Genomic DNA, 115,343 nt, shown 5'->3' on the forward strand with positions numbered 1-115,343 from the left:
CCGCACGTGCTGCTTGAGCAGCGCGATCTGCTCCCAATCGGCCGTGCCCGAGTAGCGCTGTGCCGCGGTCCGGGCGTGCAGTGCGACCGCGGCGGCGCCCTCGGCCTCGGCGATGCGGCCGGCATCGAGGTGCGTGTGGTGCGCGTCGTCGATGCCGATGCGGAACTTGACCGTCACCGGTATGTCGGTGCCCTCGACCCCGCGCACCGCGGCGGCGACGATCTGGCCGAACAACCGTCGCTTGAACGGCAGGGCGGCCCCACCGCCACGCTTGGTCACCTTGGGGACCGGGCAGCCGAAGTTCATGTCGATGTGATCGGCCAAGCCTTCCTCGGCGATCATGCGGGCCGCAGCGTAGGTGGTGTCGGGGTCGACGGTGTAGAGCTGCAGCGACCGCGGCGATTCGTCCGGGGCGAACGTGGTCATGTGCATGGTGACCGGATGGCGCTCGACCAGAGCGCGCGCGGTCACCATCTCACAGACATACAGTCCACTGACCGTGCCGACCTTGGCCTGCTCTAGTTCACGACACAGCGTGCGAAATGCGACATTGGTCACACCAGCCATCGGCGCCAATACAACCGGGCTGGCCAGCTCGATCGGGCCGATGCGCAATGCCGGAACTACCGCCGGCTCATCGGCAGCTTGCCGGCCGTCTTGTGCAGTTCGAAGGCCGACACCCGCTTGCCGGTACGAGCTTCCCGATCGAGCTGGCGCTGCTTGGACTCCTCGAACTTGTCGCAGGACATCTCGAGTTCCTTGACCAGCAGGGCAAGTTCGTCGCGCATCTTGGCGCCCTCGCCGGTGAAGTCCTCGCGCTCGAAGATGCGCCACTTCTTCAGCACCGGCATGACGACCTCGTCGAGGTGGATGCGCGGGTCGTAGACGCCCCCGACGGCGATGATCACCGCTTTGCGCCGGAACTCGGGCACCTGGAACCCGGGCATCTTGAAGTTGTGCAGGATCAGGTGCAGCGACTTCATCGCCTGGTTGGGGGCCAGGTCGAACGCGGCCTCGCTGACGTTGCGGTAGAAGATCATGTGCAGGTTCTCGTCGGCCGAGATCTTGGCCATCAGCTGGTCGGCGATGGGGTCGTTGCAGGCCTTGCCGGTATTGCGGTGCGAAACGCGGGTGGCCAGCTCCTGGAAACTCACGTAGATGACCGAGTCGGTGACGCTCTCGGCGAAATAGTCGCCCTGGTGGTTCTGGCCCGGGCTGAAGCCGCGGTTGACCACCTCGAGCCGTAGCTTCTCCAGCTCGACCGGGTCGACGGAGCGGGTCACCACCAGGTAGTCACGCAGCGCGATGCCGTGTCGGTTCTCCTCGGCGGTCCACCGGTTGACCCACTGACCCCAGGCGCCGTCCATGCCCATGTTCATCGCGATCTCGCGGTGATAGGAGGGCAGGTTGTCCTCGGTGACCAGGTTCTGCACCATCGCGATCTGTGCGAGATCGGAAAGCTTGCTCTGCTCCGGGTCCCACTCCTGGCCGCCCAGGGCGTAGTAGTTCTTGCCGTCCGACCACGGGATGTAGTCGTGCGGGTTCCAGTTCTTGTGCATGCTGAGGTGCCGGTTGAGGTACTTCTCAACGACCGGTTCAAGCTCGTGCAGCAGGTGTAGGTCGGTCAGCGGGGCCGACATGGCGCCCTCCAGTATCTGTGGTTTTGCGGATTTATCTGTGTCTGTGGGTTGCAGTCAATATATCTGTGTCGATCGGTAGCATCAAGTTTGCGCACTATCGGGCGCGCCACTAGTGGCGTCGCATTTCGCGCAAATATCGAGTCGCAGGCCCTGCGATATTAATCGGCTTAGTCGTGTTGTCGGGCAGCGACTGGGTGCTCGGCTTCACCTCGGTCACGGTGTGGAGCGTAGGCGGCGGCGGTGCCGAGCAACAAATCCACGCAGTAGTCAATAAATTGCTGGCGGGTGGCTCCCAATTGTCCATTCAAATATGCGGTGAAAAGGCCGGTAAGGGCACCGATCAGGCTGGTGGCGACCAGTTTCTGCAAAACGGGGTCGGCGATTTGAGAGAGTTTGCGTTGCAGTAAATCGATGAAGTTGGGCATCCAGTCCGCGCCGGAGCGCGTCAGCACCGGTTCGACGGCCGGCGCCAAAAGCAGGACGCGACCGCGTACCGGATCATCGACCATCAGTGCAACGAATCGCTCCACGGCGTCTCGGGGGGTATTTGCCGACATAAGCGTCGCCATCGCTCGGGTGCAAACGTCGTCGTAGACTACGCGTACGAAATGGTCACGGTCGCTAAAGCTTTCATAGAAATAACGCTCGGTGAGTGCCGCTTGGCGGCAGACCGCGCGAACGGTCAGCGCCGGTCCCGCTTCCTCGCCGAGCAATTGAACGCCGGCGGCGATGAGGGTGTCGCGGCGTACGGCGTGGCGATCTTCCAGCGGGACGCCCGTCCAGCGACCCCGTCTTTGACCCGCCTGCACATCCCTCCTAGAATCAAGTGACAACGCGTGTAGTCAAAATTGCTGACATCACCCAACCGCCCGGGGGACACCAGTGACCCAAGATACGTCCGCGGCCTGCCCGCTGACCAGCGCCGAGCCGAAGTCGTCGACGAACTCTGCCGGCCAGGTTGCCGCGCCCGGCGATTCGCAACCCGCAGCAACCGGTTGTCCGGTTTCGCCGCTGGGCTATGAGGCGCCGCCGATCCCGCTGGGGCCGGACTCGTTGACGTGGCGGTACTTCGGTGACTGGCGCGGCATGTTGCAGGGGCCATGGGCGGGATCCATGCAGAACATGCACCCTCAACTTGGCGCGGCCGTCGAGGATCACTCGACGTTTTTCCGCGAGCGCTGGCCCAGGCTGTTGCGGTCGCTCTATCCGATCGGCGGCGTGGTGTTCGACGGCGACCGTGCCCCGGTCACCGGCGCCGAAGTCCGCGACTATCACGTCAACATCAAAGGGGTGGACGCGGCGGGTCGCCGATACCACGCCCTGAATCCGGACGTCTTCTACTGGGCGCACGCCACGTTCTTTGTCGGCACAATTCACGTGGCCGAACGGTTCTGTGGGGGGTTGACCGAAGCGCAGAAGCGCCAGCTGTTCGACGAACACGTGCAGTGGTACCGGATGTATGGCATGAGCATGCGGCCCGTTCCGGCGTCCTGGGAGGAATTTCAGGTCTACTGGGACCACATGTGCTGCAACGTGCTGGAGAACAACTTCGCCGCGCGCGCCGTGCTCGATCTGACCGAACTGCCTAAACCGCCATTTGCGCAACGGGTTCCGGACCGGCTGTGGGCGTTGCAGCGAAAGTTGTTGGCCCCGTTTTTTGTGTGGGTCACCGTCGGTCTTTATGACCCACCGGTGCGAACCCTGATGGGCTATCAGTGGTCGCGGCGCGATGAGTGGCTACACCGGCGCTTCGGGGACCTCGTGCGCCTGATCTTTGCGCTGGTGCCGCGTCGAATGCGCAAGCATCCGCGCGGGCGCGCCGGCTGGGATCGGGCCATGGGGCGTATCCCAGCCGACGCGCCATTGGTGCAGACTCCGGCGCGCAACCTGCCGCCGCTGGACGAGCGTGACAACCCCATGCACTACTGCCCTGAGGTCTGATCCGGCGCGGTGTCAGCTGTGCGCGTGGCTGTGCACGCTTTCCAGGCCCGATTCATGCACGTGCTGATGGGTGTGCTCGGTCCCGTCATCGTGTGAGTGCGGGTGTGCGTGCTCGACGTGTTCGTGCTGATGGGTGGTGTGGGCGTGGCTGTGGGTCACCTCGCCGTGCCGGTGTTCGTGCGCATGCGGCCCGTGGTGGGTGTGCTCATCGGACATGGATTCATCTCTCCTTTTTCTTCTTGTGTGAAACATGTTGTGGTTCTGAGGGGCTCGGTTAGGCGTCGGTTACGGCCTGCAGCCCGCCGTCGGATCGGTGATGGCGGGGGACGCCGGGGCCGGCGTGCTCGGCGTTGAAGACCGCATCGATCACCAACTGCCGCACGTGCTCGTTTTCCAGGCTGTAGAAAATCGTCGTCTTGTCCCGGCGGGTGCGCACCAGCCGCGCCATCCGCAGCTTCGCCAGGTGCTGGGAGACCGAGGGCGCGGGCTTGTGGATGTGTTCGGCGAGTTCATTCACCGACATCTCGCGATCGGCCAGCGACCATAGGACCTGCACGCGAGTGGCGTCGGCAAGCATCCGAAACACCTCAACCACCAAGCCCACCTGATCGTCCGGCAAGGGCTGTGATCTGTTATCTGCATGCATAAGCAGATAACAGATCAGATTGGTAGTGTGGTGTCAAGATCACCGGTTGTTGGACGTCTAGTCGGCCGAGTTGGGGGCCGCCGCGCGCTTCCCGCCGTTGAGCTCCTGCCAGAACCGGTAGACGTTCACGGCTGAGGGGCGCGGGTCGTAGCGCATCGGCAGGCGACGGTCCTGCCAGGCCTTGGCGAACTCGTCGTAGAAGGTCGCGAGCTCGAAGTACTTGCGGTCGTCGACGTAGTACTGCTCGTAGATGTCGCGGGTGGTCAAAAAGATGACTTCGTCGGGGGAGCAGTAGTAGAGCGAACCCAGGCACATCGGGCATGGGTGCGCCAGCACGTAGAAGGTGGTCCCGAACAGCTGCTCGGTTCCCAGCTTGGTGCACGCTGCGCGGATGGCGAGGATCTCGGCGTGGGCGGTGGGGTCGTTGGTCTGGGCCACCTTGTTGGCGCTCTCAGCGAGCACCTGGCCGTCTTTGACGATGACCGTCGCGAATGGTCGGCCGCCTTCGGCCACGTTTAGGCGGGCGAGATCGATGGCGCGCTGAGCGAAGTCGGTCACACTTGTCAGCCTAGACCGGGCGCAATCGGCGCAGCCTGTGATACTAACTAGATTATCTATAGTCTTTTCCGGGTTTGGGGACGAAGGAGCGGCATGGTGCGTACCGACCGGGATCGTTGGGACCTTGCGACAAGTGTCGGTGCGACGGCGACGATGGTCGCCGCCCAGCGCGCGCTGGCTGCCGACCCGCAGTACGCGCTGATCGATGACCCGTACGCGGCCCCGCTGGTGCGTGCGGTCGGCATCGACGTCTACACCCGGCTGGTGAACGGACAGATTCCGGTTGATGTGGAGTCTGGATTCGATCCGGCCCGGATGGCCGAGGCGATGGCCTGCCGGACCAGGTTCTACGACCAGTTCTTCGTGGACGCCACCCGAAGCGGGATTTCCCAGGTGGTGATCCTGGCGTCCGGCCTGGATGCGCGCGCCTATCGGCTGGGCTGGCCGGCGGGCACCGTCGTCTATGAGGTCGACATGCCACAGGTGATCGAGTTCAAGACCCTCACGCTGGCCGATCTTGGGGCCGAGCCGACCGCCGAACGCCGCACCGTTGCGGTCGACCTGCGTGACGATTGGGCGGCCGTGCTGCAGGCCGCCGGATTCGACAAGGACGTGCCCTCGGCATGGAGCGCCGAAGGCCTGCTCGTCTACCTACCCGATGACGCCCAAGGCGCGTTGTTCGACAACGTCACCGCGCTCAGTGCTACGGGCAGCCGGCTGGCCTTCGAGTTTGTCCCCGACACGGCGGTGTTCAACGACGAGCGGTGGCGTTCGCACCATGCCCGGATGAGCGAACTGGGGTTCGAGATCGACTTCAACGACCTCGTCTACCACGGTCAGCGCAGCCACGTCATCGACCATCTAGCCCGCGACGGCTGGCAGAGTGCGTCCCACACCGCCGAGGAGCTACACGCGGCCAATGGCTTGGACTATCCCGACGATGACATCGCCGCCGTGTTCGCCGACATCACCTACACCAGCGCGGTGCTCGGGCGCTAAAGGCTGCGTAGCCGGCGCTAGGAGCGCAGCAGTTCATCCCTGAGGCGCGGGGTGATCAGGTCCTGGAAGACCTCCCGCGCGGGACCGTAGAGGTCCTGCAGGGTCGAAACGAGCGCATCCCGGTTGAACTCGGGAATCGAGCCGAGCGGCGTCCAGAAGCTGTCGATGTCCATCAGGAAGAACGGTCCGGTCTGGGTCGCGGTGACGCGACGCAGGTGGTAGTTCGCATCGAGGGCCTGGCCCATGCCCGGGCCGTAACGCAGGATGAGCGACTTGCCGGGCTGTGCCTCGCGGTAGACCGCGGCGCCCTGCCACTCGGCCATGGACAGCCCGCCCGGAGCGATGCGTTGGGGACCGAGAAGCTGCTCATCGATCCAGTTGCTCCACGCGATGCGGCCATCGACACCGGCGGGAACCCGGATTTCGAGGACGTACCGCAGGCCGATGCGCTCCACCCCGACGATGGACGACACCTGCGCCCGCGCGTCCGCGACCCGCAGCAGGATGTCGCAAAAATTATCGAAACTGCTGTAAGCGCTGGTCTCGACGACGATCGCCTGGTTCTTCAGCGACGCGGAAACCGTGTTGTCCCGATTGCCGTAGCGCACGAAACGGTCCGCCACGGGCGTGGGGGCGGCGCCGGGAGCCGTCATGCCCCAACTCACGTCTTGGGCTTGACGTTCGATGGGCAAGTCGTTGATGAGAAGGTGCTTGAGCTCGCGGCTGCTTGATTCGGTGAGCGAATCCGTTGCCGGGTGCCGAATTTCCGCGGTCACCAGAGCAACGGGTGCGTTGGGTTGGACTCCATCGGGATTCATCTCGGGAAGCATAGCCGGAGCATAACCAAGCGCTGGCGGGTTCTAAACGCCGCCCAAGGCTGGATGTGGCCGAAACCGTGAAGTGATCGTGCCCACTCTCATCGGCCGCGGATCGCACCCGGCCGATTCGCGCCTGCGGCCCGCCTCGGGATCGGCCGGCTCCGTGAAACGACCGATCCCGCGCGGGGAATCGGCCGAGTTCACGGCCCGTTTGAGTGCCCCCACTAGGACTCGAACCTAGGACCTGCGGATTAAAAGTCCGTAGCTCTACCAACTGAGCTATAGGGGCTGCGGAGGTCAAGGATACTGGGTCCGAAATGGGGGCTCGTTTGAGGATTGGCCCTGTGGTGACCTAAGCTAGCGAGGCTTCCAACGAACCACGTTGCGAGTGCCCCGGAGTGATTCGGATCGGGCCCCCATCGTCTAGTGGCCTAGGACGCCGCCCTTTCACGGCGGTAGCACGGGTTCGAATCCCGTTGGGGGTACACGCGACGCGGTAACGCGGAGCAAGCAGTACAGCAAGGCCCTGTGGCGCAGTTGGTTAGCGCGCCGCCCTGTCACGGCGGAGGTCGCGGGTTCGAGTCCCGTCAGGGTCGCCGATTATGGCGAGGCACATGCTGCCTTGGGGCCAGGTAGCTCAGTCGGTACGAGCGTCCGCCTGAAAAGCGGAAGGTCGGCGGTTCGATCCCGCCCCTGGCCACACTCTTTGACCTGTATGGACACGATGACTGCACCCTATGGATGGGTGGTCTTGTCCGGTTCCTGTCGGTTCGCCTGGTTTCGTGCGACGTCGTGGAGCCGATCGAGGTTGGTGGCTACGTGGTCGAGTTCATCTGAGAGAGATCGCTGTATACATTCGCCGGCTGGCGTTGGTATGGCGCAGGTCGTGGATCGTGAGCGGCGCCAGGCCGGTCTTCTTGATGGCCTTGTTCCAGTGGGGGTCACCGATCGGGTTGCCGCTGTTTTTCTGTGTCAGGTTTGTGGCTTGCTGACGCGGTGACCCGTTTGGCTGTCTCGACTAGATGGGAAGCAGCGCGGTTCATCTTCTTGCACTCGGCGGTGGATAGATCCTGGTGTGTGTAGGCCGCCTTATTCTTGAGGCCGAGGGAGGGTGCTCAGGTATTTTTCGGATCCGCTGTCGGCCGTTCTAAGCAGTGTTATGGCTTCGCTGTGAGTCCCGCCTGACGAATGCACGCCGAGTCGGACGCAGCAGATGACGTCGGACGCGGCGATACCGGCGTCCACGAACAGATCACCCGCCGCGTTGGGCATTTCATCTTCGAGATGCTCAGCGGCGTCGAAGAACTCAACTGCCTTGGACAGGCGCCCCGCGGTGACAACGGAATTGCACTCGCGCGTCCCTGCCATCAGGCGCTCCTCGCCGCCTTGGCCTTGCCTATGGGACGCAGCTGCCTATTGAGCCATGCACGTGTCCCGGAGACGGTCAGGCCTTGCCTAGCCACGTCACTTAGCAGCGGCTCACCGGCGGCGGCTGCGGCGCGAAGCTCATCTTCGGTGTACTCGACGACGCGGCCATCGTTACCAGTCCAGGCGGTGACCGACCGTACTAGTTCGGCCACCCGTTGTTCCCGCACCTCCGGTTCCTCTGGATGGCTATCGTGTTCGGGGTAGGAGGCACGCACCAGTAACAGGTCGATGTCGCTGTGGAGAGTCATCCGGCCCGTTGCCGCTGAGCCGAACACGGCGGCGTACTTGAGCGTCTTTCCCCACCCTTTGAGGTGCGCTTCGAGGCGGTCCAGGAACGTTGCGGTCAGCCGCGACAGCGCCAGGATCGGCTCTGCCGCAAGATGTTCGGTGTTGAGTCGGTAGGTGTTGGTTCTACCGACCTGATCATTGAGTACCACACCTTGGGTGGTGAGGCGGGTGAGGACTTTGCGGATGCCTTCCCCTGACGCGGTGGTCAGGATGCGCTGGATCTGGGTGATCGTGAACGTCACCTCGCTGGTCGCCAGAACGCCGAGAACGTCGGCGTCACCGTAGCGAATGGCCGGTTCAGCTGCACCGAGGGCGCTCCCTTGCTTGTAACTAAAGTTAGAGCAATTCAACTATAGTTAGAGCGGTGCTGCAACTATAGTTAGAGCGGTGCTGCAACTATAGTTAGAGATATACAACTAAAGTTGAAATGCTTTTGGGTCTACAATGCGACGGTTGGAAGGGCGGCATACATCGTCGCGTTCGGACTTCACCTCGCGCGGCGCCGCAAAAGTGGCTGACATTTCGACCCAGCCCGATCGTGCGTCAGGACCGCGGGATCAGACGGCGGACTCGGTAGCGCGGCGCTCTGGCCGCATTAGGGCGCTCTCAAGCGCCGCGCCGCCACCACACCCGCTCTACCGGTCCGGTCATCTCCCGTCCGGCTCAAACTCCCAATGAATCTGTCGCCCTTGCCAGGCCGCTCGGGCCGCGCAGCGGCGGCTTCTCGGTGGAGCCCTCAGTCTTCCGGGTTGTAGCCGAGGTTGGGGCCCAGCCAGCGCTCGGCCTCCGGCAGGGTCCAGCCCTTGCGCTTGGCGTAGTCGGCGACCTGGTCCTGGGCCATCCGGCCGACCACGAAGTACTGCGACTGCGGGTGCGAGAAATACCAGCCGCTGACGGCGGCACCGGGCCACATCGCCATCGACTCGGTCAGCTCGATGCCGGTCCGCTTGGTCACGTCCATCAACTCGAACAGCGTCGTCTTCTCGGTGTGCTCCGGGCAGGCCGGGTAGCCCGGCGCCGGGCGGATGCCGACGTACCTCTCACCGATGAGCGCCTCGTTGTCCAGTTGCTCGTCGGGCTGGTATCCCCAGAACTCCTCGCGGACCCGCTGGTGCATCCGCTCGGCAAACGCCTCGGCCAGCCGGTCGGCGATCGACTCCAGCAGAATCGCGCTGTAGTCGTCGAGCGCCTCCTTGAACTCCACGATCTTGGTCTGGCTGCCCAGCCCCGCGGTGACGGCGAAGGCGCCGACGTAGTCGGCAAGACCGGTGTCCTTGGGCGCGATGAAGTCGCCCAGCGACCGGTTCGGAATGCCGGCCCGGTGCTCACCCTGCTGGCGCAGGTTGTGCAACGTGGTCAGCACCTCGGCACGGGTCTCGTCGGTGTACACCTCGATGTCGTCACCGACCGCGTTTGCCGGGAAGAACCCGATCACCCCGTTGGCGGTGAGCCACTTCTCCCGGATCAGGGTGTCGAGCATTTCTTGAGCGTCGTTGTACAGCTTGCGGGCGGCCTCGCCGGTGGCCGGATTGTTGAGGATGTCGGGGAATCGGCCCTTCATCTCCCAGGCGTTGAAGAACGGCTGCCAGTCGATGTACTCGCGCAACTCGGCCAGGTCGTAGTCATGAAACTCGCGCACCCCGGGACCTTGCGCGGGCAGCGGCGGCGTGTAGCCGTCCCAGTCGATCGGCGTCCGGTTGGAGCGGGCCTCCTCCAGCGTCAGTATCGGCCGCTCGTTCTTCTGCGAGTGCCGCTCGCGCAGGGCCGCGTAGTCGGCCGCGGTGGCCTCCAGCAGGCCCGGGCGCTGCTTGTCGTCGAGCAACGCGGCGGCGACGGGCACCGAGCGGGAGGCGTCCTTGACCCACACCACCGGGCCGCTGCGACGCGGCGCCACCTTCACCGCCGTGTGCGCGTGTGAGGTGGTCGCGCCGCCGATCAGCAGCGGGATCTGCATTCCCTCGCGTTCCATTGCGGCGGCGAAGTTGACCATCTCGTCCAGGGACGGGGTGATCAGGCCGGACAGCCCAATGATGTCGGCGTCGTACTCCCGGGCCGCGGCCAGGATCTTCTCGGCGGGCACCATCACTCCGAGGTCGACCACGGTGTAGTTGTTGCACTGCAGCACCACCCCGACGATGTTCTTGCCGATGTCGTGGACGTCGCCCTTGACGGTCGCCATGATGATGATGCCGTTGGTCTTGTCCTGCTCCGTGGAGCCGGACTGCGCCTTCTCCGCCTCGATGAACGGCAGCAGGTAGGCCACCGCCTTCTTCATCACCCGGGCCGACTTCACCACTTGGGGCAGGAACATCTTGCCCGCGCCGAACAGGTCGCCGACCACGTTCATGCCGTCCATCAGCGGACCCTCGATCACCTCGATCGGGCGGCAACCCGCGGCGGCGATCTCGGCCCGCAGTTCCTCGGTATCGGCGTCGACGTGCGCGTCGATGCCCTTGACCAGGGCGTGCGTGATCCGCTCGCGGACGGGAAGGCTGCGCCACTCGGCCGCGGCCGGGTCTTCGGGCTTGCCCTTGGTGTTGAACCGTTCGGCGATCTCCAACAGCCGTTCGGCCGCGTCCTCGCGACGGTTCAGGACGACGTCCTCGATGCGTTCCCGCAGCTCGGGGTCGATCGAGTCGTAGGGCACCAGCGCGCCGGCGTTGACGATGCCCATATCCAGGCCGGCCTTGATGGCGTGGAACAGGAACACCGCGTGGATCGCCTCGCGAACGGGGTTGTTTCCCCTGAACGAGAACGACACGTTCGAGATACCGCCGGAGATGTGTACCCCGGGAAGGTTCTCCTTGATCCAGGCGGAGGCCTCGATGAAGTCGATGCCGTAGGTCGCGTGCTCCTCGATGCCGGTCGCCAGCGCGAAGCAGTTCGGGTCGAAGATGATGTCCTCGGCCGGGAAGCCGACCTCTTCGGTCAGGATCCGGTAGGCGCGCCCGCAGATCTCCTTGCGCCGCTCCAGGTTGTCGGCCTGGCCCTTTTCGTCGAAGGCCATCACGACCACGGCGGCGCCGTACTTGCGGCACAGCCGCGCCTCGCGGACGAACTTCTCCTCGCCCTCCTTCATCGAGATCGAGTTGACGATCGGCTTACCCTGCACGTTCTTCAGGCCCGCCTCGATGACCTCCCACTTGGAGGAGTCGATCATCACCGGGACCCGGCTGATGTCCGGCTCGGCCGCGATCAGCTTGGTGAACCGATCCATCGCGGCGACGCCGTCGATCATGCCCTCGTCCATGTTGATGTCGATGACCTGCGCACCGACCTCGACCTGCTGCAGGGCGACCGACAGGGCGGTGTCGTAGTCCTCGGCCTTGATCAGGTTGCGGAACCGGGCGGATCCGGTGATGTTGGTGCGCTCGCCGATGTTCACGAACAGGGAGTCGTCGGTGATGTTCAGTGGTTCCAGGCCCGAGAGCCGGGTGGCCACCGGGATCTCCGGCAGCTCGCGGGGTGCCTTGCCCTCCACGACCTTGGCGATCTCGGCGATGTGCGGCGGCGCCGTCCCGCAGCACCCACCGACCAGGTTGACCAGGCCGGCGTCGGCAAACTCGGCGATGTAGCCGGCCTGATGCTCGGGGGTCTCGTCGTACTCGCCGAAGGCATTGGGCAGACCGGCGTTCGGGTAGCAGGAGACAAAGGTGTCCGCGATCCGGGCCATCTCGGCGATGTAGGGCCGCATCTCCGGCGCACCCAGGGCGCAGTTGAGGCCCACCGCGATCGGCTTCGCGTGCCTGATCGCGTTCCAGAATGCTTCGGTCACCTGACCGGACAGCGTTCGCCCGGAAGCGTCGGTGATGGTGCCCGAGATGATCACCGGCCAGCGGCGTCCGCGGTCCTCGAACAGCGTTTCGACGGCGAACACCGCCGCCTTGGCGTTCAGGGAGTCGAAGATGGTCTCGATGATGATTATGTCGGCGCCGCCGTCGACCAGGCCGTTGGCGGCTTCCAGGTAGGCGGCGACCAGTTGGTCGTAGGAGACGTTGCGGGCTCCGGGGTCGTTGACGTCTGGCGAGATCGATGCGGTCCGCGTCGTCGGCCCCAGCGCCCCGGCCACGTAACGGGGCTTCTCCGGGGTGCTGAACTCGTCGGCGGCCGCCCGCGCCAGGGCCGCGCCGGCGTAGTTGAGTTCGTAGGCCAGCTCGGCCATGTCGTAGTCGGAGAGCGAGACCGCGTTCGCGTTGAACGTGTTGGTCTCCAGAATGTCGGCGCCCGCCTGCAGGTACTCGCGGTGGATTCCCTCGATGATCTGCGGCTGCGTCAGGCTGAGCAGGTCGTTGTTGCCCACCAGATCGCTCGGCCAGTCCTTGAACCGCTCGCCTCGATAGCCGGCCTCATCCGGGCGGTCCCGCTGGATCGCCGTGCCCATCGCCCCGTCGATCACCATGATCCGCTGGCCGAGGGTGGCCGTCAGTGCGTCGGTGCAGTCAGGGCGGATATTCGGCTCAAAGGCGCTCACGTTTATTCCCTCCGTAGCGGAAGGCGTCCTTGACTCTGCCGAGCGTGGCGGATACCGGCGGGGAACCGGCGAACCGTTGCAACGCCTCTCGACCCACAAAAGTCTACGTCGTCACGCGGCGGTTCGTTGCTTGTGCTAAGTGTCCGAGCTTCGGCGGGCGGTTATCACCACCGAGGCCGACCAGGCTCGGACACCATCACCGGTGCCAAACGAGCGCGTCGCTGGCCCGGTTCGGTTCAACTCCTGGGGCATGGTTTGCCGGGCCCGAGCTTGGGCGCCGGACAGTGACACAATTGTCGCCGAGACTGCGCTGATGCGTGATCCCGCCGCCGATACCTCAGAAGGTGTCGCTGCCAACGCTTCTGGTTCCACGCTGGCCCGAAACACAAGTGGCACCAGGTAGCGGTGCACGAACGATCACTACATCGGTTGGCGGCCAATAGGTTTGATCGAGGTGACCTTGGCGCGCGGCCAGTCGTCTCGGATGATTACGTCGCCGAGGTGGCAGATCCGTTGTCGGGCCGGTCTGAAAACGTCGGGTAGCTGACCGGTTGGCCAGAGGTTTCGCCCGGGGCGATGTATTCCGGTGTCTCCGGGTGGGAGAACAGGTTCGAGTTGTCCACTTGGTGTCCTTCCAATGAAGGGGTCGGCTGGTTAGCCCTGTCGACAGAAGGACGAACGACGACGATCGTATCGCGCGCAGGTCTTCCTGGTGGTGCGCTGAAGAGTTGCGATCACCGCTAGAGCGCGGTTCATACATAACTGTACGGGCAGTGATGTTGGGCACTCACGCCCACCCGGCGGCGGTGGTGGGCGCGTCCGAGGTCGCTGTGCTGTTATGCTGCTAACAACGTTGACCGTTGCATTCGATGGTCAGCACGTCGTGAAACGCTTCTTCACCCCCCGTGCTCGCCCTGCTTTCGGGGCTGATGCCGGCGCAGTTCGTATCTCGGCGATCGATTTTGCCCACCGGCAATTTCGCCACCTTGTACTGACCGAACGCGCGTATCTCGCTGCCCACTCGGCGGAACCGATCCTGAAAGACATCAAATTGACTACTGGTACGACCTTTGCTGATCTCGGCGTGGGCGAATCGCTCATCGAGGTGCTCGCCGCCCGCGGGATCAGCCATCCCTTCCCTATCCAGATCGAAACGCTGCCCGACACGCTCGGCGGCCGAGACGTCCTCGGCCGCGGCAAGACCGGCAGTGGCAAGACGCTGGCCTTCTCCCTTCCGATGGTCAGCAGGCTGGCCGGGCGCCCGCGCCGCCCAGCCCGGCCCACGGGTCTGGTTCTTGCCCCCACCCGGGAGTTGGCCAGCCAGATCACCGCGACGCTGCAACCTTTGGCCGCGGTCAATGGCCTGCGGGTGACCACGATCTTCGGTGGGGTGCCGCAAGGCAGGCAGGTGACGGCGCTCAATTCCGGCGTCGACATCGTCGTGGCCTGCCCGGGCCGGCTGGAAGACCTGATGAAGCAACGATTGATCAGCCTCGACTCGATCGAGATCACGGTGATCGACGAAGCCGATCACATGGCCGATCTCGGTTTCCTGCCCGGGGTCACCCGCATTCTTGCGGCCACCCCGAGCGGCGGGCAGCGACTGCTGTTCTCGGCGACCCTGGACAACGGGGTCGACAAGCTGGTCAACCGATTCCTGCATGACGCCGTGCTGCACTCGGTCGATAGCTCCGATTCGCCGGTGCCCCAGATGGTCCACCACGTGTTCCACGTCTCGGGCGCGGCAGCCAAGAAGGACCTGGTGCACCGCCTTGCCTCGGGTACCGGCCGCCGAATCCTGTTCATGCGCACCAAACATCAAGCGCGCAAGTTTGCCAAGCAGCTCACCGAATCCGGTGTCCCGGCCGTCGATCTGCACGGCAACCTTTCCCAACCCGCCCGCGATCGAAACCTCGCCGTCTTCAGCAAGGGTGAGGCGCGGGTGCTGGTCGCCACCGACATCGCCGCCCGCGGCGTGCATGTCGACGGCATCGAATTGGTGGTGCACATCGACCCACCCGCCGAGCACAAGGCTTACCTGCACCGGTCCGGCCGCACGGCGCGGGCCGGGAACGCGGGTGACGTCGTGACCGTCGTGCTGCCCGAGCAGCGCAAGGACACTCATGCGCTGATGCGTCGTGCCGGAATCCGGGTCACTCCGCAAGAGGTCACCGCCGACTCGGCCGCCGTACATGAGCTGGTCGGTGACATTGCGCCCTATCAAGCTCCCGCGCCGAAGCAGGTGGCGGCACCGAAGAAGGCGGGCGCACCGAAAAAGGGGGCCGCGCCGAAGAAGGGGGCCGCGCCGAGGAATGGTGCGGCGCCGCATGGTTCGCCGCGGCCGAGGTCCGCGGGTTCCGGCAGCCGCCGACGGGGTCCCCGGCCTGGTCGTATGCGTCAGGAAACGTCATAGGACGCAATCAGTTTCAATGATTGCGGCTTGCGCTACGCTAGTTGTCCGGTCGTTGTTGGTACGTCCGGTAGTTAAATGAAAGAAGTAAGTGAATGGCACAGGGAACTGTGAAATGGTTCAACGGAGAAAAGGGCTTCGGCTTCATCACTCCTGACGACGGCACGAAGGACCTCTTCGTCCACTACTCGGAGATCCAGGGCAGTGGCTATCGCTCGCTCGAGGAGAACCAGCGGGTTCAGTTCGAGGTTGAGCAAGGTACCAAGGGGCCCCAGGCGGTAGGAGTCAGCGCCGTCTAGGAACCCCTCGCAAATTTTCGGGGAAATCCAGCCTTAGCGGCTCATCCACTCGATGGGTGTGCCGTGTGACCGGCCCGGATCGGGTCGGTGACGGTTCGCTGGGTTCCCCGAACGGAAGCTGTAGCACTTCCCCCGGCTGTTTCGCTGTGCGCCCACCAGGGCTTCGGGAGCGGTACCGCCGGGGGAAGTCGGCCGTGCTCGATCTGGTCGTTGAACCGGGGGAGCGCGCGCACAAACCCCCAGCAAGATCACCTCGGCCCGGCAGGATCTACGGGGCTTGGCCGCCGTGCCCGCCGATGCCGCCCGAACCGCCGAAACCGCCATGATCGCCGGACGGCCCGGTGCCTTCGGTGCCGGGTTGGACGGGCCCACCGGCGTATACGCCGCCGCTGGTGTAAGCGGTACCGCCGGCTCCACCGTTGCCGCCGTCGCCGCCCCATCCGGGGTTGAGCACGCCGTATCTGTTCACGCCGTTACCGCCCCAGCCGCCGAAACCGCCGTCACCACAGGATCTGAAGAAAAGCGTGCCCTTCGGGCGGGTGCCGCCGTCGCCGCCGTTGCCCCCGTTGCCGCCGTTGAAACCCCAGCCGCCATACCCGCCGTTGCCGCCGTCGATGTCGGGTTGATCGCTGGTGGTGGAGCCGTTGCCGCCATCGCCGCCGTCACCGCCGTCGCCCATGGTTCCCTGGACACCGTGGGCGGCCCTGGTGGCGCCGTCACCGCTGAGGCCGCCCTGACCGCCACTGCCCCCGTAGGCGCCGTTCCCAGCGTTACCGCCATCCCCTCCGGAGCGCCACGACGGGTCACCGGAATGGCCGTCACCTCCATCGGCGCCGTTGCCGCCGTCGCCGCCGTTGCCGCCCATACCTCCGGTACCGGCGGCGCCGTCGTGGAATCCCTCGGCGAGGGCATGACCGCCAGCGCCACCGGCCCCGCCGTCGCCGCCGTTGCCGCCGCGCGCACCGGCCCCGCCGGAACCGCCGCGGTCTCCCGGAAACTCCCCGGCCGACCCGGCTTGGCCGTCACCGCCGATGCCGCCGGCGCCGCCGGTGCCGCCGATTCCGCCGGCACCACCGTGGCCTTTGATGTGTCCGCCATCGCCGCCGATCCCGCCCACACCGCCATTACCGGCATCGCCGGCCCTAAACCCTTGCGCGCCCGGGGTTCCGCCGGGTGAGCCGGGGCCGCCGGCCCCGCCGATGCCGCCGGTTCCGCCGGTACCGCCGTTGCCGTAGTCCCCGGCATTGCCGCCCTTGCCGCCGGGCCCGCCATCGCTGCCCCGCCCGCCGGGCGCTCCGGTGGCCCCGGGGCCACCATCGCCGCCACGGCCACCGTCACCGATCCCGCGGGCATCCCCACCCGGACCACCCGCGCCACCGGCCACGGTGGGGTCAAACGAAGCCGCCCCGGGACTACCCGGCCCGCCATCACCGAACACCAAACCCCCATCACCACCGGCCCCGCCGGCCATCATGGCCACACCCGAGTTAGCCCACCCGGCCCCACCGGCACCACCAGCACCGATCAACCCCGCATCCCCACCACGGCCGGCCGCACTGGTGGCCGTGGCCGCCGCCCCCGGGCCGCCATCACCGAACAACCACCCCCCGGCCTGTTCGGCACCACCATCGACACCCGCGACCCCCGCCGCCCCGTTGCCGATCAACTCCCGGCCGGTCAACGACTCAAACGGCGCATTGACCAACGGATCGAGCAGCTCACCCGCCGGACTGGCCAGCCAGGCCTGCCCCAGCGTTTGCACCGGCTCCGCCAACACCTGAAACTGCCCATCGGCCACCGCCGCCGCCGCCGCGGCGGTCTCGGTCTCCAGATAGGCGGTCCTGGCCGCATCCAGGATCTGCACGAAACGCTGATGGAACTGCTCCAACTGGGCGCCGAAGAGCTGGTAGTCCTGCCCCAGACCGCGGAACAACCCCACCACCGCCACCGACACCTCATCACCACCGGCGGGCACCATCGTGGTGGTCGCCGCCGCCGCGGCCGCGTTGGCCACCCCGATCGAGGACCCGATACGCGCTAAATTCCCCACCCCGTCGGCCACCACCTGCGGGGCCACCCTGACCAACGACACCACACCCACCGCCCCTTCAGCCCACCACACCCAACACCGATCGGCCGACGATATCGACGCAGGTCAACGACCTATCCACGAATCACCAAGATCACCACAACACGAAAAACACCCACCGGCGCACCACCGCGCCCCCCGTCGCAGCCCACCCACCACCGACTGCACCACCACCCCCCAACCACACCCCACAACGTCTCACCCATGAGAAAACGTGTGCGCTCGATGAGGCGCGCCCGGTCAGCGCGCGGCGACTAATGGCTGGACGACACCGCGGAAACCGGTGTCCCGTGAGGGGCCCTAGTTCTGCACCAGGTCAGCCAGCGGCTCCGCGCCGGTAAGCCAGTGCCGGCCGGCCTGGCGGGCCGCCTCCCACTTGGGGACGCTCACCGCATCGTCTTGGCCCAGGTCCGCCGGGGTAGGACCCATGCGCCCGGCCAGCGGAGCCAGTGCGTCCAGATCGAAGTTGTACACCTCGGCCGCCGCCAGGCCCAGGATCTGGCGGGTCTCGTCGATGGGGATGTCCCAAAACGATCGCCGCAGCCATTCCCGGGTGTGCGGCCAGGTCCCTTCCGGATGCGGAAAGTCGTTGCCCCACAGCATGTTGGACACCCCGATCTCGTAGCGCCGCGCCAGCTCCCGGCGCTCGGTGGTGGTGGCCCCGATAAAACAGTTGCGGTCGAAGTAGGCCGAGGGGGGCATCGTCAGGTCGCCCTCCAGCAGATGGCTCATCTTCTTGGCCGAGTGCTCCCGCAGGTACCGCGTGTCCATCAGCCACAGCAGGTCGTTGGCCCAAAACGCGCCACACTCGGTGGCGCCCCAGCGCAGCCCGGGGAAGCGCTCGAACACCCCCGACCACAACGCGAACCACAGCGGGCGGACTCCCCACCAGCGCACCTCGGTGACATAGATGCCCAGGTGCTCGCCGTACTCCTGCTGCGGGGCGGCGCCGACGTGGGTGTGTACCGGCATCTGCAGGTCCTGGCAGGCGGCCCAGACCTTGTCATAGCGACGGTCGTGGTAAGGCGGGTAGCTGGCCCACAGGGCGGGAATCATGATCCCGCCCCGCAGCCCCGACTCCGCCGCCCGGGTGATCTCGGCGACCGCCGCGTCGACGTCGGCCAGGATCGGCACCACCGCGACGCCCGCGCGGCGCTCGGGGCTGTGGCTGCACAGCTCGGCCAACCAGCGGTTGTGGGCCCGCGCCCCGGCCATGGCCCGCCCCGGGTCGAGCGAGCCCGACTGGGCCAGACCGGCGCCGAAGGGCGCGCCGGCGACCCCGGAAACGGCGTCGGCGTCGGGGAAGATGACCTCGCCGACCACCCCGTCGCTGTCGAGCTCCTTGTCCCGCAGGCCCACATCCCAGCCACCGGCGATGCCCTCGCCGTGCTCGGAGAACCAGTCCTGCGCGAACTGTTCGTCGATGAACCCACCGACCTGCGACGCGGCGGCCTTCTCGGCCAGGTAGACCTCGAAGTCCTCGCGGTAGTCGGGGTCGACGTACTCGCGGTACTGCTCGGTCGGCAGCTCGGCGTGGCAGTCCGCGGAGATGACCACATACGGTTCCAGGGGGTTCGGGGCCTTACGGGCTTCCATGGAGAGTCCTCTCGCTACCAGGCGCGGATGGGGTCGGGCTCGAACGCGGTGCTGCTCGCGTCGGCGGGGATGGCTGCCAGTGGCTCGGCGACTTCGGTGACGGTTGGGCCGATGCGGGCGGCCAGCGGCGCGAGGGCCTGCAGATCGAAGCCGTAGACGGCCGCCGCATTCCCGCCCACCATGGCCGCCACCTCGTCGGGGTCGACGTCGCTGAAGGTGTGGCGCAGCGCTTCCCGGCTGTAGGGAGCGGTCCCTTCCATGTGCGGGTAGTCGCTGCCCCACATGATGCGGTCGACACCGATTCGGTGGCGCTGTGCACATTCGACCGGGCGCAGGAAGCTGGCGCCGACGTAGCACTGGCGGGCCCAGTACTGGCTGGGCTGCAGCGGCAGCGAGCCGGCGGTGGGCCCGGCGAAGCGGGCGATGGCCGAATTGGGCCGCCGGTAACGGGCTGCCGCCACGTCCAGTGAGTCGAGGGTCGCCGGTATCCACCCGGTGCCTTGCTCGGTCAGGACCACGGTGAGATCCGGATAGCGATCGAGCACGCCGCTGAAGATCAGGTGCCAGAGCGCGCGATGTGCCCACCAGTGCGACTCGTACACCCACACCGCCAGCGAGCTACCCCATCCGTCGATCGGGCTGGGTCCGGCATTGCCGCCGTGGTGGTTGATCACCAGGCCCGCCTGCGCGCACGCCGCCCAGAGCGGCTCCCAGTGCTCGGCATACAGCGCGGGGATGCCGGTGCCGGGGGCAACCCCGGGCAGCAACACGCCGCCGCGCAGCCCCAGCTTGGCGATCTGTGCCACTTCGGCGACGGCCTCGTCGACGTCCCCGAGCAGGATCTGGCCCACCCCGGCGCGCCGTTTGGGGGACAACGAGCAGAAGTCCGCCAGCCAGCGATTGTGCGCACGCAGGCCGGCCCACCGCAGTTCGAGGTCCCGGGCGGTACTCGGTGGGGGAGCGGCCAAGCTGCCCTGCGGGAAGAACGGCGGCACCGTATTGGGGAAGATGACCTCTCCCGCAACGCCATCGGAGTCCAGTTCCGCGTTGCGACGATCGCTGTCCCAGTTGTGTTCGGCGTCCGGCTCGCTGAGGTCGCCGAACGGATTCACAAACGTCTTGGCCCAGTCGTCGAACTCGTCTTGGTACTTCGCCTCGAGATACTCGCGGTAGTCGAGCAGGTCCGCCCCGGCGTGGCAGTCAGCCGAAATAACCGTGTATCGGTCCATGGCTATGCCCGGGCCGGCTCAGGGCTGGGGGGCGTGGCCGGGGCTGGGGCGTCATGGGGTTCGTCATAGCGCTGGTGCACATAGGACAGCAGCCACTCCTGGGGTACCCGGGTGGCGATCCGACCCACCTGGATGGTGCGCCGGCGGCACCAGGTGATCGACCTGATCTGGCGAATCACGATGTCGGCCACGGGGTCCAGCGGAGACTCGCCGAGCTCGAGGCTGCCGTCGATGTTCTCCAGCAGCTCGTAGTGGCGGTGATATTCGCCGTAGACCAAGTGCGGGTCGGTGATGCCGTTGCCGTCGGGGGAGTGCAGGAACTTGAAGTAGAACTCGGTGTTCACCTGGTCGGGCGGCAACGGCGCGCCGCGGCTCACCTGACCGCTGACGGTGATCAGCCGATAGCCCATCCGGTCAACGGTGGCGCTGACGCGGCTACCGGCATGGTCGACCTCGATGTGGGCCAATTTCTTTGGTTCACCGAATGTTTCGCGCCCACCGGTGACCGACTGTTCGGTGGACTGGGGCATGAAAAGGGGGTAATCGCCCTGCAGGTCGCCGTGCCGGCGGTCACCGCAAACACCGCCGACCCGAATGGCGGGCGACCCGCTATCTGGACCCGCTGCAGCTGGACCCGCACCAGCGGTTCGTCGGCCGGCTGCAGCGGTTTGGGCAGCACGGCCGCGACGATCTGCGGATCGGTGAGGTAGGTGACGGTCACCGCCTCGGTGGCGATGGGTGCCTTGGTGGCATCGATCTCATGGTCGACTTGCGTTTCGGGTGGGCGGGGACCATAGCGAACTGCGTTGGTAATCAACGCCTTCCTCCTTCGGTTTCCGGCTCCTTGGCGGCGTTGCGGCCGAGCACATCCACCAGGTAGTCGGGGTCGGCGCGGGCCACGATCGATGCCGCCTTGCGGGTGACCACCTCATCGGCCGGTGTGGGCGGGCCCATCATCCAGAACCGGTCGGCTCGTATTCCCTCCACCACTTGGTCGGCGACCGCGGCGAGCGGGGTGAACTCGACGCGGGCGCCGGCGGCCTCGAAGCGACCCACGACGTCGGCCAGGGTGTGCTCGGGGGTGCGGCGCGTCTGGGTCGCGGCGTAGCGCTGTGGCCGGTGCCGCCATGACTCCCAGATGCCGGTGTTGAGGAAACCGCCGGGGAAAAGGGCATGCGCCCGCACCCGCGTCCCGGTCATCTCCAGGTGGGTGTAGAGGCTCTCGGTCAGGCAGAGCACGGCGGCCTTGGTCATCGGATAGACCGCCATGGCCGGCCCGCCCATGGCCCCCCGGGCGATCGGCGCGAACCCGCCGTTGCCCGAGCAGGTGTTCACCACGTGTCCCTCGCCGCGCTCGAGCAGGATGGGCACGAAGGCTTTGATGCCGTGGATGACGCCCACGACGTTGACATCTATCCCCCAGTGCCAGTCGGCTAGGTCGTGTTCCCACATGTAGCCCTCGGAGACCCCGCCGGTGCCGGCGTTGTTGCACACCACGTGCACCGCGCCGAATCGGTGCAACGTCTCCTTGGCCAACGCCTCGACCGAGGAATAGTCGGTAACGTCGGTAACCACGCCGACCGCCTCGATGCCCTCGTCTGTGAGTGCGCGGGTCGCCCGGTCCAGCGGTTCGGCGAGGACGTCGGCGAGCACCACCTTCATGCCTTCCATGCCGAAGCGCTTCCCCAGGGCTCGGACTATGCCTCCGGCCCCGCCGGTCACCACGGCCACCTTGCCTTGAAGGTCCTGCATCGAGGCATCCACTGAGGCATCCATTGAGGCAATCGTCACATCTTGCAGATGTTGCCTCAAGGGGTTGAATCGGGAACGTTTCCGGCTCCGGCCGCGGGGTCTCCCGTCCACGCCACCACCCCATCGGGTCGCGTCGAGCCGCGCCCGCGGCGATTACCGTCCACCGACACCGAGGAAACCAACGAAATTGACCCGCCGATACATTCTCACCGGCACGCCTGGAGCGGGTAAGACGTCGATCTTGCGGCGGCTCGCACAGCTCGGACACGCCGTCGTGGCGGAGGCCGCCACCGATGTCATCCTCGGTCGGCAGGCGCGCGGCGAAGACGCACCCTGGACGGGTGCGACCAAAGCGTCGTTTATCGACGAGGTTGTCGAGACACAGCGCCGGCGCCAAGTTGCGGCCGACCCGACGGGCCCCGGCGTTTGCTTCTTTGACCGCTCGCCGGTGTGCACCCACGCGCTCGCCGTCTATCTCGGGCTGCCCGTTTGCGCGGCGCTGACGGCCGAGCTTGACCGGATTGCCGCCGAGCACACCTATCAGCGGCAGGTCTTTTTCGTCCGGAACTTGGGCTTCTGCCAACTCACCACGACCCGCCGAATCGACATGGCGGAGGCGTAGAGGTTCGAACGAATCCACGAAGACAGCTACCGCGAATTCGGTTATCAACTCATCGATATTCCGGCCGACCGGCTCGACCGTCGGGTCGCGACGATCAGCCGGATGATCTCGCCGCTCGCGCCGTGACCACCCCGCGACCGCGGCGGGCCGGGACACGACGCAACTGATCGGTGGCCATTGTCGCGGCAAAGGCGCAGCGGATTGGTCTTATAGCACAAGGGGTGGGTTGGCGGGTCGGTCGCCCAACAGGACATGATCGTCCACACCGTGTTTACTTAGTCCACATTCGTTCGCCACCCGACGAGGTTTTTATCCATGCGCTTTGTTGATTTCAAGGCCAAGACGCCGCTTATCGGAATGTCGATGGTCTTTGGTGCCATGGCACTTGTCGCGGTTACCGCATACCTGCACGTAGGTTGGTATTCGATCATCGGCTATGCGATCGCCGCCGCGGTGGCGGCGTTCGGCTTCATCTTTACGTTTCGTGATATTCCGACACCACCACACACTCCGGGCCTGGACGATCCCGCGGGCTCGGAACCTGCCCCCGGCGGCTGATCCCCACAGCCAGCGACCGAACTGGGAAAGAGGCATCTGAGCGTTGAGAACCCCGTCGAGCCCGACCCATCCCGATGACATCGCTCTCGCGAGCGAAGATGCCGGCTATCACAAGAGCCTTAAGCCGCGGCAGCTACAGATGATCGCGATCGGCGGTGCGATTGGCACCGGCCTGTTCCTTGGCGCCGGTGGACGGCTGGCCAGCGCCGGTCCGGCACTGTTTCTGGTCTACGCGGTCTGTGGAGTGTTCGCCTTCCTGATCTTGCGGGCGTTGGGTGAACTCGTGCTGCACCGGCCGTCGTCGGGCTCGTTTGTCTCCTATGTGCGCGAATTCTTCGGCGAAAAGGCGGCCTATGTCGCCGGCTGGATGTATTTCCTGAACTGGGCGATGACCTCGATTGTCGACTCGACAGCGATCGCCACCTACTTCCATTTCTGGCGGGTGTTCGAGGGCATCCCGCAGTGGGCGCTGGCGTTGTTCGCGCTGGGTATCGCGTTGAGCATGAACCTGATTTCGGTGACCCTGTTCGGTGAGATCGAGTTCTGGGCGGCCCTGATCAAGGTGGTGTCGCTGCTGACTTTCCTGGTCGTGGGCATCATATTCCTGGCCGGCCGTTACCCCGTCGATGGTCATTCCACCGGTCTCGGCCTGCTCGCCCACGGCGGCGGACTCTTCCCGTACGGCCTGCTGCCGCTGGTCGTCGTCACCTCGGGCGTGGTCTTCGCCTATGCGGCGGTCGAGCTGGTCGGCACGGCAGCGGGGGAGACGGCGGAGCCGGAGAAGGTGATGCCGCGTGCCATCAACTCGGTGATCGCGCGTATTGCCCTGTTCTACGTTGGATCGCTGTTCTTACTCGGCCTGCTGCTCCCTACACCGACTACAAGGCCGGTGAGAGCCCGTTTGTCACCTTCTTCGACAAGATCGGGGTCACCGGCGCCGGCTCGATCATGAACGTGGTGGTGATGACCGCGGCGTTCTCCAGCCTCAACGCGGGTTTGTATTCGACCGGGCGCATCCTGCGGTCGATGGCGATGAACGGCAGTGCCCCGAGTTTCACCGCACGGATGTCGCAACGAGGAGTTCCCTACGGCGGGATCTGTCTGACGGCTGCCATCGGCCTGATCGGGGTGCTGCTCAACGGCGTCGTGCCCGAGATGGCTTTCGAGATCGTCCTCAATATCGCGGCGCTGGGCATCCTCGCGTCCTGGGCAACCATCGTGTGCTGCCAGATCCAGCTGTTCCGCTGGTCGAAGCAGGGCATCGTGTACCGGCCGTCGTTTCGGATGTGGGGCGCGCCCTACACCGGTTATCTCACCTTGTGTTCCTGTTCGCGGTGCTGGTTCTGATGGGGTTCTCCTACCCAATCGACACCTGGACGGTGGCGACCCTGGGACTGATCATTCCGATGCTGATCGGCGGTTGGTTCCTGGTCCGCGACCGCGTGCTGGAGATTGCGCGCAGACGTATCGGCTATATCGGTGAATTTCCCGTGGTTGCCAATCCGGGGCCGATGGACAAGAAATAGCGGAATCCGGCGGTGACTGCCGGGCCCGATCGGGCGCGATGAGGCCGTGTTTGCTTGGTTATCTTGGTATAACCTCGAGGTATGGTCACCCGCACCCCGACGCGTAAGGCGGCGCCGCGACGGCGTCAGCGGGCCAGCGCGTCGGCCGCACAGCTGAGTTCCGCGGTGCACGCGGTGTTGGACGCGGCGCCCGCGTCGGTCAAAGCGGGCTTTGTAGAAGCCGTCGCGGCACGGGACACGGGCGGTCTGGACGAATCGTTGTGGGGTAGTGCGCCAACCGCCAAGGAGATGAGCAGCGCTGCGCTGCAGGCATTGCAGGACGACTTCGTTGCCCGCCGAGAATTGCTGACCATGTCGCTGTCGACGGCGGAGGTTGCCGAGTTGCTCGACATCTCCAGCCAGGCCGTGCTTGACCGGATCACCGGTGGCGACCTGATCGGTCTCAAGGACGGGCGCCAGTGGCGAATACCCATGTGGCAGCTCAACGCCGGGGCACAACGCGGCTTTCTGTCGGGAATCGCCGAACTGCGACAGGCCTTTCCGGGGGGAATCGTCGCCTTGAGCAAGTGGGCCGCCACGCCGAACCCGGAACTGGGTGACATCACACCGGCCGATGCCCTGGCCGCCGGTCGCGTCGACGATGTGATCGCGGTGGTGGCGAAGTCGACCGCGGCGGCGTGGTAGCCGACCTCGGCGAACCGAATCGTCCGCTCTCAGGTGGTCGGGTCTGGACGTGGAAGTGGCCGGAAACGCTGAGCGCCCGCGGCTGGCAGTGGTGCCGGGTCTATCACCTGTCCGCGCACACCCCGGACGCCATCACCCATCGCGCCTTCGGGCCGCTGCACCGCCTCGACCACCACACGCCGCCGGCAGCTCATCCGGCGATCTGTCCCGAGGGAAGATCTGTGCTCTACGTTGCCGGCACCCTGGCCACCGCGCTGGGCGAGGTCTTTGGTGACCTGGGCGAGGCCGCCGTCTGTCCCCGGTTTCGCGTCGGGCTGTTGCGTCCGCGCACCGAGATCGTGGTGCTGGATCTGCGATCCGAGGGCGCCGCGATGCGCATTGGCGCGTTGCCGTCGCTGGCCACCGGCGCCTATCCACGGGTTCGCACTCAGGCCTGGGCACGGGCCATCTACGAAGATCAGCCGGCGCGTCGCCCGGTACACGGTGTCTACTACCACGCCGCGCACAGCAACGGTCGCGCGCTGGCGTTGTGGGACACCGATGGTGCTGTCGACCATGTGCGGACTCGCGCGCGCCAGCGCCAGGTCTTCGCGCTGGCCGACGCGGCTATCTGGCCTCGGGTTCTGGTGGCCGCCGCCGAGCTCGCGACGACCGCCGCACGGGTCGATTCCTGCCCGTTGTGTGACATTTCGGCAACTTGACCAAACCGCGCGCGGTAGGCTCTGTGACACCAGTGACGGCGTCGTTGAACCCCAAGAAGGACTCGCATTGCTTGCCGCGACGAGGATCATGATGGCGACGGCCGGTGCTGCCCGATGACCAACGACCCGGCCGAGATCTCCAGCCGTAAGCGCCGGCACATCGACGTGTGCCTCAACGACGAGGTCAACTACGTCGGCGTGACGACCGGGCTCGAACGCTACCGCCTGCCCTTCAACGCACTGACCCAAACCAGCCTCGCCGACATCGACTTGTCGGCCGAGTTTTTCGGCGCGCCATTGCGTGCCCCGGTCCTGATCGGCGCGATGACCGGCGGTGCCGAGCTGTCCGCGATGATCAACCGAAATTTGGCCACCGCCGCGCAGCGCCTCGGTATCGGAATGATGCTGGGCTCGCAGCGGATCATGCTCGACGATGCCCGCGGGCAGCGGGCGGCGTCGAGTTTCGCGGTGCGCGAGGTGGCACCCGACGTGTTGTTGATCGGCAACATCGGTCTGGCTCAGGTGACCAAGGCCGCGGTTCCCGCGGTGGCCGCCGCGCTGCGCCGGGTTGGCGCGAATGCACTTGCGGTGCACGCTAACTCACTGCAGGAAGCGATGCAGCACGGTGGTGATACCGACTTCTCCGGGTCGCTGGGCCGGCTGCGCGACGCGGCCGACCTGCTGGACTATCCGGTGCTGCTCAAGGAGGTTGGCCACGGTATCGGGGCCGGGGCCGTCGCGCAGCTGCTGTGGCTGCCCGGCGGGCTGCCGGTATCGGGTATCGACGTGGCCGGCGCCGGAGGAACCTCATGGTCGCGGGTGGAGCAGTTGGTTCGCTACGGCGAGCTGCGCTATCCGGAATTGGCTGACTGGGGTATCCCCACCGCTGAGGCGATTGTCGAGGTGCGCCAAGCGTTGCCGGCTGTCCCGCTGGTCGCCTCCGGTGGCATCCGCACCGGAATGGATGCGGCCAAAGCGATCGCCCTGGGCGCCGATGTGGTCGCGATTGCCCGCCCGTTGCTTGCGCCGGCGATCGAATCCGCCACGGCGGTGCAGGATTGGCTGCAGCTGTTCCTCGACGAACTCCGAGTCTGCCTGCACTGTTGCGGTGCGCCGGATCTCACGTCGCTGCGCGACATCGGTGTGACAGCCATCCGGTAGCCGAGCGGTTTAGGGGCTTTCCGCCTGCGCCGGCGTTTTGCGGGGGCGCCCCGATGTCGGCGCGGGCGACTCGTAGAGCTCCTTTTCGAAGGTCTCCATCCCGTCCATCATCGCCGTCAACACCCGGTGTGCGGCCCGCAGATCGCGGTCGGACAGATCAGCCATCGCCTCGCGCATGTGGTCGCCGAGCGGCATGAAAAACTTGTGTGCGAGCTCCAGGCTGCTTTGCTCGAAGCGAAGGTGTGATTTGCGCCGGTCGTCCGGATCGGCTTCGCGGCGGATGTGCCCGGCATGGATCATCCGATCGGCAAGATAGGTGATCGCAGCGGCCGAGACGTCCAATCGCTGGCTGAGCTGGGCCGGTGTCACGGGTGTCCCCGCGGTCTCGGCGACCATGATGTGCAGCAACGCCTGGAAGTCGCCGTGGCTGAGATCGTTGTGTCGGGCGTAGTAGCGGCCGACACGGTCAGAATGAGCGGTGATTGAGCGCAGATCAGCCGATAACAGCCGCTCCAGCTCGGCTCGACTCGGCTGTCGATTCACAGCGACGCGCTTGGTCACCTGCCTGCATCCTTTTCGGGCGATAGAGCGACTAGCTTATCGCCCCTATCGCGGCGACCGGTGCACGTGGTCGTCGACGCGGCGATTGCTGTAGAATTTGCTGGAGTTGCCGCCGACGGCACCGTCGCTGGGGCCGGTTTGGCCCGCGGATCGGTCGGCACCGCTGCGGCTGTGCCACCGTTCCAGTGGTTTGGGTGCCCACCAGTTCAATCCGCCAAACACATGCATGAACGCGGGCACCAGCAGCACCCGCACCAATGTGGCGTCGACCAGCACCGCAATGGTCAGACCCACCCCGAACATCCGCATGAAAGACACCTCTGCGGAAATCAGGCCGGCAAACGAGATCGACATCAGCAACGCCGCGGCGGTGATGATCCGGCCGGTGTGGGCCAGGCCCAGAGCGATGCTCTCATCGTTGTCGGCGCTTTGTTGAGGTGATCCAAGCCAGAACTCGCGGATGCGGGACAGCAGGAAGACTTCGTAATCCATCGACAAGCCGAAGGCGATGCAGAACATCAGCACCGGGATATTGGCGACCAACGTGCCGGTTGGTGTGGTACCCAGCGCGCCCAGATGGCTGTCCTGAAAGATCCAGACCAGGGCGCCGAAAGCCGCTGTAAGCGAGAGCATGTTGAGCACCACCGCCTTGATCGGTAGCAGCACACTGCCGGTGAGCAGGAACAGCAGCACCAGTGTCACGATCGCGATGAAGCCGAACACCATGGGTAGCCGCGAGGTAATCCCATTGACGGAGTCGCGGTTCATCTGTGCGACGCCGGTCATTTGCACCGCGGTGTCGCCGGGCAGCGCCACGGCGTGCAGACGATCCAGCTGGTTCGCCGAGGCCTTGGTGTACAGCGGCGCGGTGCTCTCCACGGTCAGGTACGCGCTGCCGGCGGCCATCGCGGTCGGTGCGGAGGGCGGGCCCCGCAACTCGCCGGCAACGAAGGTGCTCGTCGGCGCCGAGACCGCCGACACATCGGATACCTCGGACAATTGGGCGGCGTAGTGATTGAGATCCGGTTTGGTCAGCCCGGCGGTGTCGGTGATGACGACGGTGACTCTGCTCGCCGAGTTCGAGCCGAAATCGCTGCGGATTCGGTCACTGACCATGCGTGCCGACGCGGACGGCGGCAGCACGCGGTCGTCCGGATAGCCCCACTTGATGTTGAGGAACGGGATTCCCAGCGCGATCAACAACACGATGATGGCCAGGCCCACCGGAATCGCGTGGCGGGTGACCAGTTTGGCCGTGCGGTACCAGAAACTCTGCGCAACGGGCCGCGGCGGCGGTTCCGGACGCCCAAGCAGCCGCCGGCCCAGTTTCCAGACGTTGAGCGCGTCGAGCCGGTCGCCGAGCAGCACGATTACCGTTGGTGCGACCACCATCGCGGCCAGGGCCGAAAACGCCACGACCGCAACCCCGGCGTAGGCGAAGGACTTCAGGAAGTACATCGGGAACAGCGCCATCGCGACGAGCGAGAGCCCAACCGTCACCGCCGAGAACAGGACGGTGCGGCCGGCGGTTGTCATGGTGCGAACCAGGGCGTCCTCGTGGCTGCGCCCCTCGCCGAGCTCGTCACGGTACCGGCTGATGATCAGCAAGGTGTAGTCGATCGCGAGGGCCATGCCCAGGGCAACCGTGACATTTAGCGCGAAGATCGACACATCGGTCACCATCGCGACACCGCGCAGCACCGCCAGGGGCCCCAGAATGGCGAAGCCGCCCACGGCCACCGGTAGGGCCGCGGCCAGCAAGCCCCCGAACACCCACACCAGCGCGGCGAAACTGACCGGGACCGCGATGAACTCCATTCGCAGCAAGTCCTTTTCGGTCTGCTGGTTGACCTGTGCATAGACCATCGCGGACCCACCGGCCTGCACCGTCACCCCACCGCGGTCGTGCGCCAACCGCTGCGCCAGCGCCTGCGCGTGCCGGGGTGCGCTGTTTTCGTCGCCCTTGAGCGCGACCAGAATCAGCGCCGATTTCCCGTCGGCGCTGAGCATGTCCGGCGGCGGTTGCGGTGTGTCCCAAGACGATGCCACCTGCGCCACGAAGGGTGATTGCGCGAGTTGGCGCGCGATATCGGTGCCGACGATGCGCGCCGGGCCATCGCGGACACCGTCATCCGAACTCACCAGCAGCACCATCTCCATGTCGCCTCGATGGAACTTGTCGGCGAGCACCGCCGCGGCACGCGCGGATTCGGACGATGGATCCAGAAACCCCCCGGCGGCCAGGCTATTTGCCGCCGGGATGCCGAAGATGGCGGTGCCGATCATGACCAGGATTACCACCGTGATGACCCGCCGTGGCGCGGAGAGGGAGAGTCGGGCCATTCTGGTCAACATGTCTTGTCCTCGAGGCTGTGCTTCTCGTGGCAGCCCGCCTGACTCGGCGGTACGGGCTCACCGGGTTCCCGTTGTCGCTCCCACAGCAGCAGAACGGCAGTGACCATTGCGAAGCCGAACAGGAAGTCTTCAATCGGGATGTCGAACGGGAACCGCAGGCCGGTGATCTGCCGCTCGTCGTAGCTGACGATGGGAGCGCTGAGCTTGGTAAGCCAGCCGTCGACCGGAACCTGAAAGCCCAGCACTATCACCATCGATAGCCAGTAAGCGGGACGCCGGAACAACCCGGTCCGTAGTACCAACAGCTCCAGGGCGCCAACGCCGGCCACGGCCAGCACGGCCGGCACGGTGTACCCCAACCCGGTCATCGTCGGCGGAGCCGGTCGAGGATGGTGCTGACCGCGTTGAGGGTCAACAGGGCGCAGATGGGGATCACCAGAAAGAACAGGACCTCTTCGATCGGGACCTGAAACGGGACGTTCAGCCCGCTGATGTAGCGCGGATCGTAAGTCCACACCCGTGCGGCAACGGCCAACTCGTCCCAGACCAGGAATGCCGCGGCCAGCGGTAGTACCGACCGCAGCAGCCTTCGCGGGCGCCGATATACGCCGGCGCCGAACACTTCCAGCGGCGCGGTGATTGCCAGGCATGCGAGCAGCACCAGCAGGTATTGCCAGCGATCGCTCATGCGGCACCGTACTCGGAGCGATCGGGGATGGCGTCGCTGGTTCGGGCGCGCCATGCTCGTATCAGCCCGGCACCGGCCACCCGCAGACGGCGGGCGGTCCCGACGGTGGCGCGCCGGCCGAACACCGCAAAGTCGTCGCCTTCGATGCGGTCCAGGATTTCCGAATACAGCGTCAAAGCCGTCGCGACACAGGGCCGCGACCGCGGCGCCAGCAGTTGGATCCCGGCGGCGGCGAACCGGTAGGTCTCTCTGGTGATCTCGTGTTGGGCGGCCAGAGCTTCGCGTACCCGGCCATCGCTGCGCTGGTTGTGGTGACACCACATCAGCACATCCCGATCAACGCCATATGCGGCGAGTTCGTCGGCGGGCAGATAGATGCGGTTGCGGGCCAGGTCCTCGTCGACGTCGCGAATGAAGTTGGTGAGCTGAAATGCGCGTCCCAGGGCGGCCGCGTAGGGCATGGCCTCTCGTGCCGGAACGACGGTGCCCAAGATCGGGAGTAACTGTAGGCCAATGGCTTCCGCTGAACCGCGCATGTAGGTGTTGAGCGCATCCCGGTCGGGGTAGTCGGTGATGCTGAGGTCCATGCGCATCGACTCCAGGAAATCTTCGAAAAGATCGGCGCCGATGCCGTAGCGGCGTGCGGTGTGGCTGGCCGCGGCAAGTACCGGGTTATCAGGATGGTCGGCGCCGGAAAAGAACTGCTGTGCCAGCTGCTGCAGTCGCTGGGCGCGAGTGTCGGGGTCCAGCCGCGGATCGAAGGAGTCCAGAATGTCGTCGGCGTACCGGGCGAACCCGTACAGGGCGTGTACGGGTGGTCGCTGATCCGGTGCCAGCAGTCTGGTGGCCAAAAAGAAGGTGCGCCCGCTGGCGGCGTTGATTCGGCGGCTTTGCTGATAGGCCTCGCGCAACCGGGGATCACCGATCCCGGCGGCGTCCAATTCACTGCGAATCATGACAACTGTGCTTTCAGGTCGAGGTGTCGGATTGATCGGGTGGTGTTTCCCGTGATGCGGTCGGCGGCCAGCCGCCCGGAGATCAACGTCGTCGGAACGCCTACGCCAGGTACCGTCGACGAACCCGCCAGCACCGCGTTGTCGATGCCGCGCACCGTGTTCGCCGGGCGGAAGGGACCGGTTTGGCCGAACGTATGCGCCAGCGCGAACGGAGTACCTGCCGCCATGCCCTGCCGGGCCCAGTCCAGGGGAGTGACGACGTCGAGTAGTTCCACGCTGTCGCGAAAGTCCGGAAGCAGCCGGGAGGCGACGGTGTCGATCATGGATTGCGCGTAGCTACCACCGGCGCTGCCCCAATCGACCCGGCCCGCGGTCAGGTTGGGTGCCGGCGCGAGTAGATAGAGCAGATCTCGGCCCGGCGGTGCGAGGGCGGGATCGCCCGCGGTCGGTCGGGTGACCAACAACGATGGATCTCGCATCAGCCGGCCGTCGCGAATGATGTCGGTGAACGTCTGCTCCCATGCCTGTCCGAAAAGAATCGTGTGATGGGCCGCCGGCTCACTCGCGGTCGAGGCGCTGCGGCAGCCGGCGTGCACGACGACCGCCGACGGTGCCGCGCGTAGCCGGCGAAGCCGGCGGGGGGTTCGGCCCAGTAGGCGGTATGTGGTGGGCAACTCGGTGGTCAACACCACTGCATCGCAGGCAATGCGCTCGCCCCTGTCGGTGCGGACAGCGGTTATCTGCGCGTCGTCGCGCTCGAGTTCGCTTACCTGCGAACCGTAATGAAACTGCACGCGCGCGCAGGCCGCGGCGGCCGCCAGCGCGTCAGGCAGGGCACGAACCCCGCCGCGCGGAAAGAACACCCCCGATATGGTGTCCATATAGGCGATAACGGCATAGGCTGCCAGTGCATCTTGCGGCGCCACCCCGGCGTAGAGGGACTGGAAGGTGAACACCCGACGCAGCCTCGGGTCGGTGATGTGGCGCTTGACCATGCTGTCCCAGTTGCGAAATCCGCCGGCAGCCGCCAGTCGCGCCAGCTGCGGGGTGAGCAGTGATAGGGGCGAATCGAAGTTCGAGCCAATGAAGCCGGCGAATTCGATGCGGTACAGGCGGGTCAACCACTCGCGCAGCCGAAGATAACCGGTAGCTTGCTCGGGACCGGCGAAGTTCTCGATCGCCGCGACCATCCGATCCGCGTCGCAGTGCACATCGATCGAACTTCCGTCGGCGAACATGGCGGTGTAGGCCGGATCGACGGGAAGCAACTCCAGCCGATCCGAGATCGTCTCACCCACGGCCGCAAAGACCTCGTCGATAAGGTCTGGAATGGTGAGAACAGTTGGGCCGGTATCGATTCGGTATCCATCGATGTCGAGTCGGCCGGCACGTCCACCCGGCCAAGCCTCGCGTTCGACGACCGTGACGCTGCGGCCGCGGCCCGCCAGGTGTAGCGCCGTGGCCAACCCCGCTAGTCCCGCACCGATCACCACCACGTGATCGGCAGTGCCTTCAATGGTTCGCATCGCGGCTCCCTAATTCGCGTGATCTCACGTGCTGCGCTGCACGCAGGCTGCTGCCAGGTCGCCCAGCGCGGCTCGGGTTTGCTGCCCGATCGTCATGTCGGCTAATAGTGTTCGAACGCGATCGACACGGCGGTCAATCGTGTCCTCGATTCGCTGCACAGCTCCCGTCGCGGTGATCAGTCGTTTGCGGTGATCAACCGCAGCGTCGTCGAGCTCAGCCCGATGCATCAGCTAGTGAAGCTGCCGACGCGTCGGCGGATCGGCCATCTCGTAGGCGGCGACCACGACGCTGGTTGCCTTGCGTTCGCGGAGATCGTCGCCACTGGGTTTGCCGGTGATCGCCGGTGTACCAAACACTCCCAGCATGTCGTCGCGCAGTTGAAACGCTTCTCCAACGGCGTCGCCGTATCGCGCGAGCTGTTCCAGCGTGCGCTCATCGCAATCGGCCATCGCGGCTCCCATCTCGAGCGGCCGGCGCACCGTGTAGTTACCCGACTTGCGCCGCGCCACGTCCAAGACGGCATCCAGTGTCGGCAGGTTGCGGATATCGTTGGACAGGTCGCAAAGCTGGCCCACCGCGAGTTCGATGCGCATGGCGTCGTAGCGGGGCCATACCTGCCGCAGACGGCGGTCCTCGACCCCGCTTTCGCGCAGCATCTGCTCGGCCCAGACCAGGCAGATGTCTCCGAGTAGTACGGCCGCCGATTCGCCGAAACGTGCTGCGGCACCGGATAGCCCGCGCCGCTGGTGGCACCGGGCCAGCTGGACATGGACGGCTGGACTGCCTCGTCGTTGCGGGGATTGGTCCATCACGTCGTCTTGGAGGAGCGCAAAGGCGTGGAGCAGCTCCAGGCTTGCCGCGGCCGATAATGCCGCATTGTTGGGACCGGCGCCGCCCAACCAGCCCAGGTACATGAAGGTCGATCTCAGGCATTTGCCCTCGGAAACAAACCGCAGAAGTATGTCGCCGGCGACCTCCCACCCCGACCCGCCAAGCGCGCTGGCGCTGCGGTCAGAGACGAAGTCGGCGATCTGGGCCAGTTCCGCGGTGCGCAGCCGGGAGCGCCAATCTGCGTCGCCGAGGGAGACCGCGTCGCCGGTGGACGCCATTCGGCCGGAATCGGGTGAATCGACGGCTGTGGCCAAGGACAGGGTTGGTCGCTGTCTGGTCGACACCATTTCGTCAGGTTCGCTCAGCCGTTGGCCGTGGGCGCTAGAAGACACCGGAGCACACCCCTCTCGTAGGTGCAGAGTGTCTCGGGTTCATCCCTGATTGGCGATGTTGCTGCACCCAGGCTACCCGATGTGCTTCATAAACGTAATGATTAATTATATGAAGTGCGTCTGAGGTTTGGCGGCGCTGACGGCGCGGAGTTGGCCCTCGGCATGAACCGAACGTCTGATAGACAGGTATGCCGGTAGTCGCGGCGCGATGCGCCAGGTTCGAGCTGGTGCCGGCGGGTTAGGTTGCCAGCGCACGGATGCCGGCCAGGGCGGGGTTGCCGACAGTGGTGTCGCATGCCGATCGAGGAGAGTGACGCGACGCGTCAGGGGGGGGGTGCCGATGTCGTTTCTAGCTCGTATTCGTGACATGGATGCCACCGCGTGGCGGTCGGCCACCTGGTCGGCGCCGGTGGTCATTCAATTCTGTTTGCTGCTGTTGCTTGCCGCCATGTGGCTGTTGGGGAAGTGGGCATTTCCGACGGAAAGCGGGCGAAGCGAACGCACGCTGTTGCTGACCGCGACGGCCCTGGCGACGCTTGTTTCGCTGGGGGCCGGTGCGGTGTTGCTCAACTCGAGTTCCTCGCAGCGGCGCGGTATTGGCTTAGGCGTCACCGGCGCCGCCGGGGTTGTCCTGATCGGCGGCATCGCCTTCGCCTTCTTGGTGTTGCGTTGACCGGGGCGACCGGCCGTTATGGACCGATCAGCTTCGCGGTGGCGCTGGCCCACATCCTGGTGGTGGAGTTCGCGACCTGGCTTTGTGTTCTCTCAGTTCCGCCGCTGGCGGTCTTCGTACTCCTCGTGTCGCTGATCTACCTGTCGATTTCCTCCGTTGTTGCCAAGAGCCCGGGCAAACTCGGTCAGGTTGGGCGGGGGGATGCTGATTGGCACCGTAGCGGCGCCGCTGTCGCTTGCGATCCTTATCGCGGCCATTCTGGTGGCTCGTCTCTTCCCGGCCGGTTAGCGCCCGCGACCGGCGTCGTCAGTGGCGCACGCTGGCGGTAGGGGCCGGACCGTCGCCGCAAGATTCGCCGTTGAGCTGACAATTCGCAGGCGCCGAATACGTGCTGGTCTGGGCGGCCTGGAAACCGACGGTGACCGAGCTGCCGGGGGCGATGGTGGTGTTGTAGGACTCCGGTGTCAGGACGTAGTGCGTGCCGGTCTTGGAGAGTTTGCTGCTCCACGCTCGGGTGACGGATTCGTCTGCGGGCAGATCGAATTCGAGCTTCCAGCCATCCAGGGCTGTGGACCCGGTATTGGCGATTTCGTAGTTGGCGACAAAGCCGGTATTCCATTGTGAGATCACCGCCAGTGTTGCCGCCGCATCGTCGGCGGACGGGGGTGGCGGCGCGCTGGCCGGCGCGGTGGTCGGTGTGGGCGCGGTGGCTGTGGCCGGCGCTAGGTCCGGCGCACTGGTGCAGGACTCGCCGTTGAGCACACAGTTCTGTGGGGCCGAGAATTCGCCGTCTAGCGTGGCCTGAAAGCCAATACTGATGGAGTGGTCCGGCGCGATGGTGCGGTTGTACTCTTCGGGTGTTAGGACGTAATGCGTTCCCGATTGGGCCAGCTTGCTGCTCCACGAATTTGTTACAGATTCCTCGGCGGGCAGGTCGAATTCGAGCTTCCAGTCCGCCAACTCGGTCGTGCCGGGATTGGCGATCCGGTAGTTGGCGACGAAGCCGGTGTCCCATTGTGACGTCACCGCCAGCGTTGCGGTTATCGCTGCCGCGTGTGCGGTGGGGGTGGCGAGAAAAGCGGAGCAGACCAGGACAAATGCCGCGACGACAGCGTGAAGCGCGGGGCGCCGGTGGCGCTCGTTGCGATTCTCGTCGGACACCGCGCCAACGGTATAGTTCGATTAGCAACATATGTAATGGCGGTGTTTGAAAGCTGCGGTATCTTCGCCCAACCGAAACCCCGGCGAAATCTTGCGCCTTTGTTGTTGGCTGGCTGGCTGGCGGCGTGCGATGTCCGTTGGCTCGAAGACACTGGATCCAAGAGTTTTCGGTGACTTTCTGCTCTTGTCCCCCGTGATGGCTGGTTGAGGATTGAATGGTGGTGTCGACAGCTCGACCGCGACCGACAAGTCCGCTGACGCGCCCGACATGTCGACATTCCCAGCCCGCTCAACAATCACAAGGAGAAAGAGATGAACGCGATAGCGCACCGGCAGCACGCGGGGCACGACCATTCGCATGGCGACGGTTGCGGACATGTCGCGATTCCGCATGGTGATCACGTCGACTATCTGCACGACGGTCATCTGCACCGGCGCCACGGCGATCACTTTGACGAATGTGAATCCGGCGACGGCCACTGCGTGTATGACGGGCACGATCACACTCACGGCGATGGCTGCGGCCACGTCGCCGTTCCCCACGGCGATCACGTCGACTACATCCATGACGGATGCCGGCATGCCGCCCACGATGGGCACTACGACGAACATTGATCGGCCGCTGATCGCCGAACACCGTCGGCGATAAACGTGAGAACGGGCTGACCCGACGTAGCCTCGGTGCGGTGAGCAGTATTGCCGATGCACTCCATAGCGGCCCATTGCGAAGGGTTGGCGCCGCCGCTGCCCTCGTCGCCTGCGGTATCACCGCCGCGCCGTCGGGTGTGTGGACGAGTCCCGGCGGGTCATCGATCCCATCGCCTCCGGTGGTCACCTCGGCCGTGCGGGCCGTCGCGACAACGGCCAGCGTGCCGCCCGGGTCCGTCCCACCGGTCAGTGCCGCCGCGGCTGCGGCCGGCCTTGTCGATGTGCGCAGTGTCGTTCCCGACGCCATCATCGACCTGCGCTACGCGACCACCAATAACTTCACCCGCACGCAGCTGTATCCCGCCGATGCCCGATGTCTGGTGCACGAATCGATGGCGCCGGGGTTGACGGCCGCCACGGCGGCGCTGCGCCCGCAAGGGCAGGCGCTGGTGTTCTGGGACTGCTACCGACCGCACGATGTCCAGGTCAAGATGTTCCAGGTGGTCCCGAACCCGGCCTGGGTGGCGCGTCCGGGTCAATACGCCCGCAGCCACGAGGCGGGCCGCTCGGTTGACGTGACCTATGCCAGCGTGTCGCCACAATGCCCGCCCCAGCGGCAGATCAGCGGAATCTGCCTGGCCGACATGGGCACCGACTTCGATGACTTCTCGGCGCGGGCCAAGGCATTCGCCACCGAAGGGGTTAGTGAGGCGGCCCAAGCCGGCCGTAAACGGCTGCGCGACGCGATGAACTACGGCGGGTTGAGCGTGTACTCCGGTGAGTGGTGGCACTTCGATGGCCCGGGGGCGGGGGTCGACCGGCCGATCCTCAATGCTCCGGTCGACTGACTGTCTCATATAATGAGATGGCTGTCTCACTTTTTGATTTAGGCGGGTAGGCTCCGGTTCATGAACGACGAACGCCGAGCCGTCTATACCCATGGGCATCACGAGTCGGTGCTGCGTGGGCACCGTCAGCGCACGGTGGCCAACTCCGCCGGCTACCTATCGCCGCATCTTCGTGCGGGATTGTCCGTGCTCGACATCGGTTGCGGCCCCGGGACTATCACCGTCGACCTCGCGGCGCGCGTGGCGCCCGCTACGGTGACGGCGGTGGAGCCCACCGATGCGGCGCTGAACGTGGCCCGTGCCGAGGCGCAGCGATGCGACGTGTCCAATGTCGCGTTCGTGACCTCCGATGTGCATGCCCTGGACTTTCCCGATGACGTGTTCGACGTAGTCCATGCCCACCAGGTGCTGCAGCACGTGGCCGATCCGGTGCAGGCGCTGCGGGAGATGAAGCGCGTCGGTGCGCCCGGCGGGTTGGTCGCCGCGCGTGACGCCGACTACGCGGGGTTCATCTGGTACCCGCAACTTCCGGCCCTGGACCATTGGCTACAGCTCTATCAGCGGGCGGCGCGTGCCAACGGCGGTGAGCCCGATGCCGGCCGGCGGCTGCTGTCGTGGGCTTGTCAGGCGGGCTTTGCTGACATCACGCCGACCGGCAGCATGTGGTGCTACGCGACCGACGAGATGCGTGCCTGGTGGGGCGGAATGTGGGCCGATCGGATTCTGCGTTCGGATCTGTCTGCCCAACTGCTGGGCTCCGGGATGGCCAGCGCCGCAGATCTGGAGGCGATTTCGCAGGCTTGGCGCGACTGGGCCGCGGCACCGGATGGTTGCCTGGGGATTCCCAACGGCGAAATTCTCTGCCGGGTGTAGCCGCCGCGCCCCGTCGAAGCCGCGCACCCCGGCCGGCTCTGGAACCCCCCTCGCTCTGAGCCCGTTTATGCTGGTCAACTGAGTGGTATTGGCATTCTCTTTTTTTGCAAGTACGTTATTCATCGATGGATGATGTGACCCAGACTGCATCGGGCATCCCAGTTGCGCCGGTCTACGGCCCTGGGGACCGCACGGCGGAGCCGCCGCCTCCGGGGGAGTACCCCTTCACCCGCGGCAACTTCGCGTCGGGATACCGAGGCAAGTTGTGGACGTTTCGGCAGTACTCCGGGTTCGGCACCGCCGAGGAGTCCAACCGCCGCTACCGCTATCTGCTGGACCAGGGCGGGACCGGGTTATCGGTGGCGCTCGACCTGCCCACCCAATGTGGATTCGACTCCGACGACCCAGACGTCGCCGAGGAAGTCGGCCGCGTTGGCGTCGCGGTCGACACCCTGGCCGACGCCGAAATCCTGTTCGAGGACATCCCGCTGGACAAGATCAGCACCAGTTTCACCATCAATGGCACGGCGGCGATTCTGCTGGCGTTCTACGTGGCCGCCGCCGAGCGAAAGGGAGTTCCGCGCGCCAAGCTCACCGGGACGATCCAGAACGACATCCTCAAGGAGTACGCGTCGCGCGGGACCTGGATCTGGCCGCCGGAGCCCTCGCTGCGGCTGATCGCCGACACGATCGAGGTCTGTGCGGCCGAGGCCCCGAAATTCAACGCCATATCGGTGGCGGGAGCCCATTTTCGTGACGCCGGGGCCACCGCGGTACAGGAGATGGCATTCACCCTCGCCGACGGAATCACCCACTGCGACACCGTCGTTGCACGCGGTCGGATGACCATCGATCAGTTCGCCCCACAGATCTCGTTCTTCTTCTACACCCACGGCGACTTTTTCGAGGAGATCGCCAAATATCGTGCGGGACGACGGCGCTGGGCGACGCTGGTGCGCGAGCGATACGGCGCCAAGACGAACAAAGCGGCGATGTTCCGGTTCGGCTGCGTGTGCGGCGGCGCGTCGCTGTATGCACCGCAAGCGCAGAACAACCTGATCCGCGTCGCCTACGAGGCGATGGCCGCGGTGTTGGGCGGGGTGCAGTCGATGTTCACTGCGGCCTGGGACGAGCCGTTTGCCCTGCCGACCGGGGAGTCCACCACTTTGGCGCTGCGCACCCAGCAGATCCTGGCCTATGAAAGCGGCGTGACCCGCGTCGCCGACCCGCTTGGCGGCTCCTACTTCGTAGAGGCGCTCACCGATGCCACCGAGGCTCGGATCATCGAGATCATGGACGACCTGCGGCGCCACGGCGGGATGGTCAGCGCCATCGAGGATGGATATCTGCAGGGCCTGATCGCCGACGAGGCCTTCCGAACGCACAAGGACATCGAAGCGGGTGTTCGACTCGTCGTGGGGGTCAACAGGTTTGTCTCCGGGGACGCCGAACCCGACATCGTCACCTACGAACTCGACGCCGAAGGCCGTGACCTTCAGCTCAAGCGGCTCGCCAAGGTCAAGGCTGAAAGAGACAGCGACGCAGTGCAGTCCACCCTCGCCGCGCTCGCGCGAGGCGCCGAAGGAGCCGACAATCTGATGCACAGGCTGATCGACTGCGCCAACGCATACTGCACGGTCGGTGAGATGGTCTGCGCCCTCAAGGCGGTGTGGGGCGAATTCCAGCAACCGGTGGTGTTCTAGATGGCCGCCCGGAGCCTGGTCGCCAAGCCCGGTCTCGACGGTCATGACCGCGGCGCCAAGATCGTCGCCCGCACGCTGCGCGACGCCGGCTTCGAGGTGATCTACAACGGCATTCGGCAACGTATCGAAGACATCGCCTCGATCGCCGTTCAAGAAGATGTGGCCGTGGTCGGCTTGAGCATCTTGTCGGGTGCCCATCTGGCCCTGACGGCACGCACCATCGAGGCCCTGCGCGACGCCGATGCCGCCGACATCGCCGTCGTCGTCGGCGGGACCATCCCGCACTCCGACGTGCCCAAGCTGCTGGCCGCCGGTGCGGCGGCGGTGTTTCCCACCGGAACACCGCTGGATGACCTGGTGCGCGACATCCGCGCGCTGACCGGCGACGCGCAAACCGCACCGCAACCGTCCATGGAGGAACCGTGCGTGTCGGAGTGATGATCGGCCCCGAGCGCGGGGATTTGGGCCGCAAGGTGGGCCGGATGCTAGCCGATATCGACTGGGCGGAAACAGCCGGCCTGGATAGCGCGTGGATTCCCCAGATTCCCAATGACTTTGACGCACTGGTCGCCGTGACCCTGATGGGAACGCGGAGCAGCCGCATCGAGCTGGGTACCGCCGTAGTGCCCCTGCAGACGCAGCACCCTATTGCGTTGGCCCGGCAAGCTCTGTCGGTGCATGCGGCCACCGGTGGTCGCCTGGTGCTGGGCGTCGGACCGTCGCACCATTGGATCGTCGACGACATGCTCGGGCTGCCCTACCAGCGGCCCGCCGCCTACACCCGGGACTACCTCGAGGTCCTGGCCGCGGCCTTGGCCAACCCCGGGCCCGTCGACGTGGAGAACGACAGCTTCCGGGTGCACAACCCGCTGGAGCTGGCCGCGGTGGCGCCCCTGCCGGTGCTGGTCGCAGCGCTCGGGCCGGTGATGTTGACCCTGGCCGGCGAGCGAGCGGACGGCACCGTGCTGTGGATGGCCGACGAACGTGCGGTGGCCGAGCATGTGGTGCCCAGAATCTCCAAGGCCGCTGACAATGCCGGCCGCCCGGCTCCGCGCATCGTCGCCGGCATCCCCGTTTGCCTTTGCGGCTCGAGTGAAGTCGAGGTAGCGCGTGATCGCGCCAACCGGATTCTGGGGGAGGCCGAGGTTTCGCCGAACTATCAAAGACTGCTCGGATACGGCGATGCCAAAGACGTCGGTGATATCTGTGCGGCCGGCGACGAGGACGCGATCCTGGCTCGATTCCGTCGCTTCGCCGAGGCCGGTGTGACCGACCTGTCGGTGCGGCTGCTGCCGATCGGCGACAATCGTGAAGAGCTGGTTGCCTCCAAGCGTCGCACCCGAGACATGATTGCCACGCTGGCGACGGAGGTGCGGTGACCGCCGCGGGCCCGCTGACCGGCATTCGGGTCATCGAGGTCGGCACCATGCTGGCCGGCCCTTACGCCACATTGCTGCTCGCCGACCTCGGCGCCAAGGTCTTCAAGATCGAACCGCCCGGCGGTGAGATCTCACGCACGGTCGGTGAGAGCTACTTCGCCAGCCTCAACCGCAACAAGTCCGGCCTCTGTCTGGATCTGAATTCCGAAGTGGGACAGCACCGGCTCGCCGAGCTGGCGGCCGACTCCGATGCGCTGGTGGTCAACCTGCGACCGTCGTCGATCCGCCGACTGGGGTTGACCTACGAAGCGCTGCGGCGGTTCAACGAACGCATCGTTTGCGTGGCGATCACCGGTTATGGGTTGCATGGCGGCGACGATCCGGCCTTCGACTACGTGATCCAGGCCGCCGCCGGAAGTGCCGCGCTGACCGGTGAACCCGGTGGTCCGCCGACCCTGCCCGGGTATTCCTCGGCGGACAACTCCACCGGGATGTGTGCAGCGCTTGGGTTGTTGGCGGCGATCATCTCGGGCCGTGGCGGGCAGGTGGACGTGTCGCTGTTCGACGTCATGGTCTCCCAGCTGAACTACCACGCCGCCGCGTACCTTAACGAAGGCACCGAGCCGCAGCGCAGGCCTCATGGCGCTCACCCGTGTTACGTTCCCGCGCAGCTATTTCCGACTGCCGACGGCTACCTCGTGCTGTTCGTCACACATGACGGGTTCTGGAAGGCCTTTGCGGCCGAGGCCGGCATCCATGGCTTCGAGACCATGGCGGAGCGAGCGTCCCGGCGTGCGGAGGTGCTCACCGTGGTCGCCTCGGCGTTGGCGACCGACACCGCCGCCGGTTGGGAGCGACGGCTGCGGCCGCTGGGGGTGCCCGCGGCAGCCGTTCGGACGCTGCCCGAGGCCCTCGCGGAGAATCCCCAAGTGATCGTGCGCGCGGGCGAATTGCGCCTCGTCGGTAATCCGATTCGGGTGTCCGGTTATCGGCCCGAATACCGGCCGGCGCCGCTCCTGGGCGAACACTGCCGATAGCGGCACGCCGATCCTGGTGCTGCGCGGGTCTACTCGTAGCGCACCGTGATCGGTGCGGTATCGGGTATGCCCTGACAGGTCAAGATGTAGCCGTCGGCCACCTCGCTGTCGTCAAGAGCGTCGTTGACCAGCATTGTCGCGCTGCCCTCCGTGAGGCGGGCCAGGCAGGTCCCGCAGTTGCCGGCCTCGCAGTTGAAAGGCGGGTCCAGCCCCGCTCGTCGTGCGCTTTCCAGCAGGGTCTCGCCAGGCACCAGCGGCACCGATGCCCGCCTACGGTCGAGGTAGATCGTCACCATGCCCGGTTCCGCCATGACCGCCCTTCCTGCGCCCCCACTGATGTACTTGCGTTCTTCTCTATTGAGAATACTATTCGCATCAGGAGATAGGATATTCTCAGACTGTCGTGACCGCCGGGAAGGACGAGACGTGACCGAGCCGGCCGCGCTCGTGTTCGAGGATCGGGGCTTTAGCCTGCCCGGGCTGGGGGCGATGGCCGACGGCCTGGCCGCGGCGCTACGCAAGCAAGGCGTCGTCGCGGGCGATCGTGTGGCGGTGATGTCGTCCAACCGGCCGGAGTTTGTCGCCGTGCTGAACGCCATCTGGTGTCTGGGCGCCTCGGCGGTGCTCATCAGCCCCGCCTGGAAGCGCGCCGAGGTGGATCATGCCCTCGCCCTGACCGGCCCCGCCCATGCCGCCGGGGATCACCCGGTGCTGGCCGGTCTGATGCCGATGCTGCACCTGGATGAGCCGATCACCCCCGCGGCACCGCTACCGGGCGCGCCGCGCCGTGCTGGCGATGCGCTGTTGGTGTCCAGCTCGGGCACCACCGGCCTGCCCAAGGCGGTCCGGCACACCCACGCGTCGCTGAACGCGGCCATTGGCCACTGGCGTGACGCGCTGGGGCTGACCGAGCGCGACCGCATTCAGATCGTAACGCCGCCCTCGCACATCCTCGGCTTGCTCAACATCGTCACCGCGTTGCGGACCGGCGTTCGGGTGCGTCTGCATCGCCGGTTCGACATCGACCAGATGCTGGCACACATCGAAAGCGACCGGATTACCGTGGAAATGGCGGTCGCCCCCATAGCTTTGGCGATGGCGTCGCATCCCAACCTCGAGTCCTACGATTTGTCGTCGCTGAGGTTCATCATGTGGGGCGCCACGCCCGTGAGTGCGGGCATCGCCGAGACGGTGACGAACCGGACCGGCATTGGCTGGGTGCCCGCCTACGGCACCACCGAGCTACCCGTGATCGCCTGCAGCCCGCTGCGGGGCGCCCGGCTCGACACCGTCGGACGTGTGCTGCCGGGCGTGGACCTGCGGGTGGTGTCGACCGAAACCGGTGAGCGGGTGGGCCCCGGTGAGGTCGGCGAAATCCAGGCGCGATCGCATTCACTGATGGCGGGCTATCTGCCGGCGGCCGCCACGGCCGAGGTCATGTCGCAGGGTTGGTATCGGACCGGAGACATCGGCTCGCTGGATGGCGCTGGCTGGCTGCGCGTCACCGACCGGCTCAAGGAGATGATCAAGGTTCGCGGTTTCCAGGTTGCCCCCGCCGAGATCGAGGCGGTTCTGCACGGCCATCCCGCGGTCCGGGATTGTGCGGTATTCGGGGTGCCGGACGGAGCCAACGGCGAAGCGGTCGTTGTCGCTGTCGCGGCCCGAACACCCGTCGACGCCGCCGAGTTGCGTGCCCGGGTGGCTGCCTCGCTCGCGTCTTACAAGCGGCTCTCGCGGATCGTGTTCGTGCCGGATATCCCTCGACTGCCCTCCGGAAAGGTGTTGCGCCGAGCGCTCAAGGAGCTCTATGGATGTACGTCTGACAGCTGAACAACGGCAACTGTGTGACGCGGCGGCGAAAATGGCCGACGATCTCGGTCCGGCATCTGTGCAGGATCTGGCTGACGAAGCCCGAATCGCCAAGCTGGATAGGCAGATCGAGGCGTCCGGGTGGAGAGCGTTATGTTCCGACGGCGCCTCCGGTGTCGAGGTAGCGATTGTGGCAGAAGAATTCGGGCGCGGGCTCGCCGATGCGCCATTCCTGGGACCCGTGCTCGGCGATGACCTGGCCCGGCAACTGAACTCAGACTCCGGGCGCGCGACGACGGGCGTCGGCGGCCGGGCGATAGATGCGCGCGGACATCGGCGCGCACTGGTGCTCTCGGGTACCGCCGTGCTGTCCGCAGATCTCGATGTTGCGGGAGCGGGCGCGGACCTGACGCGACTGGACGCGGGGTTGCTGGGACAGCCGGTGGCGGTCGGTGAGGTATCCGCCGATGCCGCGCAGCGCTGGTATGCGCTGGCTTTGGTCGCCACCACCGCAGACCTGGTCGGAGACGCCCGCGGCGCGCACGCCCTCGCCTGTGACTACGCGAAGATTCGCGAGCAGTACGGCAAAGCGATCGGGTCCCATCAAGCGATCGCTCATCTGCTGGCGGAGAACCTGGCGTTGATCGAGGGTTCGGTGAGCGTGCTGCGCCATGCCGCTTGGGCGGTGGACGAACTCGAGCCGGCGCAAGCCGTGCAGGCCGCCCGGATGGCAAAGGTGTACTGCGCGCGTGCCAGTCGAACCGTCTGCGAAACCGCGGTACAGGTGCACGGTGGCATCGGCAATACCTGGGACTGCCTGGTGCACGTTTACCTGCGCCGGGCGTTGACATCAACCGAGTTGTGGCCGGTGAGCTTGCAGGAGGTCGGTCGTGGACTTTCGTGATTCACCGCAGGAGGCGGTCTTCCGGCAACGCCTGCGAAACTGGCTTTCGGTAAACGCCGATGACTTTCGCGGATCGGGGGACCAATATTGGGCCCGGCAGGCGCACTGGCACCAGGCCCTCTACCGCGAGGGATTCTTCGGGCTGTCGTGGCCACGCGAATACGGGGGCAGGGAGCTGGCACCGGTCTATGACGTGATCGTCGACGAAGAGTTGGCCCGTGCCGGTGCGCCACCGCGCCCCAGCGTCGGTTACCTGGTCTTCGGCATCGGCCGACACGGCAGCGACGCACTGCGGCAACGGTTTCTGCCCGGCATCATCGACGGGACCGAGCGCTGGTGTCAGGGGTTCAGTGAGCCCGGTGCGGGTTCGGACCTGGCCGCGCTGACCACCACCGCCACTCGTGTCGGTGACGATTATGTGGTGCATGGTCACAAGATCTGGACCAGTTACTCCGACGTGGCCGACTGGTGTCTGCTGCTGGCCCGAACCGAACCCGGTGCTAGCCGGCACCGAGGCTTGTCGGCATTTGTGGTCGCCATGAAACAGCCTGGTGTGCAGCAACGTCCATTGCGGATGATGAACGGAGTCACCAAGGAGTTCGGCCAGGTGTTCTTCGACGGCGCCACGGTGGCGGCCGACCGGATGGTCGGCGCCCCAGGGGATGGCTGGGCGGTGGCGATGACCGTGGTCGGGCACGAACGTGAACCGTCCGCCCTCGGTTACGCCGCCCGCTACAACATGCTCGTCGCAGAGCTGTTGGCGCGCAACCATGCCCAGGGGCATCCGGTCAGCGACGAGCTTGCCTGGGCCGCGGTCCAAGCCGAGATGCTGACTCATCACGTGCGGCGCCGGTTGTCCGAACAGCTCGACGGGGTCTCGCACGGACCCGAAGGCTCGCTGGACAAATTGCTGATGACCTGGGTGGAACAGTCTGTCGGGCATGCCGCGCTCGGCATTGGTGGCACGCATGATCCCGAGCTGTTCGGCGCCTACCTGTACAGCCGTGCGCAAAGCGTGATGGGAGGCACTTCACAGATACAGAAGAACACCATCGCATCGCGCATTTTGGGATTGGGAGTCTGACATGTATGACATGCCAACAGAAATCGACGTTCGCGCCGAGGGGGCGCTGCGCATCATCACCCTGAACCGGCCCGATGCGCTCAGTGCGGTCAACGACAATCTGCATGTTGGGCTCGCAGGGCTGTGGCGGCGGTTGAGCGAGGATCGCAGCGCGCGCGCCGCGGTGCTCACGGGCGCCGGGCGAGCCTTCTCGGCCGGCGGCGATTTCGCATATCTGGCCGAACTCGCCCAAGACGCCGACTTGCGGGCGAAGACCATCGCGCATGGCCGAGACATCGTGCTGGGCATGGCCCGCTGCCGGGTGCCGGTGGTGGCGGCGGTCAACGGCCCGGCGGTGGGGCTCGGCTGCAGCCTGGTCGCCCTGAGTGACATCGTCGACATCGCGCCGGATGCCTATCTTGCCGACCCACATGTGCAAGTGGGTCTGGTCGCCGCCGACGGCGGTCCGTTGACCTGGCCATTGCACATCAGCCTGATGCTGGCCAAGGAATACGCGTTGACCGGTCAGCGGATTGCCGCGCAGCGCGCCGTCGAGCTCGGCCTGGCCAACCATGTGGCCGCCGATCCGGTGGCCGAGGCGGTGGCGTGCGCCCAGCGGATCATGAAATTGCCTCAGCAGGCGGTCGAAAGCACCAAACGGGTGCTCAATATTCACCTCGAGCGGGCCGTGCTCGCCAGTCTGGACTACGCGCTGTCGGCCGAGCACCAGTCGTTCACCACCGAGGACTTTCGCTCAATCGTGACCAGGTTGACCGCTCCGAAGAACTAGCCGGACCCGCCCAGCTTGGCCAACCCAATCAGTCGTTGCTGCGCAGGAAGTCGCGCATCACCCGGTCAAACCGGTCTGGTTCTTCGATGAAGGGCATGTGCGCGCTGCACTCGAAGAACTCGAATCGTGAGCCGGCAATCCGTTGATGCATCTCGCGCATGTCTTCCGGCGAGCATTCGTCGTACTTGCCCGCGAGCAGCAGTGTCGGCAGGGCGATTTCGGCCAACCGATCGACCACATCCCAATCGCGAATGGTCCCGACGATCCGAAAGTCGCTGGGCCCGAACATCGTTTCGAAGATCTCGGGACCCAGATTCTGGAATGCTTCAGTGAGGTAGGCAGGCCAGGGGAGAGTGCGGCACAGATACGTTTCGTTCCAGGTCGTGATTGCGGACTGATATTCGGCCGAATGTGTGGTGCCGGCGGCTTCGTGGCGGTCAATGGTGGCTTGGGTGCCAGGATCCAGCTCCGCCTTGAGCCGGATCACGCTGTCGGCGAACCGGGGAATGGACGCGGTGCTGTTGGAGATGGTCAGGCTGACGGCTCCCGATGGCACGTCCAGGACATACTGCTGGGCGAGCATTCCGCCCCAGGAATTGCCGAAGATGTGAAAGGCTTCCAGCCCGAGTGCGCGCACCACGGCGTCCATCTCGGCCACCGAGCGCCCCATTGTCCACAGATCCACGTCGGACGGGCGTTCGGAGTTTCCGCAGCCAAGTTGATCCCAGAAGATGACTTCCCGTTCGCCGGCCAGTCGTTGCAGCGCTGACAGGTAGTAGTGCGGCAGGCCCGGGCCGCCATGCACCACGAGCAGGGGAAGGCCGGAGCCGCCGCCGACGCGCTTGCTCCACACCTTGCCGCCCGGGACCGCGATTGTCGCCACCGGTTGTGTCACACCAGCAGTGTAAGGAGTCCTGGTTGCAACTGGTGCTCTCAAACTGAGAGAATCAGGTTCTCGTGAATGTGCGGTCGGCTTCTGGCCTCCGCGCCGCCGAAGTGGAGAAAGCCCGTGCCTGAAGCCGTCATCGTCGCTGCCCTGCGCACCCCGATCGGAACCGCCCGCAAGGGAACCTTGCGCGACACCAACGCATTCGACCTGGCCCATCATGTGGTCAGTGAGGCCACCGCGGATCTGGATCCGGGGCAGATCGACGACGTAATCCTGGGCGAAGGTCTCTACGGCGGCGGCGTCATCGCCCGCCACGCGGCCATCACGGCGGGGCTTGGTCATGTGCCCGGTCTTGCCCAGAATCGGCACTGTGCCGCCGGACAGGCGGCGGTGCAGGGCGCGGCCGCAAGCGTACGGGCGGGGATGGACCAGCTCATCATCGCCGGGGGCGTGAACTCGGCCTCCACCTCGCCGCGGCCCCGGATGCAGATCGATGGCGAGTGGGTCGACTGGTTCCCGCCGACTCACCCGGACCGGCCGGATGCGCCGAACATGGACATGTCGATCACGGTCGGCTGGAATGCGGCGGTGGCCGCCGGAGTGAGTCGCGCCGAGATGGACGCCTGGGCCCTGCGCTCGCATCGCAACGCGGTCGCCGCGATCGACGAGGGCCGGTTCAAGGAGGAGATTGTTCCGATCCCGACGCCGCACGGCCTGTTCTGTGTCGACGAACATCCGCGCCGGGACACGACGATGGAGAAACTGGCCGCGCTCAAGCCGCTGCATCCCGAGATCGACGGCTTCTCGATCACCGCCGGCAACGCCTGCGGCGCCAATGACGGCGCCGCGGTGCTGACCATCGCAAGCGACCGGATGGCCCAGGGGTTGGGCATGCCGGCGCTGGCGCGGGTGCTCAGCTGGGCGTCGGTGGGTGTCGATCCGGCCGCCACCGGCCTGGCCCCGGTCGAAGCTATTCCGAAAGCGCTTGCACGGGGCCATCTATCAATCTCCGACGTTGATCTGTTCGAGATCAACGAAGCGTTCGCGTCAATGTGCGTGGCGACCGTCAAACTGCTGGAACTGGACGCCGATCGGGTCAACGTGAGCGGCAGCGGATGCTCGTTGGGGCACCCGGTGGCCGCGACCGGGGCCAGGATGCTGGTGACGCTGGTGCACGAACTGCGCCGACGCGGCGGCGGGATTGGGCTGGCGGCGATGTGCGCCGGTGGCGGCATGGGATCGGCGACGGTCATCGAGGTTGCGGCGCCATAGCTGCAAAATAGGACGCAATGAGCATCGATGATCTGATTGCCGCTGCGCGCAACGGATCTCAAGGCGCCGCGGGCCGGCTCCTCAGTCTGATCGAGGGGGACCGCCGCGATGAAGTCCTGGCGGGTATCGAGGACTGGTCGCAGCGGCCCGCGCGAGTCATCGGCATCACCGGGCCGCCAGGGGCGGGCAAATCGACGACGATCACCGGGCTGGTCGGCGCCTACCGGGAGCGCGGAACCCGGGTGGCGGTGCTAGCCGTGGACCCGTCGTCCCCGTTCAGTGGTGGTGCGTTGCTCGGCGATCGCATCCGAATGACCGCGCATGTCAACGACTCCGAGGTGCTGATCCGCTCGGTGGCCAGTCGGGGCCATCTTGGCGGTCTGGCCGCCTCGGTGCCCGCCGCCATCCGGCTGCTGGGGGCGCTGCGTTACGACGTCGTTCTGCTGGAAACGGTCGGGGCGGGACAGTCCGAGATCGAGGTGGCGGCGGTGGCAGACCCGACCGTCGTCGTGCTCAATCCGGGAACCGGCGATGCGGTCCAGGCGGCAAAGGCGGGTCTGCTGGAAGTCGCCGACATTGTGGCGGTCAACAAGGCCGACCGCGTCGGTGCCGAACAGACCGTGCGAGACTTGCGGGCCGAAACCAATGCCCCGATCCTCAGCCTGGTCGCGGTCAAGTCGGAGGGCATTGGTGAGCTGTTGGCCCTGATCGACGCGCATCAGCGCGGCGATAGTCGCGATCGCCGGTTGGCCCGCGCCCGGGCACAGATTCTGTCGCTGGCGCAGACTCGGCTGCGCGGCCGTACCGACCTGGACCGGCTCGCCGAAGCGGTGGTCGACGGCCTCGAGGATCCTTATGCTGCGGCGGACCGGCTGTTGGCCCCGCCGCCGCCCTAGGTCCGCCAATTGGGGGACACGCAGTTCCACTTGGCGAATAGCTTTCCGGTCGACAGACAACGGCCTGGCGGAGTGTCAATCTTGTGCCATGGCATTTGTGACCAGTGCACCCGAAGCGTTGACCGCCGCGGCTTTGAACCTACATTCGGTTGGGGCCGGGATGAGCGCGGGCGATGCCGCCGCCATGGCCCCCATCACCGGGGTGGTCCCAGCTGCCGCCGACGAGGTGTCGGCGCTGACCGCGGCCCACTTTGCCGCCCACGGGGCGATGTACCAAACGCTGAGCGCGCAGGCGCAGCGATTTACGAGATGTTCGTGACCACCTTGCAGGCCAGCGGCGGTTCCTACGCCGAGACCGAAGCGGCCAACGCTGTCGCCGCTCAGTAGCGGCCCACGGGCGGTTATTCGCCCGCTGTAGTCGATCGGCGGTGTCCCCCGATCAGCGGACAAGATTCTTGCCGCGTGGTGAGTTGATCGGAGGAGCCTCCCAGGTGCGATCATGCTTACCTCTGGATCGATGACGACTACCGCGACCATCGCCGCCGGCGAGGCGATGCGTGTCTCTTCTAGTTCTTCCCCGGATCTCCCCGATGCCGGGGACACCACGAAATTCCTGCGGCCCCGCAACGCCGCTTTGCGCTCCAAAGCCCGTGGCAGCAGCCGATCGGCTGCCCGCATGGCCAACACAAAGACCAACACAAAGCCCCGGTCGGCAAGGGCGCTCTGCGCTCGCGCGGTGGCGGCTCCACTTGGCGGTGCCCGCCCGTTGGGCGAACGCGCTGGTGGACGGCACCGGCCGGCCAGGGAGGGCTACCCGGCGGTCATTTGGCTGCTACTGGGCGGAAACCTGGTGGTGCGTGCCGCCGGATTCGCCTATCCGTTCATGGCGTTTCACGTGGCAGGGCGAGGATTTGCCGCTGCCACGGTGGGCGCGGTGCTGGCCGCGTTCGGCGTGGGCTGGGCCGTGGGGCAGCTGGTCTGCGGATGGCTGGTGGACTCTCTGGGCCCCCGCGCGACGCTGGTTTGGACCATGACCATCGCGGCGGGTGTGCTGGTGGGAATGGCCGAAGCGCGCAGCGTGGCAGCGTTGCTGGTCGGCGCCATGATCACCGGCGTGGTCTACGACGCGCCCCGTCCGGCGATGGGTGCCGCGATCGCCGAGCTGATCCCAGAGCCGAGCCGGCGGGCCAAGCTCGATGCTTGGCGTTTTGGCTGGATCGTCAGCATCGGCCGAGCGATCACCGGCGGTGTGGGCGGACTGCTCGCCGCCTGGTCCGGCGTGCCGGTGCTGTTCTGGATCAACGCCGTGGCGTGCGCGCTGCTTGCGCTGGTGGCGGCCCGCTGCATCCCGGCAACGGCGCATCGGCCGCCGGTGGCACCGGCTGTGCATGTCAGGGCCGCACGCATCAGCTACCGCCGGGCATTTTCGGATGGTCGGCTGGTGCTGTTGTTCGCGTCCAGCCTTGCGACGCTGACCGCAGTGCGGGGGCTATACGCCACCGTGCCCATGCTCATGGCCGACAGCGGTCTGGGCGCGGGTGAATTCGGCTGGACCCAGGTGGCCAATGCCGCCGCCGGAATCGGCCTAACCCCGGTGATAACGCCCTGGCTGGGCCGAAAAGTCGCGGCCCGCATCAACCCGCGATTGGACATCCTGGCGATTGCCGGCGGATGGACGGCGTTGACCATGGCCGGTGCGGCGCTCGCGCACACGACTTTCGGCTTCGCCATCGCCGTGGCCGCGTCCGCTCCCGGGGAAATCGCCTGGTTCGTGATCGCGGCTGGGATAGTTCACCGAATTGCTCCGCCCGCCAGTGGCGGGCGCTACCACGGAATCTGGTCGATGACCCTGGCCATCGCGTCGGTCGTGGCCCCCATCGTGTCCTCCTGCAGTCTGACGCACGGCGGCCATCGCTTGGTCGCGGTGGTCACCGTGACAGTGGGTTTGGCCGGGGCCGCGCTGTGCCTGCCGCTGGCCCGGGCGCTGAACAGGTCCGGTGACGTCGGGGTCCGGGACTCGCAATACACCGCTGTGGCTGCAGCCGCTTGAGCCGCTACGCGCGAGGCGCCGCGTTGCGACTTCCCCCGATCGGGGGAACGGCGTTCGTCAGTTTGTCCGGCCGATCGGCGGTACCACGGCCGGGCCGGCCCGGCTAGCTTCAAACTTGCGCTGAGGTGCCGTCGAACCGCCATCCCCAAGCCCGCGACGTATCCGGGGCTGGCGCCGAAGAGCTCGGCGCTGACCCGCCGACGCCTCCGCTGACGAATGAGGAGCCGACAGATGAGTCATGCCAGTGCACGCCCGGCCGCGCTCCTGCCCGACCACCTCGAAATGTATCGGCGGATGTGGGTGCTGCGGCTGCTCGACATGGCGCTGGAGGAGATGCGTGCCGACGGTCTGATGGAGTCACCGGTATCGACCGCGTTGGACCAGGAGGCCGTGAGTATCGGTGCGACGGTGGCACTGACCGAGGGTGATCTGGTGCTGGCCAGCCGTCGCGCACATGCCCTGCACGTCGGTGTGGATCTTCCGCTGGGGCCGATGATCGCCGAGCTGATTGGCCAAGACAGCACCTGCGACCACGCTGACCAGCTGAACTCGCCGGAGCGATCGGGTGCTGCCGACCAGTGCCCGCTGCTGGCGGTCGGGCACGCATACTCGCAGTGGCTGGACAACAGCGACCGGGTCACGCTCTGCATCACCGGTCCTGACGATGTCAATTCCGGCGCGTTTGTCCAGGCCGCAAACATGGCGGTGCTGTGGCACCTTCCGGTGGTGATCGTGGTTGAAAGCGTTCCCGGTGTCGGTGTTGCCGGTCGTTTGCGCGGCGCCCCCGGCCATGGCGGAGATGCGTGCCAGCGGATTCCCAGCGTCACCGTGGATGGTCACGACGTCCAGGCGGTTCGACGCTGTGTGGCCACAGCGGTGCAGCGGGCGCGTGCTGGCGCCGGCCCCACCGTGGTACGCGCCATCACCTACCGGAGCAGCGATTTTCCCTCATTCGATGGTGATTACGACGCGGCCGCTACCGAACCTTTCCTGGATCCGCTGGTATTCACCGGCGGCCGGCTGAAGGCCGGTGGAGCCGATGCGGCGCAGCTCTGCGATGTGGAGCGCACGGCACGCAAACTGGTCGCCGACGCCGTTGCCTTGGCCAAGTCGGGGACCTGTCCCGGGCATGATGGGCGTAGTTAAGCAGCGCGCAGACCAGCTGGGCAGACCGGACGTCGCCGCTGAAACCTGGCAGCAGTGCCAGTTGGCGCGCCGGCCCCGCCTGTGCTGGTCGCAGCCCGCACGACTCGCATTTTGGTCCGGAGGTGGACCGGTGCGTGCCTGGCTTGGCAGAGCCGGGGTGCGCTGGGCGACTCCGAGTCTGGCAGGTGTCTGCCGCTGTGAGTACGGTGTTCCGGTGGGGATGACCGGCGATTTTGAGCTGGAGCGGGTGCACAAGCTGCATCAACTGCGCTCCTACCGGCTTGTCTCGGTGCTTCGCCTCGGGGTCTTGGTGTTCCTGATCGGCGCAATGCTCATCGGCACTCCCCAGCACGAATGGGCCCAGCAAATCACGTTGATCGTGGTGTACGTGCTGGCCGCGGCGGGCGCCCTGCTGCTCGCGTTTTCACCGCGGCGAGTGGCGGCCAGCGGAGCGGTCACCATCCGGTCCTGGGAACCGCTGGCCTTTACTGCCGTCGACATAGCGGTGCTGACCGCGTTTCAGCTCTTGTCGGCCGATGGGATCTATCCGCTATTGATGATGACCTTGCTGCCGATTTTGGTGGGCGTCGACGTTTCGTCACGACGGGCGATGGTGGTGCTGGCATTCACCATTGTCGGGTTCACCATCGCCGGGGTTCATGACAATGTGCTGCTCGGCGACGCGGGGTGGCCCGATTCCGTGTTTGTGTTCTCGCTCTACGCGTTTTGTGCGCCACCGCATTGGTGGTGGTCCGTACCGAGGAGCGCCGTGTTCGCTCGGTCGCGGGTTTGAGCGCGTTGCGAGAGGCATTGCTGGCCCAGACGATGACGGCCTCGGAGGTGTTGCAGCGCCGGATCTCGGAGTCCATTCACGACGGCCCGCTGCAGGACGTGCTGGTCGCGCGCCAGGAACTCGTCGAGTTGCAGAGCGTCTGGCCCGGCGACGATCGGGTGGAGCGCGCACTGGCCGGCCTGCAAAGTGCCTCCGAACGGTTGCGGCAGGCCACCTTTGAGCTGCACCCGGCCGTCCTCGAACAGGTTGGCCTGGGTGCGGCCGTGGAACAGTTGGCGACCTTCACTGCGCGCCGATCGGGCATCGAGGTCAGCACCGACGTCGACTACCCCATCCGCAACGAGATCGACCCGATCATGTTCGGTGTGGCACGCGAGTTGCTGTCCAACGTGGTGCACCATGCACAGGCCAAACATGTGTCGGTCAGCCTTGGGATCACCGACGGAGCTTGCGTTTTGGACGTGGCTGACGACGGGGTGGGCATCGCGGGCGGTACCGCGGCGCGCCGTCTCGGTGAGGGACATATCGGCCTGGCTTCGCATCGGGCGCGGGTCGACGCGGCTGGCGGAACGTTCGTCTTTCTCGATGCCCCGGCGGGCACCCATGTGTGCGTCGAACTGCCCTTGAAGTCGGTGCCTTCGCCGGCGCCGGATCGGCACCCGCCCGCCGGCGCAACTAGTCGAGAAGCCCTTGCCGCATCGCCTCGGCGACAGCGGCCGCTCGGTCACTGACGCCGAGCTTCTCGTATAGCCGTTGCACGTGGGTCTTGACCGTCGACGGCGCGACGTAGAGTTCGCCGGCGATCGCGGGGATGCTCTGGCCCTTGGCGATGCGATGAAGCACCTCGCGCTCCCGGGCGCTGAGCACCGGAGCCATGGGTGCCGCACGCTGGCGGATCTCTCCGGCAAGCCCGCCGACCAGCGACGGCGCCACCACATCGCGGCCCTTCGCGCAGTCGAGTACCGCCTTGACGATCTCGGTACGCGTCGAGTCTTTCAGCAAGAAACCGGCGGCACCCTGCTGCAGCGCCTGGTACACGATCGCCGATTCGTCGTGTGCCGAGATCAGCAACACCCGAGTGGGCAGCTCATTGCTGCGCACCGCCGCAGCGACCTGCGCGCCGTCCATCCGCGGCATCCGGTAGTCGAGCAAGGTCACGTCGGGTAAGTGCGTCTTGATCAGTTCCAGCGCCGCCGCGCCATCATCGGCCTCGCCGACAACGTTGACCGAACCGCTCAACGACAGCGCGCGTACCACACCCTCACGAAAGAGCGGGTGGTCGTCACCGACTACCACTCGCACTTTCTCGGTTTTAGTCACATCCATGGCGCGCCGACCATGGCCTGAGTTTAGCGGGTGGTTCAGCAGGATCGATGACGAATTCCTGGCAACGCCAAGACGACCGCCGACAGTTTGCTCCTAGCTGCCGGAGCCAGGACGAATCTGCTGGTCATAGCCTCGGGCAGCGGCGCACAGAAAGGTCGCCGAACCCGTCGTGTGCAAATTATGGCCAGCTGGTCGGTTCGTGCCGTCTGTACGGTGTTCCTGTGGTGGTCACCAGCGACGCAGAACTGGCTCGGGTGCGCCGAACACACCAGCTGCGCGCTTACCGCATCGGCTCCGTGCTTCGGATCGGGGTTGTGTTGTTCATGGTTGCCGCCATGTTGGTCGGTACGCCGCGCCGGGAATGGGGCGCGCAGACGGCCTTGATCTGTGTCTACGCGTTTGCCGCACTGTGGGCGCTGGCGTTGGCGTTTCGACGGTCGCGGCCGATGGTCAGCCTGGACCGATTTGCCAACATCGCCAGATACGAACCGCTCGCCTTCACCGCCGTCGATGTGTTGGCGCTGACCGGCTTTCAGTTGCTGTCCACCGACGGCATCTATTCGCTGCTGATCATGACGCTGTTGCCGGTGCTGGTTGCCCTCGACATTTCGTCGCGGCGGGCCGCGGTGGTGCTGGCATTGACGCTGGTTGGATTCGCCCTGGCGTTGGCTCAGGATCCGGTGGTGATTCGGATGAATGGCTGGCCCGAGGCGATCTTTCGGTTCGGGCTCTACGCATTCCTCTGTGCCACCGCATTGATGGTGGTCCGCAGCGAGGAACGGCACGCCCGTTCGGTAGCGACGTTGAGCGTGATACGTGAAGAGTTGCTCGCACAGACCATGACGGCTTCGGAAGTGCTGCAACGTCGGATTTCGGAATCCATTCACGATGGGCCGCTGCAGGACGTGCTGGCCGCGCGCCAGGAACTGATCGAATTGCGGGCCGCCGCCCCCCACGACCAACGAGTGAGCACCGCACTGGCAGGTCTGCAGAGTGCGTCGGATCTGCTGCGGCAGGCAACCTTCGAGCTGCATCCGGCCGTTCTCGAACAGGTCGGCCTGGGTGCGGCGGTCGAACAGTTGGCCTCCTTTCACGCCCAACGTTCGGGCATCAGGATCACCGACGATGTCGACTATCCGATACGTGACGAGATCGATCCCATCGTCTTCGGTGTGGCCCGGGAGTTGCTGTCCAATGTGGTGCAGCATTCGCGGGCGCGTAATGTTTCGGTGGCTCTGGGCATCTCCGACGGCGTGTGCGTGCTGGATGTGGCCGACGACGGCGTCGGCGTCAGCGGAGAAACGATGGCGCGCCGCCTCGGCCAGGGGCATATCGGTCTGGCCTCGCATCGGGCCCGTGTCGATGCCGCCGGTGGATCGCTGGTCTTCCTCAATACACCGACCGGCACCCACGTTTGTGTACGCATTCCGCTGAAGGGCTAAACGGCGCTAGGGCGCATCGGCCGATTCGCCGGTGGCGGCCGCGCGGCCGGCCCGATAGCCGAAAACCATTGCCGGACCAATTGTTCCACCCGCCCCGCCGTATGCCCGCCCGGTCACTCCCGCCATAGCGTTGCCGGCGGCGAACAGTCCCGGTACGGATCCTCCGCTGACGTGCCGGACACGTCCGTCGCGATCGGTGCGTGGTCCGCCCTTGGTGCCCATGGCGCCCACCCGGATCGGCACCGCGTAGAAGGGCGCGCTGTCGATGGGGCCAAGTGTCTTGCCGGCAAGGGTGGTTGCCTGGTCGTCACCCCAATAGCCGTCGTATGCGCTGGCGCCGCGACCGAAGTCGGGATCGGTACCGGAGGCGACGTTATGGTTCCATCGCGCTATCGTGCGCCCCAAGCCGTCGGCGTCGATACCGGTCTTAGTGGCCAGCTCGGTGAGGTCGGTCGACTCACAGAACCAGTCCGGAACCGGTTGGCCGGGTTCGATCCCGAGGAACCCGTAGCGCTGCAGATGGGCCGAGTCGAACACGATCCAGGCGTGATCGTTCACGTAGCCACCCCTGGGATCGAGGTAGTGGAAGGCGCCGGCCATCGAGTTGTAGTCACACGCCTCGTTGACAAAGCGTTGCCCGGCTGGGTTCACGATGATGCTGCGCGGGCGGGTTCGCTCCAGCCGCACGCTGCGGCTGCGCTGCTTGCCATCGATGGTGTCGTTGGGGATCTGCACGATGGGAACCCACCAGGCTTCACCCATGTTGGCCAGCTCGGCGCCGCGTGCCATCGCCATCCGCAGCCCGTCGCCGGTGTTGTTGGGCGGTGAGACCGCACCGTGCATGGGGCCCCGCAGGAAGGCCCGCACCAGGACGGGATCCCATTCGAATCCACCGGTTGCCAGGACAACACCGCGGCGGGCACGGACGCTGATGCTGCGGCCGGACTGGGCAATCCGGACCCCGACGACCGCCCCGTCTTCGACCACCAGTTCCTCGGCCGCGGCGTCGGTGCGCGGTGTCACCCCGACGTCCAGCAATCCCTGTAATAGCCCGGCCACCAGAGCGGTACCGGCCACGCACAGGTCTTCGGATTCCTCGACGCCGGCGTGCAGCCGAGCCCGGGTTTCGGCGTCGAAGCCGACATTGGACCAATCCGGGGGGAAAGAGGTGATTCGGCTGGCCCATTCGCCGAGGCGGCTTGGTTCAAAGGCCGCCGGGCCGAGCGACCGGCCGCCCGCCGGTTGTCCGCCCGGCAACTCGGGCCGGTAGTCGGGGAAGCCGGCGGCGATCTCGAAACGCACGCCGCTGTGCTTTTCGACGAAATCGAGCATTGCCGCCCCGGTTCGGACAAACGTTTCGACCAGGGCGTCGTCCATCGAGTGCAAGGACTGTGCGCGCAGGTAGCGCAACGCATCGTCGACCGTGAGGTCCCGGTCGGGGGATCGCTGATGGGCGGGGATCCAAGCGATCCCGCCCGAGACGGCGGTGGTCCCGCCGACGGTCGGCGCCTTCTCGAACACCGCCACCGTGGCGCCGGCGACTGCCGCGCTCAGGGCTGCCGTGAGTCCGGCGCCGCCGCTGCCGAGCACGACGACATCGAATGTCTGACTCCACAACATGATTGGGTATCCCTTCAGCTCAGCTGCGTGGACAGCTGCCGCGCGGCGTCGATGACGGCGCCCTTCGCGCGCATCACCACGTCTTCTCGATGCGAAATGAGGTTGATGCAGGTTGGTGGGGCTGGTGCCGGCCGGCTGACCGGCACGGCCAGCCCATAGGTATTCGGTTCGATCTCGCCGAAGGTGGTCACCCAGCCACGCCGGCGCGTCGCGGCGACCAGCTCCCGTTCCCCGGGGCGCGCGGCCATGCTGGCTAGCAGCGCGATGCCGGCCGCGCCGCGGTCCAGGGGATATCTGCTGCCCTCGTGGAAGGCGAGTTGATAGGCGACCTGGGTGGGGACGATCACCGCGAGGGCGACCTGTTCGTCGCCCTCGGCAACCAGCAATGAAACGGTGGTGCCCAGATCATCGGCCAGTGCGCGCAGCGTTGGCAGACTGGGCTGGCGCACGTTGTGGTCGAAGGACGGGCCGAGCACCGCGAGGCCGGCTGCCGGCCGGAAGCGCCCATCTTCGCCCTTGGCCACCAGCCGGAACTGGGTCAACGTCAGCAGCAATCGGTAGGCGATGGTCCGGTGCACCCCGACCCGATCGGCAACTTCCTGCATCGACAGGCCCGTCGGAGACGCGGCGACCAACTGCAGCGCGGTGAGCCCCCGCGCCAACGTCTGCGACCCCGCTCCCGAGCCCGTCACAGTCTTGACACATCCCTATGCGAGAGCGAAGCGCTATATATATCGCACATCAATGTGCGATATTAGCACAATAAGATTCTGAAAAACGAGAACACTATTTCCGCTAGTGGCAGGCCCGGAGAGGAACCGTGACGGACTTCGAGAGCGTGTGGACCGACCTGCAGGGCGTCATGTTCGAGCAGGGCTACCTCACCACCGCGCAGGGAGTTCGGACTCGCTACCTGCGTGCCGGCGAACCGGACCGGCCGCTGCTGATGCTGTTGCACGGATCTGGTGGTCACGCCGAGGCATACGTCCGAAATCTAGCCGCGCACGCCGAGCACTTCTGGACCTGGGCAATCGACATGCTGGGCCATGGCTACACCGACAAGCCGGGTCACCCACTGGAAATCCGCCACTACGTCGAGCATCTGATGGCGGTGCTGCGTGCCATCGGTGCTCAACGCGCAAGCATCAGCGGTGAGTCGCTGGGCGGCTGGGTAGCGGCCCGCGCGGCCGTCGATCATCCCGAAGCGGTTGAACGCCTCGTACTCAATACCGCTGGTGGTTCTCAGGCGGATCCCGAGGTGATGGCGCGCATCGTTACGTTATCGATGGCCGCCGCCGAGAATCCGACCTGGGAGACCGTGCAGGCGCGGATCAAGTGGCTGATGGCGGACAAGTCCAAGGACTACGACGATCTGGTGGCCAGCCGCCAACGGATATACCGCCAGCCGGGATTCGTTGCCGCGATGCGCGACATCATGGCCTTGCAGGATCCGCAGATCCGGGCCCGCAACCTGCTGGGACTGGCCGAGTACGGGGCCATCAAAGCGCCGACGCTGGTGCTCTGGACCAGCCATGACCCGACGGCCGACGTGACAGAGGGGCGCCGGATCGCATCGATGATTCCCGGCGCACGCTTTGAGGTGATGTCGGGTTGCGGCCATTGGCCGCAGTACGAAGACGCCAAGTCCTTCAATCACCGCCATCTCGACTTCCTGATGGGGCACTGATGTCTAGGAAGCGACGACAGAACGACTTTGATGTTCTGCTGGTCGGTGCCGGACCGGTTGGCCTTACCCTGGCCAATATCCTTGGCTTGCAGGGTGTCCGGACGCTGGTCATCGAGGAGCGCGCGACGCTGATCGACTATCCGCGCGGCGTCGGGCTCGACGACGAGGCGTTGCGTACCTTCCAGTCGATCGGCCTGGTCGAGGGCATCCTGCCGCACACGGTGCCCAACCAGATTCTGCGGTGCTTCGATGCCAAGCGCCGGATCCTTGCCGAGATGGCCCCGCCGGACGCGCGTTTCGGCTGGCCGAAGCGCAACGGATTCGTGCAGCCGCTGGTCGATGCGGAATTGCTCCGTGGTCTGGACAGGTTCGACCACGTCGAGGTGTGGTGGGGTCGGCCGGTGACCTCATGTGTGCAGACCGAAACCGCGGTAGCGGTCGAGTGCGGTACCGCAGCAGACGACTCTGGCAAATCGCGGCGGGTGCGGGCCGGCTATGTCGTTGGCTGCGACGGCGGCCGCAGCATCACCCGCCGGATGATGGGTGTGTCTTTCGACGGCACGACCTCGCCTACCCGATGGCTGGTGGTTGATATCGCCAACGACCCGCTGGGACATCCGAACAGCGAGGTGGGTGCGGACCCGAGCCGCCCGTATGCCTCGATCTCGATCGCTCACGGGATACGACGGTTCGAGTTCATGATTCACGCCGATGAGTCTGACGAGCAGGCCGACGATCCGGCCTTCCTGACCAGAATGCTGGCCCGGCTGGTACCGCACCCCGAACGGGTCGAGGTGATCCGGCGCCGCGTCTACACCCATCATTCGCGAATCGCCGGCGCCTTCCGCAGTGGGCGTCTGCTGCTGGCCGGCGACGCGGCACATCTGATACCGGTCTGGCAAGGGCAGGGCTACAACAGCGGCATCCGCGACGCGGCAAATCTGGGGTGGAAACTGGCCGCGGTGGTTCGGGGCCAGGCCGGCGAAGCGCTGCTCGACAGTTACGATTTGGAGCGGCGCAAGCAGGCGCGGGCGATGATCGACCTGTCCACCATGGTGGGTCGGGTGATTTCGCCGACCGACCGCAGAATCGCGGCCGTGCGCAACGCGGTGGTGCGCTCCGCATCGGTGCTGCCCTCGCTCAAGCGCTACGTACTCGAGATGCGGTTCAAGCCGATGCCGCGATACGAGGTTGGGGCCGTCGTGCATGACCGGCCTCGGCGCCCTCGGTCGCCGGTCGGCACGTTGTTCATCCAGCCTCGAGTCGACACACGCGGCCAGCAGAACATCCTGCTGGACGACGTGCTGGGTGGCTGGTTCGCCGTGCTGTGCTGGAACAACAACCCGCGAAAGATTCTCGGGGATACCGCATTTGCTACGTGGAAACCGTTGGGCGCCGAATTTGTTGCCGCGCGCCCGGCGGTCCAGCTGCACTGGACCGGCGACGATGACCCAGACGTGGTGATCGTCGGCGACCGTACGAGTGAAATCAAGGCCTGGTTCGACTCGCACGACGAATCGGTGTTGTTCGTGCGTCCCGACCGCTGCATCGCCGGCGCCTGCATTGCCCAGCTGGCCCCAGACCTGAGCCAATCGCTGGTCACAGCCCTCTCGCTTGCTTCGGGAGGGGGTGACGCCGAAAATGGCTCTGGCTCTGTGCTGTATGTCCCACAGCCCGCTGCTGAATCTACCGGGGCCGCGGCTCGACCTACTTGACGAGGTCCATGCCGCCATTGCGGAGGCCGCCGAGTTCGTGCGTGCCTACGACCCGGACCTGGTGGTCATCTTCTCCCCGGATCACTACAACGGCTTCTTCTACCGAGCGATGCCCCCGTTTTGTATTGGTATGTACGCCAGTGCGGTTGGGGACTACGGCACCCACATCGGTGCGCTTGATGTTCCTACCGACCTGGCAGCGGACTGCGCCAAGGCGGTGCTCGGCGCGGATGTCGACGTGGCCGTATCGGCCAGCATGGACGTGGACCACGGGACCGTGCAGCCGTTGGAAAAGTTGTTCGGAACCGCGACCGCCCGCCCGGTGATACCGATCTTCATCAACGCGATAGCCGCCCCGCTGGGCCCACTGCGGCGGTGCCGAGCGCTGGGCACCGCGGTAGGAACTTTCTTGTCAACCCTGGACCTGCGGGTGTTGGTGATCGGATCGGGCGGGCTCTCCCATAGTCCGCCGGTGCCGACGTTGCACAGCGCAGATCCGCAGGTCCGGGAGCGCATCGTGCACGGCCAGCCTCTGACTCCCGCACAGCGGCAAGCCCGGCAGACCGTCGTGATGGAAGCGGCCAAGAGCTTCGCGGCGGGAAACAGTGACCTACAGCCGCTCAATCCGGCTTGGGACCAGCGCTTCCTGGAAATCATCGACAACGGACACCTCAGCGACCTCGATCGCTGGTCGAACTCGTTCGTCACCCACGAAGGCGGCAGCTCGGCGCATGAAATACGCACCTGGATCTCGGCGTTCGCCGCCATGGCGGTGGCCGGGCCGTATCAGACGAAAGTCCGCTACTACAAGCAGGCGGCCGACCTGATCGCCGGATTCGCCATCCGGACGGCGGTACCGATCCCATGACTGTCGGACCTTGGGGTGACGTCGACCGCATGGTCGACGTGCTCGTGGTCGGATCCGGTGGTGGGGGCATGACCGCCGCGCTGACCGCGGCGTCGAGCGGACTCGACACCCTGGTCATCGAAAAATCCTCATGCTTTGGCGGTTCCACGGCGCTGTCGGGGGGTGGCATCTGGGTTCCCGGGGCTCCCGCGCAACGCCGGGCGGGCTACTCGCCCAACCCCGATGACGTGGTCGGCTATTTGCGACGGATCACCGATGGCTTGGTGAGCGAGGCGCGCATTCGGCAGTATGTCTACTCGGCCCCACAAATGTTGGACTTCTTGGAAGGCCTGTCTGCCTGGCTGGAGTTCGTCTGGAAGCCCGGCTACGCCGACTACTATCCGGAACTGCCGGGAGGCTCGGTGCTGGGCAGCACGATCAACGTGCCACCCATCGATCTGCGCAAGCTGGGCGACGACCAACCTCGCCTGCTCACACCGCTGGCGCTGGCCCCCCAGGGGAATCTGGCTGGGCCCCAAGGAACTGCGGTCCTTCTATCGCATCCGGCAGTCCTGGGCAGGCAAGGCCGTCCTACTCAAACTGGTGACCCGGATGATCCGGGCCAGAGTCTTCGGTGAGCAGATAGCGGCGATCGGACAGTCGCTGGCGGCACGGCTGCGGCTGGCGATGAAGGAGCTAGGTGTCGCGCTGTGGCTCGATGCGCCGCTGGTGGAGCTGCTCACCGACGCCGGGGGAGCGGTGACCGGTGCGGTGGTGCAAACGGAGGGCGGCCGAGAACGGATCGGAGTGCGCGGCGGCGTGATCCTGGCGTCCGGCGGCTTTGACCACGACCTGGCCTGGCGCAAAGAGCATCAACCCCTGGTGGAGCAGGACTGGAGTTTCGGCAACCCCGCGGCACTCGGAGACGGTATCCGCGCGGGCCAACGGGTGGGTGCGGCCGCCGACCTCCTGGACGAGGCGTGGTGGTTCCCGGCGATCCAATGGCCGGATGGCCGAATGCAATTCATGCTCAACGAACGAATGATGCCGGCTCAGTTCATCGTCAACGGAGCGGGCAAGCGCTTCATCAATGAGGCGGCGCCATACATGGACTTCGGTCACGCCATGATCGCGGGCCAGAAATTCGGTGTCACCCATATACCGTGCTGGCTGGTCACCGATCACCGCTCCTTCAATCGCTACGTCGTGGCCGGTCATCTACCGATACCGAAGATTCCCGGGGCCCCGGTACCCACCGGCCGCAAGATCCCAACCGCCTGGCTGGAGTCGGGTGTGGTCAAAGCCGCAACGAGTTGGGCAGAGTTGGCGACCAAGATCGGTGTTCCGGGCGGGCAGCTGCAGGCGACTGCCGAGCGGTTCAACGAACTCGCCGTCTACGGCCACGATGACGACTTCAACCGCGGCGACAGCGTCTATGACAACTATTACGGCGATCCGACGCTGCCCAACCCCAACCTGTATCCGCTCGGAGATCCGCCCTACTACGCATTTCGCATCGTTTTCGGGGATCTGGGGACCTCGGGCGGTCTGCGCACCGACGAGTATGCCCGAGTGCTGCGGCCCGATGACACTACGGTGGGCGGACTCTATGCGGTGGGTAACACCTCCGCCCCGGTGATGGGCCGCAGCTACGCCGGCGCGGGGGCAACCATCGGGCCGGCAATGGCCTTTGGCTTTGTGGCGGCCAAACACCTTGCCACGCGGCTAGATGCGCGGCGCGCGACACCGACCACCCATTTCCACGGAAGGTAGCAATGAAAATCTCACTGTTCTACGAATTCGCTCTACCGCGTCCTTGGGCGCCCAACGACGAGCGGATCATGTTGCAGGACTGCCTCGATGAGGTCGAAGCCGCGGACAAGGCCGGATTCTCCACCGTCTGGCTCACCGAACATCACTTCCTCGAGGAATACTGTCATTCCACCGCGCCGGAGATCTTCTTGGCCGCGGCCAGCCAGCGAACCAAGAACATCCGGCTGGGATTTGGGATCATGCACCTGCCGCCCGCGGTCAATCACCCGGCCCGGGTGGCCGAACGCATCGCGACCCTGGATCTGCTGTCCAACGGACGAGTCGAGTTCGGCACCGGAGAGTCGTCCTCGATTGGGGAACTCGGCGGATTCAACATCGATCCGGCCGACAAGCGTGGGCAATGGGAAGGGCCCTCGAGGTGGCGATCCGGTGCATGATCGAGGAGCCGTTCGCCGGATTCACCGGCGACCACATCCAGATGCCGGCTCGCAATGTGATCCCCAAGCCGATGCAAAAGCCGCACCCACCAGTGTGGGTCGCGTGCACGCGCCCGGCCACCGTGCAGATGGCCGCCCAAAAGTGCATCGGTGCACTGAGTTTCGCTTACACCGGACCGGGTCCGCTCACCGAACGAGTCAACGGGTACTACAAGGAGTTCGAAGAGAACGGCACGCCGGTGACCCCCGCGATCAACCCCAACATCCTGGCCATCGGCGGTGACCTGTCGATGATGGTGGCCAAGACCGATGAGCAGGCACTGCAACGGCTGGGGCAGGGCGGCGGATTCTTCTCCTTCGGGATCATGCACTACTACATGACCGGGATTCACACGCCCGGGCGTACCGGAGTGTGGACCCGGTATCTCGAAGAGATCGAGAAGGACCCGACATTGGCTTACGGCCCGGGACGCGGCGCCATTGGCTGTCCGGCCACCGTGCGCGAATTCCTGCGTGGCTATGAGGAAAGCGGCGTAGACGAAATCATCCTGCTGCTCAACCCGCGCAGTCATGAGGGAACCATGGAATCCATCGAGTTGATGGGCAAGGAGGTGCTGCCCGAGTTCATCGAGCGCGACGCGAAGGCGGTGGCGGACAAGGCCGTGAGACTGGCTCCTGCCATCGAGAAGGTGCAGGCGCGGCGCCAGGAATCGAATGCGCCACAGTTCGACGAGGCCTACTCGTTCGGCGGGTTGCCCACCGGTCGCGGTGGCAAGTTCACTGCCAGCGAGATTCCCGAGGCCATGGCGGAGATCAACGAAGGCCGGGTGCAAGCGGCGCAGCGCCTGAAGGAACAACGCAAGTAGCCGACCAGCACGGTACGCGGATCGGGAAAGGCCGGTGGCCCAGATCGAGCCGCTATGGCGCTATGACGGCCGTCGTGCCGTGGTCACCGGATGCGCAACGGGCATCGGCGAGCGGGCCGTGCATCATCTGACCGGACTCGGGGCGCAAGTCGTCGGACTCGACCAGCGCCAACCCGGATATGAGATCAGCGAGTTTCACCAGATCGATCTCGCCGACCCCGGGTCGATCGATCGAGCCGTCGAGGCCATCGGCGGGCCCGTCGATGCGTTGTTCAACATCGCCGGTGTTTCGTCCGGAATTGGTGACCCGCTGCTGGTCGTCACGATCAACTTCCTGGGGTTACGCCATCTCACCGAGGCACTGCTGCCGATGATGGGCCCGGGTTCGGCGATTGTGAGCGTGTCGTCACTGGCAGCCGCCGGCTACCGCGAACACCATCGCGCTGTGGCGCCGCTGTTGAACACCACGACGATGGTCGAGGGTATCGACTGGTGCAAACGCCACCTGGAGGTGCTGGGCGCCGGCTATCAACTCTCCAAAGAAGCGGTGATCCTCTACACAATGCGAAGTGCGGTCGGTCTCGGTGCGCGGGGCATCCGCATCAACTGCACCGGGCCGGGGGTGACCGAGACGCCGATCCTGGATCAGCTCACAACCGCCTACGGAGCCGAGTTTCTCGACGATATCGCCAAGCCACTGGGCCGGGTCGCAACTCCGGGTGAACAGGCTTCGGTTTTGGTGTTCCTGAATGGTCATGCAGCCAGCTATATTTCGGGTCAGGTCGTACGGGTTGACGGTGGAAACGTGGCGGCATCGATCGCTGGAGAACTCGGGGAAGGACGGACCTGATGGCAGATATGACTGAGTTCCGACGTGTGGCACGGGAGCTCAGCAACTGGGGGAGGTGGGGCGACGCTGACGAGTTGGGCACGCTGAACTTCATCACCGCCGAGAAGGTCCAGCGGGCGGGGAGCTTGGTCCGGCACGGGAAGGTGTTTGCGCTCGGCGTCGACTTCGGGTCATCGGGGCCTCAGGGTGCTTTCGGCTTCCGGCACAATCCAATACATCTGATGACGATCGACGGCGGCGACGCCAGTTCGTTGGCACAGTACGGGCCGGGGTGGGAGCAGAACCCGACCGCGAGGGAGATGGGCAAGTATCTGGTCGACAACCCATTCCGCTTCAACGATGACATGATCATCATGCCGCTACAGGCGGCCACCCAGTGGGATGCGCTGTCCCACGTGTACTACGACGACCAGCTCTACAACGGCTTCCCCGCCGACTCGGTGACCAGCCTGGGCGCCTATCACTGCGGTATCGACAAGGTCGATGTCAAAGGCATCACCTCGCGCGGAGTGTTGCTCGACCTGGTGCGTCATCGCGGAGCCGAGGTCTTTTTGGAGCACGGAAACCCGATCACTCCCGAAGAACTCGACGACGTGGCGCGCTCTCAGGGCGTCACCATCGAGTCCGGCGACATCGTGCTCATCCGGACTGGTTGATGGACGAGATTTCTCATGACCGCAAACAAGACCGAGCCTTACTCGGGTTTGGATTGGCGATGCGCGCAGTGGCTGCACGATCACGAGGTTGCCGCGGTCGCTTCCGACAATCTGCAAGTCGAAGATCCGGTATCCGGCGTCGATGGTCTGTTTCTGCCGTTGCATCTGTTGTGCCTGCGTGACATGGGACTGATGCTCGGCGAGTACTGGGACCTGACCGCGCTGGCCGCCGATTGCGCCGCCGACGGGGTTTATGAATTCCAGCTCGTTGCGCCGCCGCTGCGATTTGTCGGCGCGGTAGGCTCGCCGGTCAACCCGATCGCAATAAAGTAGTGCGGATTCATCGTCGCGCGGTCGCGGTCGACGGCTTGCCTACCAGCTATCTGGAGGCCGGTGACGGGGACCCGGTGGTCTTGCTGCACGGCGGCGAGTTCGGGGCCAATGCCGAAATTGCCTGGGAACACAACATCGGCGTGCTCGGCGGCCGGTTTCGGGTGCTGGCGCCCGACCTCCTGGGTTTCGGGCAGTCGGCCAAGGTGGTTGATTTCGTCGACGGCCGCGGAATGCGCATTCGCCATGTGGCGAGGTTCTGCGATGTGCTCGGCGTTGACTCCGCGCACTTCGTGGGCAATTCGATGGGGGCCATCATGCTGCTGACCGACACGACCTCGGACGCGCCGATGCTGGCTGTGCGGACCATGGCGCTCATCTGCGGCGGCGGGCAGATCCAGCAGAACAGCCACTTTGACGCACTACAGAGCTACGACGCGACCCTGCCGGCAATGCGGCGCATCGTGGCAGCGCTATTTCACGACGCCCGCTATCCGGCCGACATGGACTATGTGCAGCGCCGATACGATTCGAGTACCGCGCCGGGGGCGTGGGAAGCCTTGGCGGCAGCCCGCTTTCGTCGCCCCGGCGCACCCCCCTCGGCTACGCCGTCCAGCAGTCGCCGGTATGACCGCATCACGGTACCCACGATGCTGGTGGAGGGGCGCAACGACAAGCTGCTTCCCAGCGGCTGGGGCGAGCAGATCGCCGGGCAGATCCGGAACGGACACTCGCAGGTTGTCGACCGTGCCGGGCACTGTCCACAGATCGAACAGGCCGGTACCGTCAACGAGCTGATGTTGGATTTTCTCAGTCGTTGAACCCGCCGGGCGCCGCGTCGGGGCCTGCTTTTAGAAGATGTAGTCCAGCAGCGTCATCATGCCGGCCTCACGGTGGTAGCTGTTGTGGCAGTGCAGAACCCAATATCCGGGGTTGTCCGCAACCAGCACCGCCCGCAGTTGTTGCCCCGGCAGCACGATAACGGTGTCCTTGCGTGCCCCGGGCGTGCCGTCGGGTTTGATCATCTGAAATGTGTGGCCGTGCAGGTGGATCGGGTGGTACATCATCGTGGGGTTGTCGAACATCAGGGTTGGCCGTTCGCCGAGGCGCACGGTCAGTGGATGCGTCTTGCTGTAAGGCTCCCCGTTGATGGTCCAGTCGTATTTCGCCATCGTGCCGCCCAGCGTGATCGGCAGGCTCATCTGGGGGTCGGGCCGGCCCAGGTTGACAGCCGTTGTGGCGGTGAACATTTCCACCGTTCCCACCCGCTTGTTGAGTTCGGCGGGCCGAAACTGTGGGTCCGGTGCGGTGCCGGAGCCGGTGGACAGCAGGGCACGCGCCAGCGCGTTCTTTCCCTCCGCGGAGGCAACCAGCGGAAAGACGCCGTCGGCGGCGGTGACGATCACGTCATAGCGTTCGGCCATTCCAATCAGCAGCGCGTCGACCTGGGTCGGAATCACCGGGTAGCCGTCGGTGTGGGTGACGGTCATCGTATGCCCGGCCAATGCGACACGGAACGCGGTGTCGGAGGCGACGTTGATGATGCGGATCCGGATTCGCTGGCCAGGCTTGGCCTTAAACGACGTGGGTGCCGCGGGAATTCGCCCGTTGACCAGGTAGTACGGGTAGGCGATGTCCCCGGCATCTCCGCCGAGCAGGTCGCTCGACCCGACTTCGCCGCTTTCTTCATCCGGCTTGCCCGTCGCCGATGTGGTTGTGGTGGGAGATGTCTTACTGGTTCCGGTGGTTGTCGTTGTCGTGCTGGTTTTGGTGGTCGGAGTTGTCGTGGTGGTCGTCGTACTGGTGGACGTGCTTGGAGCGGTCGATGACCCCGGGAGTTCTTGCATGCGGGGCTTGTTCGGATCCACCAAGGCGTCGAAAAGCTGTTGCGGGCTCTTGCCGACACTGTCGGTCCAGTCGTCGAGGACAACAATCCATTCGGCGTCGTAGCGGTTGGGTTCGGTCGGATCGTCGACGATGAACGGCAGGTACAGGCCGTGGTCGTCCTCGAGGCCGACATGCGGGTGTGCCCAGTAGGTGCCCGCATTCGGGACCGAGAACCGATAGGTGAAGTCCTGGTCTGCGCCGATGTTGGGGGTCGCGGGCTCGGCGCCATCCATGTCGTTGCGTAGCGCGATGCCGTGCCAGTGCACGGAGGTGGCGCGGTCGAGCCGGTTGGACACCGCGACCACCACCTCGTCGCCGACGCTGGCCCGGATCAGCGGTCCCGGAACCGTGTTGCCGAAGGCCAACGTTTGCACCACCGGCCCGCCCAGATCGATCTGTGCCTGTTGCGGGGTGAGGCTGGCGGTAACCGTTCGCCCGGTGTGCGGACGGGCTCGCTCGGCGGCCGCGATCGCATCGGCCATGGCCGTTTCGCCGGTCTGCGTGGTCTGCGAGTGGCCGCAACCGGCCAACGCCAGCCCGCCGGCGATGCCGGCGCCGATGAAGCCGCGCCTACTGAGCTGTGCGCTCCCGAATGGGTGGCCGCCCGTTGGCAGTACCGGCATTAACCGCTCCTCGTCTCGTTCGATTCGGCAGTGCGCATATACCCTGTTTACCCTGCTAGGACATCAGGCATCCCGCAACCCGGAGCCCACCCTTTACGCTATACCAGTAGGGGGTATATAGTGAGCCGCATGAAAGGCCGCCGCGTGGTGTGGACGCGATCCGCGATCGTCGCGCTGGCCTTGGCGTGGGCCGCCACGGTGGTCGCGGCGCAGTGCTGGTTGCCGCAGGTGCACTTGCAGCCGGCGCATTCCGATCACCCCTTGGCAACATCGGTGGGTAGTGAGTTTGTGCTTAGCGCCGACCACGCGCACCTCGTGGACAATTCGACCCCTCCATGCCCGGAACAATTCGCGACGGCGGTGTTGCCCCGGACGGCCACGATGTCGTTCGAATCCGCTCCGGTGGCCGCCGCGGCGGGGATTCCGGGCATTCTCACCTATCTCGTGGTGCCGGCCGGGCGTGGCCCGCCATCGGTGCCAGTCTATGTTCGCGCGGGTCAAGATCTGCTGACCCGGTACTGCCGCGCTCGTCGCTGACTGGTCAGCGCCAGGTCATGGGGACAAACCCGGACCGGGGACCGCTGACCCACATCAAATTGCCGCAGCGCCATCGCGGCCAAATGCAGAAGCGACTAGACAATGAACCCCAATTTGCCCTTGGTAAACGCAGCAAATTCCGCTGGCGACAATCTGAACGTTTCACCCACAGCGCTTCCCGGCCGCTCACACCCGACCTCGATGCGGCCGCGGCCGACTCGGGATCGGTACCGTGTTGTTCCCGAGGGATACCACCCCATTCCCGGTTGTAACCGGCACCCGGGCGCCATGGTCGGCAACACCCCGGTGCTGTGGGTGTCGGGGGACGCGAGTCCAGTCGGCAGCGCCGATCGTGGATTCTGGGCCAAGCTGGAAGGCTTCAACCCCGGCGGCATGAAAGACCGCCCAGCCATGCACATGGTGGAACGGGCCCGCGCCCGCGGTGATCTGGCCCCCGGAGCGGCCATCGTCGAGTCAACGAGCGGCACGCTGGGGTTGGGCCTGGCGCTGGCCGGTTCCGTCTACGGCCATCCGGTCACGCTGGTCATCGATCCGGGACAGGAACTGATCGTCACGCGCATGATGACCGCCTATGGCGCCCGCGTCGACATGGTGACCGAACCGCACCCGGTCGGGGGCTGGCAACAAGCTCGCGAGGACCGAGTTGCGCAGTTGTTGGCCGCTGACCCCAGTGCCTGGAATCCCAACCAATCCAGCAACCCCGACAACGTCGCCGCCTACCGGCCGCTGGCGCTCGAGATGGCGGCTCAACTCGGCCGAGTCGACGTGCTGGTGTGCTCGGTGGGAACTGGCGGCCATTCATCGGGTGTTGCGCGGGTGCTCCGAGAGTTCAATCCCGCCATGCGGCTGATCGGTGTGGACACCATCGGCTCCACAATCTTTGGTCAGCCCGCGTCGAGCAGGCTGATGCGCGGGCTGGGGTCGAGCGTCTTTCCACGCAACGTCGATTACAGCGCCTTCAATGAAGTGCACTGGGTTGCCCCCGCCGAAGCCGTCTGGGCGTGCCGGTCCATGGCGGCTACCCACTACGCCAGCGGCGGATGGAGCGTCGGAGCGGTCGCTCTGGTCGCCGGATGGGCCGCGCGCACCTTGCCGTCGGACATCACTATCGCCGCGGTGTTTCCCGACGGTGCCCAGCGCTACTTCGACACGGTCTACAGCGACGACTACTGCAACGAGCACGGGCTGCTTGGTCAGCGACCCGCGACCGAGCCGGAGGTGATCGCCTCTCCCTCGGCCGCGGTGGTGCAACGTTGGACGCGTAGCGCGACGGTGATCGACCCGACCCAGGTAGCGGCGTGATGGGCTTCCTGGCGCAGTTCCGCAGCTTCAACCGGCCCAGCCGGGTGCTGATGATCAACCAGTTCGGCATCAACGTCGGCTTCTATATGTTGATGCCATACCTGGCCGACTACCTGGCGGGACCGCTCGGTCTGGCCGCATGGGCGGTGGGTTTGGTGATGGGCGTGCGCAACTTCTCCCAACAGGGCATGTTCTTTGTGGGTGGGACGCTGGCCGACCGGTTCGGCTACAAACCGCTGATTGTTGCCGGTTGTTTGATCCGTACCGGTGGGTTTGCGCTACTGGTGGTCGCACAGTCGCTGCCTAGTGTGCTGATTGCCGCGGCGGCAACGGGTTTCGCCGGAGCGCTGTTCAACCCCGCGGTGCGTGCCTATGTGGCCGCGGACTCCGGTGATCGCAAGCTCGAAGCGTTTGCGACGTTCAACATCTTCTATCAGGCCGGGATCCTGCTGGGCCCGCTGGTGGGGCTGGCCTTGCTGACGCTAGATTTCCGGATGACGGTGCTGGGGGCCTCGGCCGTCTTTGCGGTCTTGACGGCCGCTCAGCTGATGGCGTTGCCCCAGCACCTGGCCGACCCTGACACCAAGAACGAGTCGATTCTGCAGGGCTGGAAAGCGATTGTGCGCAACCGCTCGTTCCTGGGCTTCGCGGCCGCCATGACGGGTGCCTACGTGCTGTCGTTCCAGGTCTACCTCGCCCTGCCGATACAGGCATCGTTACTGGCGCCTGGCCACCAATCTGTTTTGGTAGCGGCCATGTTCGCGGTATCCGGGCTGATCGCGATCGCCGGCCAGCTACGCATCACCCGCTGGTTCGCGGCGCACTGGAGGGTAAGTCGCAGCCTGGTGGTCGGGGCTGCGATCTTGGCCATGGCGTTCGTGCCGCTTGCGATGGTGCCTAACGCACAACGTTTCGGCACCGGTGCCGCGGTCGCGGCGCTGTTGGTATCTGCGAGTTTGCTCGCTGTCGCTTCGGCGGCGTTGTTTCCCTTCGAAATGCGCACCGTGGTGGTGCTGGCCGAAGACAAACTCGTGGCGACGAACTATGGCTTCTACAGCACGATAGTCGGCGTCGGAATCCTGGTCGGCAACCTTGCGGTGGGCTCGCTGATGAGCGTGGCACACCGTTTTGGCGCCGATGAAATCGTCTGGGGTGGATTGATTCTGATCGGTCTCGCGACGGTGGCCGGCCTGTATCAGCTGGACCGGCAGGCGACGCGCGCCGAGCGACTGAGCCGGCGTCATCCACCGGCGCAGCTCTGCCAACAGGCGGCCTAGTCGCGCGCAGGAACCCCGAGTCGGCCCCGCCGCAGTGGCCTAGTGTGCAGGTCTAGCCAGCGGCCAGCCAGTCACTGAAGTGGGTGGGATAGATGGTCACATCCTCGTCGTCGGTGGGGACGATGCTGTGCCCATCGAGCACCGCGCCGAAGTAGCGGGCGTTGGGATCGGTGCGTACCTGGCGGGAATCGCCATGTGCGGCAAGCCCCATGCGGGCGAAGTCGTCCATGCCGAACTTGTCCGGGCCGGCGATGTTGGTGGTTCCGTTGAGCGGATCGCTGATCGCAGCTCGAGTGACGCCGGTTGCCACATCGCTGGCCGCGATCGGCTGGATGGCCGCGGTGTGTGACAGGCGCACGGTGTCACCATCGGTGGCCGAATCGGCAATTCCGAGCACGAATTCGAAGAACTGGGTGGCCCGCACAATGGAATACGGCAGATCCGATTCCTTGATCAGCTTCTCCTGGGCGCACTTGGCCCGCAAGTAGCCGCTGTTGGGCACCCGGTCGGTGCCCACGATGGACAGCGCGACGTGGTGGCGCACACCCGCTGTTTGCTCCGCCGCGCGCAGGTTCTTGGTCGATGTGGTGAAGAAATGCAGTACGTCGTCGTCGGCAAAGGAGGGGGAATTGGAGACGTCGACCACCGCGTCGGCTCCGGCAACGGCATCGGCCAGCCCCTCGCCGGTGAGCGCGTTGACGCCCGAGCGCGGCGACGCAGCGACGGCCTGGTGTGCTAGCCCGGTCAACTGGGCGACGACTTGCGATCCGATCAGCCCGCTGCCACCGATAACCAGAATCTTCATGGTCAAGCCCCTCCCGGTCCGCGTGATGGAACTGCTCAATCCAGCATCCTCCGTTTTCGGGCCGATGAAACAGGGAAAGTCCGTGGTTTTCGCGGGTCGCCGGGGGGCGTCAGGGTGATGACGGCTCCGGGTGACAGCAATGGGAGCTAAATCAACTGCTTGACTTAACCTGGCTCGCGCGGATTAACTCGTTCTGTGGTCGACGAATTGGCCGGCAAAATAGCCATTGTCACCGGCGGGGCCTCCGGGATCGGGCGCGCCACGGTGGCGCGGTTTATCGCCGAGGGGGCGCCGGTTGTGATCGCCGACGTCGAAGAGGAGCGTGGGGAGTCCTTGGCGGCCGCGCTGGGCGCCGATGCCATGTTCTGTCGGACCGACGTCTCCCAACCCGAACAGGTCGCGGCGGTGGTGGCCGCCGCCGTCGACAACTTCGGCGGCTTGCACGTGATGGTGAACAATGCCGGTGTCTCCGGCGCCATGCACCGCAGATTCCTCGATGACGACCTGGCCGATTTCCACCGCGTGATGGCCGTCAACGTGCTGGGAGTGATGGCTGGCACCCGTGATGCCGCCCGGCACATGGCCGCCCACGGCGGAGGATCGATCGTCAATCTCACCTCCATCGGCGGGATTCAGGCAGGCGGGGGAGTGATGACGTATCGGGCGTCGAAGGCGGCGGTGATTCAATTCACCAAGTCGGCGGCGATCGAGCTGGCGCACTACGAGATTCGGGTCAATGCGATCGCGCCCGGCAACATCCCCACCCCGCTGTTGGCCTCGTCGGCGGCGGGACTGGATCAAGAGCAAGTCGAGCGGTTCACCGCGCAGATTCGCCAGACCATGCGTGAGGACCGGCCGCTGAAGCGGGAGGGCACGCCCGAGGACATCGCCGAAGCGGCGTTGTACTTCGCCGGTGAACGGTCGCGATATGTCACCGGGACCGTTCTTCCCGTGGATGATGGGACGTTGGCGGGCAAGGTGATTCGCCGCAGCAGGTAGGGCGGCGGGACGATTCCCGGGTCGACCGGCGCCAGCAATTTAAATCAATCGCTTGAATTAATGCCTCGATGCGCGGTTTACTAGGCATCATGACCGCCGTTGGCAGGGCCGTTCGCGGTGAACGGGCCAGCTCCACACAAGAGGCGATCCTGGTCGCGGCCGAGCGGCTGTTCGCCGAGCACGGTGTGTTCGCGGTCTCCAACCGCCAGGTCAGCGAGGCGGCGGGGCAGGGCAACAACGCCGCGGTGGGGTATCACTTCGGCACCAAGACCGATCTGGTTCGCGCTATCGAGCAGAAGCATCGCGTACCGATCGAGCGGCTTCGCGAGCAAATGGTGGCAGCGGCCGCCGCCAAGGGGGCGGCCGCGACGATGCGGGATTGGGTGGCGTGTTTGGTCTGCCCGCTCACCGAACACCTTGCGGTCCTGGGTAATCCGACTTGGTACGCACGGTTTGCCGCGCAGGCGATGACCGATCCCGCCTACCACAACATCATCGTCAAAGATGCGCTGAGTTCGCCGTCGCTGGTTCAGGTCATCGACGGCATCAACAGCTGTCTACCGGATCTGCCGGTCGACGTGCGCTACGAACGCAACCTGATGGCGCGCAACCTCTTGATGCACACCTGTGCCGATCTCGAACGTGCGCTTGCCGCGGGCACCTCGGTGCCGCGACCCTCCTGGCGCGAGGCCGCGACCGGACTGATCGACGCGATAACTGGCCTATGGCTGGCGCCTGTGACAGCGCGCGAGTGAGAAGGGGCGCAGATGAAAGTGATTGTCGATGAAAACATCTGCGCATCGTCGGGCAACTGCGTGATGAATGCACCCGAGATATTCGACCAGCGGGACGAGGACGGTGTGGTCGTCCTGCTCAACGCGAATCCGCCCGCTGAGCTCGCCGAAGGTGCCCGCAGGGCGGCCGCGTCCTGCCCGGCGATGGCAATCAAGATCGAGGAGTGACCGTGTCCGACACGCTCGCAAGCCCCAGCCCCGAGACGGCGGCGGGAATCCCGGACTATCCGATGTCGCGGTCCGCGGGCTGTCCGTTCGCCCCGCCGCCAGGAGTCATGTCCCTGGCGGCAGCTAAGCCGCTAACCAGGGTGCGCATCTGGGACGGCAGCACACCGTGGCTCACCACGGGATATGAGCAAGTGCGCGAGCTGTTTTCCGACTCACGGGTAAGCGTTGATGATCGGCTGCCGGGCTTCCCGCACTGGAATGCGGGCATGTTGTCGACCGTTCACAAGCGTCCCCGGTCGGTGTTCACCGCCGACGGAGAGGAGCACACCCGATTTCGGCGGATGCTGTCGAAACCGTTCACCTTCAAGAGGGTGGAAGCACTGCGCCCCACCATCCAGCAGATCATCGACGAGCACATCGATGCGATGCTGGCCGGCCCGCAGCCAGCCGACCTTGTCGCCAAACTGGCCCTGCCGGTGCCGTCGTTGGTGATCAGCCAACTGCTGGGGGTGCCCTACGAGGACGCCGAGATGTTTCAGCACCACGCCAATGTCGGGCTGGCCCGGTACGCGACCGGTGCGGACACCGTCAAAGGCGCGATGAGCCTGCACAAGTATCTGGCTGAGCTGGTCGAAGCCAAAATGGCGAACCCGGCCGAAGACGCGGTCTCCGATCTGGCCGAGCGGGTCAAGGCCGGTGAGCTCAGCGTCAAGGAGGCCGCCCAGTTGGGCACCGGCTTGCTGATCGCCGGACACGAGACCACCGCAAACATGATCGGTCTTGGCGTGCTCGCGTTGCTGGTGAACCCCGACCAGGCTGGGATTCTGCGGGATGCCCACGACCCCAAGATCGTCGCGAATGCGGTCGAGGAACTGCTGCGCTACCTCAGCATCATTCAAAACGGGCAGCGCCGGGTCGCCCACGAAGACATTCACATTGGCGGAGAAACCATCCGCGCCGGCGAAGGCATCATCATCGATCTCGCTCCGGCGAACTGGGATGCGCACGCGTTCACCGAACCGGATCGGCTATATCTGCACCGCGCGGGCGCCGAGCGCAACGTCGCCTTCGGCTACGGCAGGCACCAGTGCGTCGGCCAACAGCTCGCCCGCACCGAGTTGCAGATTGTCTACCGCACTCTCTTGCAGCGCATCCCCACGTTGACGCTGGCCACTGCGCTCGAAGACGTCTCGTTCAAAGACGACCGCCTGGCCTATGGGGTCTATGAACTACCCGTGACCTGGTGACCACTGTCTCAACCCGGATCCGAATGGAGGATCAATGATGTCGGCCCCAACCAGCTCCGTCTCGCTCTACCCGCCGGAAGGCTTTGGAGCACCCAAGAATCGCCGGGGACATGCCAGCGGCATCAATGTGGGGCTGCCCGAGGGCACGGTGGTGTTCTCGGCCGACAATCACATATCGCTGGCCGCCGACATCTTCTATGAGCGCTTCCCGGACGATCTGAAGGACAAGGCACCGCGTATCTGGTACGAAGACGGTGCTTTTCAGGTCGGGCGCAAGGGCCAGTCGTTCCTTCCGGGCGACTTCAGCGCGGTCCTCATGCAATACGACGACCTGCCCGGGGCCGCCAGCACCAACATCGAGGCGAGGATCCAGGAACTTCGTGAGGACGGGGTCGACAAGGAGCTCGCGTTTCCCAACGCGGTGCTCGCCCTCTTTCACTACCCGGACAAGATGCTTCGGGAACTCGCATTCCGCATCTACAACGAGTACATCGCCGAACTACAGGAGCGCTCCGCCGGTCACTTCTACGGTGCCGGGCTGATCAACTGGTGGGACCCCGACGGAACCCGCCGCACCCTAGAGGAGCTGAAATCGCTTGGACTCAAGACTTTTTTGATGCCGCTAAACCCGGGTAAGGACGACGACGGCAACCCTAACGACTACGCGAGCGCGGCCATGCGGCCAGTCTGGGACGAGATCGAGGCTTCCGGCATGCCGATCACCCACCACATCGGCGAGACCCCGCCCAAGAGCCCCTGTGAGTTCAACAGCGTCGTCGTCGGGATGATGATCAATATCGACGGATTCCGGGAGACGTTCTCCAAGTACATCTTCGGCGGCATCCTCGACCAGCATCCGGGTTTGCGGGTCGGCTGGTTCGAAGGCGGCATCGCCTGGATGCCCTGGGCACTACAGGACGGTGAGCATTTGGTGGCGTCCTATCAGCACATGTTCAATCGGCCGCTCGAGCATGACGTTCGCTACTACTGGGACAAGCACATGAGCGCATCGTTCATGGTTGACCCGCTGGGACTGGAACTGATCGATCGCATCGGGGTCGGCAAGGTCATGTGGTCCTCGGACTATCCGCACAATGAGAGCACCTACGGCTATTCGGAGAAGTCGCTGGCCGCTGTCGTCGACGCGGTCGGGCCGCAGCATGCCGCCCGGATAGTCAGCGGCAACATCACCGAATTCCTAGGACTCTGAGGATTTCTGATGACGACGTTCGCGCGGCCGCCCTCGCCTGAGATGCAGATTCCGGAGCGGCCGGACCTGACCCGGATGCGGCGCGAGACGGGGGCCAGGCTCCGCCGCGCGATGGCCGATCGCGGCGTCGACGCGATGATCTTGTTGGGTAACAGCGCCGTCGTCTACGCCACCGGCGCCAGTTGGCCGCTGGGAGATGCCGGGCTGTCCTACGTTGAACGCCCGGTGGCGGTGGTGCTGGCCGGCCACCCGTGGCCGCACCTGTTCCTGCCGTTTCGGGAGGGCGCATCCCAGGAGTCGGAGTTGCCCTCCGATCACCTGCACGGTCCGGTCTACCTCGAATTCGACGAAGGAGTAGAGAATTTCGCGCGCCTGCTGTCGGAGCTGATCCCACCGGCAGCCACCATCGCGGTCGACGAGTTGACCGGTGCCATGGCACGAGCCGCAAAGCTGCTGTTCCCCAGCGGTGCCCCCGTCGATGCGAGCGCCGTCGTGAGTGCCGCCAAGGTGATCAAGACCTCAGATGAACTCGCGTGCATCCGCAACGTCGTCCGAATCACCGATGAGGCGATGGTGCAAGTGCACGAGGCGCTGGCGCCCGGGATTCGGCAGATCGAGCTATCCGCTCGTTTTCTGCGCCGGGCCTTCGAACTGGGTGCCACCGCCAGCATGCTCGAACCGATCTGGCAGGTCATGCCGGCAAGCAGGGCCGAGGGTGTGTGGACCACCCACGGCGACTTGGCGCTGCCGCTGCTGAGCACCGAGCGAGAACTCGCCGCAGGCGACGTGCTGTGGACCGACGTGAGCATCACCTACCAGGGCTACTGCTCAGACTTCGGGCGGACCTGGATCGTGGGGCGTGACCCGCAGCCACGGCAACAGCAACAGTTCGACAGGTGGCGCGAAATCATGAGCGCCGTGGTCGCCGTGGCCCGCGCCGGCGCGACGGCAGCCGAGTTGGCCAGGGCCGCAACGGCGGCCAACGGCGGTGCTCGGCCCTGGTTGCCGCACTTCTATCTGGGCCACGGAATCGGTGTAAACGCGGCCGAAATGCCGATGATCGGAACCGATCTCGGTGACGAGTTCGATGAGAACTTCGTGCTGGAGCCGGGCATGGTGCTGGTGCTCGAGCCAGTTGTGTGGGAAGACGGTACCGGAGGCTACCGCAGTGAAGAGGTGCTGGTGATCACCGAGGAAGGCTCGACGCGCTTGACCGACTACCCGTATGACCCTTATGTCGACTGAAGTACTGCCCGACAATCGGGCGCTGCGTTGCGGGCGCCGGCAACGTGCGCTCGAGCAGATGGCGGCCCACGATCTCGATGTCCTGGTTCTCGGTAGGCAGGCCAACGTCCGCTATGTCTCGGGCACTCCACAACTTTGGGTCGCTGGGACTAGGCCGTTCGGCCCCACCTGCGTCCTGGTCCGCGCGACAGGTGCCATTCATCTGCTCAGCACCTGGGATGAAGGCGTTCCCGATGACATCCCGCACGAGAACCTCTATGGCATCTCGTGGAACCCGATGAACACCATTTCGGTGCTCGAGCGCATCGACGGTGCCGCCACCGCCCGGCGGGTGGGGACCGACGCGCTGTCACCGGTCTTCGCCCAGCTGCTGCCGCAGGCATTTCCCAACGCGGAGCTAGTCGACGGCGAGCTCGCGATGCGCGCCGCCCGGCGGATCAAGACGGACGAGGAGGTGGTCGCGCTGCGGGCAGCCATCGCGGTCGCCGAGTCCGGGCTGGCCGCGGCGGTAGCCGAGCTGCGAACCGGGGTCAGTGAACAGCTGCTGGCCGGCGTGCTGGTGGAAGCGGTGTTGGCCGGCGGCGTCAGCACTCCCTCCAATCAGGATGTGGCGTGGGTGACTTCGCGCGAGCACCCGTGGCGGCGGGCCAGCGGCGATCGTCGCGTCCGGTCCGGGGACTTGGTGGTCTTCTCCGCGGGGGTCCTGGCCGGCGGATACATCGGCGAGGTGGGCCGAACCTGGCCCGCAGACGGTGTTGCGGGCGCCGCGCCGCTGTACCAACGATGGGCGAAGCTGTGGGATGGGCTGCTTTTAGCGTGCCAGCCGGGTGCGGGGGCCGGCGAATTGCTGAATGCCTACCGGCAGGCCGGAGAACCGGCCCCGCCGATGCCGGTAGCGCGGGGCCTGGGAATGGGCTTCGACCCGCCCGTCATCTCCGCCCAGCTGCCCGCGACGGCGGCCAATGACCGATTGGAGCCGGGAATGGTTCTTGCCGTGACGGGTTACGTGTGGGAGGCGGGGGTGGGCGCAGTGTTTGGCCGCGAAGCGGTGTTGGTCAACGCCGATGGACCCGAGGTGTTGACCGCCAGCCCGATGTGGCAGGCCTAGCCATGCCAAAATCGGATCCGCCGGTGGACAAGATGATCCGGTATGACAAGGACCCCGAGACCCGAATCGCCACCATCACCTTCGATCGCCCAGGCCATCTGAATGCGCCGACGATAGCCGCGCGACTGCGCTACGCCGATCTGCTGCACCGGGCCAGCATCGATGACGAGGTCAAGGTACTGGTGATTCGCGGCGAGGGAGAGGATCTGGGCTCGGGTGCGGATCTCGAAGAGTTCATGGAGGTGATGAACTCTCCGGATCAGGGCCCGCGGCTTGCCGAATTCCGGATCGGCCCTGAGGAGGTCAAGTATCCGCCGTTGGGCTCTTTTCGTCATGGCGCATCGGTCAGCCAGTGGTATGCCAATCCGAACGCCGGGATTCGTGGCCTGCAGGATTTCAAGAAGATCTCCATCCTGGAGGTCAAGGGTTACTGCTATGGCTGGCACTTCTATCAGGCGGCCGACGCTGATCTGGTGATCTCCAGCGATGATGCGCTCTTCGGGCATCCGTCATTTCGCTACTACGGCTGGGGTCCGCGGATGTGGTGGTGGGCGCAGGCCATGGGCATCCGCAAGTTTCAGGAAATGGTGTTCACCGGAAGGGATTTCACCGCCGCGGAGATGCAGGACTGCAACTTTCTCAACAGCGTGGTACCGCGCGAGGAACTCGAAGCCGAGGTGGCCAAGTATGCGTTGGCCTGTGCGCGCAACCGGCCTAACGACACGGTGTTCATGCAGAAGGTCTTCTTCGAAATCATGAAGCAGTTCCAGGGCGAGTACATGGGCAGCCTGCTTAGTGGCTTCTTCGAGTCGATGGGCAGCGGTGTGCGGGCCGACACCGATGACCTCGTGCTCGATGACGCCATCGAGCAGGGTCTGGGCGATGCGGTCAACGACAATGACAGCCGGTTCCCACCGGGGTGGCGCCTGAGCATGAAATCGCGGGCCAAAGACGGCACCGGCAAGCCTGCCAAGCAGAAGAAGAAAAAAGGTTAGTGGAGGCCACACCGCCGCCAGTTCAGCCGCCCCTGGCCGGTTACCGGGTGGTGGATCTGTCCACCGGTATCGCGGGCGCATATTGCACCAAACTGCTCGCCGACGGCGGTGCTGACGTTGTCAAAGTCGAGCCACCAGAGGGTGATCCGTTGCGCTGGTGGTCGGCTTCGGGCACCGCCATCCCCGAGGGCAACGACGGCGCCCTGTTCAACTTCCTGGCCGGTAGCCAGCACAGCGTCGTCGCGGCACCCGAATCCGATCGCGACCTGGCGTTGGTCGAGGCGCTACTGGCCGCCGCCGACGCGGTGGTGTGGTCGCCAGGTTCCAGAGTCGCTGAGCACCCGCGCCTTGGGCCGCAAGAGCTGCACCGGCGCCATCCGCAGCTCACGGTCACGTCGATAACCCCGTTCGGGCTGGAGGGGCCCTGGCACGACCGGCCCGCGACCGAGTTCACCCTGCAGGCGTGGTCAGGCGCAATCATCGGGCTCGGATGTGGCCTCGCCGATCGCGCGCCGGTCTTCGTCGGCGGGCGAGTCGGCGAATACCTGGCCGGAGCATATGCCAGCGTGGCCACCTTGGCCTCCCGGCACCGCCGGATCAGCGACGGATGGGGAGAACTGATCGACCTATCCATGCTGGAAACCCAAATTCTCAGCCAGACTTACTATCCCGTCACCTATTTCGAAATGCTCGGCCGGCCATGGCGTGACGCTCGGCGGTTGACCGTACCGGGGGTGGCTTGTGCCCAAGACGGGCTGGTCGATCTGGGATGTGGAACCGCGCAGCAGTGGTTCGACCTGTGCGCGATGGTCGGTCACCCGGAGTGGATCGACGAGCAATCGCCGTTGTCGATCACCGAACAAGCCAACCTCCATGCCGAGGAGATCTACGACTGGCTGCGCAGCCATCCGTCCGACGAGATCCGGGAACTCGCGACGGCGTTCCGGATTCCCAACGCGCCGGTGGCCAATGGGGCCAACATCGCCTCGCTCGACCATTTTCAGGCGCGAGGTTCCTTTGTCCGCAACCCCCGCGACGGGTTCCTGCAACCGGCCCATCCGTACCGGATCAGTTCGGTGCACCTGCGCCGCCCCGGTCCGGCGCCGCGGCTCGGGGAACATGGCGACCACTACCGGACGGCCGAACTGAAGCCCAGGCCGGTACCGACGCCGAAGGTTCTGACGCGGCTGCCGCTGAGTGGCATTCGCGTGCTCGACCTGACCACATTCTGGGCGGGCCCGTCGTGCACGCACCTGTTGGCCATGCTCGGCGCCGAGGTGATCCACGTCGAATCGACCTGTCGTCCCGACGGTACCCGGCTGATTGCCGGCGTACCCGTGACCGAAGACCAATGGTGGGAGAAGTCGCCCATTTTCGTGGCGCTGAACACCAACAAGAAGGGTGTGACGCTGGACCTGGGGGATTCGCGGGGTCGGGAAGTATTGCACCGGTTGATCGCAACCTGTGACGTGATAGCCGAGAACTTCACTCCGCGCGTCATGGACCAGCTGGGTCTGGATTTCACCACGGTGCAGTCGATTCGGTCTGATGCCATCCTGCTACGCATGCCTGGATTCGGCCTGGACGGACCGTGGCGCGACAATCCGGCGTTTGCTTATGTCATCGAGTCCGCGGCCGGAATAAGCTGGATGACGGGCTATCCCGACCTCACACCGTATGAGCCGTATTCGGTTGGCGACCCCAATGCGGGTGTGCATGCGGCCAATGCGCTGCTGCTGGCGCTCGAGCACCGGCGGCGCACCGGTCGGGGTGTGCTGGTGGAAGCGGCGATGGTGGACGCCGCGCTGAACATCGCTGCGGAGCAGGTCATCGAATACAGCGCGTACGGGCGGCTGCTGGAGCGCGCGGGCAACCGCGGCCCCGCCGCTGTGCCGCAAAACCTCTACCGCAGCTCTGACATCGACGAGTTCGGCCTCCTGGACAGCTGGGTTGCCATTGCGGTCTCGACTGACCAGCACTGGCAGCAGCTGGGTGCTGCGCTCGGATCACCCTCTTGGGCGGCCGAACCACGCCTGGCCACAGCGGCCGGCCGGCGCACCCACGAAGACGTCATTGACGACCACTTGACGGCGTGGTGCGGGCAGCGGGGCAGCGACGAGATCGTGGTCACCCTATGGCAAGCCGGTGTACCGGTGGCCAAGGTGATGCAACCGCATCGGCAGTCGGAGTTGGCCCAGTTGGCTTCGCGCGGCTTCTTCGAGGTGGTGGACCATCCGGTGAACGGCCCGGTCAGGCTCAGCACTGTGCCGATGCGGCTGTCCGGTTGGCCAGGACGATTTCACACCGAACCAGCGCCCCTGTTGGGTCAGCACAATCGTGAGTTGCTGACCGAGCTGGGCCTGACCGCGGCGGAGATATCTGAGCTGGAAGCTGACGGTGTTATCGGGGCGGCCCCGGCAATGTACTCGGCAACCTGAGCAGCACCATGGCAATTGATCCCGCGGATGTCCTGCTCAACGGCCGGCTGGCGGTGGTGACCGGCGCGGGATCGGGGATCGGCCGTGGCGTTGCCGCTGGCCTTGCGGCGTTCGGCGCCTCGGTGGCGATATGGGAGCGGGACCCGCAAACCTGCGCGCAGGCCGCACCCGAGCTTGGCGGCCTGGGCATCGCCACCGACGTACGCAGCGTCGACCAGGTGGACGCCGCCCTGCAGCGAACCCAGGCCGAACTGGGCGAGGTAACCATCCTGGTCAACAACGTGGGCGGGGTGTTCTGGTCGCCGCTGCTGCAGACCAGTGAGAAGGGCTGGGATGCGCTCTACCGCAGCAACTTAGGTCATGTGCTGCTGTGTACCCAGCGGGTGGCCCGGCGGCTGGTTGCCGCGGGGCTACCGGGCAGCATCATGGCGATCACCTCGATCGAGGGAGTGCGGGCCGCGCCTGGTTACGCGGCGTACGCCGCCGCCAAGGCGGGCGTTGTCAACTACACCAAGACCACGGCACTGGAGCTGGCGCACCACGGCATTCGGGTGAATGCGATCGCACCCGATATCACGATGACCGAGGGGCTGGCGCAGATGGGCGGCGCCGCGGCACTGGAGCGCATCGGAAGTCTGGTCCCGTTGGGGCGCCCCGGTGATGTCGATGAGATAGCAAGTGTCGCGGTGTTTCTCGCGTCTGACATGGCGCGCTACGTCACCGTCCAGACAATTCACGTCGACGGTGGCACCCACGCCGCGGCGGGCTGGTACCGCGATCCGCAGACTGGCGAATACCGGCTGGGTCCGGGCTAGTGTCGCCAGCCTTCGGCGGCCTGCTCGTCGAATGTGCGGTCAATACGGGCAAACCTGCGTTGAATCGAGGTGCGGGCGCCCTCGTGTGGCAGCACGTAGAGGCGGTTGGCCAGGATGGCGTCGGCCGTCAGGCGTGCCAGCTCGTCGACGCTGAGGCTATCGTCCTGGGCCGGCAGGGAGCCCATATCCCCGGTTACCTGCGGTGCGGATGACAGTCCGTAGTCCGCGCCGCGGATCCGCTCCGAGTTGGAGACCAGTCGGGTCTCGACGACCATCGGGCACAACACCGTTACCCCGACTCCGCGGTCTTTCATTTCGCGGGAGAGGGTTTCGGCCAGGCCGACGACGCCGTATTTGGCTACGCCGTAGGCGCCGAGCCCGGCGTTGGGCACCAGTCCGGCAAAGGACGCGGTGAACGCGATGTGTCCACCGTGTTCCAGCAGCTTCGGCAGGAACGCCTCGACGGTATGAATTGAGCCCCACAGATCGATGTCGATCACCCACCGCCAGTCGTCGTGGGTCATGTCGGCGATCGGACCCGCCACGACAATGCCGGCATTGCTGAACACCACGTCGATTTGCCCCAGCAGGCGGGCGGATTCGGCCGCGAGATGGTTGACTTCGCTCAGATGGCGGACGTCACACATCACGCCGTGCGCATCGAAACCCTTCCCGCGCAGATGTTCGACGGACCGCTCCAGTCCCGGCTTGTCGATGTCGGCCAACACCACCTTGGCCCCGCGCCGAGCGAACTCGGTAGCCGTGGCCAAGCCGATGCCGCTCGCCCCACCCGTTATGACCGCCCCGCGTCCCGCAAATCCGTCCATGTGACGGAACCTTATTTCAGGCAGCCACCTGCGTCGACGGGCAGGGTGACACCGGTTATGTAGTGGGACTCGTCGGAGGCCAGGAACAGCACGGCGTTGCTGATGTCTTCGGCCTCGACCCACGGAATCGGCAGGATGTGGAAGAGCTGGCAGATCGGTGCCATGTCGTCGGGACCGGGATTCCCCAGGTCCGGGCGAAACATCTTGAAGGTGCCCTCGTTGTGCAGCATGGGGGTCCGGACATGCGTTGGGTTGTACCGATTTGACTCGAATCATGTGTTGCCCCAACTCAACTGCAAAGGACCGCATCAGGGCCACGACGCCGTGTTTGGCCGCCACGTAATTGCCGCAGTGCGGGTACGCCTTCATTCCGCCGACCGAACCTGTCAAGACGATCGAGCCCCCGTTGCCCCCGGCAATCAGATGCGGCACTGCGGCTTTGACGGATTTCCAGACCCCGGACAGGTTGACGTCGATCATCTCCTGCCAGTCGTGTTCACTGGTCTTGTCCAGCGTGGCGCCACCGTTGCCGATGCCCGCGTTGGCCACGATGATGTCCAGCCGGCCCAGTTGGTCCACTCCGGCGTCCACCGCGGCTTTCAGCGCGTCGTAATCACGCACATCGGCCTCGGCGGTGAAGATCCGGCGGTTGTGTCTCTTGACCAGATCGGCCGTCTCGGCCAGGTCCTCCGGGGTGGACGCCGGGATGGTGGTGTTCTCCACGATGGGTTTACACACGTCGACAGCGATGATGTCGGCACCCTCCTGCGCCAGACGTACCGCGTGGCTGCGGCCCTGGCCGCGAGCCGCTCCGGTGATGAACGCGACTTTTCCCGCGACCCGCCCGCCAAGCTGCTCAGTCATGAATACCTCACTTCCTCAGGTGGGGGTGGCTCAATCGAAGACGGCCGGCATGCTCTCCCAGCCTCGTGCGGTGGAGGTCGGGGAGAGCTTGGCGTTACCAAGGTCGACATCCCATTCGGGGAAGCGCTTGAGGATCTCCTCGCGCGCGATCCGGCCTTCCAGCCGTGCCAGCGCCGAGCCCAGGCAGTAGTGGGTTCCGACGCTGAAGGTCAAGTGTTGGTGTGGCTCGCGCCGGATATTGAAAACATCACCGTCCGGACGGAATTGGCGATGATCGCGGTTGGCCGCCCCGATCAGCATCATCATGATGCTGCCTTCGGGCACCGATTGGCCGTAGTACCGTAGATCGCGGGTCACGTACCGGGCCACGTGTGGTGCGGGTGCCTCGTAGCGCAGCAGTTCCTCAACCGCCTGCGGAATCAGCGACGGGTCCTCGACCAGTGCTCGGCGCTGATCTGGATGCTCAGCCAATACCTTGCCGGCCCAACCGATCAGCCGGGTGGTGGTCTCGTTGCCCGCTCCGGACACCACACTGACATAGGTGAGAAGTTCATCGCGTCTGAGTCGACGCACGGTCCCGGTCTCGTCCTCGAATTCGGCGTTGAGAAGTTCGGTCATGATGTCGCTGGAGGGATGCTCGGCGCGCCAATCGATGTAGTGGGCGAAGAAGTCGCCGCTGACCATGCCGTCGGCGGAGGCCTTCATCGGTTTTCCGGCCTCGGTGCGTAGCTGGGCAGTGGAGAAATCGCGGGCGGCTTCCTGGTCCTCCTCCGGGACGCCCAGCAGCATGCCGATGACGCGCATCGGCATCTGGGCGCCGAGATCGGCGACGAAGTCGAACCTGCCGCTGCCGATCAGGGGATCCAAACTGCGCGCGCAGAATTCGCGGATTTTGGGTTCTAGATCATTGATCTTGCGCGGGGTGAACATGCGCGACAACAACTTACGGTGAACGTCGTGGACCGGCGGATCCTCGAAGACGAGTACGCCCGCGGGGATGTCGATGTTGGCCTTGATGATCTCGAGGATTGCCCCCCTGGCCGAACTGAACGTTTGATAGTCGACGATGGCCCGGTCGACATCGGCGAACCTGCTCAGCGCGTAGAAGCCGTGCTGCGCGTTGTAGTACAGCGGCGCCTCTTCGCGGAGCCGGCGGAACATTGGGTAGGGGTCCGCGTTGAGCTCTACGTCGTACGGGTCGAAGTAGACGTCACTCGCTGCGGTCACTGTCACCCATGTCGCCTCCCGAAGGAACGTGCTTGCCCGTTCGCCCGTGCAACACGTGTCGTGCTGCACCTGAACTCTGTCATCACCCGCCAACGAGTGTCAACGAGGAATCCGTTTTAGCTAATCGCAGTTCTTATATGAAGAGAATAGCGTTCTCGTTAGGCTGATTCAACGCGCGCGGGCATTATCACCGGCGGACGAAGCGGGCCGGTGACTCGGGCAGGTCTGTTCGGGTGGTGTTAGGAGGCGGCGAATCCGCGTGAACAGAAATCCCATACCTCATCTGCGGTGATGGGGTGGGTCGTCGCGTCGTCGGTGCCGCCGCTGGACTGTGCGATGAACATGACCGTCTGCATGGTCATGGCGGCTATCCGTCTCGGGTTGAGGTCTTCTCGCAGTTCGCCGGCCTCAGCCGCGGCCTCCATCAGCTCGGTGAGCAACGCCACCAGCGGTGCGTGCGCGACTTTGACCTCGGTCGGGTGGCTTACCAACAGGCGCGGCGCGAAGTCGGTAAACAGTGGTCGCTTGGCTGTCGGGTCGGGGCGCGACGCCTCATACAAGAGCTCGACCGCCACTTTCAGTCGGTCCAGCGGATCCGCGTGGGTTTCGATGGCGGCGCGGATCTGGTCGGCGGACCGGCTCAGTGCGTCCTCGAAGAGCGCCAGCAATAGCTCGTGTTTGCCGTCGAACTGCAGGTAGAAGCTGCGCAGTGACTGCCGTGACCGGTCCACGACTTCCTGCACGGTGAAGTCTGTGCTGCCCTTTTCGATGATGATGGCCTGTGCGGCGTCCAGGAAACGCTGAACGCGCTGCGCCGCTCGCAGTTTCGCGGTCTTGATCGACCGCTCGACGGCGCGCTGCTTCCACGCGGGTTCTTCGCTCGGGTTCGTCACGGGCGGCTCAGATGATTGCCGCGAGGAGAAAACATGGTTGGACTGTACCGGAGAACGCCGTGCCATCGCTGGGCTCGACCTCCTCACGGACGGTGTACGGGAGATTGTAACTTCCTGTACACGAGAATACTATTCTCTTGCGCACGTGTTTGGGAAGCAGAATCAACTTCAGTGGGCGGCGAGGAGTTCTGTGCAGCTGACCTTTGATGCCGACGTCGAGGCCTTCCGCGACGAATTAATCTCGTTTCTGGACCGGAATTTGCCCGATCAGGCGGCCGGGATGGAGCGGCCGCGGTCCTGCTCGCACGTGCCGGAGTGGGCGCGGCGGTGGCAACGCTTGTTGTTCGACAACGGGTGGTTGATCCCGGGCAATCCGCCGGAGTTCGGTGGTCGCAATGCCTCACTGCTGCAGCAGTACGTGCATCTGCAGGAGTTGGCCCGGCGCCGCCTTTATCGCAGTTTCAACCCACAAGGCGTGGGCATCATTGCGGAGTCGCTGCTGTCGTTCGGAACGCCGGAGCAGAAGCGGCGCTGGGCAGTGCCGATCCTGCGGGCGGAGATGACCGCGTCGTTGGGTATGATCGAGCCGGGTGCGGGCTCGGATCTGGCGTCGTTGAAGACGCGGGCAGTGCGCTACCGCGACGGCGAGGGTGACCGTTTTGTGGTCAATGGGCAGAAGGTGTGGACATCAGGTGCCCATGACGCCGATGTGCTGCTGACGTTCGTGCGTACCGATCCTGACGCCCCAAAGCACAAGGGAATCAGCGCTTTGCTGATTCCGACGGACACTCCCGGCGTGGTGCGGCGGCCATTCGCGTCGGTGTGCGACCACGACGATGTCGACTTCAATGAGGTGTTTTTCACCGACGCAGCGGCGCCGGCCGAGAACCTGGTGGGTGAGCTCAACGGCGGGTGGCGGGTGGCGACCGGCTCCCTTGGGCACGAACGGACGATGCTGTGGCTGGGATATGCCAACCTGTTGGGCGAATTGGCAACCGATTTCACTCCAGCGGGCGTGCTGCAACGGGATCACTACGCCACGTTGGTGATGGATACCCAGGCGATGCGACTGCTCGGGTCCGCGACACTGGCCTCGGCGGCGCGTGGACAGGAGGATGTGCCCGTGCAGTCGGTGCTCAATCTGCTGGGCTCGGAGGCTTTGCAGCGTGCCTGCGAAGATGAGCTCGACTCGGCAGGCGGCGACGGTCTGGTGTACCCCTCGATCACGGCACCCATCGCTGCGTTGAACCTGGACAACCACTATGGCAGCTGGTTCGACCGCTACGCGCGTAGCTTCGCCGGCACCATTGCCGGAGGCACCTCTGAAATTCAGCGCAACATCATCGCTGAACGGATACTCGGGCTGCCGCGCGGTTAGGCGGTATCGGCTCGCCTCACATCGGCATGCCGGAATTCATGGCTACGTTTGTCCCGAAAATAGCTGTGTATGAACCGATTTAGCCGCCGACCCGGTGGCTGGGCCCGATCTGGTGGCGCCGTGATCTAGCCCACGAAATTCCAACTCTCCCCTCGGGAAAGGGTAGGATCCAGTCCGGCAGTGGGCCGATCCGAGTCCTCTCGGCCGGTCGTCCGCATTGGTGCGTCGACGCGTCTGCCGCCCAAATCGATCTTCGCGCCGCGCCGGGCCCTTGGCTACGCGCGAGCTGAACGGAGTGCTTTGTCTTCCCAACAGGTTTCGGCTGTCCCAACGATTCGCGAGGCGGGCGATCCCAGTACCGCGGTGCTGGCCGCACTGCGTTCGCCGACTCGTCTGCGGACCGAGGTGCTCGTCGGTTTGGTGGTTGCGCTGGCGCTGATCCCTGAAGCAATCTCCTTTTCGATCATCGCCGGGGTGGACCCTCGGGTGGGGCTTTTCGCCTCTTTCACCATGGCGGTGACCATCGCTGTGGTGGGCGGGCGCCCGGCCATGATTTCCGCGGCCACCGGCGCCATTGCGTTGGTGATCGCGCCGCTGGCGCGTGAACACGGGGCCGACTACTTCATCGCCGCGGTGATCTTGGCGGGCCTTGTGCAGATCACGCTCAGCTTGCTGGGGGTCGCTCGGTTGATGCGGTTCATCCCACGCAGCGTGATGGTCGGCTTCGTCAATGCGCTCGCGATCTTGATATTCCTCTCACAGGTGCCCCACCTACTGGGGGTGCCGGCGGTGGTCTATCCATTTGTCATCGTTGGTTTGCTGTTGATGGTGTTCCTGCCAAAACTGACCACCGTTGTCCCAGCTCCTTTGGTCGCGATCGTGGTCTTGACGGCCGCCGCGGTCGCGTTCTCCGTCGAGATTCCCAACGTCGGCGACGAAGGCCAGTTGCCGTCCAGCCTGCCGACCCTATTGGTGCCCCACGTCCCGTTCGCACTGGAAACCCTGTCCATCATCGGCCCGTATGCGCTGGCAATGGCATTGGTCGGGTTGCTGGAATCGTTGCTGACGGCCAAGCTCGTTGACGACATCACCGACACCCACAGCAACAAGACCCGGGAGGCCTGGGGGCAGGGCGTTGCCAACGTTGTCACGGGCTTCTTCGGCGGAATGGGCGGCTGCGCAATGATCGGCCAGACCATGATCAACGTGAAGGTCTCCGGTGCTCGCACCCGGATCTCCGCCTTCCTCGCCGGCCTGTTCCTGTTGGGCCTTGTCGTCGGCCTCGGCGACGTGGTCGCGCTCATTCCGATGGCGGCACTGGTCGCGGTGATGATCATGGTCTCGGTCGGCACGATGGACTGGCACAGCATTGCCCCCGCGACGCTACGGCGGATGCCGCGCAGCGAAACGCTGGTCATGCTCGCCACCGTGGTGGTCACCGTGGCAACCCACAACCTCGCTTACGGCGTCGTTGCCGGTGTCTTGACCGCGATGGTGCTCTTTGCGCGGCGTGTTGCTCACTTCATGACGGTGGAAAGAATCGTCGAATCAGACACCGGCAGTGCCGCTGAGACGGTGGTCTACCGAGTCAGCGGCGAATTGTTCTTCGCCTCGAGCAACGACTTGGTTTACCAATTCAATTACGTCGACGACCCGGACAACGTGGTGATCGACATGTCGCAGTCCCACATCTGGGATGCCTCCACCGTGGCCGCACTCGACGCCATCATCACCAAATACCACGCCAAGGGCCGATGCGTCGAAATCATTGGCCTGAACCAGGATTCGGCAGAGCGCCACGGCCGACTGTCCGGACAGTTCGGCGCAGAACACTAGGGGCGGGGCCAGTCGTGGGGTGGGCCCGGGGTCGGGCCACAGCCGGTGATCGCCGCTGCTGCCACCTAAGCCGATTCCACTGACCAGCCGTAACGTTGGTAGCTCGGCATCGCGGTTGCTGTCGGAGAAATCAGAGTTGAGCTAGCCGGGGAGCAAATCCCTTGGTCCGCAAGACCGCACCCGCCTCGCGGGTGAGCTCGCGCGAACTGCCGAGCAGCCCATCGAGCACCAGGGACCGCTTGACGTGGTGATGCAGCTGATGTTCCGCGGTGAAGCCGATGCCGGCAAGCACCTGCTGGCAATGGCGGGCGGTGGTCAGTGCGGCCTGGCCGGCCGCGGCTTTGGCCAGCAGACAGGCCAATTCGTCAGGCTGGTCCGTGGCGGCCCGAAGGGTCGCTTCGGCGCCTTCGATCGCGACCAGCGCCTCGGCCAGCCGGTGCCGGACCGCCTGAAACGCGGCGATGGGGTGCCCGAACTGGTTTCGGTCCAGTGCATGCCGGCGGGCCAGCTCCGGCATGGCCCGGCTGGCGCCGGCCAGCCACCAGCCCACCGCGCTTCGGCCCGCGGCCAGTGCGGCGGGTGGCAGCGGATCGGCCGGTTCCACCCGGAGTATCGGTAGTTCACCATCCAAAACGGAACCGGCCTGATCGCCGCGCGACCAGAGCACCCAGGATCCGTCCGCAAACGGTAGCGGCACGGTGCCGCCACCCGGGCAGCCGGCGGCGCGCGCCACGACGTCATTGACGAGCGACGCATGCACACCATTCTCGCCGAGCATGGCGAACACCAAGGGAACGGCAGTGCCGGGAATCTCGTCGAGCATGTCGAGCCAGCCGAGGGCCTGCAACGCCGCATCCAGCCCGGCGCCCGACGCCGACGGGTTCTGTGTGACTACGGTTTTCAGCGAGTCCGCCAGCAGTCGCAGCGATTCGGGGTCGGTGAGATCCACTGGTCCTCGCTATCTCGCGCCCATCTCTCGCTGCCCAATCCGAGCAGCCGCCGCGCGATGATGTTGCGCTGGATTTCGGCGGTCCCGCCATAGATGGTGGCCGCACGTGAATAGAGGTATTCCGGGCGCCACGGGGTGTCGTCGAGTTCCAGCGTTGCCGGCAGCAGGTCGCGGACGGTGTCGTAGAGGCGTTGCTCGGCGGTCGCCAAGAGCGCCTTGTCTATCGAAGTCTCCGGCCCGAGTCGCGAGCCGCCGGCCAGGCGGTGCTGTGTGTCACGGGAACGGCAGCGCAGGGTATGCAGTCCCAGATATGCCGCACCAAGGTCGAACTCGTCGAGTGCAGAGGTGGTGGCAGCGGTGTCGGTGATGAGTTCGTCGAGCCGGGAATACAGATAGGCGATGCGCTGCCAAAAGCAGGTGGAGCGTTCATAGGGGAGCAGGTCCATTGCCAGCCGCCAGCCATCACCGGGCCGGCCGAGCATCCGGCCGGACGGGATCACCACGTCGTCGTAGTACACCTCGCAGAATTCGTCGACCCCGTGCATGGTGCGCAACGGCCGTACGGTGATCCCCGGCGTGTCCAGATCGACAAAGAACGCGGTGATCCCGTCATGCCCAGGCGCGGTACGGGTGAGCAGAATGCAACGCGTGCAGAACTGCGCGAAGCTGGTCCACACCTTCTGCCCGTTGATGATCCAATCGTCGCCGCGAGGGGTCGCGCGGGTGGACAGCGATGCCAGGTCGCTGCCCGACCCCGGTTCGGAGAATCCCTGACACCATTGCTCGCGACCGCTGAGCAGCCGCGGCACCATGTCCGCCGCCAACCCTTTGGGTGCGTAGTCGATCAGCGTCGGTGCCAGCACCTCGGCCATGGAGTAGGGGCCGGGTTCGGCCAGCCGGCGCCCGACCACCTCCTCACCGACGATCGCGCGCAGCAGCGCCGGTCCACCGAGCCCGCCGACTTCGGTGGGCGAGCCGTAACGCATCCAGCCGGCTTCATACAGCGCGCCGTGCACTCGGGCCAATTGCTGCATGTGGCCCCGCAACGAATGGTCGGGTCCGGGGGTCAAGTCATTATCGTCGAGCCAGGTGCGCAGATCCGCCCGGAACCGCCCGATATCGACGGTCACGGTTGCGGACGGCCGACGGCATGCGGACGTCCCGAATCGTGCACGCCGCTGCGGCGAATGAAGGTCATTGCCCGGGTTTTCAGCCGCCAGCCATCGGCGGTGCGGGCATACGTGTCGCGGTAGTAACCGATACGCATGTCATGGGTGGCATGTTCGATGAAGCAAAGTGGTTGGGTGCCGGTGGCCGAATCACCGGCTAGCTCGACGACCGCGGTTGCCGTGAGAAACAATCCTTTTGGCACGGCGGCCACCAGGTCCGGGAACCGATCGAGGCCATAGGTGTCGCCGAAGGCGCTGTAGGTTCCGTCCGGGGTGAAAACGGCTACCAGGCCCTCGATATCGTTCTGGGTGATGGTCACCGCGTACCGGGCCAACAACTGCTGAATCTCGACCAGGTCGTCAGTCTTGGTGGACATAAACCTTGCCGCCTTTCATGACAAAGCCGACGTTGCGGGTAACTGTGATGTCATCCAACGGATTTCCCGCAACGGCGATGATGTCGGCGAGCTGGCCCGCCGCGAGCCGACCGCGATCGGTGACGTTGATCAGCTCTGCCGCGGTCACTGTGGCCGCCCGCAGCACGGCCAGCGCCGACATCCCCCAATGGACAAGCGTGACGAGCTCGTCGGCGTTGCGCCCGTGCGGTATTGCCGGAGCATCGGTACCGATCGCGATCTTCACGCCGGCTTGATAGGCGGCCAGTATCGACTCACGCGACCTCGGGAACATCTCGGCCGCCTTGGCCTGCAGCTCGGGTGGAGCGTGCGAGATGTCCATCGCATCGGCATCGGCCAGGCGCCTGGTGCTCACCAGGAACGTGCCGTGCTCGACCATCATCGCGATCGCCTCGTCGTCGACCAGGAATCCGTGCTCGATGCAGTCGATGCCGGCGATGACCGCGTGCTTGACGGCGTCGGCGCCGTGCGTGTGCGCGGCGACGCGCAACCCCCGCCGGTGTGCTTCGTCGACGATGGCGCGTAGTTCTTCGTCGGAATAGTGTTGTGCACCTGGCGGTCCCGTTAGCGACATCACCCCGCCCGAACAGCACACCTTGATCAGCTGGGCGCCGTGTTTGATCTGGTATCGCACCGCCTTGCGGATCTCGTCAACGCCGTTGGCGATGCCTTCCTCGATCGTCAGCTCCAGCACATGTGGGGCGAACGCGGCGAACATGGTGGGGTCCAGATGCCCGCCGGTAGGGGTGATGGCGTGTCCGGCCGGCACGATTCGTGGGCCGTCGATCCAGCCGGCATCGATGGCCTTGCCCAGCGCGACATCGAGGAGGTAGCCGCCGGTCTTGACGAATAGCCCCAGGTTGCGCACCGTGGTGAACCCGGCGCGTAGCGTGCGGCGGGCGTTTCCGACGGCGCGCAGCATCCGAGTCGGCGGGTCATCCTGGACCTGGGACAGGCCGGGCTTCTCGCCGCGCCCGCCCATCAGCAGGTTGACCTCCATGTCCATCAGCCCGGGTAACAGGATCTGGTCGCCGAGGTCGATTACGTCGCCCTCGGGGTCCCCGCCGACACCGGCAATCCGGTCGCCTTCGACGCGCACGACGGCCGGCGCCAGGATTTCGCCGGCGTCGACGTCAAGCAGTCCGGCAGCCTTGAGCGTGAGCACCGGTCAAACCATCGGTTCCCTGATCAGCTCGACCCAGGCGGCGCCGCTGTCGGGGACCCGGGGCTGCTTCCACGCCTCTACCGGAAACGACACCATGACCAGCGATTGCATCATGTGCATGAGTGTTCGCGCGTCCTCCGGCAATTCGTCCAACGGGAACTGGTCGCAGTAGGCGATCACGTCTTCCAGCCGGGGAAAGGCGGTGTCGTAGAAGCCCTGCATCTGCGACATGGATGAGGCCAGGCGCTTGGCATAACGTTGCGGCTCGGTGGCCAGGTCCCAATCCAGGTACGGCTCGAGGTCGGCGAACTGGGCGGGCAGCTTATTTGGCGTGGCCATTGTTGCGGTATTCCTTTACGTAGTCGCCGGTCATCTTGTGTAGATGTCGGAGCAGGATTTCCTGATCGCACAGTGGAAAGTCCTTGACGACCCCGGTACCGATCATCGTTTGGGTGGCCTCCAAGGTGTTGGAGTCCTGCAGCGCGTATTCCTTGAACGTCACCGCCGCCAACTCCTGGGCCAATCGTTCCCGCGCGTTTCTGGGGGGCACGAAATACAGCGTGGTCTCGAAGCTGTGTTTGTCAACCGTCGTCGGCCAGTAGTGATAGGTCAGATACCAGCCCGGCTCCCAGATCAGCAGCATGAAGTTCGGAAAGAACAGGAACGAATCGATGCCCCACTGCTTGGCTTTGGTCGGGTTGATGCCGGGCGGCAATTCCTCGAGGTCGGTGATCGGGGCGGGGCGGTCCCACGGACCGAACAAGCCGCTGCGCAGCACCCGGTCCATCGGCTTGACCATCTTCAGGTCCGCGGGCGGCGACTGGCCGCCCCAAACCGAGATCATCGCGTGCGGGCCCGCCAGCTCGTAATGCAGGGCCTCGAACCCGTACTTCATGATCTTGGCGGCTTCCTCTTTGGTGTACTGCCCCTGATGCAGCACCGGGGCGTGGTAGAACTCGGCGAACGCGTCGATGAACAGCTTCCAGTTGCTGCCGACTTCGGCTCGGTAGGAATAGACCTCGGTCATTTCGTGGAAGGGATAGCCCTGCAGGCCCTTGGCCATCGAACCCAGGTATTCGGACAGCGGTGCTGCGGCTGGGTCGAGGTTGATGAAGATGAAGCCTTCCCATACCTCGCAACGCACCGACTTGAGGCCGTATTGGCTCTTGTCGACGTCGAAGAACTCGTCCTCCTGCTGAATGAAGGTCAGTTCGCCGTCGAGACCGTAGCGCCAAGCGTGGTATTTGCAGGTGAACTGCCGGTAGGTGCCGGCGGTCTCCTCATGCGGAAAGTCGTTCCACACCAACTTGTTGCCCCGATGCCGGCAGATGTTGTGGAAGGCCCGGATAACGCCGTCCTTGCCCTTGACGACGATCACCGACATGCCGGCTCCGGTGGACGGCAGCTCCTTGGTGAAGTAGCTACCGGTGCGGGGGAGGCGTTCGATGCGGCCGACGTTGAGCCAGGTGCGCCGAAAGATCGCCCGCTGTTCGTCGGCAAAGTACTGCGGGTCGATGGAGTCCGTGTAGTCGACCGGCGCGGTGCCCAGCTCCGGATAGTTTTGCGTCCAGCTCCCGGCAGCCGGTTTGGTGAAGTGCGGCAAGGTCCTGCTACCTCTCTGCGCGATCTTGTTCCAGCTCTTCGAACTGCACGCCAAAAGTGTTGAAAGCCATGGCCAGTAGCGCGTAGCAGCCGACCGTGAAGACGTAGTCCATGCGTTGGCGGTCATCGAGGTGTTTGCCGAGTGCCGCCCAGGTTTGGTCGGACAGTTCGGAGTTCTCGTCGAGTTCGTCGACCCCGGTCAAGACGGCGCGTTCGAAGTCGTCGGTGGCCTCGCCCCGGCGAACCGCGGCTATCTCGTCACCGCTGATGCCGGCCTGTTCGGCCAGGGCCAGATGGTGGGTCCACTCATAGGCGCAAGCGCGGCGATGCGCGACCCGCAGGATGGCGAGTTCGCGAACCCGGGCGGGCAGGGTGGAGGCGAACAGCAAGTGGGTGTTGAACCGCAGAAACGCCTTGGCCAGCGCGGGGTGGTTGGCAAACGTCGACAGCGCGTTTCCGGCGTCGCGCGGATTGCAGCGTTGCGCGGGCAAGATCACCGACAGTGAGCGCTGGACAGCCTCGTCCCACTGATCGGCGGGCAGCGGCGGCAGGCGCATCCGGCCGGCGCCTCTCGGCGTTGTCCCAGTGCCCTCTCGACTTATGAGAATTACATTCGCATTGATTACTAATAGACTTGCACAATTCGTCTTGCCGGTCAATGCTCACGCGGGCGCCGCTGCCTGCCGTCGCCGCCCCGGGTCTGGCGCGGCAGGTCGGGTCTTGCGGCGAACTGCTGAATGTTGATTCTCGAATCGCGAGAAGATAGTTTTCAGCCAGAGGGCCTGGAGGCAGGTGGCAGCTCGCCGATGCCCGTTCGGTGGCCGCGCATCCGATATTCGGGAGCTTCAGGGAGACGGCAGGAAGACTGCGGAAAGAGGTACGGCTATGAACAAAGAGGACATGATCTTGATCAGTGTCGACGACCACACCGTGGAGCCGCCGAACATGTTCAAGAACCACCTGTCGGCCAAGTACCTCGACGATGCTCCCCGGCTGGTGCACAACCCCGACGGTTCGGGCATGTGGAAGTTCCGCGACACCGTCATCCCGAATGTGGCGCTCAATGCGGTAGCTGGCCGGCCCAAGGAGGAGTACGGGCTGGAACCGCAGGGCCTCGACGAGATTCGGCCCGGTTGCTACAACGTCGACGAACGAATCAAGGACATGAACGCCGGGGGCATCCTGGCGTCGATTTGCTTCCCGTCGTTTCCGGGCTTTGCCGGGCGGCTGTTCGCCACCGAAGACCCGGACTTCTCGGTCGCGCTGGTGCAGGCCTACAACGACTGGCACATCGACGAGTGGTGTGGGGCCTACCCGGCGCGATTCATCCCGATGGCCATTCCGGTGATCTGGGACGCCGAGGCGTGCGCCGCCGAGGTGCGCCGCGTCGCGAAGAAGGGTGTGCACGCGCTGACCTTCACCGAGAACCCCGCCGCGATGGGGTACCCGAGTTTTCACAATGAGTACTGGAACCCGCTGTGGAAAGCATTGTGCGACACCAACACGGTGATGAATATCCACATCGGGTCCTCGGGCCGGCTGGCGATCACCGCGCCCGACGCGCCGATGGATGTGATGATCACGCTGCAGCCGATGAACATCGTGCAGGCCGCCGCGGACCTGTTGTGGTCGCGGCCGATCAAGGAGTACCCGGACCTCAAGATCGCGCTCTCCGAAGGTGGCACCGGGTGGATCCCGTACTTCCTGGAGCGCGCGGACCGGACTTTCGAGATGCACTCGACGTGGACGCACCAGAACTTCGGCGGCAAGATCCCCAGCGAGGTGTTCCGTGAGCACTTCCTCACCTGCTTCATCAGCGACAAGGTGGGCGTGGCGCTACGCAACATGATCGGCATCGACAACATCGCCTGGGAGGCCGACTACCCGCACAGCGACTCGATGTGGCCGGGCGCGCCGGAGGAACTGTGGGATGTCCTGTCGGTGAACGATGTCCCCGATGGCGAGATCAACAAGATGACCTACGAGAACGCGATGCGCTGGTACTCGTTCGACCCGTTCAGCCACATCACTCGCGAGCAGGCGACGGTGGGCGCATTGCGCAAGGCCGCCGAAGGGCACGACGTGTCCGTGCGGGCGCTGAGTCATCACAAGGATGCGCGGTCGGGCTCGTCGGTGGCCGAGTTCACCGCCGACGCGAAGGCGTTGACCGGAAACAAGGACTGAGGCCCGCCACTGCCCGGCGAGCAGACACAAAATCGCATACTTTGGGTGGTGACTGCGTGATTTTGCGTCTGCTCGCGGTGGATAGGGGGCAGTGGATAGGGAGCGGTGGAATGGATTTCGAGCTGACCGAGGACCAGGAGCTGATCCGGCGATCGGTCGCCGAGTTGGCGTCGAGGTTCGACGACCACTACTGGATGGAAAAAGATCAGGCGCACGAATTTCCGGCCGAGTTCTACCGTGCCATCGCCGACGGCGGTTGGCTGGGCATGACGATCCCGACCGAGTACGGCGGCCACGGGCTGGGCATCACCGAGGCCACGATCCTGCTCGAGGAGGTCGCCAAGTCCGGTGGCGCGATGAACGCCGCCAGCTCGATTCACTGGCGATCTTCGGCATGCAGCCGGTCGTCGTGCACGGTTCAGACGAACTCAAGGCGCGCACCCTGCCGTCGGTGGCGACCGGGGAAACCCACGTCTGCTTCGGGGTGACCGAGCCCGGTGCGGGGCTGGACACGTCGCGCATCACCACCTTCGCCAAGCGGGACGGCGACCGCTACGTGGTCAACGGGCGAAAGGTGTGGATCTCCAAGGCGGTGGAGTCCGACAAGATTCTGCTGCTGACTCGTACCCAAAGCTATGACGAGGTCAAGAAGAAGACCGACGGGATGACCCTGTTCATCACCGACCTCGACCGCAGCCGGGTGGAGGTGCGGCCGATCCGCAAGATGGGCCGCAATGCCGTGAGCTCCAACGAACTGTTCATTGACAACCTGGAGATCCCCGTCGAGGATCGAATTGGCGAGGAAGGCAACGGGTTTCAGTACATCCTGGACGGGCTGAACCCCGAGCGGATGCTGATCGCGGCCGAGGCGCTCGGGATCGGCCGGGTGGCGCTGGACAAGGCGGTCAAATACGGCAACGAGCGGGAGGTATTCGGCCGGCCGATCGGCATGAACCAGGGCCTGCAGTTCCCGCTCGCGGACTCGCTGGCCCGGCTGGACGCTGCCGAGCTGATGCTGCGCAAGGCCACCTGGCTCTACGACAACGGCAAACCCTGTGGACGTGAGGCCAATACGGCCAAGTACCTGTGCGCGGATGCGGGGTTCGCCGCCGCGGACCGAGCCCTGCAGACCCACGGCGGCATGGGCTACGCGGAGGAGTATCACGTTGCGCGGTACTTCCGGGAGGCGAGGTTGATGAAGATCGCGCCGGTCAGTCAGGAGATGATCTTGAACTTCCTTGGTTCACATGTGTTGAGGCTGCCGCGCAGCTACTGAGACCAACTAGGCTTGCTGCGCGTCGAACGTGCACGTACCGCGACTTTTTCGCGCTCAGGGCACGCTCGGCGATCAACGGGTGATGGGAGCCGGACATGGGTGGAACAGGCCGTGAGACAGTCATTGTCGAGGCCGTGCGCACGGCGGTGGGGAAGCGCAACGGAGGACTGTCCGGCATGCACGCCGCCGATTTGTCGGCCGTCGTCCTCAACGAATTACTGGAACGCGCTGGTGTCGGTCCGGAGATCGTCGATGACGTGATTTGGGGCTGCGTCTCGCAGGTCGGCGACCAGTCCAGCAACATCGGCCGCTACGCGGTCTTGGCCGCGGGCTGGCCGGAGACCATTCCCGGTACCACCGTCAACCGGGCCTGCGGATCAAGCCAGCAGGCCCTCGATTTCGCGGCGCAGGCGGTGATGTCGGGCCAGCAAGACGTCGTGGTTGCCGGCGGCGTCGAGGTGATGAGCCGGGTTCCTCTTGGAGCGGCCAGGGCGACCGGGATGCCCTATGGCCCGAAAGTATTGGCTCGGTATGACAATTTCTCGTTCAACCAGGGTTTGTCGGCCGAGCTGATCGCCAAGAAGTGGGGATTTTCCCGGGATCGGCTCGACGAGTACTCCGCCCTGTCGCACCAACGGGCCGCCGCCGCCCAGGATCGCGGCGCCTTCACCGACCAAATTGTGCCCGTGTTTCCCGCAGCCGCCACCGTTGTCGATACCGACGAGGGGGTTCGACGGGGGACCACCGTGGAGAAGCTGGCCGGCCTCAAGCCGGCGTTCGTCGAGGATGGGTTGATCCACGCCGGCAACTCCTCACAGATCTCCGATGGTTGCGCGGCGCTACTGGTGACCACCTCGGAAATGGCGCTGGAGCTCGGCTTGACGCCGATCGTGCGGTACCGCGCCGGCGCGGTCACCGGCGCCGACCCGGTGCTGATGCTGACCGGCCCGATTCCGGCGACCGAGAAGGTGCTCGGCAAGTCCGGAGTCTCGCTGAATGAGGTCGGGGTTTTCGAGGTGAACGAAGCCTTTGCGCCGGTACCGCTGGCTTGGCTCGCGGAAACCGGGGCGGACCCGGGGCGGCTGAATCCGCTGGGTGGCGCCATCGCGCTCGGACACCCGCTGGGTGCCTCGGGCGCGGTGCTGATGACGCGGATGGTGCATCACATGCGCGACAACGGCATTCGTTATGGGCTACAGACCACGTGTGAAGGCGGGGGTACCGCCAACGCCACCCTGGTCGAGCTACTCAGCTAGGCGCAGCCGACAAGGCAAAAATGACGCCCTTGCCATCGCGGCGCAAACCAACCTACTGTGTATTCACTAGGTTGGTTAGCCCACGCGGTTCAGAGGGAATCCAGTGCCTGAAGTACGGCCGTACGACACGCTTCTCGCCAAAGGCGAGGATCGCAAACAGCACATCCTGGGCGTCGCGCAGCGACTGCTATCGCGCAACGGCTGGCGCAACACGACCTTGGCTCAGATCGCCGGGGAAGCGGGCGTGACCCCTGCGGGTCTGCTGCATCACTTCGAGTCCAAAGAACAGCTGTTGCATGCGGTGCTGGATGTGCGTGACCTCGATGACGACGCGCATGCCGATCGCTTGGGTGACCTGATCGGCGAGATTGCCCAGGTCGCCGATCGCTTCACCCGGGGGCCCGAACTGGTCGGTACCTTCACCGTGCTGCTGGCCGAGAACATCGACCCCGATGCCCCGCTACATGACCGCCTGGTGTCCCGCCAGCGCGACGCGTGCGAGATCGTCGCCGAGGCCATCCGTCGTGGTCAGGAGGCTGGCCGATATCGCGCCGACCTAGATCCGACCGTCAAAGCAGTGGAGATCCTTGCCTTCATCCACGGAATGGAAATGACATGGTTGCTCGATCCTTCGATACCGCTGACCGAGGTGTTCAAGGAGTACGCCGAGGCACTCGCGCGCGACTTTTCCCTGCCGAGCACGACATGAGATATCGACTCGACGTCGTCGCCTCCACGGTCATCGACGTGGTGCGATATGCCGGCGGCTGGTTTTCGACCGGGCCATGGCCGGGTGGGATGTCACCGTGCTGGTCGCCGACCACCTCGATGATCGGCCGCTGCACATTCTCGGAGCCCAGACGCTGGACCTCGAATGTGCGCTGGCGTCGGTGGCAACCCGGCCGCGTCCGCAGGCATTGGCGGCCGGGGCGGATCTATTTGGTTGCGACCCACGAGTGCGGCGCGGTGTGCTGCAAGCCATCGATCATGGCGTCACCGAGGTGACGCTGTGGGGGGAATCCTGGCCGGCCGAGCTGGAGGCCAGCGTTAGCCGCGTGCTGCATCCGCTGAGCGCGGCCGCCCGGACCTTCAAGGCCGCCGCGCTGGCCGCCGCCGCGGCGGCACCGGGTGCGGTCGCCGGCAGCGAGATATTCCGCAGCGGACTGGTGGCGCGGGACTCGGTCGCCGCCGATTTGGTTCCGGCCTGAGCTGCGAGTTCGTGCCGGTGTAGTCACCGCGCGCTCGGTGGTTGGGTGCATTGACGCCGACGGACCCGCTATGGAAATGTCATAATCATCTTTGAGAGGAAGGTTCTCATGAATGATTGTGCCGAGCCGGATTTCTTCCGCGACAGCGGGCTCGTCGAGAACCCCTACCCCTATTACGAGACTCTCCGCCAGCGTTGCCCGGTCACCGGCGAGGGCCACCACGGGGTGACCATGGTGACCGGCTGGGACGAAGCCGTCAGCGTCTTGAACGACGCCGAGACGTTTTCCTCGTGCATCTCGGTGACCGGGCCGTTTCCCGGTTTCCCGGTACCGCTGGAAGGCGACGATGTCACCGAGCTGATCGAGCGGCACCGCAGCGAGTTGCCGTTCAGCGACCAGTTGCCGACGTTGGACCCGCCGACCCACACCAACCATCGCGCCCTGTTGATGCGGCTGATCACCCCGAAGCGGCTCAAGGAAAACGAAGACGCCATGTGGGTGCTCGCCGACCGGGTGCTCGACGACTATCTGGCCGCGGGGGAGGGCGAGTTCATCAAAGGCTTTGCGAGCCCGTTCACGCTGCTGGTGATTGCCGAAATCTTGGGCGTGCCGCCCGAAGATCGGCAAACCTTTGTCAATAACATCCACCACCACGCCGGTGGCGGTGTCGGGGGCACCGGCAAAGAGGCCTTGGCGCACAACCCGCTGGAATTCCTTTACGGAGCCTTCGCCGACTACGTGCGCGACCGTCGACGCGAACCACGCGAGGACGTGCTGACCGGCCTGGCCACCGCGACCTTCCCGGACGGCACCGTCCCCGATGTCGAGGACGTGGCTCGCGTTGCCTGCAACGTCTTTTCGGCGGGCCAGGAGACCACCGTGCGGCTACTGGGCGCCGCCCTGCAGATCATCGGTGAGCGTGCGGACATTCAGCAGCAGCTGCGCAGGGACCGCAGCTTGATCCCGAACTTCATCGAAGAGGCCCTGCGCATCGAGAGCCCGGTCAAGGGAGACTTCCGGTTGTCCCGGGTCCCGACCACCGTGGGCGAAGTCGACCTGCCCGCGGGCACCACGGTGATGGTGCTGCAAGCCGCGGCCAATCGGGATCCCCGACGATTCGTCGAGCCCGCGACGTTCGATCCCGCGCGCAAGAATGCCCGCCAGCACCTCTCGTTCGGGCGGGGGATCCACAGCTGCCCGGGTGCGCCCTTGGCGCGCGCCGAAACCCGGGTCGCCATCGAGCGCCTGCTGGACCGAACGGCTGACCTCACGATCAGCGAGCGGGTGCACGGACCGGCGAATGACCGTCGCTTCCAATATGTTCCGACCTACATCCTGCGCGGCCTGACCGAGCTGCATTTGGATTTCACGCCCGCATGAAGGTCCGGGTGGACGATCAACGCTGTCGGGGCCACGGCATGTGCCTGACCTTGTGCCCGGAGGTGTTCAGCCTGACCGATGACGGTTACGCGGTGGCGATAACATCCGATGTCCCAATGGAATTGGAGGAAGCGGTCCGCGAGGCCATCCAATGCTGCCCGGAGCAGGCGATCAGCGAGAGCTGATGGTGCCCAGCGGCGAAGAGCCCGCGCCCCGGTAGCTTGTCCCCGGTTCAGCCGGAAAGACCGGCGACGCCGTCCGCGCCGGCGTCACCGAGGCGCCCGTCAGCGCCGGAAATGCCCGGCATGATGACAGCAGATCCGCCGTCGCCTCCGGCGCCGGGGGTACCACCTGCCCCGCCGGTTCCCGCGGACCCGCCCGCACCGCTGGCCCCGGTGTGGCCGAAGAGCCCGCCGGCACCGCCGTTGCCGCCGTCGCCGCCGTCGCCGCCGTCGCCGCCGTCGCCGCCCGCACCGCCGTCTCCCCCGGTGCCCCCGTTTCCACCATTGCCGGCAAGCCGGTCATCGATGGCGCTGCTATCTCCACCAGTGCCGCCGGTATCGCCCTGACCGCCGGCGGCGCCGGCACCGCCCATGGCGCCGCCCCCGCCGCTGCCGCCCGTGCCGCCATCGCCGAACAACAGTCCACCGTGGCCGCCCGCGCCGCCGACGCCGCCGGCACCGCCCCCGTCGCCGGCGGCGCCCACGCCGCCGCTACCGCCGCTGCCGCCCGCGCCGCCGACGAACCCATTGCCGCCGGTACCGCCGTTTCCGCCGACGGCGCCGGTTCCGCCGGTTCCGCCGGTTCCTCCGGTGCCCCCGGTCCCGCCTTCATTGCTGTCCGCAATGGCCGACCCGCCGTCTCCGCCGTTACCCCCCGCGGCGCCGGCGCCTCCGGCTCCTCCGGTACCCCCGGTGCCGCCGACGCCAAGCTTTGCCACCGTGCCGGTGGTGCTGTCACCGCCGCGGCCGCCGTCGCCGCCCACGGCACCCACCCCGCCCGCGCCCCCGGTGCCGCCGACACCTCCCACGTAGTTGCCGTCGCCGCCGGCACCGCCCTCACCGCCGGGCTGGCCGACGGTCGCGGTGCTGACTCCGTAGTCCCCGGGCCCGCCGGGTGCGCCGGGCTGGCCGAGATCGGAGCCGCCGGGGGTTCCGGCGGCAGCCGGTGTGCCGGCGGGTAGCGGGCTGGGGTGACGCCGGCGGCGCCGGTGGCACCCAGGCCGCCGACTCCACCGTTGCCGCCCTGGCCGATGAGCCCGGCGGCCCCGCCGGCTCCGCCCATACCGCCGTCGCCGCCGGGAATGACGGCATTGCCGCCGGCGCCGCCGTTGCCGCCGGCACCGTAGAGCAACCCGCCGTTACCGCCGGTGCCGCCGGCCGCGCCAGCGGCACCGGACCCGCCGATGCCGCCGCTGCCGAACAGGCCGGCATTCCCACCGCGCCCGCCGGTGGGGTGGGCGGTGCCGCCGGATCCGCGGGCCCCGCCGTTGCCGTAGAGCAGCCCGCCGGCGCCGCCGTCTGCGCCGGTGCCGGCCGCGCCGTCGGCGCCGTTGCCGATCAGCGGGCGCCCCAGCAGCGTTTGGGTGGGGGCGTTGATCGCCGCGAGTAGCTGTTGTTCAAGGCTTTGCAGCGGCGAGGCGTTGGCGACTTCGGTGGCCCAATAGGTGCCCGCGCCGATGTCCAAGGCCCTGACGAACTCGGCATGAAACATCGCGGCTTGGGCGCCGATGATCTGATAGCCGCGCGCGTAGGCGCCGAAGAGCTCCGCAACCGCTGTCGAGATCTCATCGGCAGCCGCGGCGGCTACCTCGGTGGTCGAGGCTGCGGCCGCGGTGCTGCCGGCATTGATAGCCATCCCGATACGATCCAAATCCATTGTTGCCGTGGCTAATAGGTCCGGCGCGACCGCGACAAACGACATGTTCGCATCCTTCGATCGGAGACTGATGGCCCCGGCGGCGACCCGCCCATGGCCAAGCGAGTAGCTCACGCTAGCACCCGTGTTGTGCGCCGCATTCGGTTTTCGACCTGCAGTTATTCGCCGCCGCTAGCTACTGCGCTGCTGGCCGATCGACGTCGCCTCCGGTGCCCATGGAGGATGGTGGGCATCGGGAGGGCGCGCCGGTATTACCGCGTGATCGAGATGGCCTGCCGCGGGCATTGGCGCACCGCTTCGCGCACCAGCTCCTCGTTCTCGGGCGTGACTTCTGGCTGCAGAACGGTCAACATGTCGTCGTCGCCGAGTTGGAACACCTCCGCGACGACGCCCATGCATATGCCGTTGCTTTCGCACAGGTCCCAGTCGATTTCGATCCTCATGGCAGCACCCCTACCGCAGTACCCGCACCGGCACGCTCTGCCAGCCGGCGACATTTTGCATGTGAACACGTTTGCAGCCCGCCCAGTCCACCTCGAAGGCAGGCATGAAATCGAGCAACTTCTCCAGCGCGATCGCACTTTCCATCCGGGCCAACGCCGCGCCCAGGCAGCTGTGAATCCCGTAGCCGAAACCGAGGTTGGTGGCTTCGTGCGGGTCGCGGTCGATGTCGAACTTGCCCGGATCGGTCCAGGCGTACGGGTCGCGGTTGGCCGCACCATTGATGAGAAACACCGGCTTGCCGGCCGGAATCGTGACGCCGTGCAGCTCAACATCTTCCATGGCGCGCCGGACCTGATATTGCGATGGTGCCTCATAGCGCAGCAGTTCTTCGACCGCGGCGGGGACCTTGCTGCGATCGTCGAGCAGCTTTTGCCACTGCTCGGGATTTCGAGCGAACACCACGGCCGCATTGCCGACCAGCTTGGTCACCGTCTCGGCGCCGGCTCCGCCCAAAAGGGTGGCGAATCCGGCGATTTCGAGATCGTCAAGGTTGGTCACCTGCCCGTCTTCGCGCTCGATCTCGGCGTTGATCAACTTGGTGAACAGATCATCACGCGGGTCGTCGCGCCGCTGCTTGACCAGGTCGTAGTAGAGCATCGCGGTGTTGATGTTGGCTTGCATCCCCTGTTCACCGACTTCGACCTGGCCGGGCTCGCGGGTCAGTGATTCGTCGATCCAATGGCGCACCTGCTGGGCGTGCCGTTCGGGCACGCCCAGCATGGTGGTGATCACCTCAACCGGGAATGGGCCGGAAAACTCCTGCACCGCATCGAAGCCCTCGGGGTCCAGCGCGCCGAGGTACTTGTCGATCTTGTCGATGACCGTCTGGCGTTGGGCCTGAATCGCGCGCGGCGTGAAGACCTTGTTGAGCAGGCTGCGCATGTGTCGGTGGTCGGGCGGATCCATGAAGATGATCGACTGCGGCGGCTTCTGGCCGGAGCGCACCATCGACAAGTCAATGCCGTAGGCGGACGAATACCTCTCGAAGTTCTTCAGCCCCGCCGCCACATCCGCATGGCGCGTCAACGCGTAGAAGTCGTACTGCTCGCTGTAGTACACCGGGGCTTCGGCTTGCATCCGCCGGTAGGTCTCCCATGGTCCGTTGAAAAACTCCTCGGAGAACGGATCGAAGACGACCTTCGATGTGGTCATTGCGTACTCCTCGACGGCGAAGTGCGGGCTGCGGGCGTTACGCCGGAATGCTCAACGCTAACGCTAACGCTAACGCTAACGGTAGCGCTTTCGTCGCGCGTCGAAAAGGACCGGACCGGCCCGGCGGATCCGATCCGCATCAACCGGCCGCCGCGGCAGCGTCGCCGTCCGGGGGGCGTGCGGACGTACAGTCCTCGACGAAGGACAACACCTGGCGGTGGTAGTCGGCGGCGGTGTGTCCGAGGCTGAGATTGTGCCCGGCCCCAGGGTGTCGACTGTTAACGAAATGCTTTGTGGCCGACAACATATCGGCAATTTCGGCCAGTGCGCTCGGGTCGGCCCGGAATACATTGTCGTGCTCGCCGAGGGTGAACCGCACCGGCACCCGCACGCCCGGTGCGAGCGCCGGAAAGTCCTGGTTCGGCCAATTGAGGGCCACCGTGCGTTCGTAACGGGGAGCTGTCGAGGAGTTCGTGATACCCCGCCGAATGTCGTCCGGGTACAGGTGCATCGGCTCCCACAACAGCTCGCGCACCCCGGGTGGGCGATCCTGTAGCGCGGCCAACCGCATGACTTCCTTGGCGGCAGGGTGGTAGCGCCGTCCGGTGCCCCCCAGTTCGACGCCCAGCAGATCGGCGGCGCGCGGGCTGGTTGCCATCCGCAGCACCAACTCGCAGCCGCCCGAATGGCCCATCAGGAATAGGCCCGCCCCGCGGGGCCGCTGGTCGAGCATGCGATCGATGGCGCCGAATGCGAGATCGACGCGCTGCTCGGGGTGTTGCATCGCCTCCGGATAGGGTGCGGAACTGCCGTGGCCGGGCCGGTCGAGGGCGACGACGGTGAAGCCCAGAGTCGCGCCGAGTCGCAGCAGCGACAGTTGCGGGTGTCCGGGACAGTCGAAGTACGACGATGAGGTGCCGCCGCCGTGCAGTGCCACGACGGTGGCTTTGGGACCCGTGGGGTCTGCGGCCTCGGCGAGCAGGCCCGACATCGGCACGCCGTCGACGATCACCACCCGCGGCCGGACCAGGGCTTGGTTCATGTGTCGGCCCGCAGCAGGATCACGCCGCTGGGAGTCAGGCCGCCGCTGCTGACCACGCCGACCCGGGCGCCGGCGACCTGGCGTGCGTCCGCCTCACCGCGGAGCTGGGTTACGGCTTCGTGCAGCAGACCCATGCCGTGCGTGCGCCCGTGTGACAGTTGACCGCCGTGCGTATTGAGCGGTATCAGGCCGTCGCGGGCGATGTTCTTACCGCCGTCGAGAAATTCCTTCGCCTCGCCGATCCCGCAGAACCCCAGTGCCTCGATCCAGGACAGGCAATTCATCGTGAATCCGTCATAGAGTTCGGCGACGTCGACGTCGGCGGGGCGCAGCGTGGTGCGGGTCCACACGTGTGCCGCTTGGCCTAGCACCTGCGGTTCATGGGTGAGCGTGCTTTGGTCCCAGTCGATCCGCTCGATGATCTGCGTGCCCACGGCCTCCACCAGGACGGGTGGTTTGGCCAGATCGCGCGCGGCGTCGACGGCGGAGACGATGACGGCTATCGCTGCGTCGCAGGGCACGTCGCAGTCGAAAAGACCGAACGGGGTGGTGATGGGCCGGGCGTTCAGGTAGTCGTCCATCGTCATCGGTGAGCGATAGACGGCGGTGGGGTTCAACTCGGCGTTCGCGCGTTGGTTCAGCGCGATCCACCCCAGCGTCTCTTTGGTGGTGCCGTAGCGGTGAAAGTGGCGCTGCGCGTTGATCGCCAGGGTGTGTGCCGCCGACGTCGCGCCGAATGAGTATTGCCAGCTGGTGGTCCGGCCGCCGGGCGGGGCGATCTTGCCCCGCTTCATCAGCTCGTTGTAGGTGGCTTCCCAGAGCGTGTGGAAACACAACACGTGACGCGCCAGCCCGCCGGCGACGGCGAGCATCGCGGCGATCACCGATCCGCCCGGCCCGAACGTCTCGATGCCGCCGTTGTGCCAGACCGGCCGGATGCCCAGCGCTGCCTCCAGCGCGGTGACGCCGCCCTCACCGAAACCGCCGAGATTGCCGCCACCGGGGTAGGTGGACAGACCGTCGATGTCGTCGAACGTCAGCCCGGCATTGGCGACTGCCGCCTCGCAGGCGTCTACCGTCAGCGACAGCGGCGCAACCATCAGCCGGCGGCCAATGGTGGACATGCCGATCCCGGTGAGCGCCACCTTGTCCTCGAATTTCTGCGTGGTGAGCATGGGGCGCACATGTTCACCGAAGCGCTGCGGCGCGATCTCATCGACGGGCAACGGGCGCGGTTGCGCGTCGGTGCGCGGACGAAACAGCGGTAGCCACACGTCCTCGATGCGCTCGAACACCACCTCCACGGTCTGGCCGAGTTCGATCCGATCCGGGTCGCACTCCACGATGTTGGTGGTCAGCCGGACCCTGGGGTCCTCGGCGATTGCCACTTGGGCGATCACATAGGGGGCAGGCAGGCCGGGCAGGCTGAACCGGTGGTTGACGGTGAATCCGGTGAGTGTTGCCGCACCGGAGACGGCCCGCACACCCATATCGCGGGATCGGCAGTATCGGCACACCGGTGCGGGCGGATGGATCAACGATGCGCAGGCGGCGCATGCCTGCAGGCGTAGCTTGCCGTCGGCGCCCGAAGTCCAGAAGAACTCGTTCTCGTCGGTGATCAGGGGCAGCGGACGTCCCGGTGCTGCTGACACTTCACCTCCGCAAGTTGAGCGCCCCGGCGTGAGCGGAAGGAGCATTATGCGAATACGAGAATTACGTTATCAGCTTGGGCTGGGCAGTTTCGAGACGTCTTGCCACGGACTTGCGCGGGCACCGAGCCCAGCCGGTCACCGGGTAAAACCCCACTGCGCCTCGTTCGACTCGGTTTTGAGGTGCTCAGCGGGATCTTCGGCGCTGGCCGGGGAGTGCTGCACCACATCTGGCTGGCGTTCTCCGATTTCGGTGATGGCATGCGCCGGGCAGTCCATCAGCGCCCGCAGCACCGCATCGCGGTCTTCCTCCCGCACCGTGCCGTCCCCGCTCAGGCAGGCGTATCCCCAATCGTCGAGCGTGAAGTAGCCGGGCGCTTGCTTGGTGCACAGGCCGAAGCCGTCGCAAACGGTGCGATCGAGACGAATTCTCATGGTTGCCTCACCGGTGCCGTGGCCTGGTAGGGGCGTTCGGCGCGAAACGCTCCGCCGGTTCTGCTCGAGCAGTCTTGGCAGGCGCCTTCGAGATGGCTTGCCACCTCGTCGGGAAATTGGCTCAGCAGGGTGGCGGCCGCATTGGTCGCCGCGTCCAGGGTCGCGCAGGCGCCGCGCCCGCGTAACACCACCGACCAGCGGCGCAGTCGATCGATGTCTTCGCTGGTTGCAGCGAAATCCCGAAGTGCGCCGCCAACGGCGGCCATGGCTGCGGTTCCGTTGAAACAGGACCCGCACTGCCCGGCGTTTTCGCGGTCGAAGTAAGACAACACCGAAGCCGCGACCGCGACCGGGCAGTCGTCGGTGATCACCGAGATTGCGCCGCAGCCCAGACCGCTGCCCAGCCGTCGCATCGTCTCGTGATCGAGTGTGGTGCCGAGTACCCCACGGTTGAGCAAGCCGGCGAAGTAGCCGCCCATCAAGACTCCACGGATCTTTGTGGGCGCAACCGCATGCAGTGCCAGCAGTTCGGAAAACGGTAAACCGTAGGGGAGTTCGTAGAGCACGGGTGCTCGGCCGGCTCCGGTGATGGTGGCCAGAAATGTCCCCGGCGACGATGGCGTACCCAGCGCGCGATACTCGCTCGCCCCGTGGCGGTGCAGGTACGGCAGATTGGCCAGCGTCTCGACGTTGCTGACCAGGGTGGGCCGGCCGCTGACGCCGTATTCGAAGGGGCGCCGCGGCTTGTCGGTTGGTTTGACCGGGCCGCCGTTGATCGCGCGGACCGCGGCGGTCTCCTCGCCGGCCACGTACCCGGGTGGTACGGCCCAGACACTGACGGCGATACCACCGAATGCGTCGGGATCCAGCTGTGTCAGGGCGCGTTCGACGCTGCGCGCGGATTCCGGGTCGGACACATAGACATAGGCGCGCGTGGCGGCCACCAGCGCCGCGGCCAGGCGCAGCCCATCCAGAACCAGGTGCGGGCGGTTGCGCAGCAGCCATCGGTCTTTGAAAGAGGCCGGCTCTCCCTCCTCGCCGTTGGCGATGACCACAGCGCCGCCCGCCGGCCCGCCACGGCGGCAGTTGTCGCGCACCGCAAGCATTTTCACCGCGAGCGGGAATGCGGCCCCACCGCGGCCGAGGAGTCCGCTCGCGTCGATCTCGCGCAGCAACTTGTCGGCGTCGCCAAGCGGGCGGTACCCGCCTTGGGCCCGGTACGCCGCAACGTCTTCGTGGTCCTGTTGGTCCGCGTGGCCGCCCGCCACGCGCAGTAACCGCGGCGGGCAGCCCGGCCAGGCGGTCGCCTTGAATGCGATGTCGAGTGCTTCCATCAATCAGCCCGCTATCGTCGCCGGTCGGTGATTGCGCGCTAGGGTAGTCCGCATGCGGACTGCGGTGGTGCGGGTCAATGTCGACCCGGCCGGGTCGTTGACCGCGGCCCAGTTACGCGCGGGCATGGCTGCGCTCCGCACGCGTGCCGACGAGGCTGGCGCCGGTGTGGTCGACAACGACCTCGAGTCGCGGCCGGTCGGCCGTCGGGAGGTGGAATTGCTTATCGCCGGTGACGACGTTGATGAGGCCAAGGCGGCGGCAATTGAGTTGTGCGCCGGCGCTTTCAGGGTACGACCGGTGGTCGGCGTGGTCACCTTCATCAGCAGGGGAACCGACGACGATGCCCACGGTGTGCTGTCGGCCTTTGGGCTCGTCGGCGAGATCCTTCGCGAACCCGGGGACGACGGCTATGACATTGTCTACGTCACGCTGCGCGAAGCCGACCTCGAACGTGTCCCGGAAAGCCGAATTCACACGGCGCTGGAAGCGTCGCTCGATTGCGAGGTCCATATCCGCACCGGGTAGCCCATTGTGAGCAGTCACGAGTCCAAGAACTTCAGGATCGCGGGTGCTGCCAGCACCCAGGTGTCAAACATGTTGAAGTGCTTCACCCTTCCTGCCGCGCGATCCTCGGCGGCACGCTCCCAAGCGTCTTCCGGCCAGGGTGGGTCGATCAGCTCGGATCCCTTGATCAGGCAGCTGACCTCCAATGAGGTCCGTTTGGGATGATCCCAATCGTTCTCGCCGCCGCGGATGATCAGCGTGGGAACCTTGATGCGATCGAACATTTCGTCCTCGACGCCGGGAATGGTCTGCCCCGGTTTGGACACGAAGGCGTTGAGCCAGCGCAACATGACTTTCAAGAACTCGTCGCGGTCCAGGTCGAGGAACCGTTGTCTGTTGGTGGGGTTTGCTTCGATGCGCTCGCGCCACTCGGGCACCTTGAGCAGCGCCTCAATTCCGGTGCCGCGCACCGCCAAAATGCTGGGGACCAGGTAGTAGGAACCTATCACGAAGGTGCCGTAGATGCCACCGACGATATTCCACACCACTAGTTTGCTGACCAGCTCGGGAAAGAGAATGGTGGCCAGGATGGAATCCCGCGCCCCGCCGGAGCCGCCGGCGATGATGCACTGCTGGACTCCGAGGGCGGCCAACAAGCCGTGCAACGTCTCGGCGCGCATGTGCGATTCGCTTTGCCCGTAGAACTGCACATCGGACGCGCCGCAGTTCGGACGATCCCACAGCAGCACCCGATAGCCGCCGTCGACCAAAGCCAGGGCGAGCGGCCGCAGGCCGGGGATGTCCTTGCCGAATCGACCGCCCGGGGCCAGAACAATGAGATCTCCTGAATCGCCCAGGATTTCGTAAACCACCCGACCGCCGTTAACCTCGACGGAGGATACGCGATTGTCCTGCAATGTCATGCCATCACCAGCACATCTCTACCGATAACCCGGACCGGGTAGGTGCGAATGCTCTACTCCGGTTTGACCGCGGTGGTCCCGGTTGCCAGTTCGAAACCCCACTGATGCCAAGGGCAGTAGATGAACTCGAGATCGCGCACCATCACGGCGTCATCGGGTGCGCTCTCGTCGACCATGGTGCGTCCCCGGGCACGGCCCGAACACAGCGGACCGCCTGGTGCGGGCGATAATTGGCTATCGCGTAGAAGGTCCCGTTGACGTTGTAGACACCCACACCGTGCCGGCCGATCGGCACCAGTTTGTGGGTTCCCGGCGGAATCTCGTCCACCGTCGCAACGATGTGTTCGCGCCCCTGAGCCAGCCGTGGCCGCGTTATCTTCTCGCCCAATTCAGAACACCCGGGTCTGGCCTTCGAGAACCGGCACCGTGTCCGGCAGGTGGTAGGTCGCGATGCCGTTCTTGTACATCACCGCGTCCCGGGCCGCTTTGGGCAGATGTTTCACCAGCCAGCGGGGGTCGTCGAAGGTCCAATGTGGGTAGTCCGAGGAGTAGAGCAAGATCTTGTCACCCTCCATCCAGTCGATCGCCCGGGTCAGCTCCGTCTTGTCTTC

98 protein-coding genes, 4 tRNA genes and 18 pseudogenes (2 of these 120 running past the window's edge) are annotated in these 115,343 nt (G+C 65.6%); 66 read left to right on the plus strand and 54 right to left on the minus strand.

All coding sequences use genetic code 11. The annotated features are described in order from the left end of the window. The 3 genes from dusB to SHTP_RS02985 form a co-directional block, all read right to left on the minus strand. Positions 1-615 carry the 5' portion of a tRNA dihydrouridine synthase DusB gene (dusB, locus tag SHTP_RS02975; protein ID WP_096369719.1) on the minus strand. Its footprint begins 519 nt before the window's first position, so 615 of the gene's 1,134 nt are visible here — the first part of the coding sequence; it begins with the start codon at positions 613-615; its stop codon lies off the left edge, out of view. Positions 616-623: 8 nt separating this feature from the next. After that, positions 624-1,640 carry an acyl-ACP desaturase gene (locus SHTP_RS02980; protein ID WP_096369720.1) on the minus strand — a complete coding sequence of 339 codons (1,017 nt, stop codon included), beginning with the start codon at positions 1,638-1,640 and terminating at the stop codon, positions 624-626. Positions 1,641-1,807: 167 nt separating this feature from the next. Further along, positions 1,808-2,449 carry a TetR/AcrR family transcriptional regulator gene (locus tag SHTP_RS02985; protein ID WP_096369721.1) on the minus strand — a complete coding sequence of 214 codons (642 nt, stop codon included), beginning with the start codon at positions 2,447-2,449 and terminating at the stop codon, positions 1,808-1,810. 73 nt (positions 2,450-2,522) lie between these two features. On the opposite strand from SHTP_RS02985, the gene SHTP_RS02990 reads away from it, so the two are divergent. After that, positions 2,523-3,581, plus strand: coding sequence for an oxygenase MpaB family protein (locus tag SHTP_RS02990; RefSeq protein ID WP_020785862.1), 1,059 nt, complete (start codon positions 2,523-2,525; stop codon positions 3,579-3,581). A gap of 12 nt (positions 3,582-3,593) precedes the next feature. Here the strand turns inward: SHTP_RS02990 and SHTP_RS02995 are convergent, their stop codons facing one another. The 3 genes from SHTP_RS02995 to SHTP_RS03005 are packed head-to-tail and all read right to left on the minus strand — an operon-like array spanning position 3,594 to position 4,785. After that, the gene (locus SHTP_RS02995) at positions 3,594-3,797 is read right to left on the minus strand and encodes a hypothetical protein (protein ID WP_012396386.1); all 204 of its coding nucleotides are present in this window, start codon (positions 3,795-3,797) and stop codon (positions 3,594-3,596) included. A gap of 58 nt (positions 3,798-3,855) precedes the next feature. Next, positions 3,856-4,227, minus strand: coding sequence for an ArsR/SmtB family transcription factor (locus tag SHTP_RS03000; RefSeq protein ID WP_011738780.1), 372 nt, complete (start codon positions 4,225-4,227; stop codon positions 3,856-3,858). Positions 4,228-4,284: 57 nt separating this feature from the next. Then, positions 4,285-4,785: a nucleoside deaminase gene (locus tag SHTP_RS03005; protein WP_096369722.1), complete on the minus strand. Its 501-nt coding sequence runs from the start codon at positions 4,783-4,785 to the stop codon at positions 4,285-4,287. A gap of 93 nt (positions 4,786-4,878) precedes the next feature. Between SHTP_RS03005 and SHTP_RS03010 the strand changes: the two genes are divergently transcribed. Then, positions 4,879-5,784 (plus strand): SAM-dependent methyltransferase, encoded by a 906-nt coding sequence (locus SHTP_RS03010; RefSeq protein WP_096369723.1) that lies wholly within the window; start codon positions 4,879-4,881, stop codon positions 5,782-5,784. Between the two features lie 17 nt (positions 5,785-5,801). On the opposite strand, the gene SHTP_RS03015 is transcribed toward SHTP_RS03010, so the two are convergent. Further along, complete coding sequence (locus SHTP_RS03015) at positions 5,802-6,614, minus strand: TIGR04255 family protein (protein WP_096369724.1); 813 nt, start codon at positions 6,612-6,614, stop codon at positions 5,802-5,804. 204 nt (positions 6,615-6,818) lie between these two features. Then, positions 6,819-6,891 (minus strand) — tRNA-Lys (locus tag SHTP_RS03020). Between the two features lie 123 nt (positions 6,892-7,014). On the opposite strand from SHTP_RS03020, the gene SHTP_RS03025 reads away from it, so the two are divergent. From SHTP_RS03025 to SHTP_RS03035, 3 genes are all read left to right on the plus strand, one after another. Then, positions 7,015-7,087 (plus strand) — tRNA-Glu (locus SHTP_RS03025). A 37-nt stretch (positions 7,088-7,124) separates the two neighbouring features. Further along, positions 7,125-7,198: transfer RNA gene (locus tag SHTP_RS03030), tRNA-Asp, on the plus strand. A 30-nt stretch (positions 7,199-7,228) separates the two neighbouring features. Beyond that, positions 7,229-7,302: transfer RNA gene (locus tag SHTP_RS03035), tRNA-Phe, on the plus strand. 241 nt (positions 7,303-7,543) lie between these two features. Here the strand turns inward: SHTP_RS03035 and SHTP_RS03045 are convergent. The 4 genes and pseudogenes from SHTP_RS03045 to SHTP_RS29630 form a co-directional block, all read right to left on the minus strand. Further along, positions 7,544-7,970 (minus strand): annotated as a pseudogene (locus SHTP_RS03045) (hypothetical protein). Beyond that, positions 7,970-8,625, minus strand: a pseudogene (locus SHTP_RS03050) (nucleotidyltransferase domain-containing protein). The pseudogenes SHTP_RS03045 and SHTP_RS03050 overlap by 1 nt, the downstream one beginning before the upstream one ends. A gap of 429 nt (positions 8,626-9,054) precedes the next feature. Further along, on the minus strand, positions 9,055-12,789 hold the full coding sequence (metH, locus tag SHTP_RS03055; RefSeq protein WP_096369725.1) for a methionine synthase: 3,735 nt from the start codon (positions 12,787-12,789) through the stop codon (positions 9,055-9,057). A 488-nt stretch (positions 12,790-13,277) separates the two neighbouring features. Beyond that, positions 13,278-13,412 (minus strand): hypothetical protein, encoded by a 135-nt coding sequence (locus SHTP_RS29630; RefSeq protein WP_012396361.1) that lies wholly within the window; start codon positions 13,410-13,412, stop codon positions 13,278-13,280. A gap of 428 nt (positions 13,413-13,840) precedes the next feature. Between SHTP_RS29630 and SHTP_RS03065 the strand changes: the two genes are divergently transcribed. Further along, positions 13,841-15,202 carry a DEAD/DEAH box helicase gene (locus tag SHTP_RS03065; protein WP_172900621.1) on the plus strand — a complete coding sequence of 454 codons (1,362 nt, stop codon included), beginning with the start codon at positions 13,841-13,843 and terminating at the stop codon, positions 15,200-15,202. 92 nt (positions 15,203-15,294) lie between these two features. Further along, positions 15,295-15,498 (plus strand): cold-shock protein, encoded by a 204-nt coding sequence (locus tag SHTP_RS03070; protein WP_012396359.1) that lies wholly within the window; start codon positions 15,295-15,297, stop codon positions 15,496-15,498. Positions 15,499-15,766: 268 nt separating this feature from the next. On the opposite strand, the gene SHTP_RS03075 is transcribed toward SHTP_RS03070, so the two are convergent. The 5 genes and pseudogenes from SHTP_RS03075 to SHTP_RS03095 all read right to left on the minus strand — a co-directional run bounded on the left by SHTP_RS03075 (position 15,767) and on the right by SHTP_RS03095 (position 22,164). Continuing rightward, entirely contained in the window at positions 15,767-17,590 is a 1,824-nt protein-coding gene (locus tag SHTP_RS03075) for a PE family protein (protein WP_420872932.1), read from the minus strand. Positions 17,591-17,887: 297 nt separating this feature from the next. After that, positions 17,888-19,183 (minus strand): amidohydrolase family protein, encoded by a 1,296-nt coding sequence (locus SHTP_RS03080; protein ID WP_172900499.1) that lies wholly within the window; start codon positions 19,181-19,183, stop codon positions 17,888-17,890. A gap of 14 nt (positions 19,184-19,197) precedes the next feature. After that, positions 19,198-20,412, minus strand: coding sequence for an amidohydrolase family protein (locus SHTP_RS03085; protein WP_096369728.1), 1,215 nt, complete (start codon positions 20,410-20,412; stop codon positions 19,198-19,200). Between the two features lie 2 nt (positions 20,413-20,414). After that, a pseudogene (locus SHTP_RS03090) lies at positions 20,415-21,229 on the minus strand (acetoacetate decarboxylase family protein). After that, on the minus strand, positions 21,226-22,164 hold the full coding sequence (locus SHTP_RS03095) for an SDR family oxidoreductase (protein WP_096372293.1): 939 nt from the start codon (positions 22,162-22,164) through the stop codon (positions 21,226-21,228). Before SHTP_RS03095 ends, SHTP_RS03090 begins: the two are co-directional and overlap by 4 nt. A gap of 187 nt (positions 22,165-22,351) precedes the next feature. Between SHTP_RS03095 and SHTP_RS03100 the strand changes: the two genes are divergently transcribed. The 6 genes and pseudogenes from SHTP_RS03100 (at position 22,352) to fni (ending at position 27,416) form a co-directional block, all read left to right on the plus strand. Further along, the gene (locus SHTP_RS03100) at positions 22,352-22,786 is read left to right on the plus strand and encodes an AAA family ATPase (protein WP_231991272.1); all 435 of its coding nucleotides are present in this window, start codon (positions 22,352-22,354) and stop codon (positions 22,784-22,786) included. Positions 22,787-23,149: 363 nt separating this feature from the next. Next, positions 23,150-23,344 (plus strand): hypothetical protein, encoded by a 195-nt coding sequence (locus SHTP_RS03105; protein WP_231991697.1) that lies wholly within the window; start codon positions 23,150-23,152, stop codon positions 23,342-23,344. 43 nt (positions 23,345-23,387) lie between these two features. Then, a pseudogene (locus tag SHTP_RS03110) lies at positions 23,388-24,870 on the plus strand (amino acid permease). Between the two features lie 81 nt (positions 24,871-24,951). After that, on the plus strand, positions 24,952-25,554 hold the full coding sequence (locus SHTP_RS03115) for a helix-turn-helix domain-containing protein (protein WP_012396350.1): 603 nt from the start codon (positions 24,952-24,954) through the stop codon (positions 25,552-25,554). After that, entirely contained in the window at positions 25,548-26,255 is a 708-nt protein-coding gene (locus SHTP_RS03120; protein WP_096369730.1) for an RES family NAD+ phosphorylase, read from the plus strand. The genes SHTP_RS03115 and SHTP_RS03120 overlap by 7 nt, the downstream gene beginning before the upstream one ends. Before the next feature lie 114 nt (positions 26,256-26,369). Beyond that, positions 26,370-27,416, plus strand: a complete 1,047-nt coding sequence (gene fni, locus SHTP_RS03125; RefSeq protein WP_096369731.1) for a type 2 isopentenyl-diphosphate Delta-isomerase — start codon at positions 26,370-26,372, stop codon at positions 27,414-27,416. A 9-nt stretch (positions 27,417-27,425) separates the two neighbouring features. Here the strand turns inward: fni and SHTP_RS03130 are convergent, their stop codons facing one another. The 7 genes and pseudogenes from SHTP_RS03130 to SHTP_RS03165 all read right to left on the minus strand — a co-directional run bounded on the left by SHTP_RS03130 (position 27,426) and on the right by SHTP_RS03165 (position 34,681). Then, on the minus strand, positions 27,426-27,977 hold the full coding sequence (locus SHTP_RS03130) for a MarR family winged helix-turn-helix transcriptional regulator (protein ID WP_015357231.1): 552 nt from the start codon (positions 27,975-27,977) through the stop codon (positions 27,426-27,428). A gap of 45 nt (positions 27,978-28,022) precedes the next feature. Beyond that, a complete protein-coding gene (locus SHTP_RS03135; RefSeq protein WP_096369732.1) occupies positions 28,023-30,332 on the minus strand; it encodes an MMPL family transporter in 2,310 nt (769 codons plus the stop codon). Beyond that, positions 30,326-30,700: a lycopene cyclase domain-containing protein gene (locus SHTP_RS03140; protein ID WP_096369733.1), complete on the minus strand. Its 375-nt coding sequence runs from the start codon at positions 30,698-30,700 to the stop codon at positions 30,326-30,328. Before SHTP_RS03140 ends, SHTP_RS03135 begins: the two co-directional genes overlap by 7 nt. Continuing rightward, positions 30,697-31,020 (minus strand): lycopene cyclase domain-containing protein, encoded by a 324-nt coding sequence (locus SHTP_RS03145; protein WP_096369734.1) that lies wholly within the window; start codon positions 31,018-31,020, stop codon positions 30,697-30,699. The genes SHTP_RS03140 and SHTP_RS03145 overlap by 4 nt, the downstream gene beginning before the upstream one ends. Next, the gene (locus SHTP_RS03150; protein WP_096369735.1) at positions 31,017-31,976 is read right to left on the minus strand and encodes a phytoene/squalene synthase family protein; all 960 of its coding nucleotides are present in this window, start codon (positions 31,974-31,976) and stop codon (positions 31,017-31,019) included. Before SHTP_RS03150 ends, SHTP_RS03145 begins: the two co-directional genes overlap by 4 nt. Further along, positions 31,973-33,502 (minus strand): phytoene desaturase family protein, encoded by a 1,530-nt coding sequence (crtI, locus tag SHTP_RS03155; protein ID WP_096369736.1) that lies wholly within the window; start codon positions 33,500-33,502, stop codon positions 31,973-31,975. The genes SHTP_RS03150 and crtI overlap by 4 nt, the downstream gene beginning before the upstream one ends. A gap of 24 nt (positions 33,503-33,526) precedes the next feature. Continuing rightward, positions 33,527-34,681 (minus strand): annotated as a pseudogene (locus tag SHTP_RS03165) (polyprenyl synthetase family protein). A gap of 385 nt (positions 34,682-35,066) precedes the next feature. On the opposite strand from SHTP_RS03165, the gene SHTP_RS03170 reads away from it, so the two are divergent. Next, positions 35,067-35,399 (plus strand): hypothetical protein, encoded by a 333-nt coding sequence (locus SHTP_RS03170; RefSeq protein ID WP_096372294.1) that lies wholly within the window; start codon positions 35,067-35,069, stop codon positions 35,397-35,399. Then, complete coding sequence (locus SHTP_RS03175; protein ID WP_231991698.1) at positions 35,396-35,728, plus strand: hypothetical protein; 333 nt, start codon at positions 35,396-35,398, stop codon at positions 35,726-35,728. Before SHTP_RS03170 ends, SHTP_RS03175 begins: the two co-directional genes overlap by 4 nt. Here the strand turns inward: SHTP_RS03175 and SHTP_RS03180 are convergent. After that, on the minus strand, positions 35,706-36,560 hold the full coding sequence (locus SHTP_RS03180; RefSeq protein WP_096369739.1) for a cellulose-binding domain-containing protein: 855 nt from the start codon (positions 36,558-36,560) through the stop codon (positions 35,706-35,708). The genes SHTP_RS03175 and SHTP_RS03180 overlap by 23 nt on opposite strands. A gap of 312 nt (positions 36,561-36,872) precedes the next feature. On the opposite strand from SHTP_RS03180, the gene SHTP_RS28375 reads away from it, so the two are divergent. The 7 genes from SHTP_RS28375 to SHTP_RS03215 all read left to right on the plus strand — a co-directional run bounded on the left by SHTP_RS28375 (position 36,873) and on the right by SHTP_RS03215 (position 43,048). After that, entirely contained in the window at positions 36,873-37,175 is a 303-nt protein-coding gene (locus tag SHTP_RS28375; protein ID WP_096369740.1) for a hypothetical protein, read from the plus strand. Positions 37,176-37,246: 71 nt separating this feature from the next. Continuing rightward, positions 37,247-38,056: a M15 family metallopeptidase gene (locus SHTP_RS03190; protein ID WP_197706214.1), complete on the plus strand. Its 810-nt coding sequence runs from the start codon at positions 37,247-37,249 to the stop codon at positions 38,054-38,056. A gap of 60 nt (positions 38,057-38,116) precedes the next feature. Then, positions 38,117-38,929: a class I SAM-dependent methyltransferase gene (locus tag SHTP_RS03195; protein ID WP_096369741.1), complete on the plus strand. Its 813-nt coding sequence runs from the start codon at positions 38,117-38,119 to the stop codon at positions 38,927-38,929. A 125-nt stretch (positions 38,930-39,054) separates the two neighbouring features. Then, positions 39,055-40,632 (plus strand): methylmalonyl-CoA mutase family protein, encoded by a 1,578-nt coding sequence (locus SHTP_RS03200; protein WP_096369742.1) that lies wholly within the window; start codon positions 39,055-39,057, stop codon positions 40,630-40,632. Further along, on the plus strand, positions 40,633-41,070 hold the full coding sequence (locus SHTP_RS03205; RefSeq protein ID WP_096369743.1) for a cobalamin B12-binding domain-containing protein: 438 nt from the start codon (positions 40,633-40,635) through the stop codon (positions 41,068-41,070). Beyond that, positions 41,055-42,011 carry an LLM class F420-dependent oxidoreductase gene (locus SHTP_RS03210; RefSeq protein WP_096369744.1) on the plus strand — a complete coding sequence of 319 codons (957 nt, stop codon included), beginning with the start codon at positions 41,055-41,057 and terminating at the stop codon, positions 42,009-42,011. The genes SHTP_RS03205 and SHTP_RS03210 overlap by 16 nt, the downstream gene beginning before the upstream one ends. A 47-nt stretch (positions 42,012-42,058) precedes the next feature. Beyond that, entirely contained in the window at positions 42,059-43,048 is a 990-nt protein-coding gene (locus SHTP_RS03215) for a CaiB/BaiF CoA transferase family protein (protein WP_231991573.1), read from the plus strand. 29 nt (positions 43,049-43,077) lie between these two features. Here the strand turns inward: SHTP_RS03215 and SHTP_RS03220 are convergent, their stop codons facing one another. Next, a complete protein-coding gene (locus tag SHTP_RS03220; protein ID WP_011738710.1) occupies positions 43,078-43,359 on the minus strand; it encodes a 2Fe-2S iron-sulfur cluster-binding protein in 282 nt (93 codons plus the stop codon). Positions 43,360-43,474: 115 nt separating this feature from the next. Here SHTP_RS03220 and SHTP_RS03225 point away from each other — a divergent pair, with 115 nt between their 5' ends. From SHTP_RS03225 to SHTP_RS03240, 4 genes are read left to right on the plus strand one after another with little or no spacing between them, the layout of a single operon-like run. Continuing rightward, a complete protein-coding gene (locus SHTP_RS03225) occupies positions 43,475-44,878 on the plus strand; it encodes a class I adenylate-forming enzyme family protein (protein WP_096369746.1) in 1,404 nt (467 codons plus the stop codon). Next, positions 44,856-45,761, plus strand: coding sequence for an acyl-CoA dehydrogenase family protein (locus SHTP_RS03230; protein WP_096372296.1), 906 nt, complete (start codon positions 44,856-44,858; stop codon positions 45,759-45,761). Before SHTP_RS03225 ends, SHTP_RS03230 begins: the two co-directional genes overlap by 23 nt. Continuing rightward, positions 45,748-46,845 carry an acyl-CoA dehydrogenase family protein gene (locus SHTP_RS03235; RefSeq protein ID WP_096369747.1) on the plus strand — a complete coding sequence of 366 codons (1,098 nt, stop codon included), beginning with the start codon at positions 45,748-45,750 and terminating at the stop codon, positions 46,843-46,845. The genes SHTP_RS03230 and SHTP_RS03235 overlap by 14 nt, the downstream gene beginning before the upstream one ends. A gap of 1 nt (position 46,846) precedes the next feature. Continuing rightward, positions 46,847-47,614 (plus strand): enoyl-CoA hydratase/isomerase family protein, encoded by a 768-nt coding sequence (locus SHTP_RS03240; RefSeq protein WP_096369748.1) that lies wholly within the window; start codon positions 46,847-46,849, stop codon positions 47,612-47,614. Positions 47,615-47,642: 28 nt separating this feature from the next. On the opposite strand, the gene SHTP_RS03245 is transcribed toward SHTP_RS03240, so the two are convergent. Beyond that, the gene (locus tag SHTP_RS03245) at positions 47,643-48,497 is read right to left on the minus strand and encodes a proline iminopeptidase-family hydrolase (protein ID WP_172900622.1); all 855 of its coding nucleotides are present in this window, start codon (positions 48,495-48,497) and stop codon (positions 47,643-47,645) included. A 126-nt stretch (positions 48,498-48,623) separates the two neighbouring features. Between SHTP_RS03245 and SHTP_RS03250 the strand changes: the two genes are divergently transcribed. The 6 genes and pseudogenes from SHTP_RS03250 to SHTP_RS03275 all read left to right on the plus strand — a co-directional run bounded on the left by SHTP_RS03250 (position 48,624) and on the right by SHTP_RS03275 (position 55,391). Continuing rightward, the gene (locus tag SHTP_RS03250; protein WP_096369750.1) at positions 48,624-49,775 is read left to right on the plus strand and encodes a thiolase family protein; all 1,152 of its coding nucleotides are present in this window, start codon (positions 48,624-48,626) and stop codon (positions 49,773-49,775) included. 17 nt (positions 49,776-49,792) lie between these two features. Next, positions 49,793-50,671, plus strand: coding sequence for an ArgK/MeaB family GTPase (locus SHTP_RS03255; RefSeq protein ID WP_096369751.1), 879 nt, complete (start codon positions 49,793-49,795; stop codon positions 50,669-50,671). Between the two features lie 88 nt (positions 50,672-50,759). Continuing rightward, positions 50,760-51,058: pseudogene (locus SHTP_RS03260) on the plus strand (PE family protein). 112 nt (positions 51,059-51,170) lie between these two features. Further along, complete coding sequence (locus SHTP_RS03265; protein ID WP_096369752.1) at positions 51,171-52,721, plus strand: MFS transporter; 1,551 nt, start codon at positions 51,171-51,173, stop codon at positions 52,719-52,721. 231 nt (positions 52,722-52,952) lie between these two features. Next, positions 52,953-53,867: a thiamine pyrophosphate-dependent enzyme gene (locus SHTP_RS03270; RefSeq protein WP_096369753.1), complete on the plus strand. Its 915-nt coding sequence runs from the start codon at positions 52,953-52,955 to the stop codon at positions 53,865-53,867. A gap of 214 nt (positions 53,868-54,081) precedes the next feature. Continuing rightward, positions 54,082-55,391: pseudogene (locus SHTP_RS03275) on the plus strand (sensor histidine kinase). On the opposite strand, the gene SHTP_RS03280 reads toward SHTP_RS03275, so the two are convergent. Beyond that, entirely contained in the window at positions 55,336-55,986 is a 651-nt protein-coding gene (locus SHTP_RS03280) for a response regulator (RefSeq protein ID WP_096369754.1), read from the minus strand. The pseudogene SHTP_RS03275 and the gene SHTP_RS03280 sit on opposite strands and share 56 nt — an antisense overlap. A 221-nt stretch (positions 55,987-56,207) precedes the next feature. On the opposite strand from SHTP_RS03280, the gene SHTP_RS03290 reads away from it, so the two are divergent. Next, complete coding sequence (locus SHTP_RS03290) at positions 56,208-57,428, plus strand: sensor histidine kinase (RefSeq protein ID WP_197706215.1); 1,221 nt, start codon at positions 56,208-56,210, stop codon at positions 57,426-57,428. A 6-nt stretch (positions 57,429-57,434) separates the two neighbouring features. Here SHTP_RS03290 and SHTP_RS03295 read toward each other — a convergent pair whose 3' ends face one another. Then, complete coding sequence (locus tag SHTP_RS03295) at positions 57,435-59,048, minus strand: FAD-dependent oxidoreductase (RefSeq protein WP_012396317.1); 1,614 nt, start codon at positions 59,046-59,048, stop codon at positions 57,435-57,437. Positions 59,049-59,062: 14 nt separating this feature from the next. Beyond that, positions 59,063-59,740, minus strand: coding sequence for an IclR family transcriptional regulator (locus tag SHTP_RS03300; RefSeq protein ID WP_096369755.1), 678 nt, complete (start codon positions 59,738-59,740; stop codon positions 59,063-59,065). 128 nt (positions 59,741-59,868) lie between these two features. Between SHTP_RS03300 and SHTP_RS03305 the strand changes: the two genes are divergently transcribed. The 9 genes and pseudogenes from SHTP_RS03305 (at position 59,869) to SHTP_RS03340 (ending at position 69,030) form a co-directional block, all read left to right on the plus strand. Then, entirely contained in the window at positions 59,869-60,735 is an 867-nt protein-coding gene (locus SHTP_RS03305; protein WP_096369756.1) for an alpha/beta fold hydrolase, read from the plus strand. Further along, positions 60,735-62,450 carry a bifunctional 3-(3-hydroxy-phenyl)propionate/3-hydroxycinnamic acid hydroxylase gene (locus SHTP_RS03310; protein ID WP_096369757.1) on the plus strand — a complete coding sequence of 572 codons (1,716 nt, stop codon included), beginning with the start codon at positions 60,735-60,737 and terminating at the stop codon, positions 62,448-62,450. Before SHTP_RS03305 ends, SHTP_RS03310 begins: the two co-directional genes overlap by 1 nt. Further along, complete coding sequence (locus SHTP_RS03315; protein WP_231991273.1) at positions 62,398-63,318, plus strand: 3-carboxyethylcatechol 2,3-dioxygenase; 921 nt, start codon at positions 62,398-62,400, stop codon at positions 63,316-63,318. Before SHTP_RS03310 ends, SHTP_RS03315 begins: the two co-directional genes overlap by 53 nt. Before the next feature lie 68 nt (positions 63,319-63,386). Beyond that, positions 63,387-63,551 (plus strand): annotated as a pseudogene (locus tag SHTP_RS29635) (FAD-binding protein); the annotation flags it as partial. A 55-nt stretch (positions 63,552-63,606) separates the two neighbouring features. Then, positions 63,607-65,070: an FAD-binding protein gene (locus SHTP_RS03320; protein ID WP_265338808.1), complete on the plus strand. Its 1,464-nt coding sequence runs from the start codon at positions 63,607-63,609 to the stop codon at positions 65,068-65,070. Positions 65,071-65,072: 2 nt separating this feature from the next. Then, positions 65,073-66,373: pseudogene (locus tag SHTP_RS03325) on the plus strand (LLM class flavin-dependent oxidoreductase). Between the two features lie 34 nt (positions 66,374-66,407). Further along, positions 66,408-67,223 carry a coniferyl-alcohol dehydrogenase gene (locus tag SHTP_RS03330; RefSeq protein ID WP_096369759.1) on the plus strand — a complete coding sequence of 272 codons (816 nt, stop codon included), beginning with the start codon at positions 66,408-66,410 and terminating at the stop codon, positions 67,221-67,223. Further along, positions 67,223-68,212: pseudogene (locus SHTP_RS03335) on the plus strand (cyclase family protein). The gene SHTP_RS03330 and the pseudogene SHTP_RS03335 overlap by 1 nt, the downstream one beginning before the upstream one ends. Next, positions 68,212-69,030, plus strand: a complete 819-nt coding sequence (locus tag SHTP_RS03340; protein WP_096369760.1) for an alpha/beta fold hydrolase — start codon at positions 68,212-68,214, stop codon at positions 69,028-69,030. The pseudogene SHTP_RS03335 and the gene SHTP_RS03340 overlap by 1 nt, the downstream one beginning before the upstream one ends. A gap of 30 nt (positions 69,031-69,060) precedes the next feature. Here the strand turns inward: SHTP_RS03340 and SHTP_RS03345 are convergent, their stop codons facing one another. After that, positions 69,061-70,719, minus strand: coding sequence for a multicopper oxidase family protein (locus tag SHTP_RS03345; protein WP_096369761.1), 1,659 nt, complete (start codon positions 70,717-70,719; stop codon positions 69,061-69,063). Positions 70,720-70,848: 129 nt separating this feature from the next. Between SHTP_RS03345 and lpqS the strand changes: the two genes are divergently transcribed. The 3 genes from lpqS (at position 70,849) to SHTP_RS03360 (ending at position 73,856) form a co-directional block, all read left to right on the plus strand. After that, positions 70,849-71,256, plus strand: coding sequence for a putative copper homeostasis (lipo)protein LpqS (lpqS, locus tag SHTP_RS03350; RefSeq protein ID WP_276527074.1), 408 nt, complete (start codon positions 70,849-70,851; stop codon positions 71,254-71,256). A 201-nt stretch (positions 71,257-71,457) separates the two neighbouring features. Next, positions 71,458-72,579 (plus strand): PLP-dependent cysteine synthase family protein, encoded by a 1,122-nt coding sequence (locus SHTP_RS03355; RefSeq protein WP_096372300.1) that lies wholly within the window; start codon positions 71,458-71,460, stop codon positions 72,577-72,579. After that, positions 72,579-73,856, plus strand: a complete 1,278-nt coding sequence (locus SHTP_RS03360; RefSeq protein WP_096369762.1) for an MFS transporter — start codon at positions 72,579-72,581, stop codon at positions 73,854-73,856. Before SHTP_RS03355 ends, SHTP_RS03360 begins: the two co-directional genes overlap by 1 nt. 52 nt (positions 73,857-73,908) lie before the next feature. Here SHTP_RS03360 and SHTP_RS03365 read toward each other — a convergent pair whose 3' ends face one another. Further along, complete coding sequence (locus SHTP_RS03365) at positions 73,909-74,661, minus strand: SDR family oxidoreductase (RefSeq protein ID WP_096372301.1); 753 nt, start codon at positions 74,659-74,661, stop codon at positions 73,909-73,911. Between the two features lie 195 nt (positions 74,662-74,856). Here SHTP_RS03365 and SHTP_RS03370 point away from each other — a divergent pair, with 195 nt between their 5' ends. The 10 genes from SHTP_RS03370 (at position 74,857) to SHTP_RS03415 (ending at position 85,680) form a co-directional block, all read left to right on the plus strand. Continuing rightward, positions 74,857-75,660 carry an SDR family NAD(P)-dependent oxidoreductase gene (locus SHTP_RS03370; protein ID WP_096369763.1) on the plus strand — a complete coding sequence of 268 codons (804 nt, stop codon included), beginning with the start codon at positions 74,857-74,859 and terminating at the stop codon, positions 75,658-75,660. Between the two features lie 89 nt (positions 75,661-75,749). Next, complete coding sequence (locus SHTP_RS03375) at positions 75,750-76,415, plus strand: TetR/AcrR family transcriptional regulator (RefSeq protein WP_096372302.1); 666 nt, start codon at positions 75,750-75,752, stop codon at positions 76,413-76,415. Between the two features lie 12 nt (positions 76,416-76,427). After that, the gene (locus SHTP_RS03380; RefSeq protein WP_011738685.1) at positions 76,428-76,622 is read left to right on the plus strand and encodes a ferredoxin; all 195 of its coding nucleotides are present in this window, start codon (positions 76,428-76,430) and stop codon (positions 76,620-76,622) included. Positions 76,623-76,684: 62 nt separating this feature from the next. Then, entirely contained in the window at positions 76,685-77,869 is a 1,185-nt protein-coding gene (locus tag SHTP_RS03385) for a cytochrome P450 (protein WP_420866684.1), read from the plus strand. A gap of 148 nt (positions 77,870-78,017) precedes the next feature. Beyond that, entirely contained in the window at positions 78,018-79,079 is a 1,062-nt protein-coding gene (locus SHTP_RS03390; RefSeq protein ID WP_172900624.1) for an amidohydrolase family protein, read from the plus strand. 9 nt (positions 79,080-79,088) lie between these two features. Then, on the plus strand, positions 79,089-80,324 hold the full coding sequence (locus SHTP_RS03395; protein WP_096369765.1) for a M24 family metallopeptidase: 1,236 nt from the start codon (positions 79,089-79,091) through the stop codon (positions 80,322-80,324). Continuing rightward, on the plus strand, positions 80,314-81,432 hold the full coding sequence (locus SHTP_RS03400; RefSeq protein WP_096369766.1) for a M24 family metallopeptidase: 1,119 nt from the start codon (positions 80,314-80,316) through the stop codon (positions 81,430-81,432). The genes SHTP_RS03395 and SHTP_RS03400 overlap by 11 nt, the downstream gene beginning before the upstream one ends. Before the next feature lie 2 nt (positions 81,433-81,434). Then, positions 81,435-82,427 carry an enoyl-CoA hydratase/isomerase family protein gene (locus SHTP_RS03405; protein ID WP_096369767.1) on the plus strand — a complete coding sequence of 331 codons (993 nt, stop codon included), beginning with the start codon at positions 81,435-81,437 and terminating at the stop codon, positions 82,425-82,427. Next, entirely contained in the window at positions 82,427-84,865 is a 2,439-nt protein-coding gene (locus SHTP_RS03410; RefSeq protein WP_096369768.1) for a CaiB/BaiF CoA-transferase family protein, read from the plus strand. The genes SHTP_RS03405 and SHTP_RS03410 overlap by 1 nt, the downstream gene beginning before the upstream one ends. 8 nt (positions 84,866-84,873) lie before the next feature. Next, the gene (locus tag SHTP_RS03415; RefSeq protein ID WP_096369769.1) at positions 84,874-85,680 is read left to right on the plus strand and encodes an SDR family NAD(P)-dependent oxidoreductase; all 807 of its coding nucleotides are present in this window, start codon (positions 84,874-84,876) and stop codon (positions 85,678-85,680) included. On the opposite strand, the gene SHTP_RS03420 is transcribed toward SHTP_RS03415, so the two are convergent. The 4 genes and pseudogenes from SHTP_RS03420 to SHTP_RS03435 form a co-directional block, all read right to left on the minus strand. Beyond that, entirely contained in the window at positions 85,677-86,507 is an 831-nt protein-coding gene (locus tag SHTP_RS03420) for an SDR family NAD(P)-dependent oxidoreductase (RefSeq protein ID WP_012396293.1), read from the minus strand. The genes SHTP_RS03415 and SHTP_RS03420 overlap by 4 nt on opposite strands. An 11-nt stretch (positions 86,508-86,518) precedes the next feature. Further along, positions 86,519-87,371: pseudogene (locus tag SHTP_RS03425) on the minus strand (mycofactocin-coupled SDR family oxidoreductase). 30 nt (positions 87,372-87,401) lie between these two features. Then, complete coding sequence (locus tag SHTP_RS03430; RefSeq protein ID WP_096369770.1) at positions 87,402-88,604, minus strand: cytochrome P450; 1,203 nt, start codon at positions 88,602-88,604, stop codon at positions 87,402-87,404. A gap of 233 nt (positions 88,605-88,837) precedes the next feature. Beyond that, positions 88,838-89,491 (minus strand): TetR/AcrR family transcriptional regulator, encoded by a 654-nt coding sequence (locus tag SHTP_RS03435; protein ID WP_096369771.1) that lies wholly within the window; start codon positions 89,489-89,491, stop codon positions 88,838-88,840. Between the two features lie 190 nt (positions 89,492-89,681). Between SHTP_RS03435 and SHTP_RS30260 the strand changes: the two are divergent. The 3 genes and pseudogenes from SHTP_RS30260 to SHTP_RS03445 form a co-directional block, all read left to right on the plus strand. After that, positions 89,682-90,347: pseudogene (locus SHTP_RS30260) on the plus strand (acyl-CoA dehydrogenase family protein); the annotation flags it as partial. Between the two features lie 60 nt (positions 90,348-90,407). Further along, positions 90,408-90,869 (plus strand): annotated as a pseudogene (locus SHTP_RS30265) (acyl-CoA dehydrogenase family protein); the annotation flags it as partial. Positions 90,870-91,169: 300 nt separating this feature from the next. After that, positions 91,170-92,705 (plus strand): SulP family inorganic anion transporter, encoded by a 1,536-nt coding sequence (locus SHTP_RS03445; protein WP_096372304.1) that lies wholly within the window; start codon positions 91,170-91,172, stop codon positions 92,703-92,705. A 130-nt stretch (positions 92,706-92,835) separates the two neighbouring features. Here the strand turns inward: SHTP_RS03445 and SHTP_RS03450 are convergent, their stop codons facing one another. The 7 genes and pseudogenes from SHTP_RS03450 to SHTP_RS03480 all read right to left on the minus strand — a co-directional run bounded on the left by SHTP_RS03450 (position 92,836) and on the right by SHTP_RS03480 (position 98,563). Next, complete coding sequence (locus SHTP_RS03450; RefSeq protein ID WP_096369773.1) at positions 92,836-93,654, minus strand: acyl-CoA dehydrogenase family protein; 819 nt, start codon at positions 93,652-93,654, stop codon at positions 92,836-92,838. A 26-nt stretch (positions 93,655-93,680) separates the two neighbouring features. Then, a pseudogene (locus tag SHTP_RS03455) lies at positions 93,681-94,784 on the minus strand (acyl-CoA dehydrogenase family protein); the annotation flags it as partial. Next, entirely contained in the window at positions 94,781-95,200 is a 420-nt protein-coding gene (locus SHTP_RS03460; RefSeq protein ID WP_096369774.1) for a nuclear transport factor 2 family protein, read from the minus strand. The gene SHTP_RS03460 and the pseudogene SHTP_RS03455, both read right to left, overlap by 4 nt. Next, positions 95,184-96,404 (minus strand): metal-dependent hydrolase family protein, encoded by a 1,221-nt coding sequence (locus SHTP_RS03465; RefSeq protein WP_096369775.1) that lies wholly within the window; start codon positions 96,402-96,404, stop codon positions 95,184-95,186. The genes SHTP_RS03460 and SHTP_RS03465 overlap by 17 nt, the downstream gene beginning before the upstream one ends. A gap of 3 nt (positions 96,405-96,407) precedes the next feature. Beyond that, positions 96,408-96,743, minus strand: coding sequence for a hypothetical protein (locus SHTP_RS03470; protein ID WP_096369776.1), 336 nt, complete (start codon positions 96,741-96,743; stop codon positions 96,408-96,410). After that, the gene (locus SHTP_RS03475; protein WP_096369777.1) at positions 96,727-98,007 is read right to left on the minus strand and encodes an aromatic ring-hydroxylating oxygenase subunit alpha; all 1,281 of its coding nucleotides are present in this window, start codon (positions 98,005-98,007) and stop codon (positions 96,727-96,729) included. Before SHTP_RS03475 ends, SHTP_RS03470 begins: the two co-directional genes overlap by 17 nt. A 7-nt stretch (positions 98,008-98,014) precedes the next feature. Then, positions 98,015-98,563 (minus strand): carboxymuconolactone decarboxylase family protein, encoded by a 549-nt coding sequence (locus SHTP_RS03480; RefSeq protein ID WP_096369778.1) that lies wholly within the window; start codon positions 98,561-98,563, stop codon positions 98,015-98,017. A 328-nt stretch (positions 98,564-98,891) separates the two neighbouring features. Here SHTP_RS03480 and SHTP_RS03485 point away from each other — a divergent pair, with 328 nt between their 5' ends. The 7 genes and pseudogenes from SHTP_RS03485 to SHTP_RS03515 all read left to right on the plus strand — a co-directional run bounded on the left by SHTP_RS03485 (position 98,892) and on the right by SHTP_RS03515 (position 105,495). After that, positions 98,892-100,190, plus strand: a complete 1,299-nt coding sequence (locus SHTP_RS03485) for an amidohydrolase family protein (RefSeq protein ID WP_096369779.1) — start codon at positions 98,892-98,894, stop codon at positions 100,188-100,190. 110 nt (positions 100,191-100,300) lie between these two features. Further along, positions 100,301-101,466, plus strand: a pseudogene (locus tag SHTP_RS03490) (acyl-CoA dehydrogenase family protein). A 95-nt stretch (positions 101,467-101,561) separates the two neighbouring features. After that, positions 101,562-102,722, plus strand: coding sequence for a thiolase family protein (locus SHTP_RS03495; protein ID WP_096369780.1), 1,161 nt, complete (start codon positions 101,562-101,564; stop codon positions 102,720-102,722). A 103-nt stretch (positions 102,723-102,825) separates the two neighbouring features. Next, the gene (locus tag SHTP_RS03500; protein WP_096369781.1) at positions 102,826-103,431 is read left to right on the plus strand and encodes a TetR/AcrR family transcriptional regulator; all 606 of its coding nucleotides are present in this window, start codon (positions 102,826-102,828) and stop codon (positions 103,429-103,431) included. Further along, positions 103,428-103,930, plus strand: a pseudogene (locus tag SHTP_RS03505) (hypothetical protein). The gene SHTP_RS03500 and the pseudogene SHTP_RS03505 overlap by 4 nt, the downstream one beginning before the upstream one ends. A gap of 108 nt (positions 103,931-104,038) precedes the next feature. After that, positions 104,039-105,310 carry a cytochrome P450 gene (locus SHTP_RS03510; protein WP_096369782.1) on the plus strand — a complete coding sequence of 424 codons (1,272 nt, stop codon included), beginning with the start codon at positions 104,039-104,041 and terminating at the stop codon, positions 105,308-105,310. Beyond that, a complete protein-coding gene (locus tag SHTP_RS03515) occupies positions 105,307-105,495 on the plus strand; it encodes a ferredoxin (protein WP_012396274.1) in 189 nt (62 codons plus the stop codon). The genes SHTP_RS03510 and SHTP_RS03515 overlap by 4 nt, the downstream gene beginning before the upstream one ends. 47 nt (positions 105,496-105,542) lie before the next feature. On the opposite strand, the gene SHTP_RS30640 is transcribed toward SHTP_RS03515, so the two are convergent. The 8 genes and pseudogenes from SHTP_RS30640 to SHTP_RS03550 all read right to left on the minus strand — a co-directional run bounded on the left by SHTP_RS30640 (position 105,543) and on the right by SHTP_RS03550 (position 113,304). After that, positions 105,543-106,340 carry a hypothetical protein gene (locus tag SHTP_RS30640; protein WP_265338873.1) on the minus strand — a complete coding sequence of 266 codons (798 nt, stop codon included), beginning with the start codon at positions 106,338-106,340 and terminating at the stop codon, positions 105,543-105,545. Positions 106,341-106,507: 167 nt separating this feature from the next. Further along, a pseudogene (locus tag SHTP_RS30645) lies at positions 106,508-107,233 on the minus strand (PE family protein); the annotation flags it as partial. A gap of 206 nt (positions 107,234-107,439) precedes the next feature. Next, positions 107,440-107,631, minus strand: a complete 192-nt coding sequence (locus SHTP_RS03525; protein WP_096369783.1) for a ferredoxin — start codon at positions 107,629-107,631, stop codon at positions 107,440-107,442. A 10-nt stretch (positions 107,632-107,641) separates the two neighbouring features. Continuing rightward, positions 107,642-108,844, minus strand: coding sequence for a cytochrome P450 (locus tag SHTP_RS03530; RefSeq protein WP_096369784.1), 1,203 nt, complete (start codon positions 108,842-108,844; stop codon positions 107,642-107,644). A gap of 139 nt (positions 108,845-108,983) precedes the next feature. Beyond that, positions 108,984-109,886, minus strand: coding sequence for an alpha/beta hydrolase (locus SHTP_RS03535; RefSeq protein WP_096369785.1), 903 nt, complete (start codon positions 109,884-109,886; stop codon positions 108,984-108,986). Then, entirely contained in the window at positions 109,883-111,538 is a 1,656-nt protein-coding gene (locus tag SHTP_RS03540) for a thiolase C-terminal domain-containing protein (RefSeq protein WP_096372305.1), read from the minus strand. The genes SHTP_RS03535 and SHTP_RS03540 overlap by 4 nt, the downstream gene beginning before the upstream one ends. A 135-nt stretch (positions 111,539-111,673) precedes the next feature. Continuing rightward, the gene (locus tag SHTP_RS03545; RefSeq protein WP_096369786.1) at positions 111,674-111,970 is read right to left on the minus strand and encodes a ferredoxin; all 297 of its coding nucleotides are present in this window, start codon (positions 111,968-111,970) and stop codon (positions 111,674-111,676) included. Further along, the gene (locus tag SHTP_RS03550) at positions 111,967-113,304 is read right to left on the minus strand and encodes an NADH-ubiquinone oxidoreductase-F iron-sulfur binding region domain-containing protein (RefSeq protein ID WP_096369787.1); all 1,338 of its coding nucleotides are present in this window, start codon (positions 113,302-113,304) and stop codon (positions 111,967-111,969) included. The genes SHTP_RS03545 and SHTP_RS03550 overlap by 4 nt, the downstream gene beginning before the upstream one ends. 52 nt (positions 113,305-113,356) lie before the next feature. On the opposite strand from SHTP_RS03550, the gene SHTP_RS03555 reads away from it, so the two are divergent. Continuing rightward, on the plus strand, positions 113,357-113,830 hold the full coding sequence (locus SHTP_RS03555; RefSeq protein WP_096369788.1) for a hypothetical protein: 474 nt from the start codon (positions 113,357-113,359) through the stop codon (positions 113,828-113,830). Positions 113,831-113,844: 14 nt separating this feature from the next. Here the strand turns inward: SHTP_RS03555 and SHTP_RS03560 are convergent, their stop codons facing one another. The 3 genes and pseudogenes from SHTP_RS03560 to SHTP_RS03570 all read right to left on the minus strand — a co-directional run. Continuing rightward, positions 113,845-114,732: an alpha/beta fold hydrolase gene (locus SHTP_RS03560; protein ID WP_096369789.1), complete on the minus strand. Its 888-nt coding sequence runs from the start codon at positions 114,730-114,732 to the stop codon at positions 113,845-113,847. Positions 114,733-114,785: 53 nt separating this feature from the next. Further along, positions 114,786-115,120 (minus strand): annotated as a pseudogene (locus SHTP_RS03565) (Rieske (2Fe-2S) protein). Between the two features lies 1 nt (position 115,121). After that, positions 115,122-115,343 carry the 3' portion of an amidohydrolase family protein gene (locus SHTP_RS03570; RefSeq protein WP_096369790.1) on the minus strand. 924 nt of this gene lie beyond the right edge of the window, so the window shows 222 of its 1,146 coding nt (coding positions 925-1,146); its start codon lies off the right edge, out of view; its stop codon occupies positions 115,122-115,124.

It is taken from the genome of Mycobacterium ulcerans subsp. shinshuense (genome assembly GCF_002355775.1).
GTDB classification, from domain to species: domain Bacteria; phylum Actinomycetota; class Actinomycetes; order Mycobacteriales; family Mycobacteriaceae; genus Mycobacterium; species Mycobacterium marinum.

Coding starts and splice junctions, on each gene's coding strand:
- SHTP_RS02980 (WP_096369720.1), bottom strand. CDS start 1,640: ATGTCGGCCCCGCTGACCGACCTACACCTGCTGCACGAGCTTGAACCG.
- SHTP_RS02995 (WP_012396386.1), bottom strand. CDS start 3,797: ATGTCCGATGAGCACACCCACCACGGGCCGCATGCGCACGAACACCGG.
- SHTP_RS03000 (WP_011738780.1), bottom strand. CDS start 4,227: ATGCATGCAGATAACAGATCACAGCCCTTGCCGGACGATCAGGTGGGC.
- SHTP_RS03010 (WP_096369723.1), top strand. CDS start 4,879: ATGGTGCGTACCGACCGGGATCGTTGGGACCTTGCGACAAGTGTCGGT.
- SHTP_RS03015 (WP_096369724.1), bottom strand. CDS start 6,614: ATGCTTCCCGAGATGAATCCCGATGGAGTCCAACCCAACGCACCCGTT.
- SHTP_RS03070 (WP_012396359.1), top strand. CDS start 15,295: ATGGCACAGGGAACTGTGAAATGGTTCAACGGAGAAAAGGGCTTCGGC.
- SHTP_RS03080 (WP_172900499.1), bottom strand. CDS start 19,183: ATGGAAGCCCGTAAGGCCCCGAACCCCCTGGAACCGTATGTGGTCATC.
- SHTP_RS03085 (WP_096369728.1), bottom strand. CDS start 20,412: ATGGACCGATACACGGTTATTTCGGCTGACTGCCACGCCGGGGCGGAC.
- SHTP_RS03095 (WP_096372293.1), bottom strand. CDS start 22,164: ATGCAGGACCTTCAAGGCAAGGTGGCCGTGGTGACCGGCGGGGCCGGA.
- SHTP_RS03105 (WP_231991697.1), top strand. CDS start 23,150: ATGGTCTTTGGTGCCATGGCACTTGTCGCGGTTACCGCATACCTGCAC.
- SHTP_RS03115 (WP_012396350.1), top strand. CDS start 24,952: ATGGTCACCCGCACCCCGACGCGTAAGGCGGCGCCGCGACGGCGTCAG.
- fni (WP_096369731.1), top strand. CDS start 26,370: ATGACCAACGACCCGGCCGAGATCTCCAGCCGTAAGCGCCGGCACATC.
- SHTP_RS03135 (WP_096369732.1), bottom strand. CDS start 30,332: ATGTTGACCAGAATGGCCCGACTCTCCCTCTCCGCGCCACGGCGGGTC.
- SHTP_RS03140 (WP_096369733.1), bottom strand. CDS start 30,700: ATGACCGGGTTGGGGTACACCGTGCCGGCCGTGCTGGCCGTGGCCGGC.
- SHTP_RS03145 (WP_096369734.1), bottom strand. CDS start 31,020: ATGAGCGATCGCTGGCAATACCTGCTGGTGCTGCTCGCATGCCTGGCA.
- SHTP_RS03150 (WP_096369735.1), bottom strand. CDS start 31,976: ATGATTCGCAGTGAATTGGACGCCGCCGGGATCGGTGATCCCCGGTTG.
- crtI (WP_096369736.1), bottom strand. CDS start 33,502: ATGCGAACCATTGAAGGCACTGCCGATCACGTGGTGGTGATCGGTGCG.
- SHTP_RS03170 (WP_096372294.1), top strand. CDS start 35,067: ATGTCGTTTCTAGCTCGTATTCGTGACATGGATGCCACCGCGTGGCGG.
- SHTP_RS28375 (WP_096369740.1), top strand. CDS start 36,873: ATGAACGCGATAGCGCACCGGCAGCACGCGGGGCACGACCATTCGCAT.
- SHTP_RS03195 (WP_096369741.1), top strand. CDS start 38,117: ATGAACGACGAACGCCGAGCCGTCTATACCCATGGGCATCACGAGTCG.
- SHTP_RS03200 (WP_096369742.1), top strand. CDS start 39,055: ATGGATGATGTGACCCAGACTGCATCGGGCATCCCAGTTGCGCCGGTC.
- SHTP_RS03205 (WP_096369743.1), top strand. CDS start 40,633: ATGGCCGCCCGGAGCCTGGTCGCCAAGCCCGGTCTCGACGGTCATGAC.
- SHTP_RS03215 (WP_231991573.1), top strand. CDS start 42,059: ATGCTGGCCGGCCCTTACGCCACATTGCTGCTCGCCGACCTCGGCGCC.
- SHTP_RS03220 (WP_011738710.1), bottom strand. CDS start 43,359: ATGGCGGAACCGGGCATGGTGACGATCTACCTCGACCGTAGGCGGGCA.
- SHTP_RS03230 (WP_096372296.1), top strand. CDS start 44,856: ATGGATGTACGTCTGACAGCTGAACAACGGCAACTGTGTGACGCGGCG.
- SHTP_RS03240 (WP_096369748.1), top strand. CDS start 46,847: ATGTATGACATGCCAACAGAAATCGACGTTCGCGCCGAGGGGGCGCTG.
- SHTP_RS03255 (WP_096369751.1), top strand. CDS start 49,793: ATGAGCATCGATGATCTGATTGCCGCTGCGCGCAACGGATCTCAAGGC.
- SHTP_RS03265 (WP_096369752.1), top strand. CDS start 51,171: ATGCTTACCTCTGGATCGATGACGACTACCGCGACCATCGCCGCCGGC.
- SHTP_RS03270 (WP_096369753.1), top strand. CDS start 52,953: ATGAGTCATGCCAGTGCACGCCCGGCCGCGCTCCTGCCCGACCACCTC.
- SHTP_RS03280 (WP_096369754.1), bottom strand. CDS start 55,986: ATGGATGTGACTAAAACCGAGAAAGTGCGAGTGGTAGTCGGTGACGAC.
- SHTP_RS03295 (WP_012396317.1), bottom strand. CDS start 59,048: ATGTTGTGGAGTCAGACATTCGATGTCGTCGTGCTCGGCAGCGGCGGC.
- SHTP_RS03310 (WP_096369757.1), top strand. CDS start 60,735: ATGTCTAGGAAGCGACGACAGAACGACTTTGATGTTCTGCTGGTCGGT.
- SHTP_RS03315 (WP_231991273.1), top strand. CDS start 62,398: ATGTCCCACAGCCCGCTGCTGAATCTACCGGGGCCGCGGCTCGACCTA.
- SHTP_RS03320 (WP_265338808.1), top strand. CDS start 63,607: ATGTCTACTCGGCCCCACAAATGTTGGACTTCTTGGAAGGCCTGTCTG.
- SHTP_RS03345 (WP_096369761.1), bottom strand. CDS start 70,719: ATGCCGGTACTGCCAACGGGCGGCCACCCATTCGGGAGCGCACAGCTC.
- lpqS (WP_276527074.1), top strand. CDS start 70,849: ATGAAAGGCCGCCGCGTGGTGTGGACGCGATCCGCGATCGTCGCGCTG.
- SHTP_RS03355 (WP_096372300.1), top strand. CDS start 71,458: ATGCGGCCGCGGCCGACTCGGGATCGGTACCGTGTTGTTCCCGAGGGA.
- SHTP_RS03360 (WP_096369762.1), top strand. CDS start 72,579: ATGGGCTTCCTGGCGCAGTTCCGCAGCTTCAACCGGCCCAGCCGGGTG.
- SHTP_RS03365 (WP_096372301.1), bottom strand. CDS start 74,661: ATGAAGATTCTGGTTATCGGTGGCAGCGGGCTGATCGGATCGCAAGTC.
- SHTP_RS03375 (WP_096372302.1), top strand. CDS start 75,750: ATGACCGCCGTTGGCAGGGCCGTTCGCGGTGAACGGGCCAGCTCCACA.
- SHTP_RS03380 (WP_011738685.1), top strand. CDS start 76,428: ATGAAAGTGATTGTCGATGAAAACATCTGCGCATCGTCGGGCAACTGC.
- SHTP_RS03385 (WP_420866684.1), top strand. CDS start 76,685: ATGTCGCGGTCCGCGGGCTGTCCGTTCGCCCCGCCGCCAGGAGTCATG.
- SHTP_RS03395 (WP_096369765.1), top strand. CDS start 79,089: ATGACGACGTTCGCGCGGCCGCCCTCGCCTGAGATGCAGATTCCGGAG.
- SHTP_RS03400 (WP_096369766.1), top strand. CDS start 80,314: ATGTCGACTGAAGTACTGCCCGACAATCGGGCGCTGCGTTGCGGGCGC.
- SHTP_RS03405 (WP_096369767.1), top strand. CDS start 81,435: ATGCCAAAATCGGATCCGCCGGTGGACAAGATGATCCGGTATGACAAG.
- SHTP_RS03415 (WP_096369769.1), top strand. CDS start 84,874: ATGGCAATTGATCCCGCGGATGTCCTGCTCAACGGCCGGCTGGCGGTG.
- SHTP_RS03420 (WP_012396293.1), bottom strand. CDS start 86,507: ATGGACGGATTTGCGGGACGCGGGGCGGTCATAACGGGTGGGGCGAGC.
- SHTP_RS03460 (WP_096369774.1), bottom strand. CDS start 95,200: ATGTCCACCAAGACTGACGACCTGGTCGAGATTCAGCAGTTGTTGGCC.
- SHTP_RS03470 (WP_096369776.1), bottom strand. CDS start 96,743: ATGGCCACGCCAAATAAGCTGCCCGCCCAGTTCGCCGACCTCGAGCCG.
- SHTP_RS03480 (WP_096369778.1), bottom strand. CDS start 98,563: ATGCGCCTGCCGCCGCTGCCCGCCGATCAGTGGGACGAGGCTGTCCAG.
- SHTP_RS03485 (WP_096369779.1), top strand. CDS start 98,892: ATGAACAAAGAGGACATGATCTTGATCAGTGTCGACGACCACACCGTG.
- SHTP_RS03495 (WP_096369780.1), top strand. CDS start 101,562: ATGGGTGGAACAGGCCGTGAGACAGTCATTGTCGAGGCCGTGCGCACG.
- SHTP_RS03510 (WP_096369782.1), top strand. CDS start 104,039: ATGAATGATTGTGCCGAGCCGGATTTCTTCCGCGACAGCGGGCTCGTC.
- SHTP_RS03515 (WP_012396274.1), top strand. CDS start 105,307: ATGAAGGTCCGGGTGGACGATCAACGCTGTCGGGGCCACGGCATGTGC.
- SHTP_RS03525 (WP_096369783.1), bottom strand. CDS start 107,631: ATGAGGATCGAAATCGACTGGGACCTGTGCGAAAGCAACGGCATATGC.
- SHTP_RS03530 (WP_096369784.1), bottom strand. CDS start 108,844: ATGACCACATCGAAGGTCGTCTTCGATCCGTTCTCCGAGGAGTTTTTC.
- SHTP_RS03535 (WP_096369785.1), bottom strand. CDS start 109,886: ATGAACCAAGCCCTGGTCCGGCCGCGGGTGGTGATCGTCGACGGCGTG.
- SHTP_RS03545 (WP_096369786.1), bottom strand. CDS start 111,970: ATGAGAATTCGTCTCGATCGCACCGTTTGCGACGGCTTCGGCCTGTGC.
- SHTP_RS03550 (WP_096369787.1), bottom strand. CDS start 113,304: ATGGAAGCACTCGACATCGCATTCAAGGCGACCGCCTGGCCGGGCTGC.
- SHTP_RS03555 (WP_096369788.1), top strand. CDS start 113,357: ATGCGGACTGCGGTGGTGCGGGTCAATGTCGACCCGGCCGGGTCGTTG.
- SHTP_RS03560 (WP_096369789.1), bottom strand. CDS start 114,732: ATGACATTGCAGGACAATCGCGTATCCTCCGTCGAGGTTAACGGCGGT.